This is a genomic window from Bacteroides oleiciplenus YIT 12058 (assembly GCF_000315485.1).
GTDB lineage: Bacteria > Bacteroidota > Bacteroidia > Bacteroidales > Bacteroidaceae > Bacteroides > Bacteroides oleiciplenus.
This window is the reverse complement of sequence record NZ_JH992940.1, coordinates 519,044-602,653: the sequence shown is the minus strand read 5'-3', so window position 1 is coordinate 602,653 and position 83,610 is coordinate 519,044. Positions and strand designations below refer to the sequence as shown.

The following is an 83,610-nucleotide window of genomic DNA, read 5'->3' as shown; positions in this document are numbered from 1 at the left end:
ATCACTTTCCGGAGTGTTATTTCTCCCCGGACATTACTGAAACCGCTGTATGCGGTTACCGGAATATTTTCCATTTCTTTTGTTTTAGTCTGCCTTATGGCGGCGCAAAAGAATGAATAATATTTTAAATATAATTGCGCCTTTTCACCCGAAAAAGGCGCAATTACCACAATTTTGCAGAAACGTTCGGATCTATCTCAGTTTCTTCTTTTTCCTGTTTTCCTTCCCTTCATTCAGTAGTGCTTTTCTCAGCTTAATGATTTCACTATTAAGGCTTTTTGGGGATATGAATCCTTTTTCATTTTTTCCTTTTTCGAACGCTACACTTCGGTTTAGCAATCTTGCCAGGTGTGTGGTTCCTTTCAGTCCCATCTCCTTTTTTTGCCCGATAAGCTTCTGTACCCATGGGGTCAGGAAGTCTTCCCTTTCGCAGGCTTTGACGATTATGCGCTCGTCAACTGCTTCATTTTCAACTAACAGGATATTGATCCTGTTTTCTTCTCTCTCGATCTGGATGTCATAATCATCCTTGTTGATGAGTTCAATACTCAAGATTGTGTTTTTTTATTCATAAAACCACAATTTTAAAAGTTGGTAATTTATTGTTAGTTTAAAAAACGAAAGCAAAATTAACTCTTATAATGGAAATATCTTCTGTTTTCGTCTGAAAAAGTGAATCTTTTCTTTAGACGTTGTAACACACAAATGGGTAAATAGGGTAGAGGGGATACCCCCTATTACTAATAAAATGTGTGTAACAAGGTCTAAAGAAAAAGTAGGAAAATACGCGCCTGTGCGTATGTATGTGCGGGTACATTATTATAAAAGGAAATGCACTTTTGTGGGGTTGACGGGATAAGGTTACAATGATGATGAAATCGACGAGTAGAGCGATGAAATGAAAATGCTGTCAATGAAAATTGTGTTAAATAGGGGGTGTTTTTTAATCGTTCGTTTAATGTGCACAAAGATAGTTCCCTGAAATGAAACAACAAAATATTCTGATAAATAAAATCAATTTATTTTTTAAAAAGTGTCATATATTACTAATTCATAAAGAGTTATACCTGAAATAAAATTGTGATTTTACACCTGCTTTTTTATTGAAAGAATCTTAGGGCAAATGTAGGCTCAGGGTATGCACAAAAGACGAACGATTAAAAGGCGCTTTTTGCTTGTAATCCTATCGTTTATAGCTATTTACCTGTAATATGATTAAGGTAATGAACAGCTACGGAAAGTCAATAGGCAAGAGGAACACGAAGCTTGCCGTATTTTACATAAAGTGTTCGCAAATGATTGAAACTCAAGCGTATGTAAGGGTGTCAAAGCCCCGAGAGAACACCCTTTTCTGAAATACTCATCGAATGGAAGCGGATAAAGATAGCGAAATATGGTACGCCATGCGTGCTACGTACCGTAGAGAGCCTGATGCTATGCGTCTACTTGAGAAAGAAAATTTTGGCTGCTTCGTCCCTATGCAATACAAGATAAGCATAAAGAAAGGGAAAAAAATCCGTGTTTTGGTACCGGTCGTCCACAATCTGCTTTTTGTCCATGCCCGCCCTTCTGAGTTGAAGCGTGTCAAGTCCCAGGTCGCTTACCTGCAATACATCACTGATACCCGTAGCGGACAGAAGATTATTATCCCCGACAATGAGATGCAGCGTTTCATTGCCGTAGCCGGAAGTTACAGCGACCATCTTCTATACTTCCAGCCCGATGAACTGAATTTATCGAAAGGCACTAAAGTTCGCATTACGGGTGGTGACTTCGAGGGTCAGGAAGGTATTTTCCTGAAAGTGAAAGGTGCGCGTGACCGCCGTGTGGTCATTGCTATACAAGGGGTTATTGCTGTTGCCATGACTACCATCCATCCGAACCTGATCGAAGTAATCAAATAATTGACAGTTGGCACTCAATCATTGATAGTTGACAGTTGAAAATTCATAATTTATAATTCATAATTATTATGTTCTCTCTTTCTGAAGAAACAGTTGCTCTTCAGCGTGCAGCGCACGATCTGATGTATTTGGGCATGGACGGTAGTCCCGTCTATAGCGATGACCTATCCCGTCGTAACGGTGAGGTTTACCGCCTGACTACGGCTTTGTATAACTCCGGTACTAAAGGTTCCACAGTTGAGGAACAGGCGAATATTTGTCTTGCCCTTTTGATGGGCTACAATGCTTCGTTTATTGATCATGGTGAAAAACAGAAACATGTTCAGGACGTTTTGTACCGTTGTTGGGATATACTTGATGTTCTTCCCGCTTCACTCTTAAAGCTTCGTTTGCTCACCGTTTGCTATGGTGAAGTGTTTGATGAGTCTTTGGCTGACGAAGGTCGTGCAATTATTGCTTCTTGGGATTCTGCATCGCTCATTCCTGAACAAAAAGAAGCTATTGCAGAGTTTCAGAATGTGGTTGATAATCCTTATCCTTGGGAATATATTAGTGAATAAAAAACGATATAGCCTACAGCATTTTACTTTGTCGATTTTAAATTTAATATTATGGATGATTTAGTAATTAGTATGCATGAAAATGCTGTAAATGAAGCTTTGAAGAGTGCATATAAAGCTTTTCAAGCAAAATTAATGGGAGACATTAAAGTCGGTGGATATACGTTGCATTGGGAAGGGTATCAGTCTCCTGAAGTAAAGTTTGATATTCAGTCTGTTGATAAAGCACGCAGTTATTACTCCCGTGCTATGGAGTTACCTCATCACAAGACAGCTGATTATTATCCGGTTATGAAGCAATATGTAGATGTTGCAGGTCCTACTTTCCTTGTACATTTATATGTAGAAATATCTGCAGGGAAGAATGAACAGGGGAGAGGTGATCGCTTTTTGTTAGCTTTGAAAACCGGAATTTATCAGGATGTTCCCCGGCATACCAAACTTACTGTATACTCTATTGACATTGAAGAGAGCTACTCGAAAGATCCTTCCTCTATGGAGCTGATGCGAAAAGCTCTTCCCGGTATAAAGAATTCAGTTAACGACGTGCTGTCCACTTTTGACATCCCTGCAATTTCGTTAGGTAATAAAATACCTTTGGGTGCTCCCAGTTATCAGATAAATAATAATTGCCTGGAAATGCACAATAATATAGAACTGGATGCTCCCTTGGTCTCTTCGCATGGCCAGACTTCGTCCGGAAAAGATTTAAGTATCTACATGAGTAATCACCTCTTAGATTGTATTATTAAAAGTGCCGATATTTTTCCTTTGAAAGTTAATGTATCGGGCAAATCCAGCTCTAAGCCTTTTTTTGCTGAATATCATTGCAAAATGAATTTAACTCCAGCCCATATGGCTTCTCAGGAGGATATGATTCAGTTGGGGCTTAATGTTGCTAATGCAAAAGTGGGCGCCACTGCGGGGATGCATATGGGGTGTGCCCCTGATCTTAGTGCCGGTCTTGCTTTTAATTTATCTTTGCAGCCCAGTCTTCAAACGTGGCTTAAGATTTCTATACGGAACAACAGCCTTGAATTCACTACTCATAAAGTAAATCCTTTCACTATAATCTGTACTCCTACCGGTTCGCCAGTTGTGTGGTTATTGAGTGTTATAGCTTCTCTTATTATCACTCCTTTAGTATCGATAGTGTCTGCTGCAGTCAGTACTTTATTAAAGGGAATCAAAATTTTAGCTTTCCGTATACCGGATATTAAAATGAGAATAGATTCTTCACACCAAATTATCTTTTCTCCTTCTACTCTGGCTCTAAAGCCTTCAGGAAGTGGGATTTTGTTGAGTGGTAACATATCAGTATTCATGTAAAATAATACAATATTATGGTAACTATAAAAGATGTTTTTTATCCTGGTGCTACTGCCGGTCAACAGGTAACCGGTGGCATTCGTATTTTTGGCTATTTGCATCAATGTGCGGAAGGAGTTATCGAACGGTTAACCGATGATGAGTTGACCATGAGCGGTACTTATCACATTGACGAAACTATTGATGGTTATCACATTTGCGGTGAAGGTAGCTTCCATGCTTCCTTGTTGCGTTTTTCCGATGAGCATTGGGAAGCAAAAGGAAAGCTAACAGGACTTTATGATGGTCATGATACCATCCGGATGTCTTATCGTTATGAGGACGATTACCATGTACTCGACGGTACAGCCAGCCACTTCCGTATTCTTTCTCAAACTTGGTCGGACTATGATTCTGGCGTTCCGATGTTTCATGTCTATGCCAGTATAGTGCCCGAGACAGTCGTTTTGCCTTCTTTCTATATCAGTTTGAAACCTTAAATACTTGATTTATGACACGAAAAGAATATTATGAATTGAAAGTAAAAGAAATTGATGATAACCGTGACTCCATTTTGCTGATTCCCCATTTGCTCGGTTTCGGTATCAAATTGGACGAAAACACACAGGAAGGTGATAATCCTTTTCGGACTATCGCATTAGTCTCCCAATCTTCTGGTGATAAAAAAAATCTACCCAAGTCCCTTGGCGATATTCCGATTGTTGTGGAAGTCTGTCCGGAGATACAAGAACTGAATGAAGATTCTGTCAGTATGGATGAGGGTACCTATAATCCGCTAAAAGGTGGGATTCAGCTGATTAATTATGGTAAAGGTGCTGGTACAGGTACACTTGGCTGTTTTGTGAAGGATGCGAATGACCGTGTCTACGGACTTACGAACCGCCATGTAGGAGTATCGGTAGGAAGTGTGCTTTATCATCCGAAAAAGACTCCCGTTCACTGTTGTTCAGAGAAATATTGTAACCATGACTGTTGTATAATAGATGTAAAAGGGAATATTGGATCGGTAAAAAAGATATCCCAACTGACTACTACTGATTCTGCTATCATAGAATTAGCTACAGATGTAAAATGGAAGAATGAGATTGTTGATATAGGTGTAGTAAAAGGTGAAAGCACTATAGCTCCTGAGGAACTGTTGGGGCAAACCGTTCGCAAGCGTGGGCGTACTACTTGTCTGACTACCGGTAAAATTGATATTTGTTATTATGAAAGTGTATCTTCTTATCAATATAGAGAACAGATTGTTATTAAAAATGAAGGGGGGATTTTTGCACAAGGAGGTGATTCGGGCTCAGTGGTAGTTGACAAAGATGATAAAGTATTGGCTTTGTTGTGGGGAGGTATGGGCAATGATGGCGTTTGTAACTTGATTCGTCCTGTTTTGGAGGAGATGGGAGTTACTCTTATGTCTGGTATTGAAAATGGCATTGGTACTCTATTGAAGGCTAATACCAGAGCGTTAGCATCAGACTTGAATACCTCACCGGAAATTTATACAACTCTATCTGCGTTAATAGATCGCCATACATTTGAAGTCATGCATTTGGTAAACCATTCTCGTCCGGTTACAGTTGTTTGGCAAAGAATGAAGGGTCCTCAATATGTGCAACCTCTGATAAATGCCTATCGTTTTCCGGGGCAACCTTTGGATTCATTGTTGACAGATGGCTCTTGGGTTGAGGTGCTAAAGAAGATGGAGGTGGCACTTTATAATAATGGCAGTTATCGTCTGCGGGTAGATTTGACTCGATATAGGGAGATGATTCTGAAGGCGTTTTCTTCGTTGAAAAAATAATCCGGGATAGATAATATTTGTTCTATTGATAAACTGAACTCTTTGGGTATACCGGAAATTTTATGGGAGGTAGTGGCATGAATAATTTGTAATTGTATTTACAACAATGGATAATAACGTATCGATAATATTAAAAAATCGTACCTACATTATGGGATTATCAATGATATTTATTATCATGTCCCATCAACCATTTCTTTTATCTGTACCTTTCAAGATCTTTCATTTTCTTGGGCATTTTGGAGTTGATGCTTTTTTCTTTTTATCTGGGCTTGGATGCTATTATTCATTAAATAAGCGCAAAACGATAGATTTTTATAAACGAAGGCTAATAAGGTTAATTCCCATAATTGTATTCTGTGGAACAGCAAAATATTTGCTTACATATTCAGGACTTTTCCCTTTTTCAGAGCAAGATCTTGGTGCGGAAGCAATTTTTGGGTTTGATCTTTGGTTTTTTAGGCCTTTAGTTACATATTATTTACTATCTCCTTTATTAATGCATATTTTGAAAGACTATCCGTTAGCGAAAATTTTGATACTATTATATTCCATGTCTTTAATTGGAATTTACATAGATTGTTTGGGAATATATTTCAGTTGGGGCATGTCAAGATTACCTTCGTTTGTTATTGGAATGATGATAGGTATGGGTAAATTAACTATAAGTGAGAATATGAAGAAGTATAGCATTTTGTTACCCATCTTAGCTTTAGCTTTTAGGGTATTCGCTTTGAAATATTTGAGTTCAGCAGATGAGTTAATCACTTACTTAATACTCTCATTTTCCATATCATATATCTGCCTTTATTCTACTAAACTAGTCTCAGCATTTAGAAGTCTAAAATTGTATGGTATCATCGAAATAACCGGATTGATGACTTTAGAGCTTTATTTGTGGCATGAGTATATTTTTCATTCATTTATATTATTTGATTTACCACCTGTCGTATCATTTGTATTTGCACTAATTGTGTCCTATGCACTAGCGTTTATGAGTAAAAAAATAGTTGATTTAGTCTTTAAAATGCAACGGACATAAAAAAACACTAATAAATTCTTTTTAAATATGCTTGTTGTCAGAGGAGATTTATTTATTAGAGATAATGATAAGTTTTATATAGTTGGTTCAGGCAGTAACCAATTTTATAAATTAGTTGCAATGGTAATGGGGCCCTATAAAATGATGGCTTGGACTATCGATAAAGGAAATTATAATTTGGAGCATCTGGAGGTTTTTGACGAAACGATGGGCATTGAATTAGTTATCAATAGTGATAAAGTTTCATTATTTAAGAAAATTAATATAATTAGAAAGGCTGTTAAAAATGCAGATTGCCTAAATTTCAAGTTACCATTACCTCATTCTATAATCGGTTGTTTGTGGGCAATATTATACAATAAAAAATATGTAGTTGAGTCAGGAGGGGACCTGTTGAAATCGTTGTGGTATCATGAGGGACTTTCATACAAATTGATAGCCCTTCCTATAAATCTGATAGTAATACTTGAACATAGACTGGCCAAGCATATAATTTATGTATCTAAGAATTTCTTACAAGAGATCTATCCCAGTAAAGCGAGACAATTAGGGTGTTCCGATGCTGTAATATATATTACGCCTGAGAGCGTTTTGGCTAAAAGAATTGATAAGATTACAAATAAGAGGGGATTCTTTAGGTTAGGTTTAATTGGTGCAACTCAAGCAGGTTATAGAGGTCATGATACTCTCATTAAAGCAGCTTCCTTATTAAGGGATAAGGGATATGATATAAAAGTGAGCTTTTTGGGAGGTGGAACAGCAGATAACAAACGAAGGAAATGCGCAGAAAAATGTAACATGAGTGATCGGATTGAATTTTGTGGCCGTATTAAACACAGTGAAGTATTATCTTGGATAGATAATATTGATGTATTAGTAATGCCTACACTTGTAGAATCATTAGGTCGGGCAGTAATTGAAGCAATGAGCAGGGGATGTCCTGTTATTGGAACCTATGAGACGGCATTGCGAGAACAAATAGGGTCTGACTGCTTGGCACATGCACGAAACGTACAAGAAATAGCAAGTGCCATAGAGCGTATTATCAAGCATAAAGATTATGCGCTGATGTGTGCTCGAGAAAATTACTATCGTGCCATGAAATACAGTAGTGATTTGACGTACAAATTTAGAAAGGAATTTTATGACGAATTCTATACCATTGAAAATATAAGATAACATCAAATATTAATCTAGATATTATATGAGTAAACCCGTTCGGATTTTACATGTATTTAATTTCTTCAACCAGGGTGGTGTTGAAAATTTTGTAATGAATGTTTATCGTAATATTGATAGGGAAAAAATACAATTTGATTTTGCTTTTCCGATTCACCAAAAAGGATATTTTGATGATGAGGTAATATCAATGGGAGGCAGAATATTCTTTTTTGATTCAGAAAAGAAATCATTATGGAATTATTATAAAAATCTAAGAAGAATCATTAGAGAAAACGGTCCGTATGCTGCCATTCATAGCCATGTATATTATTTCTCCGGTTATATTTTGTTTGTAGCTAAGCTTTGCGGCATAAAAGTTCGTATTGCTCATTCGCACGAAACATTAAAGGGAAGAGAACAAACAGTTATAAGAAAAATGTATCAGTGGTTTATGAGGCACATGATTAAAGCAAATGCAACCCATTGTCTGGCATGTTCGGATTTGGCGGGTAAGTATTTGTTTAGTAAGCAGGTATCATACCAAGTGCTTTATAATGGAATTGATTTCCAAAGATTCACTTATAAAAACAATGAACGGGAGGCTCTAAGACAGAAATTAGGGTTTCAAGAACAGAAAATACTTATCAATGTAGGAAGATTTGCAGAGCAAAAAAATCATGTTTTCATTATAAATATTTTTAAGGAGCTCTGTAGCCGTTCAAGTAATTATCGACTCATTCTGATAGGTACAGGTCCATTGAAAAATAGCATACAGGAGCTGTGTAAGCAATATGGTCTTGAAGATAAAGTACTGTTTTTGTTTAATATAAAAAATACGGAAGATTATTATTCGGCATCTGATGTCTTTATTCTGCCAAGTTTGTATGAGGGGATGCCAATAGTTTCGATAGAGGCTCAATCTACAGGGCTTCCTTCGTTGTTGTCGGATAAGATAACAAGAGAAGTCGGTGTCACAGATATTGTAGAATACTTAAGCATTGAAGACAATATTGTTGAGTGGGCTGATCGTATAGAAACTGTAACTGAACAATGCATTGATAGAACGGTGTACGTCAATAGGCTTTTGAATTCACCATTTAATATTAATAAGACAATAGCAGATCTTATACCCATATACACTACGAAAAGTGAATAATCAAGTTATACATGCAACCAAATGGTCAGTGATATGCGAAGTTGCTGCAAAAATTATAGCACCAATCACAACTATCATACTTGCAAGGCTCTTATCACAAGAAGTATTTGGGATTGTTGCGTCTATCACTGCTATAACTTCCCTTGCGGATATGTTGTCTGATGCCGGTTTCAATGCCTACATTATTCAGCATCAGTTTTCTTCAGATAAAGAAAAAAAATCCGTATTTAATGTATGTTTCTGGACAAACTTATTGATTGCGACAATACTCTTCGCCGTCATCTTAATCAATCGTCATCTGTTTTCAAGACTTGTAGGAGCTGAGGGATATAGTAATGTCCTTGTAGTGGCAGCATTTGTGATCCCTATAATGTCTATTTCTTCCATAGAAATGGCGATAATGAAGAAGGATTTAAACTTTAAGAGATTAGGTTTTATTAAGATTGTATCAAAGTTTATCCCTTTCCTGACAACTATTCCATTGGCATTTTGTGGTTTTGGATATTGGTCATTAGTGGTAGGAAGTCTGATAGGCGAATTTATTGGAATGATATTGTGCTTTAAATTTGCAGGTTTTTATCCTGCTCGAGAGTATGATATTTCACGACTTAAAAGTATCTTTTCATTTTCAGGATGGGCATATCTTGAGTCTATTTTAGAATGGTTATTGTCAAATATAGCACTTTTAACTCTTGCGTCCATATACGGCATTGCAGCTTTAGGATTATTTAAAGTAGGCATGAACATGATTTCTCAAATTATTAATTCTATCTATGCCCTATATTCAAATGTTTACAAATCTGCAATTTCCAGAGAGCAATATGATTATGCAAAATTTAAAAAACTATTTTTGACTTTTCAGAATTATTCATCGATTATTAGCTTGCCACTTGGTATAGGAACCTTTATCTATAGAGATTTTATTACAACACTGTTGTTAGGTAAGGATTGGAGTGAAGCGTCAATAATTGTCGGCGGTTGGGCATTAGCAGCAACACTATCTATTGCATTTGGAAATTTCTATAGCGATGCTATTCGTGCAAAGGGATATCCGAAAAGACTAGTCCAGATTAATCTTGTGTATTTAGTATTGATCATATTCTTATTATCATTCTCTTCTAAAATGAGCTTTTTAACATTTTGTATAGCTTTCTGCTGTATAAAAGTTATTCAGCCACTACTTCAAGTTATCTATGGTAGTCGTTTGTGTAAGATTTCTTTCAGTGAAATACTTAAATCATCTTATCCTCAACTTATTGCCACATCTGTTATGGCAATATTTGGTATCTTGCTCAATCTTACCTCATTCCCGTTTGCAATGAATTTTATAGGTATAGGGATTTGTATTATTGTTTATGTGACAATCTACTATTTCATAACCCCGGATAGAGCAATCTTTAAGGTATTTCGCAGGGCATAAATAATTCTATTATGGATCAGTAGAATAGTCCATTTAATAATATTCCTATTTTAGATATCCAAGAAACCAGATTATGTATTTAGATGTAACAATCTCCGTATATTTGTATTTGTTATCGTATTTTGTTAGCTGCATATGTTGTCTTGCCTATTGGCAGTATGACAAGCAATGTGTACCTAGAAGTAAGATTATATCTTTATTTTTACTTTTTACTACAGTGTTACCTTATGCGTTACTCTGTGCAAACCGAAGCGAATATACAGGATATGATACGGAAAATTATATGATAGGCTATTGGAATATGAAATATGGTATGGGCGAGATTACTAATAGTGGTTTTAATTATCTTTTTCGAATAGCACGATATGTAACTTATATTATATTTGGTGATAATGTTAAGATTTGGCTTTTCTTTGTTGCTGCTTTGCCTATTGCTTTCGTCAATTATGTGCTAAAAAAATATGCAAAAAATAAAGTGGAATATGCTTTTGGCTGTCTCTTTTTCTTGCTGTATCTTTCTCCAATCATGATGGATCAGTCTCGTCAATTTATTGCTGTAGGAATGACTATGCTAGCGTTCTTTTATTTGCAGCAAAAAAATACAAAGCGTTTCCTTTTTTGGGTGTTTGTAGCAATCCTATTTCATGAAAGTTGTTTGATGTTAATTATGTTCCTTCTTCTAAGTAATAAGAAAACAGTAGGAAATAGATTATCCGCGATTTCCCCTATTGTGATAGTTACGATATCGATTTTTTTTATTCAATACTTTATGGATTTAATTTATTTGCTTTTGCCTCCCAAATTTGCTTATATCGAAGAACAAAATAAGACAACCCCTGGTTCTGATGGATCTGGACTAGGATGGCTTGTAGATGTAACACCAATGATGTTTGCTATGTTCATTTATTATAAATATAGAAAAAAATCAAATCTTAATAATCTTCCATTGGAAATATGTGCGCTTTCCGCGTTGCCATTTAGATTGGCAGGATATAGCTCTTATTTTGTCATGCGACTCTCTTATTATGGAGAAGCGGTCTGTATTATGCTTCTTCTTGGGGTCTTGACACTGATGCCAAGGTATAAGGCTATTTTTTGGACTTTTGCTTGTCTTGTTGTCTTTTTTGTGCATTGGTATGTGGCTTTTGTTATATTATCAGGAACGCATGCAGTAATACCTTATTCTTTTAATTGATAAATTGACTTTTTATTAGTTTAAAAATTGGTATCTGGTGAGATGGATTATGTGGCACTTCGATAGTTTTTTTTAAGATCTTAATTTTTAACTAGGGAAAAACTCAACATAAGTTGTAAAGTAGCTGTCTAAAACTAGCGTCTTGTTTTCTCTATTGGAAATTGCTAAAGACCGTAGCACCTATGAGAACTTATTAACTTTGACTATTGGTGTCAGTAACAACAAATAATAAAATTCAGTTTGATTTTTGACTTTATTTATAGGAAAACCGTCTCAAGACGGCTTTCCTATAAGTGATATGTCAAAATTGGACACTAACGGTGTTTTAGGACACAAATAACTAATTATTATGCAAGCAATTATCTTAGCTGCCGGTATGGGAAAACGTTTAGGAGAGTTGACCAAAGGCAATACGAAATGTATGGTAAATGTTAATGGCATATCGCTTATTGATAGAACTTTATCTCAATTATCAAAGTTGTCTTTATCCCGTGTTGTTATTGTAATAGGTTATAAAGGGGAAAATCTGAAAAATTATATTGGTGACGAATATAAGGGGGTGAAGATAGAATATATTCATAATCCGATATATGACAAAACTAATAATATTTATTCACTCTCGTTAGCAAAGAAGGAACTTCAAGAAGATGACACTTTACTTATTGAATCAGACCTGATATTCGATGATGCGCTCTTTCCAATGATAGTCAATAATCCTTATCCGAATTTGGCCTTAGTTGCCAAGTACGAAACTTGGATGGATGGTACAATGGTATGTATCGATGCGGACTGCAATATCATAAATTTTGTGCCTAAAGAAGCTTTCAGATATGAGGATGTAAATGTCTATTATAAGACGGTGAATATCTATAAGTTTAGTCGTGAGTTCTCGACAAATGAGTATGTTCCTTTTCTTGATGCTTATAGTCGGGTGATGGGAAATAATGAATACTATGAGCAGGTATTACGTGTATTGACATTACTTAATTCATCAACTTTAAAGGCTTTGCCAATTCAGGATGAAAAATGGTATGAAATAGATGACGTACAAGATTTGGATATTGCTTCAACTATATTTTCTTGTAGTGAGACCAAGTATGAGGAGTACCATAAGCGTTATGGTGGTTTTTGGCGTTTCCCTAAATTATTGGATTATTGTTATCTCGTCAATCCGTTTTTCCCATCTAAGCGTATGAAGGATGAACTTCGTGCTAATTTTGATACATTGCTTACGGAATATCCTTCAGGGATGTATGTAAATTCTCTGTTGGCGGGAAAATACTTTGGAGTTAAGCAGGAATTTGTGGTAGTGGGTAATGGTGCTGCCGAGCTTATCAAGATTGTGATGGAAGAACATGCAGGTAACAAGGTGGGGATTATCTATCCTACTTTTGATGAATATCCTAATCGCTTGCGTTCAGAGCAAATAGTGGCTTATATTCCCCAAAATATAAACTTTATTTATACGGCTGATGATTTGATGGGTTTCTATGCGGATAAATCAATTTCTTTGCTGTTGCTTATCAATCCAGACAATCCGTCTGGAAACTTTATATCCAAGCAGGATGTATGTAGATTGGCATCTTGGTGTGAGAATATGAATATACGTCTACTTGTTGATGAGAGTTTTGTCGACTTTACTACGGGATATGTGGATAACAGTTTGTTACATAATGATATACTTCTGCAATACCCATCTATGATGGTAATGAAGTCCATCAGTAAATCCTATGGCGTACCTGGTTTGCGATTAGGGGTATTTGCTTCTTCAGATACAGATTTAATCGCTCGTATAAAGAAAGAGGTCTCCATTTGGAACATTAATTCTTTTGCGGAATTCTATCTGCAAATCTATGGAAAGTATGAGAAAGATTATGCCAAAGCTTGTCAGAAGTTTATAGCAGAACGTGAAATATTCTTTAGGGAATTGACCCAAATTCCATACTTACATGTCATTCCTTCGCAAGCCAATTATTTCTTATGTGAAGTTATAAATAAATATACTTCTGAGGAATTGACACGGATATTGATTAAACATGATGTCATTATTAGTAATTGTGGTTTGAAGTCTAACATGCAAGGACGTAATTTGATTCGTATAGCCATACGAAGTAGAGAGGATAATATTAAACTTATTCAGATATTGAAAAAGCTATAGTATTTGTTGTATATTTAATATAAATATAATACTATGGAAAACTGCGCTAAAAATTAGGATGACTTTGACGGTACTTCATATTCTCACGATTTTCCATAAATCAATATAAGCCGATATTCCTCCGGACAGTAATAACAAATAATAAAATTCAGTATTATGGACTTGGTTTCTTTTGTAAAAAATAATAAATTAATTTATAGAATCTACTATCATACGTTTTCCTTTGCTATAAATTGTTTAAGGCGTTTCGTTAAAACAGATGACAAATTAATATTATTTCTGTCTTATGGAGGAAGATACTTTAATGATAGCCCACGATGTATATATGAGGCAATGTTAGAAGATAGTCGGTTTAAAGATTACAAACTTGTTTGGGCTTTTAAACAAGTAGAAAAACATGCGGATGTGAAAAATAAAGTAAAAATAGATACTTTGGATTTTTACTTGACTGCATTAAAAGCTAGATGTTGGGTAACTAATGTTATGATAGAAAGAGGCTTAAATTTTAGGGGGAAAAACACTTATTATCTGCATACAACTCATACAACGCTACCAAAAGCCTCTGGAATTGATGATAAAAAAGAAAATTCTTTGGTTGTTCCTTGTGCTTATAAATATGATTGTAGCTGCGCACAGAGCGAATTGGAGAAAAAGATGCAGAAGTCTATGTTTGGTTTAAAAGATGATCAAATAATTGTATCAGGATATCCTAAGAATGATAGGTTGTGTACTTATGACGAAACAAGAAGAGATGAAATAAGAGGATCTCTTGGCATAACTAAAGATAAAATAGTGATTTTGTATGCACCTACTTATCGGGATAAGAATTTTGGAGCAATGAAATGTCCTATTGACTTTTCTAAGTGGGAATCAATGCTTGGAGAGAAATATGTAGTCTTATTTAGAGTACATCCTGTAGTTTCTAATGCTACCAACATCGACTCCTCAACAGGGTTTATCTACGATGTAAGTAATTACCTGGATAATGTGGATTTAATGATAGCATCAGATATTCTTATTTCTGACTATTCTGGAATATTCTTCGAATATGCGGTTCAAGATAAGCCTATGTTCTGTTTTGCTTATGATTATGAAGAGTATGTTAGAAATCGCAGTCTGTATTTTGATATTAGAAAGGAGATACCAGGTGGTGAACTTGATGAAAATACTCTATTGGAATATATAAAGAATTATGATAAAGAAGATATGATAACTAAAATCAATCAGTTTAGGCAAAAATACGTAACAGAATATGGCCATGCAACAGAAATAGTTGTTAATACCATATATGACAAAATAGGTAAGGATTGAGTTCTAAGTATATAAGTACTGGATGGAATTTATTTAAGCAAACTCATAAATGGTCATTTGCTCAGAAAATCATAAAGGATAATTGTGAAATATGTTCGTCTTTCAGAAATCGTTCAATAAATAAAATCAATAAAATTAGTATGAAAATATTAGTAACTGGTGGTGCAGGTTTTATAGGCTCCAACCTTTGCGAACACCTGCTTGCCCATGAATATCATGTAGTTTGCTTGGACAACTTTTCTACAGGAAAGATAGAGAATCTGCTTCCTCTATTAAATCAATATCCTCAAGCTTTTAGGTTGCAAGTGGGAGATATTCGCAATCTTACGGATTGCAAGAAAGCTGTGGAAGGAGTCGATTATGTGTTTCATGAGGCTGCATTGGGTTCTGTTCCTCGCTCTATTAAAGACCCGGTACTGACCAATGAGGTAAACATTAGTGGCTTTCTGAATATGTTGATTGCTGCGAGAGATGCAGGCGTAAAACGTTTTATGTATGCTGCCAGTTCGTCAACTTATGGTGATAGTAAATCTTTGCCAAAGGTGGAAGATGTGATTGGTAAGCCCCTGTCACCTTACGCAGTTACGAAGTATGTGAATGAACTTTATGCTGATGTGTTTTCCAGAACATATGGCATGGAAACCATTGGTTTACGTTATTTTAATGTTTTTGGGCGTCGGCAAGATCCTTTCGGAGCGTATGCAGCAGTAATTCCTTTGTTTGTAAAGAAACTGATGGCTCATGAAAGCCCGATTATCAATGGGGACGGTGAATATAGCCGTGACTTTACTTACATTGATAATGTAATTCAAATGAATATGTTGGCTATGGTTACCACGAATCCGGATGCAGTTAATCAGGTGTATAATACGGCTTATGGAGAACGTACTACTTTAAACCAATTGACTGGATATTTGAAAGAGCTTTTAAGTGAATTTGATCCTGCAATAGCTAATGTGGAGATTCAACATGGACCAAACCGTTTGGGAGATATTCCTCATTCTTTAGCCAGTATCGATAAGGCACGGACACTTTTGGGATATGTCCCTGAATATAATATGTATGAAGGATTGAAGGAAGCTGTCAGATGGTATTGGAATCATATTTAATTGTAATTTTTGCCAACTTCTTGGTCTTAACTATACGACTCTGTCTTTTATAATCAATATAATATGTGTGAAATAAAAATTGCCGTAATCGGTCTCGGTTACGTAGGGCTTCCTTTGGCCCGTTTATTCTCTACTAAATATGAGACAATTGGGTTTGACATGAATCAATCCCGTGTAGATGCTTTGATGGCAGGACATGATGCTACGCTTGAAGTATCGGATGAATTATTACAATCGGCCATAAAGAATGGCTTTAGGTGTACAGCCAATGTAAACGATATCCGCTATTGTAATTTTTATGTGGTAGCTGTTCCTACTCCGGTTGATGAGAATCATAATCCAGACTTAACCCCTTTGTATGGAGCCAGTACAACAGTAGGAAAGGTAATTTCCAAAGGAGACATTGTAGTTTATGAATCTACGGTTTATCCGGGAGTGACGGAAGATGAATGTATTCCCGTAGTGGAAAAAGTTTCTGGTTTGAAATATAATATAGATTTTTTTGCGGGATATTCTCCTGAACGTATTAACCCGGGAGATAAACAACATACAGTAGAAAAGATCAGGAAAGTAACTTCTGGTTCCACTCCCATGATAGCCAAGAAAGTAAATGAAGTGTATGCTTCTGTCATTGCAGCAGGTACCCATTTGGCACCGACTATCAAAGTGGCTGAAGCTGCAAAAGTGATTGAGAATTCTCAGCGTGATATCAATATTGCATTTGTGAATGAGCTTTCTAAAATTTTTACTCTTATGGGGATTGATACTCAGGATGTGCTGGAAGCTGCTTCTACTAAATGGAATTTTTTACCATTCAAACCGGGCCTTGTAGGCGGACATTGCATTGGAGTAGACCCTTACTATTTGGCTCAGTGTGCACAACGCTATGGGTATAATCCGGAAATTATACTTGCAGGCCGTCGTATGAATGATGGTATGGGTGAGTACGTGGCAAACCAATTGGTGAGACTGATGTTGAAAAAGGGTATACAGGTATTGAATTCAGAGATCCTGATATTGGGCTTTACCTTTAAAGAAAATTGTCCGGATGTGCGCAATACTAAAGTAGTAGATATCTATAATGCTTTAAAAGAGTACAATCTTAATATTACTGTTTATGACCCGTGGGCAAGTTCGGAAACCGTAAGACAGGAATATAATATTGATATTATTAATGCATTACCACAGTTTAAATATGATGCAATTGTATTGGCAGTTGCCCATCAAGAGTTTGAGAAAGTAAATATTGATGCGTGGAAAGCAAAGGATTCGGTTGTATTTGATGTAAAAGGGTTGTTAGATAAAAGTAATGTTGATGGCAGATTGTGATAAATATTCCCGTTGCAGAAGAATCTTTTATGTAGCGAGCGTTGATTGGGGATTTATGTCTCACCGGTTGCCATTAGCTCTGCATGGAATTGAAAATGGTGATGAAGTATTTCTTCTTGCTGCTGACACTGGTTGTAGGGAAGAACTTGAGCAATTGGGTATACATTGCTTGCATATTCCTTTTGTAAGAGGAAAAGGAACTGTATTGCAAGAAATGAAGTGCTTATTTCTTCTTTATAAGTATTTCAAGATGTATAAACCGGATATTATTCATAATGTTAATTTGAAAATAACTTTATTGGGTTCATTGGCGGCACGTTTATCTGGAAATTATCATGTTGTCAATGCGATAAATGGTTTAGGGTATTGTTTTACGGATGGACGGGATGGATTTTTGCAGCGTTTGATACGATTACTTATTCGAACGATCCTGAAGGCTAAAAGCTTTTCTTTCATTCTTCAGAACCCGGATGATATGCAGATGATCAGAAACCTTAAATTGACAAATGATGCCAATCTTTATTTGATTAAAGGATCCGGAGTTGATTTAGATGAGTATCATTATGTGAAACTTGTTCGGAAAGAGCAACTTAAAATACTTTTCCCTTCCCGGATTTTATTAGATAAGGGTATAATTGAACTTATTGAGGCTGCAAAATCAATAAGAGAAGTGGTTAAGGGGAAAGCGGTGTTTGTATTAGCAGGTAGTTGCGATAATGATAATCCGGCTGTTCTAAAAGAAGAGAAGTTACGTTTGCTTTTGGAATCCGGATATATAGAATGGATTGGTTATCAGAAAAAAATGTTTCCCATCTATGCTGATTGTGATATTGTTGTACTGCCTTCTTATAGAGAAGGACTGCCTAAAGCTCTAATTGAAGCTTGTGCGGTGGGACGTCCTATTGTTACGACCAATGCTGTTGGATGCCGGGAATGTGTGGTTGAGGGGTATAATGGTTATTTAGTTCCAATAAAAGATTCGGTACTTTTGGCTGATGCTTTGAGAAAGCTAATATTTGATTTTGAAAAGCGGGAACTTTTTGGACGGAATTCAAGAAAAATGGCAGAGAGGGATTTTTCAATACAGTCGGTGATAAAAGAGACTTTTTATATTTATGACAAATACCAAAAAAGAAATATATAATAGATATATAAAACGGTCATTTGATTTAGTAATAGCGTTGCTGTCTTTCCTATTATTACTGCCAATCTATTTATTTATAGGCTTGACTATCAAATTCAATTCCTCCGGTCCTATTTTCTACCAAGCCTTACGCGGTGGTTATCACGATATCCCTTTCAAAATACTGAAATTCAGAACTATGGTAGTGAATGCTGATAAGATAGGGGGCAATACTACTGCTTTGAATGATCCCAGAATAACGAGGGTTGGAAAAATACTCCGTAAAACGAAGTTGGATGAATTGCCACAATTGATTAATATCATTAAAGGAGATATGAGTTTTGTCGGTCCTCGTCCGGAAGTATTGGCATATACATCTAAATACACAGAGGAGGAAAAACGCATCTTATCTGTCAGACCGGGTATTACTGATATTAGTTCATTGAAGTACATTTCGTTAGATGAAGTGGTGGGAGCAGTAAATGCGGATGAGTATTATGAAAAACATGTGCTTCATAATAAAAACTTATTAAGATTGGAATATGTAGACAAACAGTCTTTTAGTTTAGATGCTAAACTGTTTTTCCTGACAATATGGGGTGTATTCAAGAAAATATTCAAATTATTTAAATAAGATGGAATCTATAACTTTAGCACATTCCGATTTAAAGGTTTCCCGGTTGTGTATGGGAGGGTGTCCGCTTGGAGAATATGGATGGGGAGCTGTGGATCATGCAGAACTGGTCCGTACAGTACAGATAGCTGTAGATAATGGTATAACAATGTTTGATACGGCAGATGTTTATGGTTTAGGCTCATCGGAAAAAACTTTAGGTCAGGCTTTGGCAGAACGCCGAAAAGATGTGGTGATTGCATCCAAATTTGGTGTTCGTATAGAGAATGGAAAGACATTCTATGATAACTCAAGGGAATGGATCAATAAAGCGGTTGATGCAAGTTTGCAGCGTTTAAATACAGATTACATCGATCTTTATCAAGTACACTATCGGGATGGAAAAACTCCTATTGGTGATATTGTGCAGTCTTTGCAGGATTTACAAAAGAAGGGAAAAATCAGATATTTCGGTTTGTCGAATGTAACGGTGGATGATATTTCGGAATTGATTCCATATCGGGACTATTTTGTTTCCTTTCAAGATGAGTATAGTCTGGCTACCCGTAAGAATGAAGCAATCATACAAGGTGTACAGCATACATTGTCTTTGACTCCCATGACATGGGGGAGTTTGGGGCAAGGTATCTTAACGGGAAAGTATGGAAAAGATACTTGTTTTGGTAAAGACGACAGACGCTCAAGAGATATTTATGTGAATTTCCATGGTGATAAATTACTTCATAATCTGGAGATAGTGGAGGTCTTAAAACAAATAGCTACTTCTATCGGACATTCTGTTGCTGCTGTTGCCATTAGATTTATATTGGATTATATAAAAGAAAGTATAGTACTGGTTGGTATAAAAAATGAACGACAGCTAACTTCAAATTTAGAAGCAGTAAAGTTCTGTTTAAATGAGGAACAAATTGGGAAATTATTAATGATATCCAAAGATAAAAATGAATAAATTACTGTGGCTTACTACATCGCAGACAATAGGCTGTATATTGGTTATTTGGGGGCATTCATACCCTTTTGGTGTCGAATTTCCTGATAGTTTGCTTTGGGGAAAACAATTTTTGTATTCTTTTCATATGGCTTTTTTTGTTATTATTTCAGGTTTTCTCTGTGGCTATAGTAAAGGATATAATAAATATGGAGTGAATATCTATTTGAAAAATAGAGCACTTAAATTACTTGTACCCTATTTTGTTATTTCTTTAATAGGGTTATTTCCTAAAATAGTTGCTGCATCTTATATAAATGATGCAATGCCCGAACAAGGTAATATATGTGTCTTTTTTATTCGTACTCTACTTGTTCCCCGAGATGGTATATGGGGACATTTTTGGTTTTTGCCAATGCTCTTTGGGATACAGATAATAGCACTGTTCTTTATTCGATTATATGATAGAAATAAAATAGTTTATAGTTTGTCTTTAGGAATATTGTTAGGATTAACCTATCTTTCTCCCTACATGACAGGCTGGTTTTCGGTAAGTGACATTTGTGCTTTCCTCTTTTGGTATATGTTTGGTTTTACGATTTCCCAAATGAATTTTCAGCAATGGAAGCTCCCCTTATTTTATTCTATTTTGGGACTACCATTGGCTATAATGCTATATAATTACAAGTTGGGAGGAATAGAAAAGCCTTTTATTGTTATTGGCATGGCGATTTTTTTAATAGGTTGCTGCAGAAATTTTCCTTTAGAAAATATGCGTTTGTTTAAAAGTATGGTTGGGAAAACCTATGCAATCTATATACTTTCATGGCCGGCACAAGCAATAGTGGAAATTGTAACAAATAAGTTTTTGCATTGGAATGTGTTAGTTTGCATGTTTTTTATGTTCATAGCTGGAATTATTGTCCCGTTATTGATTATCCGAATTGTGAAGTTTGTAGAGAAGTATTTGAAAACAAATAAATTATCGTTGATAATAGGAGCTTAATGTATGAATAGTGAAGAATTAGCCTGGAAGATCAAGCGTCATGGCGTAGAAATGACTCATATCTCCCGTGGCTCCCATGTTGGTGCAATCTTATCCGTATCGGATATCATTGCCGTATTATATACGGATATACTGAATGTAGATCCGCAGAATCCCCAAAAAGAGGACCGTGACCGGTTGATTTTAAGTAAGGGCCATGCAGGTGCAGCTATCTATGCGGCACTTGCGGAAAGAGGGTTCTTTTCTACTGATGAATTGGCTACACATTATGCTGACGGTAGTCGTCTGTCGGGCCATGTATCGCACAAAGGTGTTCCTGGAGTGGAATTTTCTACCGGTTCGTTAGGGCATGGGCTTCCGGTAGCTGTGGGAATGGCATTGGATGCAAAGATAGAGCACAAGGATTATCATATATATGTGGTGATGGGAGATGGAGAGTGTGATGAAGGTTCGGTGTGGGAAGCTTCCATGTTTGCCCATCATCATAGGCTGGATAATCTGACGGTGATAGTGGACTACAACAAGATGCAAAGTCTTACTTTTTGCGAAGATACTTTGTCTCTGGCTCCGTTGGATAAGAAGTTTGAGAGTTTCGGTTATAATGTGTTGAGTATTGACGGGCATAATCATGATGAATTGAGGAATGCATTCCACACCACCTTTACGAATGGAAACCCGAAGCTGATTCTGGCAAATACCATTAAAGGGAAAGGTATATCATTTATGGAAAATAACATATTGTGGCATTACCGTACTCCGCAGGGAGAAGAATATGAGGCTGCCGTTAGAGAGTTGGAGGAACAGAAGCCATGAGAGATACATTTGTAAAGACATTAATCGAGATTGCCAAGGCTGATAAAGACGTCCATCTGTTGACGGGTGATTTAGGTTTTGGAGTATTGAAACCTTATTGGGAACAATTGCCTGAGCAGTTCACCAACATAGGCATTGCAGAGCAGAATATGACAGGCATTGCTGCCGGACTGGCTTTGTCCGGAAAAAAAGTATTCACTTACTCCATCGGTAATTTTCCGACATTGCGCTGCCTGGAACAGATCAGAAATGACTGTGCTTATCATGATGCTAATGTAAAGATTGTATGTGTGGGTGGCGGCTTTGTATATGGTTCTTTGGGAATGAGCCATCATGCTACGGAGGACTTAGCCATTATGCGCGCCTTGCCTTCGGTGGTTGTTATGGCGCCGGGAGATTTAACGGAAGCTGCTGCCTGTACGCGGGCTATTTATGAACATCAGGGCACTTGTTATCTGAGACTTGGCAGGGGAGGGGAACAGAAGATACATGAGTCTATTTCTGATTTTCGTATAGGCAAAGCTATTCAGATAAAAGAAGGAAACCGGGTTGTGGTTTTCTCTACAGGAGGAATTTTTGATGAAGCACTCGGCGCAGTTGAATTACTGAATGATAGAGGTATTTATCCGGCATTATACACTTTCCCTACTGTGAAGCCTATTGATAGGGAACTTATTCGGGCTTGTGCAAAAGAATATGATTTGATTGTAACCGTAGAGGAGCATAATATCATAGGTGGATTTGGCAGTGCCGTAGCTGAAGTGCTGAGTGAGATGTCTGGAAACAGAGCGGTACAGATAAAGATAGGATTGAATGATACCTATTCCTGCATTGTAGGTACTCAGAAGTATCTGAGGAATGAATATGGTATGAGTGCGGAAAAGATTGCAGAACGAATATGGGAGTATCTGTATGTGTAAAAGAATATTGGGAATATTGAAATGGTTGTTCATCCCATACTATGTATGGAAAAGATAAAAGTGTGGGTGAGGCAATAAGTAATAAACTCATTATAGAAAACAGCTCCCAACGGGCTGTTTTCTTTGCTTCAGGGAATACATATCCTTACGGGATGTCGGATTATGGAAATAAATACTTGCATGAGTTCTTGTGTATATCGTGAAATCTTCATCGGCTTTCATCTTGTTTTTGAAATATAAATAGTACCTTTGTCATACACCAATTAGGCTTTAGTAAATGGAACAGATACGTAAACTGCCGATAGGCATACAGACTTTTGAGGAAATACGTAGAGATGGTTATCTTTATGTAGATAAAACGGCTATGGTTCATCAAATTGCAAATGTGGGTAAACCTTATTTCCTAAGCCGTCCGCGTCGATTTGGCAAGAGTCTGCTTCTCTCCACTTTTGAAGCTTATTTTCAAGGGCGTAAAGACTTGTTCCAAGGTTTGGCCATTGAAAGGTTAGAAACCGAATGGGAACAATATCCTGTACTACATCTTGACTTGAATGCCCGGAAATATGAGATTGCTGCTGATTTGGTAGCTATGCTTAATCAGTATTTGGAAAAGTGGGAATTACTCTATGGCTCAGAGAAAAAAGATCGTAGTCCGGAAGAACGTTTTGCTTATGTAATAGAGCAGGCATGTATACAGACAGGAAAGCAGGTGGTTGTCTTGATTGATGAGTATGACAAGCCGTTGCTTCAAGCCGTCTTGGATGAGAACTTGCTGGATGAGTATCGGAAAATATTAAAAGCATTCTATGGTGTTTTGAAGAGTGCTGACCGCTATCTTCGTTTTGTTTTCCTGACTGGAGTAACTAAGTTTGCCCAAGTAAGCGTGTTCAGTGACTTGAATCAACTGAACGATATAAGCATGGACAGAGCGTATAATGCTTTGTGCGGTATTACACAAGATGAACTTATAAGAACATTCGGTCCGGAAATAAAACAGTTGGGTGAGAATGAAGAACTTACTTTTGAAGAAACTGTCTTTCGTTTGGCAAAAAAATATGACGGTTATCATTTTTGTGAAGATACTTCGGTGGGACTTTTTAACCCTTTCAGCCTTCTGAATGTATTCCAGAAATTGAATTTCGGTAACTTCTGGTTTCAGACAGGTACTCCCACCTATTTAGTAGATTTGTTGAAACAGAGTGACTATGATCTCCGCCTTTTGTTGAATGGGGTGGAAGTTACTGCCTCTGCTTTCTCGGAATATCGTGCGGAGGCAAATAATCCTCTGCCTATGATTTATCAAAGCGGTTACTTGACAATAAAAGCCTATGATAAGGAGGTTTGCCTTTATACGCTTCAATTCCCCAATGATGAAGTGCGTTATGGCTTTCTCAACTTTCTGGTTCCTTTTTATACCAAGGTCACTGATGATGAGACCGGTTTTCATATTGCCAAATTCATGCGTGAATTGAAGAGTGGTGATGTGGAAGCATTCATGGAACGTCTGAAGATATTCTTTTCTGGGATTCCGTATGAGTTGAATGATGATACAGAACGTCATTATCAGGCTATTTTCCATGTAGTGTTTACTTTGTTGGGACAGTTCATCCAATCTGAAGTGCGTAGTAGTCGTGGCCGTGCCGACGCGGTGGTTCATACTCCTACAGCTATTTATGTTTTTGAGTTTAAATTGGATGGTACCGCCGAAGCTGCTTTGAAGCAAATAGGTGAAAAGGGATATTTGATTCCTTACATGTTGGATGGTAGGAAATTAGTGAAAGTCGGCGTGAACTTTAGCAAGGAGACGCGAAATATTGATGAATATATTGTCGTAGAGGCGTAGAATAAAGAAAGGCGATGGAGAGTATAATTTTCCATCGCCTTTTTATAATACCACATTGGATATGCTATTTCTTCATCCTCAGCACCCGTATTCCCGTCCAACTTGGATTATTCTGCAACATCTGTCCCAAAGCCACTTTAGAAACAACCACCTTCTTCTCTTTGGAAGAAGCATGTAGCAAACTCAGCTTGCCATCCACATAGAAAGCAATACCCATATGAGCCACATCCAGTCCCGGAGTATTTGTAGTAATGGCAATAATGTCACCATTCTTAATCCAAGGCAGGCCATTGAACGGCAACTTATCTTTCGGGATGTAATGGAACTCTTGTCCATTCAATGATTTCTCAATCTCTTTCATCTTGGCTACATTCTGCGGAGAATTGCTCAACTGCTTATACAACTCAGGATGAGAAGACATATAAGAAAGAGCAACCTTCTGTGTGTGCGGACTGTAAGTCGGGGTTAAATCTTCCAGGAAACCGTTACGAACGCCATTGTTCACCCAGTCTGCAATGTAATGCAAACGGGAAGTATAACCGTTTATCTTTCCGTCACGATAGCGGATCATCTGGAGCTTATCGGCGAAGTCACCTTCGGCTACCTGACCGTCTTCAGTAGGAGAGAGGGCCATGGCAAGAGTATATTCTACAAAAGTGGTGCAGTCCACTTCATCACAGTTGATGATAAGTTCTTCTTCACCATCAGTTACTTCCAACGTATGCGCTACGTAAGGAATATCCAGAAATTTTATTCCATTGTTCAGCATGGCATTCTCATTGTCATTTGTTTGGGCATTGACAGTGGCCGCACAAAGTGCACTGAACAGGAGTGTAATCATTGTTTTCATTGTTCTTTCGTTTTTAATATAAATAAAAAGGATGTCGCAAAAGTACGACATCCTTTTCATAAATCCTTAAGTTGGACAGATTAAATTCAATATTGATAGATTAAATTTTTGTAATCTGTCTTCTTGTCAAACGGTACGATGGAGAAACCATATTCGATGGCATTCTCTACACCGGGACGAATCAGATAGGGTTCGTGTGCCGTAGCTCCCCAACTGTTGTCACCGCCAACGCCCATCATGCGATAGTCAATAAACATATCTACCAGCTTCTCCGGTTGTGGATCGGTAAGATGGCGATGGTTGGTTTGCTCTGTGCGTGGAGCGCCATTATCAATCGTTTCACCACTATCCAAAGTTCCGAGTGGATAGTTGGAAGCATTCAACTCGAATGTACGGTCGGCAATGAAAAGTAAACCGCCTTTCTGTTTATTGGTGAGGGCACACCAATAGATATCTGTGCGGTGCTCGTTCTCTTGCGGACGAACATACGGCTCATACATATCTTTGATTGGAATGGTGTACTCTCCGATAAACTGGGAGGTACGACGGTCGCGATAATTCTCTTCCGGTCCACGACCGTAATAAGTGAGGTTGGTTAATGTTTCTGACAACTGCATACGCAAACCAACACGCGGAATCATTGGCGTCTCTTTCCCTTCGGCAACAAAGCGGTTGTTCACTTTGATGATACCATTGGCAAATATCTTATAAGTAATCTCCCAACGTGCATCCGTCTGCGGGAAACGATAGGCTACTTTTACAATGGAATTGCCACCTTCTTTGGACACATTGAATGATTCTGCTTGGAGTGTCTGATAGCTGGCCTCTCTCCATGCTTTCAGACGGGTAGGAAGTTTTGCTCCGTAATCGTTATCAGTAGGTGCACGCCAGAAGAAAGGACGCGGGCCTTGTCCATCGTGAATATATTCCTGTTTTTTGTAGATGTAAGACACTAACAAGCCGCTTTGCTTATTGAATGCCGCTTTGAACTCGTCACCACTGAAAACTACCTGAGAGGAAACTTCTTCCATCTTAGCGGGATCCTGATGCACCACTTCTTTCTTGAAGAACGGATGAACATAAGTCTGTTCGCGGGCAATCACCGTACCCACCGGCAAGAAGGGTTCTGCCTGACGTATAGTGGCATAGAATTCGATGCGTACATCTCCCACAGTGTTTTTATCCTTAGGAATACCTTGCAGGAATCCGCTGGTTGCTGTTTTACCCGGGGCTGCATTGATGTTATCCATATTACCTTTATAAATCTCTTTTCCATGATCGCGTACGATGTAATGGAAATCGTATTTATTCAGGTCAGTGAAAGAGAAATCATTGCGGACCTGTACAGTACAGGTTTGCGGGTCGAATTTAATGAACTTAATGTTCTGGTAAACTTTACCCATTTCGATGGTCTGCGGTTTGATGCTGCGGTCGGGATAAACTATACCGTTGATGCAGAAGTTACCATCGGAAGGAGTACCTTTATCGCCATAATCACCGCCATAGTTCCAATACTTACGCCCATCGCTGGTTTTAGCTGCGAAACCTTGGTCTACCCAGTCCCAGATACAACCACCTTGCAGTATCGGGTACTTTTCAATGACATCCCAATAATCCTGGAAGTTTCCAAGACTGTTGCCCATGGCATGGGCATATTCGCACAGAATCAGAGGGCGCGTCATTTCTTTATTTTGCGCATACTTTTCAATATTTTGAGGAGAAGTATACATAGGGCAATAGATGTCTGTGTTCCACTCCAATCCGGCACGTTCATACTGGATAGGACGGCTATCGAGCATCTTTAACGTATTGTAAGTAACATAGAAGTTCAGTCCGTTTCCGGCTTCATTACCCAATGACCAGATGATGACGGACGGATGATTCTTATCGCGTTCGTACATATTCATGGTGCGGTCGAGGTGGGCATTCATGAATAATGGATTGTTACCCAAAGTACCGCCTACGTTCAGGTTATAGCCCATGCCGTGACTTTCGATATTGGCTTCATCGATAACGTAGATACCATATTGGTCACAAAGTTCGTAGAAACGTTCCTGCTGCGGATAGTGGCAAGTGCGTACCGTGTTCACATTATATTTCTTCCAGAGTTCGAAGTCTTTCAACATAAGTTCTTCGGAAACATAATGTCCGGTGAGTTCGCTATGTTCGTGGTAGTTTACACCTTTCACAAGAATGGGCACACCGTTCACAAGCAACTGTTTATCCTTAATCTCTATCGTGCGGAAGCCTACTTTGCAACTGGTAGCTTCTATCACTTCACCATTCGTACGTTTCAGGCTGATAACAAGTGTATAGAGATTCGGAGTTTCTGCAGTCCATTGTTTCACACCACGGAGGGTTTTCTTGGTAAATTCCACTTCGGTCTGGTCGCCTTCCACGCGGGTGGAAGATTGGGTGACTTGCTGGTCTTCATTGTCTAACAATCGATAAGACACCACATACGGAGACTTGATATCGCTTTCATTCGTAAGTTTTACTTTCAGTTTCAGAATACCGTCTTTGTAGTAAGGATCTAATGGAGTTTCCACTTTGAAGTCAGCAATGTGAATCTTTGGAGTGGCATATAGATAAATATCACGCTCGATACCGCTGATGCGCCAGAAGTCTTGACATTCCAGATAATTGGCATCCGAGAAACGGTGCACTTGGATGGCGATGATATTTTTGCCTCTCTTTGCCATACCGGTCACATTGAAGCGGGCAGGAGTTTTGGCGTCCTTGCTCATGCCGACAAACTTGCCGTTGATATAGTAGAAAGCAGCACCTCGTACACCGTCGGCACTAAGGAAAATCTCTTTTCCATCCCAATCGTTCCCTATAATAAATTCGCGACGATAAGTTCCGGTAGGATTCCAGTCTTTAGGAACATAAGGCGGATTCGGTTTGTCCCAGTAAGGTTCGTAACCTTTGGAACAAAACTCGTAGGGTTGATTGACGTAGATAGGTGTGCCGAACCCCTGCAATTCCCAGTTACCCGGTACATTGATGTCAGGCCAACGGTTCACGTCAGTACGTGCGTTCATAAAGTCAGTGGGGCGATCGGCGAAGTTCTCCACGTAGTTGAACTTCCATTTCCCGTTGAGGGAAAGACGGTCTGTACCGTTCGTCCGGTCATTGACAATGGCATCTTCTTCACTTACGTAAGAAGTGAACGTACTCCGGGGAGTCATTTTGTTGATGTGGGTCAACTTCGGATTGGTCAACTGGTCGTAGCGATCCTCCTGTGCCAGAAGGGTGAGGGGAAGCAATGCGAGGCAGGTGATAAGAGTCAGTCTTTTCATGAGCTATAATGTTTTTTATTTCTTCTCAAATTTCAGTCCATCACGCAACCACTTTTCCAGTTCTTCCGTCCACTGGCGTTTGTAAGTGAAATTGTCACGGAATCCCCAGCCATGTCCGCCGATGGGGTAGATGTGCATGGAGACGGGAACTTTCTGTTGGTTTAGGGCAAGGAAGTAGCCGATACTATTCATAGGAGGCACGGCACCATCATCCGCAGAGAGTACGATGAAAGCTTGTGGAGAACGGGGAGATACACGGCGTTCCAGTGAATAGTCTGCTTCCAGTTCCTTCGTCGGATTATTGCCGAGAAGATTCTGGCGGGAACCTCCGTGAGTGATACCCGGTATCATGGAGATAACGGGGTAAAGCAGAATCTGGAAATCCGGACGCGTTTCGTCGCTGCCATATAGTGTGGAGAGTGACGCTGCCAAATGTCCGCCCGCCGATGCTCCCATAACGCCTACACGGTTCGGATTGATGCCCCATTCTTTGGCATGCTGGCGGATAATGCGAATTGCTTGTTCCGCATCAGAGAGAGGAACTTCGCGATGTCCGTTCGGCATGCGGTATTTCAGAACAACATAAGTGATTCCCTGTGTGTTGAACCAGGAAGCCATATCATGGCCTTCATGATTCATGGCCAGACGGGCATATCCGCCACCCGGACACATAAGGATAGTCATACCGTTGGGATTTGCCGGACGATAGACTGTGATGGTGGGATTGACAACGTTGGCCACGCGGCCGCCATCCAAGTCTTCCTGGTCACCCGTCAGTCCGTTTGTATTTGGAGCCCCGTTAGGCCACAAAGGTATCTCAACGGGTTTCTGAGCAGATAGTAGAATTGACATAAACAATGCTGTGAAAAATAGAATTATTCTCATATTATATTTCTTATTTTGTTTTCATTGAAGCTTTGATAAAGTAGATGATCAGCAATGCATAAGCACCCAAAGCCAGTACTTCGGACCAGGTATTGTTCACCCAGGCATCGTTAACCAGATTGATACCGCCAAAGCGCATTGCTGCACTGACTACTCCCATCAGGGCGCCACCGGCAATGAAACCGGAAGCCAGCAACGTACCCTTTTCACCACGTTCTGTATTGATAGCTGCATCCTTGCTACGGCTTGTCACAAACCAATTGATGGCTCCACCCACTACCAGAGGAACGTTCAGCTGTAATGGGATGAACATGCCCAGCGCAAATGCCAGTGCCGGAATTTTGCAGAAAGTCAGGATAATGGCAAGCACGGCACCGATGCCATAAAGTAACCATGGAGCATCTACGCCACTCATCAAAGGCTTGATCACTGCTGCCATCGCATTTGCTTGCGGAGCGATCAAGTCGCCACTGGTGAAGCCGTAAGTCTTGTTCAGGATAATCATCACACCGCCTACGGTAGCAGCCGAAACAATCGTTCCGAGGAATTTCCATGTCTCTTGTTTGGCAGGTGTGCTTCCCAGCCAGTAACCAATCTTCAAGTCGGTGATGAAACCGCCTGCCATTGACAATGCTGTGCAAACAACACCTCCCATTACCAAAGCTGCCACCATGCCTCCCGTACCTTTCAGGCCTACTGCCACCATCACCACCGATGCCAGGATCAGAGTCATAAGCGTCATGCCCGAAACAGGATTTGTCCCGACAATCGCAATCGCGTTGGCAGCCACTGTTGTAAACAAGAAGCTGATGCCCGCTACTAATAAGATAGCTACAATCGTATGCAACAGATTTCCCTGCATTACATCGAAATAAAAAAACAGGGCCACCAGCAACAATGTCACAATAGAGCCGATAGCGATAATCTTCATGGAAATATCACGTTGTGTGCGCTTCACACTGGCTTCTACATTGGATTTTCCACCCATTTCCTTAGCTGCCAGTCCTACGGCACTTTTAATGATTCCCCATGACTTGATGATACCGATGATACCTGCCATAGCGATACCGCCGATACCGATACTCTTGGCATAATGGTTGAATATTTCTTCGGGAGCCATGCTGCCTACGGTAGCTACGATTTCAGGATTCCACTGGTTCAGCACGCTGTCGCCCCAAATCATAGACATGCCCGGAATGATAACCCACCATACTGCCAGTGAACCTGCACAGATGATAGAAGCATATTTCAAACCTACGATATAACCCAGACCGAGTACGGCAGCACCAGTATTTACCTTGAACACCAGTTTCGCTTTTTCCGCCAGCATTTCGCCAAAGCCACATACGCGTGTGGTGAAGTTTTCGTTCCACCAGCCGAATGTAGCCACTATGAAATCATATAGACCGCCGATGATACCTGCCATTAGCAACGGTTTTGCCTGGCTTCCGCCTTTTTCGCCCGATACAAGTACTTGTGTAGTAGCTGTTGCCTCAGGGAAAGGATACTTGCCATGCATATCGCTGACAAAGTATTTGCGGAACGGGATGAGGAAGAGAATACCCAGTACGCCTCCCAGCAATGAACTGATGAATACCTGAGTAAAAGTAACCGTGATTTCTTCCGGATAAGTTTCTTGCAAAATATATAGGGCCGGCAGGGTAAAGATGGCACCTGCCACGATGACGCCGGAGCTGGCGCCGATGGATTGGATAATGACATTTTCGCCCAACGCATTCTTACGTTTGGCGGCGCCTGATACGCCTACGGCAATAATTGCTATAGGGATGGCAGCTTCGAATACCTGACCTACTTTCAACCCCAGATAGGCTGCCGCAGCCGAAAAGAGGATAGCCATAGCGATACCCCACAACACAGACCAGAGGTTAACTTCCGGATACTTCTTGTCGGGGCTCATCAAAGGGTTGTAGACTTCGCCCGGTTTTAGTTCGCGGAATGCATTTTCCGGCAAACCGGTCAATTTCTCTTCTTCTTGTTTCATAGTTTCTTAATTACTTTTATGTTTATAGTTATTATGTCGTCCATTAATTGATTATTTTATCCAAATCAGCTTCAAAGAAAGCAAAAAAAAAGGAGAATTGAAAAATTCTCCTTTATTCTTATATATAAAGATGCTTATTTCGCATCTTTCGGTGTCATATCTCCTTCTACAAAGAGTCGCATCATTTCTGTTTTGGCATTTGTACGCAGGGTGATGGACTTCTTGAAGTGTCCCGGATATTTGCCTGTACCGTTGTACGTAATCTTGACGGTTCCGGTCTTACCCGGCAATACGGGTTCTTGGGTATATTCGGGTACTGTACATCCACAGGAAGCTACGGCTTGATGAATAACCAGCGGAGCATCGCCCACGTTGGTGAATGTGAATACACAACTTACAACCGGATCGTTTTCAGAAAACGTGCCGAAGTCGTGTGAAGTCTTATCAAACTTAATGTCAGCTTTCCCCTGTGCTGATACATAACCTATGCTCAGAACGAGCATAAACATATACAATGCAAGTTTTTTCATGTCTATTTCTCTTTTTAAGTTTACAACGGGGACAAAGGTAGTGCATTTTCGGAAAATTTGTGTTTATTATGTGCGAAATAGTATTAAATCGGAATTTTAGACCAATATTCGGGTCTGCACCGTACCCGGTCCGTGTCTGGTCCGTGTCAAGGCCGTATCTAGTCTAAATGTATAGATACGGAGATACTACGGAGCTAATACGGCTTTGATACGGTTCGGGTAATAGGAAGGGAGAGAAACAGAACAAAAACTCTTCCTATTCTTTATGTCTGTTTTCTTGTCGGCGGATGATGAGTATTGAGAAGTAGGGAAAAGTGTGAACATCAATCTGCGGAACGTCATTTAAATATATTTCATTTTCGGTCCCTACGTTTTCAAAATAATGGTAAGCATACTCAGGATGCAGATGGATGCAACGGTGGACTTCGTCGGCGCATTGGGAGAGCTTCATGATGACGATGGTGGTCTTTTCCTGCATATACTTCTCAATCTCTTCAACGGTTATGATGCCGGGAACAACGGTCAGCCGTTCTTCTTGACTGGCGATATGAAGCCCTGCACAAGCGCCTGCTGCGATGAAAGCAGGGATACCGGCGATGTGTTGAACGGGGATGCCGTCGGCTTGCAGCTTATCGAAGATATAATGAATGGAGGAGTAGAGGCCGGCATCTCCTTCGGCAACGATGCAGACTTTTTTATTCTCTTTATAAAGCTGTGCAGATGCGGCATATACTTTGTCATAAGCAGCCAATGCCTGTGTCCGGTTTTTGCTCATGGGCAATGTGAAACGGGAGAGAAGTGTATCCGGAATATCCAGTGCGCGTAATATATCGGCAGCACGTGAAAACGTACGTCCGTTTGTGGCGTGAGTTTCGGGGCAGAAAATGCAATCGGCATTTTGCAGGGCTTTCAAGCCTTTCAGGGTGATAAGTTCCGGTTCTCCGGGACCGAGGGATACGAATATGACGGGGTTGGGCATGTTTGTTAGTGATTAATGGTTAGTGTTTAGTGATACATGAATAATGCTTACTGAAAAGCTGTGCAAAGATAACTAAAAACTAATCTTATCCCTTCATGATCCTTCTTATTTCCGCATCCAGTGAAGCCTTCTCCGGAATAGTAAGTTTTGGTCTTAACCGATAGCGTATCCTGGTGACGCTGGTGGAAGCTATGCCTAATATCCGGGCTATTTCTTCTGTGGTTTGATTAATAAGGATAAGCATACACAACAGTTCTTCATTTTTTGTGATATTGGGACAGGCGCTGCGCAAGCGGATAAGAGCTGTAGGATAGATTTCGGAAAAGGCTACGCGAAATTCAGTTTCCTCTTTCGAAGTCAACATGGCAGGAGACAGAGTTTCCATCAACTTGTTGAGTTCGCCGCCGGACTGGTTTGAAGCTTGTATTTCGGTCAATTGGCGTAATAGCTCTTGATTGCGTTCATGAAGTTCATAGCGTGATTCGATGATCCTTTTCAACTCCTTTTCTTTTTCATTCAGGCGGATGGAGGCGAGTCGGTGTCTGGACCAGAACCAGGTGCCCAGGAGAAGAATGAAAAGAATAAAGGCGATTGTGCCGATGGTGTAAGTGCGGATTACACTGTTACGCAAGGCTATATCTGCTGTGAGCAGGCGATTTTCCTGTTCTATTTTCTCTGTTTCATAACGTATATGGGACGCTATGGATTCGCGAATGGATTTTTCATGAGTCACGGAGTCGATAATCATATTGTACCGGGGGAGCAAGGCTTTGGCGGCTTTCATCATGCCGGTGTGGTGATAACTGTCGAGCAATAATCGGTTATTATGATTTTCGGTTTCCCAGTCTCCGCGGATTTTAGATAAGTCAACGGCTTTTTCGAGCAAGGGAATGGCTTCTTTATATCTTCCGGCCAGATACGTCGCTTTTCCATAACCCATGTAATAGTCGAGTTGCATGTAACCGGGAACTTTATCTTTTATTTCCTCAAAACCGGTCAGGGCATTTGGTAGCGAGTCTGGGAATTCGGCTTTTGCATCCAACTTTTCCAGTTGCACACGTATCTGACCGCGCGGGTTTGTGGCTCTGACATAGAAACTGTCGGCAAGGTTGAGTGCTGAAAAGGCGGAGTCAATGAGCCCCATTCTTTTATAAATCAGAGCTCTTCTTTCATACAGGCTTGCTGCCATACCCCAAGTCTCGTTGTCTTCCCTGAACTGGCGGAGTCCTTCGTCGTTGTAGTGCAAGGCTTTATCGAAGAAGCTAAGTTCGGTATAATTTCCGCAGAGGTTGATAGCGGCCAGCATCACACCACGTGGATTCTGTGCTCTGTCACTCTGTTCCATGACTTCCTGACAGAGTTTTATGCCTTTCTGAAATTCATTTTTCCGGATATAGATGTTCGCCAAGTTTGCCATGGCCTGCGGATACAGTCCGGTATCGTCATAGGCTCCGTTTCTCATTGCTTCGGCAGCCCGCAGCAAAGTGGGTTCTGCCCGTGTTTCGGTGGAGTCGACAGCCATATAGGTGATTCCGGCGGCTATGGTACAGAAAAGTTCGCTCGAGGGATCATTGTTTTCATGGATGCTCATAGCTTGGTCGAGAAGTTGGCAGGCTTCGGCACGACGACCAAGGGTTTGCAGCATTTGTGCATCACATACCAGCATTTCACGTTGGCAATGCCGGGATAGTATCGGGTGGTTCATCTCTCTGAGCCGGAGGAAATGTTCGTGCCCTTCGGTGATTCTTCGGGAATGATTGTATGCGAACATCAAGTGTCTGATTGCGTAGGACATCAGACGTCGGGCGTCGTCCGGTGATAGTCCGTCGGGATGTTGGTTGCTCTGGATAGGTAACAGGAAAGTGGAGTCGAGCAGGGCGATAGCGCTGTCATATTCTTTTTCCAGGCGGAATTGATTGGCTTTGGCTATGATTGCCACACTGTCTGTGTGAAAACGGGAGGGGGCAGGAGGGGTACTTCCCAGCGGCTTGTTGCAGCTTGCTATAGCGGACATAAGAATGATAAACAGGAGTATAAAATACTTGTTCATTTTGTTTAGAGTATTGGTATTGGTCTCAAAAATAGGTAAAACGATTGGGTTAAGAAAGCGGGAAGGAGAAAAATCTCTTTTCTCCTTCCCGGCATATGAATGAATTTGCGGTTACTTCTGGCTGAAAAACTTGGGATTAATGGGCGCTTTCATCGTCAGTAGCGGGTGTCCAAGCGGGATTACTCCCGATCCATTCTGATTGGTCGCCTACGCTTTCATTGCAGGAATAAACGGTAGAATTTTTAGCGAAGCCTATCAAATATCCAAGTCGTACAGTCCCATTTGAAGTTGTATTAAAATCTTTCGTTAGATTTCTGTTAAAATGGCAATTTGCTAACTCTGTCATTCCAACAATCCCCCCGATATCAACAGAAGAAAGACTATTGCCGGATATAGAACCTTGATTACAGCATCCCAAAACCTTTCCAGGATGATATCCAGCAATTCCGCCTACCATTACAGAATAATTCGTATTTGAACGTTCAGTATCAGAAAGTATGATGGAAGAACTATTAACACAATACTTAGTTTCATTTGTGAGAAGTGTAGCTTTCCCTATTATACCTCCAATCCTAACTATTCCACCTTTACAATTCACATTTGTTTTGCCTGTTGCAGAACAATTTTGGATATGGGAACTTGCATTTCCAACTATTCCACCTATACCTAAATAGCCATAACCCAAACTTCCATCTGATATTTGCATTTCTCCCGATATTGTACAATTACGTACTGTTATTGGCACATCTGTACTTGTCATATAAATATAGCCTGCAACACCACCTACTCCAAATTCTGAATTACTCGCTCCCTCCGGACTTCCAAAAGACCATGTAACGTTGGCTGCTATATGAAGATTTTGTATCAATGTAGCATTTGAGTTATTACGTACATAGCCCCAAAAGCCAAAGTGTTGGATATCGTTCGAAAAAGCTCCTTTCAGTTCACCACTTATAGTATGTCCGCCTCCGTCAAAGTTTCCGCTAAAAGGTTTGGAAGATGAAATTCCTATGGGCGTCCATGTATTAGCCGTTACTTTTATATCGGTAGTCAGTTTAAAGTACTTGTCCAAATATGCTTCTCCGGCTTCTACCTGTTCAATCAGATATTTCAGGTGTGAGGCATTCTCTATCAGGTAAGGATTGTCCTCTGTACTACCTTTATCGTCGCTTTGATCCCACGTTACGCCTGCTACATCATTATCAAACTCACTGGCAATACCATATCCCTCTTCTACTATATTTTTTAAAGTAAGCTTCGAATTGTAAACTCTGCCTGCTTCATAAGAAAAATCTCCGTCAAAGGAAACTGTATAATTGTAAACCATACCATCGCTACCCGTCACGGCAACAGCCAGTTGCTGGCTTAATGTAGAAGGAAGTATCGCCATATAAGCCGTATGTTCATTACTTGTTGCATTTACTATGGACATGGTAAGCTGTTTGGCCGTTGCTAGAATGCTTTCATCGCTTGCTTTCTGTGCTACCACAATACCTGCTTCGTCTTGTGTACTAAGTGATATTGATTTGGGAGAAACATCTGTTGGCAATGTAACCATAAACTTCAGGACAGCTATTTTGTGCAAGAAATTAATCGTTATTATCGAAGTACTAGCAAAAGTAACTATAGCCGTCATAAAATTATAATCGGCAAGATGAGCACGCGGTTTACTTGCATCTTGTATCTGCCCTAATACACTGAAATAACAGTCCGCCCATTTTTTCTCTGCGCGAGAATCAGGGAAGAAAGCATTCGCGTCAATACTGACACCTATATTTGATTCTGCCTTAAATTCTGCAATTTTTCCATTACCAACATAAGGGGAAGGAATAGCAAATGTTGTAGATTTAGTATCATTGCTGGAGTAAACTCTGAAAGCATCGTTTTCAGTCCACTTAACAATAAGTCCATGATTATCGGTGTCGTCATGAGTCATGCGGGTTAATGCACCACCTTGAGTAGCCACAATAGTCATAATTTCAAGAGTCTTATCATTATCATCAACAAAAGATACCTCATCATTTTGTGAACATGCGCTTAATATTAGCAGTCCAATCGCAATAGGCAAAAATAGTCGGCCTGTCTTTGCAAAGATAGATGTTTTCATAGCAATTATTTTTCAATAGTTAGAATGTCATTAATGAGATCTTCTAAGTCACTAAATGCACTTGCGCTTTGAATACTATTTTTTGTGCGGCTTGTTGTGTAATTCCTCCCTGGCAGTGCAGGATTACCGCCTGTAAAATCAGAAAGAGCTATTACACCTTCATTTTCTACCTCTATCACCTCAATCGTCGGTGATAGATACTTTTCTTTGATTGTTTTGTTATTCATTGTTTTTTAAGCAAAACTAAGGAATATAGCCAGAAAAGTGCTAAGAAAACGACTGTACAATTCTCTGTACAATTTGTGCGGTATGAACGCAACTGGTTAGATATCAGAATGTTCTGGAGATGTTTTCAACATCGCTTTTATGTTGATTTATAGCGTTTCGTAAAAAGTGGATATGCAAAGGCTAATGACTAAGATAACGAATACTAATTCGTCCCTCCATAAGGGGACGCAATGTACCTTATGGAGGGACGAAAAGTTTTCCATGGAGGAACGAAAAGCTCCTTATGGTGGAACGAATTAGTATTCGTAGGCAAAAATGTTGGGGACTTCTATAGCTCTACGTAACAAACGGTATTCAGTGACTAAAGTAGAGATTTGCTATTGATTGAATCTATTTCTTATAGTAAGTTACAGAATCACCATCAGCACTGAGAACCATCTTGTTTCCAGAGATTGTGCCCTGAGATGTGACTTTTCCTTCTTTGATAGTTATTTTATCACCGTCTACGGAGTAAGTTCCAGTGGATTCTTCTTGACCATCTGCTGCATTTATAACTCCATCTCCATTAGCATCATATTGATAAATCAAGGTGACTGTTGTTTTCTGGAATTTTAATGTGCGTATTTCGTCTTCATCATCAGCAACCCAGGTAGTTCCGTCTAAAGAGTTTGAATCGTTGTCGTCATCGCTACTGCACGCAGAAAATACTGTAGCCATGAGGGCTACGAGGATAAATGTAAGTTTTTTCATGTTTTTATTATTTAAATGATTATTAATTGTTACTTATTCATTCTCAGTAAGTAACGCCGCAAAAATACAAAAGTATTTTGAAATATAATTGTAATAATGATTGTTTTTCTTGCATCCACCCCCGGAATAATGTATTTTTGTATCTCAATGTGCGACAAAGAACACTAACTCTTAATTATATGATGGATTATCAATTAAATACCCCCCTGAACGGGAATCTGGCAATGACTTCTTGCTTTCACGAAAATAAAGCACTACAGCAAGACACTACCTTATACAAATTTATATGGGTGCGCAGCGGCATCCTGACTGTTGAGATAGACCATATCCCGATGCGGCTGGAACAAGACGAAATTGCCTGTCTTACACCCCTGCATCATATCGAAATAAAAGAGGTAGAAGGTGAATACCTTACTTTCCTGTTTAATAGCAATTTTTATTGCATCTTCGGCCATGACGACGAAGTATCGTGCAATGGCTTCCTTTTTCACGGTTCTTCCCAGGTGATGCGATTAAAGCTCTCTCCGGAGCAGTCGACCAATCTGAATGATATTGTCCGCATCTTCCGTCAGGAATCTACTGTTCGCGATAACCTGCAAGAAGAAATGCTGCGCATTATCCTTAAACGTTTCATTATCACCTGCACCCGTATTGCCCGTGAAAAGTGCGGCGTTACTCCGGAACAGGAAAAAGCTTTTGATATCGTCCGCCGTTTCTATATATTGGTTGACCAGAACTTCCGCGAAAAGAAACAAGTGCGGGATTATGCCGATCTTTTATTCCGCTCTCCCAAAACTCTTTCCAATCTGTTTTTTTCCTGTGGAGTCCCTTCTCCGTTGCGCATCATTCACGAACGAGTAGAGGCAGAAGCCAAACGCTTATTACTTTATACTCCTAAAAGTGCTAAGGAAATCAGCGAACTCCTGGGTTTCGAAGACTTGTCCACGTTCAGCCGTTTTTTTAAGAAAATGACGGGCGAAAGTGTGTCGGATTTCCGCAAATCGAATACAACGGGAAGTATTGCCAACTGATACGGCAGAATTGCCATTTCACGTTCCATCATAAACCCCGATTTTTGCATCAGAAAAACAAAACAATTAATTAATGCAATAATCGTATGAAAACAAAATTACAATCAATGTTCGTGACGGCTCTTACTTTGGCTGCGTCAACTCAGAAGTTAGGTATTAACCTTATCCGTGTGGCAATTCTGGTTATTTTCGTTTGGATAGGCGGATTGAAGTTCTGGAATTATGAAGCCGAAGGTATCGTGCCTTTTGTGGCAAACAGTCCTTTTATGAGCTTCTTTTATACGCATAGTGCTCCCGAATATAAGGAATACAAACTGAAAGAAGGTGAATTTGATGCCGTGAAACATGAGTGGCACAATGAAAACAATACGTATGGCTTTTCTCATGGGCTGGGCATTCTTATCATGACCATTGGCGTTCTTACTTTTCTGGGCATCTTTTGGCCGAAAGTAGGTTTTGTAGGAGCGGGGCTTGCAATTATTATGACTATTGGTACGCTGTCTTTCCTTGTCACTACGCCCGAAGTATGGGTACCCAATCTGGGCAGTGGCGAGTCTGGCTTCCCATTATTGACCGGTGCCGGAAGATTAGTTATAAAAGATACAGCCATTTTGGCCGGTGCAATTGTTGTATTAGCAGACAGTGCCCAGCGGGTGCTGAAACAATTAAAGAAATAGAGATATGAAAAAGTATGATGCTATCATTATCGGCTTCGGGAAGGGAGGAAAAACCCTGGCTGCCGAATTTGCAAAACGCCAAAAGACGGTTGCAGTAGTGGAACGTTCAAATCGTATGTACGGAGGTACTTGTATTAACATTGGTTGTATTCCTACAAAAACGCTGGTACATCTGGCTAAAGAAACCCCGGCTAAGGCTACGTGGAAAGTAAAGAGAGAATATTACCGTCAGGCCATCGGCTGCAAGGAAGAGGTGACTTCTTTTCTGCGGAACAAGAACTATCATAACCTGGCCGACAATCCTAATGTAACGGTTTATACAGGTGTAGGTGCATTTACCGGCCCCGATGTGGTAGAAGTGCGGACTGCAGAGGAAGTGATAGAATTACAAGCCCCGCAGATATTCATAAATACCGGTGCGGAAACCATTATACCTCCCATCGAAGGAATAAAAGATAATCCTCGTGTATACACCAGTACTTCTATCATGGAACTGGAAGAACTTCCTGAACGATTGGTGATTGTGGGCGGAGGTTATATCGGACTGGAATTTGCTTCAATGTATGCCTCTTTTGGCTCGAAGGTGACAGTACTTGAAGGGTATCCTGAACTGATAGGCCGTGAAGACAGGGACATTGCAGACAGCGTAAAGTCGGTATTGGAGAAGAAAGGCATTGTTTTTCATCTGAATGCACGAGTACAGTCAGTAGATAGTTCAACTGTGATTTATCAGGATGTTGTGACGAATGAAATTCATCATCTGGAGGGAGATGCCATCTTGTTGGCAACAGGGCGTCGTCCGAATACTTCGGACTTAAATCTGGATGCGGCAGGCGTGAAAGTGGATGAACGTGGAGCGATTATCGTGGATAAATGGTTGCGAACTACCAATCCCCATATCCGTGCTATCGGAGATGTGAAAGGTGGGTTACAGTTCACTTATATTTCTCTGGACGATTACCGCATTATCCGTGAGGATTTGTTCGGTGCAGGAGAACGCCGCACGGATGACCGCGAGCCTGTCAGCTATTCAGTATTTATCGACCCTCCTTTGTCACGTGTCGGACTGAGCGAAACGGAAGCACGCAAGAAAGGATTGGATATAAAAGTTAATACTCTGCCCGTCGGTGCTATTCCGCGTGCACGTACCTTAGGGGAGACGGATGGATTATTCAAAGTGGTGGCAGATGCCCATACCAATAAGATATTGGGTTGCACCCTGTTTGGTCCGGAAACGAGTGAAATAATCAACATCGTATCAATTGTGATGAAGACAGGACAGGAATACACCTTCCTGCGGGATTACATCTTTACACATCCCAGCATGAGCGAAGCGCTGAATGACCTGATGAATTTTTAGACATGCTTATATAATAGGTGTTCGGGCACAAATTCGGTTAAATTATTGGACGGGTATTTGCGTATCTCCCTAAAAATGACGAATATTGTGCCCGAATTCTATACACCTTTATAGTCATGAAACGAACTACTGCGATAACTGCCGCTTTTCTTAGTATCTTATGTGTGGCTTGCGGCCCGAAAAATAAACAAAACTCTGCTGATATACAGGCTACTGTAGCTTCTGCTTCAACTACGGATTCAATATATCCGGTTTATGCGGAAGGGTTTGAAGTGAAATATCTTCCTAACCATGTTCGTCTGGTGAACCTTCGTGACCCGCAAAACGAAAACAGTAACACTTTCCATTATGCCTTGGTACCCCGGGGAATGAAAGTTGAGGACATTCCTTCTGATTATACAGTGATTGAAACACCTGTGCGTAGTGCCATTTGTATGACTTCGCTGCAATTATCTAACTTCATCAAACTGGAGGCTTGTGATAAGGTGGTCGGTATAACCAGTACCCGTCATCTTTTCAATAAAGAAATGAATGAGCGTTTAAAGTCCGGTAAAACTGCAAAAATCGGTATTGAAGGAAATTTCGATAATGAAGTAATCATGAGTGTCAATCCTGATGTTATTTTTATTTCTCCTTTTAAGCGTGGGGGATATGATACGATGCGTGAAATCGGCATTCCATTGGTTCCTCATTTAGGATATAAGGAAATGACTCCGCTGGGGCAAGCTGAGTGGATAAAGTTTGTCGGATTGTTCATTGGACAGGAAAAAGAGGCGAATGAGAAGTTCGCAGCTATCGAGAAGCATTACAATGACCTGAAACAATTGGCTGCCGATGTGGAAAAACGACCAGTAGTGTTCAGTGGTGAGATACGTGGCGGCAATTGGTACGCAGTGGGAGGGAAGAGCTTCTTGGCGCAGTTGTTCCGTGATGCGGGAGCTGACTACTTTTTGAAGGACGATCCCCGTTCCGGTGGTGTTACACTGGATTTCGAAACTGTATATAGCCAGGCGGAAAGTGCCGATTATTGGCGCATCGTGAACAGTTACGACGGTACTTTCTCTTATGACGCCTTGAAATCCCTTGATCCGCGTTATGCTGATTTCCGTGCATTTCGTGACAAGGGGGTCATTTATTGCAATATGCGCGAACAACCTTTCTACGAAAGTATGCCGATGGAGCCGGAAGTAGTACTGGAAGATTTGATTCACGCTTTTCATCCTGATTTATTGCCCGATTACCAACCTAAATACTACGCACGTTTGCAATGAAAAGACCGACACTGCTCTTGATGCTGGTAATATTGGTATCTATCTTTCTGTTCTTTCTATTGAACTTGTTGTTAGGGTCGGTTCATATCCCGTTACGTTCCGTCTGGAACATTCTCTGGGGGAGTACGGACGAGTCCATTATCTGGCAGAATATTATCTGGAAATCCCGTGTACCACAGGCTTTGACTGCATTGGTGGCGGGAGCGGGATTGTCCGTCAGCGGGTTGCAGATGCAAACGGTGTTCCGTAATCCATTGGCGGGGCCGTCGGTATTGGGTATCAGTTCGGGTGCCAGTCTGGGTGTGGCTTGTGTGGTATTGTTATCCGGTGCGATGGGTGGTGTGGCATTGAGCAAACTTGGATATATGGGCGAGGTGGCATTATCTATTGCGGCTATAATCGGAGCGCTGTCGGTGATGGCGCTTATTGTGTATGTCTCGCAAAAAGTGAAGGGAAATGTGACGTTGCTGATTATCGGTGTGATGATAGGTTATGTGGCAAGTGCCATTATCGGTGTATTGAAATATTTCAGTGTGGAAGAGGACATCCGTGCGTATGTTATCTGGGGATTGGGTAGCTTTGCCCGTGTATCAGGTGACCAGATGATATTATTTGTCTGCATCATGGCAGTGCTGTTGCCGCTTTCGTTCCTGTTGATAAAGACAATGAATCTGTTGCTGCTGGGTGATGGATATGCACGAAACCTGGGACTGAATATCAAACGGGCGCGCCTGCTGGTGATTTCCTGTTCCGGCGTGTTGGTGGCGATTGTGACGGCATATTGCGGGCCGATTATGTTTGTCGGATTGGCAGTACCCCATCTTTGCCGGGCCATTTTTCATACATCCGACCATCGGATATTGATGCCTTCCACATTGCTGGTGGGTGCTTCGCTGGCATTGGTTTGTAACCTTATCGCCCGTATGCCTGGATTCGAGGGAGCTTTGCCCGTGAATTCGGTGACGGCACTGGTGGGTGCTCCGGTGGTGGCATCCGTACTTTTCAGAAAGCGAAAAGGGGAACTGGAAGAGTAATTTGAAAATAGAGAAGTTTTGAAACAGGAAACTATACATATTAAGAATTTGTGCATCGGCTATCCCGGCAAAGGGGATGTGAAAGTCGTAGCAAGTGATATTTGTGCCGGTATCAACAGTGGAGAATTGACTTGCCTGCTGGGTGCGAACGGCGTAGGGAAATCCACACTACTGCGCACTCTTTCCGCTTTTCAGCCGAGGCTGTCCGGCGAAATACGTATTGAGGGAAAGGATATCAGCTCTTATACGGACAAACAACTCTCAAAAGTAATCAGTGTGGTCCTGACCGAAAAGTGCGACATCCGCAATATGTCTGCAGTAGAGCTTATCGGTCTGGGGCGTAGCCCGTATACCGGCTTTTGGGGAACACTTTCCAAAGAAGATAAAGCGGTGGTGGACCATGCCATCGAGTTAGTCGGAATATCTCATCTGGCCCACCGCATGGTGCATACGCTGAGCGATGGCGAGCGGCAGAAAGTGATGATTGCTAAAGCCCTTGCGCAGGAAACTCCAGTCATTTATCTGGATGAACCGACCGCTTTTCTCGACTTTCCGAGCAAGGTGGAGATGATGCAATTGCTTCATCTGCTGAGCCGTCAGACAGATAAGACCATTTTCCTTTCTACCCACGACCTGGAACTTGCCTTGCAGATTGCCGATAAAATCTGGCTGATGGATAAGGTGAACGGAGTTACCATCGGTACCCCCGAAGACCTTTCACTGGACGGAAGTCTCAGTTGCTTCTTTGCCCGTAAGGGAATTGCTTTTGATTTGGAGACTGGCTTATTTCGCGTGAATAATGAATATACTTCCCAAGTCCGACTCATCGGGCATGGACAGAAATATGCCATGGTGCGGAAAGCTCTGCAAAGAAATGGTATTCTGGCAAACCGAAACGTCGAGTCGGACGTTTATATAGAGACAGGAGATTTGAAAGGTGACGGCACCTTTGTGCTTCATCCAGCCAGCGGGGAAGCGATTACCGTGCAAACCATTGATGAACTGCTTGCAGAGATTGTAAAAATTCGATGAGACATTCGGCAAAAGATAATTATGTCTATCTGACTACAGCCCCGGTGCCCCGTCTGATAGTATCGTTGGCTGTGCCTACGATTATCAGTATGTTGGTTACGTCGTTCTATAACATGGCGGACACCTATTTTGTGGGGAAAATCAATACCCAGTCCACGGCGGCTGTGGGGATTGTGTTCTCCGTCATGTCCATCATTCAGGCGGTGGGATTCTTCTTCGGACATGGTTCAGGAAACTATATTTCGCGAAAGCTGGGTGCGCAGGAGACTGAAAATGCCGAGAAGATGGCGGCAACAGGCTTTTTCTGGGCATTGTTTACGGGAATTGCTCTGGCTGTAATCGGGCTGATATTTCTTACTCCGCTTTCGTTGGCATTAGGCTCTACGCCTACCATATTGCCTTATACGGAGAAGTATCTGGGCATTATTTTGCTGGGGGCTCCGTTCATGACTGCTTCTCTCGTGATGAACAATCAAATCCGTTTTCAGGGAAATGCAGCGTATGCGATGGTGGGAATTGTTTCGGGTGCAGTCATCAATGTGGTGCTGGACCCAATACTGATATTTGTTTTTGATATGGGAATATCAGGTGCAGCATTGGCCACAGTGATTAGTCAAATATGTAGTTTCTTCTTGCTGTTGTACATGGGCAGCAAGGGAGGGAATATCCGTATCCGTTTCAAGTATTTCACTCCTTCACTGGCTTTTATAAAAGAGATTATCGGTGGAGGTACTCCGTCGCTTGCCCGTCAGGGACTGGCAAGCGTGGCAACTATCTTGCTGAATGTAGCTGCCGGGGCTTATGGTGATGCAGCCATTGCGGGTATGTCTATTGTGACCCGTATCGCTATGTTTATTAATGCTTTCCTGATAGGTTTCGGACAAGGTTTCCAGCCGGTGTGTGGCTTCAATTATGGGGCGGGACTTTATGGACGTGTTCGTCAGGGGTTCTGGTTTTGTGTAAAGGTAGGCTCCATTTTCTTACTGGTATGTGCAGTGGCAGGTATGGGGTTTGCCGAAGAGATTGTTTCCGTGTTCCGTAAGGGAGATCCCGATGTGATAGCGGTGGGGGCTGCTGCTTTGAGATGGCAGTTCATTACTTTCCCGCTGGGCGCTTGGATTGTGGTCAGTAATATGATGTTGCAGACTATTCGTAAACCTGTCAAGGCTACCATTCTTTCTTCTGCCCGTCAGGGACTGTTCTTCATTCCGTTGATTTTTATCCTGCCTTACTATTTGGGATTGCAGGGAGTGGAGATGTGCCAAGCCACCGCAGATCTTCTTACTTTCCTTCTCGCCATTCCGTTGACGGGGAGTGTATTGAATGAGATGAAGCGGAAACAGGCGGAGCAAATATAACCTGCCAGAGATTAAAATCTATATCCTACAGTAAAGAAAGAAGCAAGGTTCTTGGGAGAGAATGTTTCAATACCGGAGTTTTGCAACAGGTTATCCAACTGGTCGTTTACTTTAATCAGACCCAACTGAAGTTCTGCTCCGAAGATGAATCTGTGATATTCGATGTTAAGACCGAACATGAGCCCGGCATCAAAACGCTTATTTCCCATTTTATCGTCTATCAGATTGCCGAAAGTATCCAAACGGAATCTATAACCTTTACTTCCGTGATGGACACTACTGCTATAATCATATTGTTCCTGCATTTCGCCCGACGTTTTGCCGCCTACACCGTAAGCGATGTACGGACCGGCACTCAATGAGGCACTGTAGTTCTTGCCAAGGTTGAGTCGGGCGGCCATCATCACAGGCAGTTGGATGTACAGTTCATTCATGTTCGCCTTGCCTACGTACTCTATGTCTTCACGGGCACCTATCGATACGAAATTCAGTGAGGGCTGGAACACCCATGTGCGGTTGAGTTCATAGTTCATGCCGACACCTACTTTGTAGGCGATGCGTGTGTCGCTTTCTACATTTTCTCCATAGAAGTTGGAGGTGCCGACTCCGGCTTTTACCTGAAAGGAAATAGGGGATTGGGCTGTTGCTCCCAATGCTATGATTGCAAAGAAAACGGTGAGAATAGTCTGTTTCATTGTTTGAACCTTGTAAAGGGTTGATGTTTATTTGGTCGCAAAGATATAAATTATATGATTACATGCAATTATCATTTAATAGAACTTTCTTATCAGCCAATCCACTATGCTGAACGGTAGCATTGGCTTGATTCGGGCAAAAAATACCTGTTCCCACGGACCCACTTTGGTGCGGAATGCCGGTTGGTGGTTGTTTACCAGTTTACAGATAGTTTTACCTAGTTTTTCAGGGTGGCAACCATTGTTCTCGGATTGTTCCACATTCTGCATTACTTTCGCGAAATGTTCCTTGTAGTAGGGATGGGAGAGGGTAGTTTTGCTCATCTGCCGTTGTGCAGTGAAGCCAGTCTGGAAATCTCCTGGTTCAACAATGCATACCTGTATGCCGAAAGGCTTCACCTCCTGATAAAGAGCTTCGCTATAACCTTCAATTGCAAACTTGGAGGCACTGTAGAAAGCTTGGTAAGGAACGGCAAGCACTCCTGCAATGGAACTGATATTGATGATTCGTCCCTGTCCTGCCTCGCGCATAAAGGGTAAGACTGCAGCGCACATACGGACAGCGCCTATGAAATTGGTGTTCATCTGGCGCTGTATCTCGTCTTCGGTAGTCAGTTCTATGGCTCCGCTGATGCCCATACCTGCATTGTTGACAAGCACATCGATACATCCCTGTTCTGCCAGAATCGTTGATATGGCATTTGAGACAGAGGTTGGGTCAGTGATGTCCAATTGCAGCATCTTGAAATCCGGGACATCGGAAATGGCTTTCCGACTGGTGCCGTAGACGATGTGACCTTGTGCGGCTAATTGCGTTGCAATGACTTTTCCAAAACCGGAAGAAGCACCGGTAACGAGGATTATTTGCGGATGTTTCATAGGTTCTAATACTTTTATGTGATTATTTCCCCTTCTTCGCTGATGAGCAGGATGGTAAGTTCTCCTTGGGGTAGTAACGGGTCGCAGTGCCGGTGACATAGTTGAAGCAGATGTTTGCAAAATGCACGCAGGTCGTTGTCGGAGAGCAACGTCCATAGTTCGCGGGCTAGGGTGATTTTCTCAATCACGGTCTGCACATCTTCACTGCATCCGGCAGTGAAGGCTATTTCCCGCAAGAAGTCTTTGTTCATTGTCACTTGCTTGCTGTGAGTGTCCAGATTGCCTTCTGCCAGTTTCACAGCTTTTCCCATCATGATGCCTAAGGTTAGTGCTTTGATATTTAATTCGGCGGCCATCTTTATGGTTTCTCCGATGAAGTTCCCGTAATGAATGAAAGCCTGCGGAGGCAATTGAGGATAATATCCCCGCACATATTTCTCACTTTTAGCACCGGAGTTGATGACGATGCGCGGGCTTCCTGTGGCTCGTCCCACCTCCATTGATTTGCGGATGGAGTCAACGAATGCTTCCGAGGAGAAAGGCTTCACGATGCCTGAGGTTCCGATAATGGAAATTCCGCCTTCTATTCCCAGACGGGGATTGAAGGTGCGCCGGGCTATTTCTTCGCCACCGGGGACGGAGATGGTGATGGCATACGGATTGGGCTGCTTGGGAATTCGGAGCGTTTTGAGGCACCGTTTTACATTATCCTCAATCATCTTGCGCGGGGTGTCGTTGATGGCGGGTCCACCTACCTCAAGCCCCAGACCGGGCATGGTGACGATACCTACTCCTTCGCCACCGCAGACGATAACAGTGTAGTCGTCTACGGGCGTATCCTTGGGCGCTGGGTCGTCCAGACGGAAAGGGACGGCAACGTTGGCTCTGATTTCCATGCCATTAGTGATGTCAGGGTCGTCACCCGCATCTTTGATGACGGAGGCATTGGTTTCCATCATCCAATCGTCATTCAGAAAATCGGAATGGGGAAAGAATTCCTGCTTTTCAACGAGGACGAAGATGGTTTCTCCGTTAGGGAGAGTAACGGGAAATTCTTTGGGGCGTGACTGGCGTTGGATGTTGAAGAGATCCCAAGTGGCGGCCACGGCAGCAGCAGCGGCACAGGTGCCGGTGGTGAGTCCGCTACGCAAAGGGTAGAAGTCGGGAAGGAGTTTCTCGACCATCCGGCGCAGTCCGTGTTCACCTTCAATGGGAATGAAACTGTTGGGCATGTTCGGGCGGCAGATAGCAAAGATACGGATACCTTCTGCAAGGGCGGCTTCCACTTTTTCGCTGAATCCGCCGGAACGTCCGCTTTCCTTTATCAGTATGGCTTCGGGATGCAACTTCTGTATCAGGTGGCGTTCGTCTTCGCCATCATGATAGTAGTGGAGATGCTCTTCGGGAAAACCTTCGCGGGCAGCAAGGCGGCGTGAACTTTCGCGGTCAAGGATGCGGAAGTAGCAACAGGCGTTTTCCTGCCAGAGGGGTTTTAGTTTGGCTATACTCTGCACGCCGGTCAGTGCCAGAAGAATGAATATTTCCTGTTCGCGTATCTGCCGGATGGCGTCGTCGAAGTTGTGGCACCAGGTGATGTTCTTTTCATCACGAGGTGGGTAGATGCGCTCGAAGCGGATGACGGGGAGGGTGAGTTTCATGGATACGGCTTCCACGGTCCGGTGCAGTTGTTCGGCAAAGGGGTGGGCGGCGTCAACTATCAGCGCTATCGATTGTTTGCGGCAAAAACGTTCCATGTCCAGTTCGTCCATGGCGCCTTGCAGGCGGATACCGTGGTGCATTATTACTTCCTGCTCGTCTCCTTTGGTAGAGTAGTAGAATGGTTTTCCAGCTTCTTCAAGGGTACGGACAGCAATGCGTCCTTCGGTGGTTCCGCCTAATATTAAAATCATAATTTGAAGTTTTAGTTATCAGTTATCTTTTATTTGCGAAAGAGATGTTTGAACTCGTGGGCGTAGAGCCGTGAAAGTCCTTCGCGATTACCGATGGCATCGCCTACCACAATCATGGTGGTGAGTGTCAGGTTGTTCTCTTTTACTATCGCGGCAAGGTCCTTCAAGTCTCCGCGGTAGATGCGCTCATCCTTCCAGGTGAGGCGGTAGCAGACGGCGACGGGAGTGGTGGCAGGGTATACCTGCAAGAGCTCTTCCTGCACTTGCTGGGCGATGCCGGCACTGAGGAAGATGCACATAGTGCTCTGCGAACGTGCAAGCAGGTGGAGTTGTTCGCGCTCCGGCATGGGGGTGCGTCCTTCGCCACGGGTGAGGATGATGCTTTGCACCTTCTCGGGGATGGTGAACTGCGATTTCAGTGCGGCAGCGGCGGCCTGGAATGAGGAAATTCCCGGCGTGATGTGATAGTTCATCTGATGCTGGTCGAAGTAGTTCATCTGCTCTTGAATGGCACCGTAGATGCAAGGGTCACCCGTGTGAAGGCGAACAACGAATTCGCCTCTGTCATAAAACTCTTTCATCAGGGCAAACTGTTCTTCCAAGTCCATAGATGCCGAACTGCGCACCGTGGCACCCGGCTTGGCGCAAAACGTCAGTTCGCGGGGGACAAGACTGCCTGCATAAAGAATCAGGTCCGCTTTTTCCAGCATTTGGCGGCCACGCACGGAGATGAGGTCGGGGTCGCCTGGTCCGGCACCGACGATTTCGATGTGACCCTGGCGGAGTACACCTTTTTCAATGGCTATGGCCATGGTGTAGTTTTCGCCTTTTAGTTTGTACAGCAGCAGTTCTCCACCATTAGCGGAAAGGGAAGCGGCGGCTTCGGAGACGCTGGGCGTGCCCATGTGTTTCTCTACCACGGGGCTGGGATTGGGGACGGAGACTTCTTTCAGCTCGTCCGCACTGTAATAATGTATTTGGTAAGCGCGTGCCAGTTCTTGGATGACCGGTTCGTCGCGTTTCTCGTTGATGGTAGCGATGCACTTCACGGCACGGGGCATGATGCAGTTGTCAATCATCCTGTAGAAGATTTTCTGGATGATGTCTTGCACCGGACCTGCCTGATGCGCCAGTCCGATGCCGACATGCAGCACTTGGGGGACGAAGAACAGGGCGGGTGTCTCCTGGGTGTTGTGCAGAAAAGGGGTGACAAGTATCACCAGTTCATACTCGCTGAGCTCTATGTCTCCAAACCGCCCGTAGTGAATATCCACGTGCGGGGGACAAGTCTTTTCCAGATAATCCGTTCCTGCGTCGCGGACTTCGAGGAAGAGGGCGGTGGGGACTTTCTTCACGAAAAGGCTGATGATATTGTTCATCATACCGTCTTCCGTTTCACCGGGAATAGTAGCCCAGTCGTATTTATCACCCAGAGTATCCAGGGCCCAGAGTCCAGTACGGTCGCTTTGGGTGGTGATGACGGGTTCGGCACCGAGAATGTGGGCGATGCTTTCTGTCATTTCGTTGGCTTTGCCGATGTGTCCTGAGAGGACGGAAACGGCATAGCGGCCAGTGCTGTCCACGCAAATTACGGCGGGGTCGGTATGCTTATCTTTCACGTGGGGGGCGATGCTGCGGACACAGATGCCCATGGCACCGATGAAGATAAAAACATCGTAACGGTGGAAAGTCAGGGCCATGAATTCTTCGTAAGAAGAAACATACGTACAATCGGGGGCGGGAGTGGTGGTGATTATCTCGGAGTCGGGAAATTCATTACTCAGCGTCCGCGCAATGGGCAGGCTGTTTTCGGAAATCAGCATAATAGCTACCTGCATAGGGGTGCTTTCATTATTTCTATTCATAAGATTGCTTTCATTATTTCTATTGGGTTATATTCATTGAGTGTAATGTGCAGGGAGGGGTGCAGAAACATTCCTGCGGTTTCTGTTCCTTTGCGGAACAATTCCCTGCTATTGGGGGATACGGAGTTGAAGACGATACAGCCGTCGGGTTGCAACACTTCCTTGAGGCGTATCAGTATTTCTTCTAATTGCCCGCCATGTCCCCCGATGAAGACGGCATCGGGGCGGGGAAGGTCTTTCAGTTCAGTTTGCAGGAAGTCTCCGATGATTGCCGTGATTCCCGGTGCACCGAACCGGCGGGAGTTGGTGCGCATCAGTTCTTCACCTTCGGGGCGTATCTCGAATGAGACGACCGTGAGGTGCGGAAATTGCAGACGGGCTTCGATGGAGACGGAACCTGTGCAGAATCCAATGTCCCAGAAGACACGGCGACGATTGAGTTCCAAAGCTTGCAAGGTAAGCAGGCGGATAGGAGATTTGGTTATCATACGGGCGCGTCCGTCGAGGTGGGCGAATTGTTCGTCGGGGAGGCCGAAGGGGCGGGGCGGAATTTCTCCGGAATGAGGGAGGCTTGCACGCTCTGACGAAGGAGGTTCGTCAAGTCTGACGAGTGAGGTTTGTATGGTCTGATGAGTGAGGTTCGCATATAGCAGTAAATTATTGGGGTGCTCAAAAGCCTCTTCTGAGGCTTCTTTAAGGTCCAGTTGCCGGATACGTTCTTTTTCGGGATTGCCGAGGTGCTCGCCAACGTACATGGTGTAGTAGTTGTAACCGTATTCCAGCATTCGGGCGGCAATGGTGGCAGGTGTATGTTCACGGTCGGTCAGTATTCCGATTTTGGGAGTGCGCTCTATCAGGGCACGGTCAAACTCTTGCCACGGACGCCCGGTCAGGGAGACGGTACGCATGTCATCGTAAGGCATTACCAACTTGTGTGCTAATGCCTGCAAAGAGTTGAAAGCCGGATAGAGCTGTATTTCCGCATCAGGCAATTTTCGTTTTACGGTGTTGGCAAAGCCGAAAAACAATGGGTCGCCGGAGGCGAAAACGATGATTGGCGTATCGGAAGCAAACACTTTTTCATATTGAACAAACACATTATCCAACGGCACGGTAATGGAAATCCATTCCGCACCTTCCGGAAGCAGTGTCCCTACAATCTCCCGATGGCGCAAACCACCGGAGAATATTTTTCCTTCACGTATATGTTGCAGCACTTCGGGCGGGAAGAAAGGTGCCCGTTTGTCGTCCATGCCTATGATTATAAACTTTCGTTTCATGGTTATCATTTATACATCCCGCCCCGGTCTCAATTGTTCCGCATCATTATAACAAAGTATCGCATTCACCAGAGTTGCCGCCAGATTGCTACCACCTTTACGTCCTTCCACAATCAGCTTCGGAATTTCAATAAACGGCTTCACCATATGTTTAGATTCCTGCACATGTACGAAACCTACGGGGGCAGCAATTATACCGCCCGGTACAGCTTTTCCTTTCCGTACCAGATCGCAAAGTTCCATCAACGCTGTCGGCGCATTTCCAAATACGAACAATGCGTCCGGATGCTCTTCCACCGCCAGGCGTATGCCTGCCTGTGTACGGGTAATTCCTTTATCCGCAGCCATAGCTGCCACCCGCTCGTTGGTGAGATAGCATTTCAGCTCTACACCCAGTCGTTGCAAGGCACCTTTACGAATTCCACTGGCAGCCATCGTCACATCCGTAACAATCGTTTTCAGTTCTCCTTCCACTATCTTCTGATAAAGTTTCTCCACCGCGCCGTCGTCCGTATAAAGCAGATTCTCCATGTCAAAATCCGCCGTTGTATGGATGGCATGCAGTAATGCCCATTTATGGCCGAGCGGGATATCCTTATTCTTCAATTCCGACTCGATGGTACGGAAACTCTGTATCATGATGTCCTGACCGATTCCCTTGGTCGGTTGGCTGTCCATATCCGGGCGATTATAATATCCTCGTGGCGTGATGAACTTATCTCCCCATGCATAAGACTGTGAATTGCCAATCAACACCACAGTAAACATATCCACTTCTTCGGGATTGAAATCGCCAAGTATTGTCAGGTGTACTTCCTCTTCTTCGCGTCCTGCCTGGCGCACATAGCCCACCGGTGTTTCCGGAGCACGTCCTTCAGCCAGGAATATTTCTTTCAGGCGATAAAGTTGCCAGTAGCGCCCTTCACTTTTCGGGTTGTAAACAGCCGTTACGAAATCAGCCATTGCCGCCGCACGGATGCGCCGTTCGATGCGTTCCCACGGAGTCATCAGGTCAGAAAGGGAAATTACGCAGAAGTCATGTCCCACGGGAGCACCCAGCAGCGAGGCCGCTTTCTGGAAAGCACTGATACCCGGCAAAGCGATCACTTCCACCGCACTATTCCGTTCTCGCTTCATCTCATAAATCAGTGGTGTCATGCCATAAATTCCCGCATCGCCGGAACTGATGACGCAAACCGTCTTTCCTTGTTCCGCCAGTTCAAAAGCCTGCTCTGCACGGGTGCGTTCCCGCTTCATGCCGGTGTCTATACATTCTGTTCCGGGGTGGAGATAAGGTTGGATAAACTGGAAATAATATTTATATCCCACTACTACATCTGCCTCTTGAACCGCATTCAGAACTGCGGGCGTGATGTCTTGTTCGCTGCCCGGACCGATGCCGGCAACTATTATCTTAGGCTGTTTCATATCGCTTTTATTTCTACAATGCAAAGATACGTTCTATTCTTTAAACTTCGGGTATAAAAGGGTGTAAAAAGGGGGACAAAAAAGGGCTACACCCTTTACCCGGAATGGTGTAGCCATCCGAAGCAAAGGGTGTAGCCCTGAGGAGGAAAGGGTGTAGCTATTTCAACAATGCCTCTATGTGCTCCATATAGAGCTTCCGGATAGCGGGTAGCTCGCCCAGTCCTTGCATGCGCACGTTCACTTGATAGCCTGCTTTTTCCAGTTCCGGTTGCCACACTCCTACGATGTCTTCCTTCGTATGATTACCGCATACCAGCAACAACGGTACAAGCGTCACTTGCTTCGGACGGGTTTCCTTCAACTGTGCCAATGCTGATTCCAGCGTGGGGTATCCTTCGATGGTGCTGACGTGGAAGTTTTTCAGCCCGTGTGCTTTCATCATATAATCCAGCATGGCGTAAGTTGCCGTACTGGGCAGTTGGTTGCCATGCCCCACATAGATGACATCTTCTTTCTTCCCGGGCTGTTCTTGCGTCAGGATATTAATCACCTTTTCGCAATCCTCTACCGTATAGAGTAGCGGGTTACCCACCTTTATCTCTTTAAAGAACGGCTTCACGCTCTCTGCATCCCGGCGGACGGAAGTCATTTCACTGCCTTCAATCAGCGTGGTGCTTTGTATCAGTACGCACGAATATCCTTCGCTTTTCAGCTTCAGCAATGCATCCACGGGACTGTCTTTATAAACTCCCTGTTTCTCCAGCCTGCGCCGGACGATAGGAGAGATATACGCTTCGCGCACTTCGAACTGCGGAAACTTTTCTTTTGCCTCACGGGTGACTACATCCAGTGTCAGTGCACGTGTATCAGGGTTCGAACTTCCGTAATGAGTAATGAGAAGGGCAGTCTTCTCCTCCTGTGCAGAGGAAAAGAGAGATATGCTCAGTAAACAAAGAGTGATGAAAAAATGCTTCATAAAAATAATGGATTATGTATTCTTTCTTAATGAATAACAGGTTATGTACTAATTCTTAAGTTTTAAAGTCAAGCTCACCACCAACATACGTCCCGGTGAGTACAGGGTGAAGTTCTTCGTCAAAGGGCGCATGTCTCTTTTATTGAAGATATTTTCGACACCGATACCCGGTTCCAGGAAGAAACCACTGAAACAATCGAAGGAGTGGCGTGTGTTGATGTTCCATATGCCATAGCCTGGAGCATCGCCATCGGCATCTCCCGGATAGTAACATTTGCTTTGCAGACGGGCGTTCAGGTTGAGATTCATGGTGTAGTCTCCCCACGAGTGCACGTAGTTTCCGCTGACGGTTGCCGTGTGACGGATGCTGCGTTGGATATTCTGCCAGCCTTCTTCGCCTTTGCCACGGGCATAAGCATAAGTATAGTTACCATTCAGCGTGAAACCGGCGAACGGGTTGCCGGAGAGGCTGACTTCAAAACCACGGACAGTAGCCTTTTCAAAGTTGATATATTCTTTCAGATTGACATTCTTGGTCGATGACAGGTCCGCCAGTTCCGGGAACTCGTTCTTCAACAGTTGTTGCTGGTCGGCGGGCAGGTCATTGAACGCTGTTACTTTAGAAGAAACCATATCCGTCAGATAATTCAGATAACCGGTGACGGAAGCACTGAAACGATTGGTACGGTACTCCATATTGACGGAGTAATAGTTGCTGTGTTCAGGTTTCAGGTCTTCATCACCTATAGAGATGGTGTATTTGCTACCCATCTTCTTGAACATACTGTAATATAATTCGTCCAGACCGGGCGCACGGAATCCGGCTGCGTATGTGGCACGTACGTTGAAGTTGCCAATGTTATACATGGCTGCCACTTTCGGTGTGAAGCGTCCGCCTGCCTGTTCATGATAGTCATAGCGTGCACCTACGATACCTGTGAAGTGATTCCACAACTTTACTTCATGCTGCCCGTAGCCTGATAGGGTGTATACTCCTTTATCAACATCGGCATCGGGGCGGACAAGTATGTCCTGACGGTAGTCTATTCCGAAAACGGTGGTGCTGTTGGTGGTGAAACCGAAGATACCTTTCAGTTCGGCATCATGGAACTTTTGTCTTTTGGTGAATGCGTAGTCGCCTGCCTGATAGTCGCCGGTCGCCAGCATATATTTATAGCGTGAGGTATAGTTGTTGCCTACATAATCCAGTTGGATGGAGGAGCGGTTGTTAAGTTTGTATTTGGCTCCTGTGCCCCAGTTGTAACCTTCATAGTGCGTATTATAATCGTTACCGCCCGCCATGCCCTCACGTTTTATGGGGCGGTCGGTCATGCGCCAATAATATCCGCCGTTGGCATAGAAGGAAAGCTTATCCGTGGCGTCATAGGTGAATTGCTGGGAGAAGTTATTCATGCTGTAGCCGATGGAAAGCTGGTCGAGGGTTTCGACTATGTCATCGTTCTTATCCACTGTCAGGCCGCTGTTTTGCCAGCCGTCCGAGTGGTCGTACTTGTAGGCGGTGTACGAAGCAAGCTTTCCTTTGGCAATGTCCAGGTTGAGGCCCTGGGAGAATTGGTTCTTGCGTGTATATCGGCTGTTGGTGGTGAATGAAACTTCTTCTTTAGGCTGGTTGGTGATGATGTTGATTACACCTGCGATGGCGTCCGAGCCATAGAGTGAAGAGGCAGCTCCGTTCAGCACTTCGATACGTTTTACACGGCTCATGTCTATCTGGCTGATATCGATATTGCCACTGATGTCACCCGTCACTTTCCTTCCGTTGATAAGTATCAATACGTATTTATTGGAAAGGCCGTTCATCATCAGGTACGAACCCATGGCGTTCGGAGAGAAGGAGAGGGAAGGCACCATCATCGTCATGGCCTGCTGAAAGTCCGTGATACCGGCACGTTTTATTTCGTTGGCAGTGATAACGGATACTGGTGCCGGTGTATTTTTCAACCTTTGATGTGTACCGGTTCCGGTTACTACTACAGGATTTAAGTCCACAGTTTTATCTACTGATGTCTCACCTTTGTCAGCCTGTGCCCATGCACTGGCAGTGATGCAACCTCCCATGAGGAGAGTCGTTAATAATCTTTGCTTTATCATAAAATTATCGTTTGTTTAGAGATGCAAAGGTAGGTGGAACATATAGGTAAGGAAATACCCAGTGTTGGGTATTTATAAATGTGAAAATCCTTGTTTTTAGGTATGGCTTTTTTAACTCTTGTCTGAAAAGTTGTTTATGGGTTTCACCTATTCCGGAACATATATAATTTCCCCGCTTTCCAGTTGATAGGCGACGCCTACTTTCTTGCCTCGTTTCCCGGAGGACTCTTGTTCTTCGCTGGGGGTATATTTCTTTATTTTCTGTCCTTCCTTTGTTATGATTTCCATGTTCTCCTTTCCGGGATTCTTTACCATAGTAAAGTCTTCTTTCGAGAACATTTCCGTCATATTGAACCGGGAGACTAAGGCAACCATCAGTGCGACGGCAAAAACCATGGCCACATCGAAAAGGTTGGCTACTGTGCCCATCGGGTCGGAGTCCGTTTGGTTATGAAGCAGTCTGTTTCGTTTCATTGGAATAAAAGTTATGAAATTTATGATTCTGTTATTGTTACTCTATCGCTTTATCACTCTATTACTCTTTCTTGCTTATTATTCTGCAATCCTGTCACTCATCACCTTTTCCAGATATTCCAGGTCATTCATTTCGCGGGCATACCAGCGTTGCTTCACTTGTAGGGTGATAACACCGACGGCAGCAATCACCATGCCGACCACTGTGGTGGCAAAGGCTACCTGCATATTATATGCCATGGATGAAATATCTCCTGTTGCCAGTCCTACGAGGGCGGGGCCCATCGGAATAAGTGTTCCCATTAGTCCCAGCATCGGACCCAGTTTGATGAAGGTGCGCGAACGTCCCAGTTCTTTTTCGGCATCCACTTCGAAGTTGGCAAGCAGGCGTTCGCAGTAGGCGGCATTGTTGCGGTGTTCGGAGAGCTTTTTCAGGCAGCGGAGCAAAGGCTGATTATCGCTTTGGGGCAGGGCGGACAGTTGTTCGTCGATGTTTTCCGGGGTGATGGCTTCCAATATTTCAGAGAGTTGTTTTTGCTGTTTCATCCGTTGGTAGAATTCGCTGAAGAAGCCTCCGGCGAGGATGATGGCACGGACGAAAAATAGTAATAACAGTACAACGACCGGAACAAGCAGTCCGTTTGATATCCAGAAGAGGGCGTTTGATATGGTTTCCATAATGATATTTGTTATTTGATAATGTTTATGATTGAATTTACTTTTTAGTATCCGGTGGCAACTATACTTAACACGATAATAAACAGGTTGACGATGAATAAGAGTTCGAGACGCAGTGCTTCGTTACTTGTTATCATCCTTAGTAATCCAGCACCAAGGCAGATAAACAGAAAGGTGGCAATTGCTGCTATCCATGATAATGTTTTGAAGTCGGTGCCAGGAAAAGCAAACAATGCCTGTGTTAGTACGTAACAAAGAACGCCTCCTATCAATAAGCCTGGATAAAGCCGCAGCAGAAAAGTGACTGTCTGTTTGAACATTGTATTGCGGATATGCATTCCTGCAAAACAATCAAAACAGAAGGTTATCATTGCTACTGCTTCCAAGGTGATGCACACGGACATGTCCAACATTTGATGCCGGGAAGCAAAGAAGGCCATCATTTCTGTCTTGGATTGTTCTGTTGCCCACGGAGTAATGAGCCATACAAATATGGCACAGCATCCCGCCGTCAGCCACGTTCCCCAACGGGGATAGAAGCCGATTTTTAGCAGGAAGCTAAGGGCGATGAAACTTGCTAATAAAGGAATGACGTAATCCATAATGTATATTAGTTGCTTAAATGATAATTTAGCGAAGCGAAGCTTCGCAGTAGTTAGTAGTTAGTAGCAAGTAGTTAGTAGAATAGTCCTGTTTATAGAGGTGTTTCTAATTCGGAGTATCTCCTACTTACTACTTTACTACTTGCTACTAACTACTTATCGCGCTTCGCGCGATAAATTATCATTTATGTCTTTTTTCTCTTAATCAATACAACCAATCCGATGAATACAATCAGCACTATGCCGCCAATCATCAAACCATTCGTTTTCTGTTTCTGCGCCGCTTGTTCCGGAGTCATTTTCTTTTCTTTCAATACTACATCCTTACCGTTAGCTGCGGCTGTTTCATACACGGTCTTCATATCCTGATTGAATTCCTGCTTCTCTTTTGCATCCAGATTATCTGCAACGAACATTTGCAACTTGGCATTATCGCACACAAATTCTGTGCAGGCAGCACCCTTTTCACGGGTGATTTGTGCATGCAGTGCAGCCGTTGCCTTCAACTGTTCCGGGCTTGCTTTCCAATAGCCTTTCCGTGCACTTTCCAGCATCACCGCTGTCATTGCCTGGAACGATGCCGGATTCACACGAAGGAAATATTCATGTATGCTTAACTTATTTTCATCCTGTATATACATCCTGTACAAATCATTAAATACCTCCTTGTCCATAGCCGACGGACGCATCACATGCCAGCCGAATATATTCCGGAAAATTTCTCCGAACATCTGTGCCGAACCTGCACCGCCTTTCATACGTTCCTGTATGAATGTCGGATTCAATATCGTTGCCCGTGTCTCCACTGCAATTGCCTCTTTGGTTTCCTGCATACGGCGGTTGGTGCGGTTGCGATAATCAGCCATGTATGCATCCGGCTCTTTACCTGTCAGTGTCTTTACGGTAAGAGATAATCCCCCAGTGAATTCATACACATGATCCAGAGAAATCGGCCCCCACGTATTACTTTGCCGTGGCTGAATGACTACATCCGTTTCAGAAAGGGCGGAAGCAAACAAATCCTTCTGAACATCTCCCCAATTTTCTTCATCTCCATAAGCAGCACCCATATTATTGAGATACCCCTGAGCTATTTCCTTTTCCTCATCCCATGAACCACTATGCTCTGTGTAACCCATGATTCCTGTACTGTATCCACTATTAACCGGACCGAATACACGCATCACCGACATTTCCCGTGCACGCTTGGGTGAAGTTCCCTTTTCCACCAGCAACTTTTCCTGTAACACTGTTCCTGATGCGACATAGTTAGGATATGCCTCGTCCCGTGCCTCCGATGCCAGACGAACGGCATCCGTCAGTAACTTCAACCGTGAACCTGCAATGTCACGAAGCTGACCGGATACTTGTACTACCACATTGACACGTGGTCGTCCCAGCTCTTCACTCGGCACCAGTTTCAGATCAACAACACGCCCTTGTCCGTCTCGTACAGGTTCCACGCCCAGCATCCAGAAGACTTGTGCCAGTGTAGCCCCTTCAGTTGTGATAAATTCACCTGCCCAAAAAGTGTAACTCACTTTCCGGGGATATTCTCTATGTTTGCTGATGTATTGTTTCAGTGTGGCTTCTGCCAGCCGTTTCCCGTCTTCCCATGCACGCGGATTAGGAGTGGTTTCAGCATTGACGCTGTACATATTCCGTCCTGTGGGCAATACATTCGGATTCAGTACCGGGTCGCCTCCCGGTGCAGGGAGCACGGTTCCACCGCTCAGACCACGTACCATAGCATTGAACTCGTTGGCTGTGGAAGATATCAGTTGCTCACGATAGCGCACTGCCGGGCGAAGGTCGGGAGCTATGGCTGCCGTATCTTGCGGAGGGTTTTGCAATAGGGCTGTCAAGCGTTTCTTTGCCACGGGTAGATAATGATGAGCTATATAGGTGAAATCCTGTAACTGCTCTGTTGTAATTCGGCCCTTATCCCGGTCAGCCTTTGCCGTTTCATAAGCCAGGGCGTCCGCACTGACGGCAAGGGTGGTTTGCAGTAAGTCACGTTCCGAATAAGGTTCGCCCATTGTATAATAGGCACCGAGCATCTTTTCATTGGCAATTTCTTCGGTGAAAGCGTCCAGACGTTCCAGCTCTTCGGCTGTGTAAGGCTTATCGGGTACGGAATCCAGTTCCAGGTCACGATGCAACCCCAAACGAACGGTTTCTTTCTTCACGCGCATTCCCAGCATACGGTGTCCTTCTGTACCTTCATCCAGTAGTTTATGAATATTGTCCAGCAGTTGATTGTATCGCTGGCGCATGCCGCTTTCTGCATAAGGCGGGGTGAGATGTGTGACGAGTACCGCATGTGTGCGTCGTTTGGCGATGATACCTTCACCTACATTTCCTGTGGTGTAGAAATAAAAATGAGGCAGATTACCTACCAGGGCTTCCGACCAGTCTGCCTGTGACAATCCGACATTTTTTCCCGGTGTATATTCCAGATTTCCATGTGTACCGAAGTGTATCAGTGCATCTGCTTTGAATCCTTTCTGCATATACAGGTAGGGAGCAAGGTAGCTATGTGGTGGTGCTACGGGCATGCCGTGAACCAATTTGAAATCATCGTCTCCCAATGCCGGACGGGGTTGTGGAAACAATAACACATTGCCGAATCGCAGGCAGGCAATGGCGATACTATCTTCCGTTGCCAATAAATGTCCCGGTGCATCGCCATAGCGGTCGGTTACTTCTTTATACTTTTCCGGGAGAATTACTTCTTTTGCCCACGCTTCGTATTGTTCGGTAGAGAGCCATACGGGATGTGCCGTTTTTAAGAATTGTTCTTGTGCCCCTTTGGCATACGAACCCATTACGGCACCGTCCCGGTGTATTCTCTGCCCGAATTCTTCCACAGTGGCAGGCAGTCCGCTTACATCATATCCTTCATTGCGCAAGCGTTTCAGGAAATTATAGAGGGAAGGAATCACCTCCATACCGCTTGCCAGCAAAGCATCTTTACCAGGTGTTTTGAAGTAACAGATGGCGACGCGTTTGTTCTTATTGGATTTATCGCGAAGAGACATATATTTGCTGATATGTTCAACTAAGGCATCCATCCGTTCCGGTTCCGGTGTGTGCAGAATGTATCCTTCTTCATTCTCATTTTGTGTGGAAATGCATAAGGGGGCCATGCCTCCGTCTATTTCGGGTACTACTACACGTGCTGTCAGTGTACCTCCACTTACGGGTATGTTGGGATTCAGCCATTCTTCACGCGGTTGTACCAGTGGGAAAGGCATAAAGAGGGGGATATTTTCCTGGTGTAACCAGTTGATAAGCGAATCGTTTCCCAGACGTCCCATAGGCAGATAAATCAATCCGTCGGGATGAAGGGTACGTATCAGGTCTTCGCGTCCCTTACCGCTACCGGTGATGGGATAAATGTTGAAACCTGCCTGTGTCAGACGGGAGATTAGGGTATCTATATGGGCGCGGGTACCTTCCACCGGAAAACTAATGCCTGAGATGAAAGCAAGATTGCGCCCACCTTCGTGGTAGAGCTGCTTTTGTTTCAGATATTCAGTCAACTCTTGCGGTGTTTTGAAGTACTGACCGGATTCCTGATGATAAAACAGGTTGTTGGGTAATTCTACGGGATTTTCAAAAGAGCGGTCACCCAGGCGCTGGGGAGTGGAGATGTGTCGCAGGTAGCGCAAAGCATTCCTGTAGTTCTGTCTGCAAGCATTTTGAAAATACATTTGCAGGGTTTCCTGTTGTTCAGGGTTGATGTTGTGATTGACGATGAAGTTGAAGTGTCTTAGCGCATTGGTAAAAACAGGAACACCTTTGGCAGCTACCCGTTCCAGTTCCGCTACTTGTGTTTCATCCAGAAACAATCCGCGTCCATACATCATGATGGCATCATAACCGGAAAGGTCTTTCATTTCTTCCATCTTGATGCATTTCACGCGGATATGGCGACAATCATTATTCAACGCGATATCTGCTGCTTGTGCGGGCAGGGGATTGATGATGAGGATGCGGGTAGGTGCCCACCAATAATTGTAGGCTGCAAAGCAAGTGATGACTATGGTGATTATGCAGCCAAGGATTATTCCTGTTCTTTTCTTGTTCATAGTAAGCTGACATTCAAGGCATGAAACTCCTGGTTTCATGCCTTGAAACAAATAAGGTAATTATTACTCGTCTTTTCCGGCAGCGTATGCTGCCTTTTTATCCATAATATCCAGCATTCGGTGTTTCAGTGAGAAGCGGATGTGGTCGATGAAAATTTCCTGTATTTCAGGTATTTGTCCCATACCCTCCATACGGACATTTACTGCGTATCCTTCTTTTTCAAGTGCTTCTTTCCATTCTCCGGCAATATCATTTTTAGCATGATCGCCAGCTACAAACATAAATGGAACCAGAGTTACTTGTTTGGCCTTTCCGGCTTTCAATTGTGACAGCATCGTTTCAAATGAAGGATATCCTTCGATGGTACCTACGTGGAAGTTACTCAGTCCGTAGGCTTTCAGCATATAGTCCATCTGACTGTAGATGGCGGTACTGGGAGTATAGGTGCCATGACCGACAAGAACAAAATGTTCCATGTTCTTTTTACTGGAAACTTTCTTTCCTTGTGCAGTTGCGTCAAGTCGGTTTCCTAATATGCTTACCACTTTTTCAGCATCTTCTGTAGAGTAGAGCAGGGGAGTGCCGATACGGATTTCCTTGAAGAAAGGTTGTACACTTTCCATATCTCGACGAAGTGCTTCCATCTCCACACCATCAATGATATTGGTGCTTTGTACGATAACATGTGTATAGCCTTCACTACGCAGACGGAGCATGGCATCCAGCGGAGTTAGTTTCTTGATGCCGCGTGCTTTTAGACGGCGGATAATGATACGGGAAGTAAAAGCTTCACGCATTTCCAGATCAGGGAATGCTTTGTGAGTTTTCGCATTGATACCGTCAATAGTCAGGGCACGGGTATCATCGTGTGTAGTACCAAAGTGTACCATCAGCAGGGCGGCTTTATCGCCGGGTTTCATATTTGCGAGCATATCGCTTGCTATGAAGTTTTCTCCTTCGTGCGCAGGACAGAGGAGAGGAATACTCAGTAAGAATAATAAGAAATAAAAAGTTCTCATAAGCGAGTATATAAATTTAGAGACTGCCTTTGAATTGTGACAGTCTCTAAAGTAATTGAATTATTTTTCGTTTTCCAAAACGCGGATTTGTTCGAAATAGTATCCTTCGGCTATTTCTACACCTTTTTCAACTGCACCTGTTGCAATATCATAGATATAGATACAAGGATTGCTCCCTTCTGGATTGACACCAATATAAGCTTTATCACCAGCTATAGCTGTACGTTGTGAAAAACGGCCACCACTGTAAGGCAAGTCTTTACCATCACATTTGATGCGACTGCTACTTTTTGAAGATAAGTCAATAATAGCATAATAGTGACTGTAACTGTCGATTCCTGTTCCCAATTGATCCTCACGGGCATAAGCAAGAGCTTTATTGTTACCGAGATATTCTATAGAAACAAGTTTACCATCATTGGTAAATCCATCATAACTTGGATCGAAGTCCTTTTCTCCAGCTTTTATTCTTAACAGATGAGATCTTTCTACACCATCTTCATCATTTGATAAACAGGCGAGATACAGATTACCTGACTCATCAAAAAAAGTACATTTTTGAAGCAATTCACCGTAAGCACTACCAACCATTTCATCAACTAATGAAGTCTGAATATTGCTTTCCACATTCATCGTCGAAGGATCGATTACAGCCGTATATACTTTGGATTCAGTAGAATTTAGGCCTTTTTTACTTTTTCCATAATAGAAATAAATCAGTTTATTGTCTTTTTCACGATAAGTTAGAATTCCAGAAGTTGTGAATACGGCTGAACCTTCCGGAACTTGGATATTCAATGTACCTTCTTTCAATATAGTCATGTCAGAAGCATTGAGTTTGGTCCAGATAATTTTGTCTGCATCACCATTGGCTGCCATAATCATTAAGTTATTATCGGGAAGCCATGTGTGGGTGTATTTACGAGGGAGGTATGTGTTTGTACCAAACTTTTGTTCTTGTACTGTATTTATTTTATTATCTGACAGTGTATATTTGCCAAATCTGTCACCTGCAACAGGCACCTGATAGTAATAGGCACCTTTAATAATATTTTCCAGTGTCAACTTGGAATTCACTTCAGTACCTTCCCCTACAAAGTCAATTTGGGGTTGGGTTGCATCAAGAGACTCTACACTTCTAACGAGTGTTTTAACATCACGTCCCATTCCACCATGTTTGTCAAGGGCAATCCAAATATCAAAATGGTAATCTTCTGTTCCTGGAGTCGGCTCGGGAGTTGGAGTTGGATCATCATCAGAACAAGCATTGAATGATATGGCCAGGATTGCGACCATTACCATACTGAATAAGAATTTTAGTCTTTTCATTTTGAATAAATGTTAATTAATAAATAGATTTAATGAATAAATAATCTGAATTTAGCAAAGAATGACCGACCGGGCTTTTGTAGTTTGTAATTATCATAAGCAAGCTTATCAAATACATTGGCACATTCTAATGCAATGTTATATTGTCCTCGTTTCCAAGAATATGTAATATCGGCATTGCAGATGTGTTGTGCTGGAATACGTGCTTTGCTTTCACGTGCACCGTATGCTTCCCATGTAAGGAAGAACCAGTGTACCCATTGGTAACTGCATCCTAAACGCAGATTACTTTGAGGTAATAGCATGTTTTGAAAAGTATAATTTGCTTCTACTCCTCCAAAACACCAGGGACGGTTAGGTACGCGATTGTTATAAGTAGCTGAAGGCTTACCATCAGTTTTATATCTTTTCTGATCACGAGCTTCTTCAAAGCTTATATTAGAGATCAGTTGTAACTTATTTTGCCAATTATAACGTATTTCACCTTCCAAGCCTTTGATGTGTACGGCAGGAACGTTTTCATATTGCATTGTGGCCTCTTTTTCCGATACTTTAGCCTGGATATAGTCGTCTACATAGCGAAGGAAACCGCTTGCTTCATAGTAAATAGTATGTCCGGATGCTGGATGCCATGTACCGAAGAGGCCTAGATTGATATTATCACTGCTTTCTGGTTTTAATGCCACATTTGCATAGATTGTACTACCATTACCTAACAATTCACGGGCGAGGGGTAGTCGTACGCTATGTTCGTAAGATAACTTTATAGAGAATGGGGCGGTAACTGTAAATCGTGAACCAATGCCATAGCCTAGGTAATTCTTCGTAGTTGAGCCTTTCACGTTTTCTGAACCGGTAAGCCAGTCTAAATCAGTCTGTCGTATATTCAAGTGGTTAATATAATCTTTGGCAAAAAATGTATTAGTCAGTTTACTATCCCAAAATGACTGGTTGTAGGAAATGCCGATGATGTGTTTGGCTAAAATGTCGTTTGACTTTTCAAAATCAGTATCCACTTCATCGTAGCGGTTGTTGCCCGTACGGCTTAACAGATAGTTCAGATTAAGGCTATGTGTATTGTTTAGTCGATAGTCCAAGTTCCCCCGGGCAATAGTCAACGGACGTTTGTAATGACGCATTATACGTCCGCGTCCCATGATTTCACTACGTGAACTTATGATATAGTCACCATTCCAGTCATATTGTCGGTATGTGGTATCCACTGTCAATGAGTGATCCCAAGTATGCGAAATGGAGGCGTTTAGTTGCAGGTTTTTTATGAGGAGGTTACGCTTTTGGTAGTGTGCAGAAATGTTCCATGCGTCTGACTCTTTTTCTGCCATACCATATACTTTACTTTGGATAGAACCTGTCTGTAACTCTTTATTAATTTTTGAATAAGAGCCGGAAACAAAGAAAGCATCTGCCCAGGATTTATTGGTAAAACCAATTTCCATTTGTCCGAACAGTGAGAAGTAATCATCATGAAAGCGTTTGCGGTTGACTGGAATATACTTACGACTATCTTCATCCCAGACCTCAACGCCTTTCATTGTATAATCATTCTTTGAATAGTTTACGCCCACAGTAGGTCGGATAATCAGTCCTGTTTTAGGTTCTACAAATTGTGCATTCAAGTCTGCTTTGTGCGTATGGAATGAACCGATGCCATAAGAAACATCCAGATAGTTCTTTTTTTCTTGTTTGGTAATGATATTGATGGCGCCACCCAATGCATCCGTTCCCAGGCTTGCAGGAACTACCCCTTTATATATTTCAATCCGGTCTATGATATTTACCGGCAGGTTAGCAAGTGAAACCCCACTTCCTTTGGTGTCCAAAGGCATTCCATCCAGGAAGTAGCGGACGGAATTGCCGGATAAACCATTTATGGACAAATCAAAGTCTGAACCGACACCTCCTTCTTCTCTAACCTTAATGCCCGTTGTACGGTTTATCAGATCATTGAGATTATTTAGCGAATTTACTATAGGTTTTATATCAAGAGCATTGACGGAAAAAACTCCTTCTTTCACTTTCTGTGTCTGCGTCTTTCCATAAACTTCTACGGAGTTCAGGACAACAGAACTCTCTTCCAATGTAAAATTGAGTTTTTTGCTTTGCTGGATATTAAGGGGTGTCTTTACAGTTTGATAACCTACTAAAGATACGACAAGAGTATGTTTTCCGGGTATGACTTGTAGGGAATATCGTCCGTTATCATCCGTATAGGTTCCGGATGAAGTGTTTTCTACGGCAATTGTCACTAAAGACAAAGGAGCACCATGCTGGTCTGTCACCTTTCCCGATAGAGTAATTTTGTTTTGTGCCATTATGCCTATCTGCGAAAGACAAGTCAGCATAAATAATACACATGAAAAAACTTTCATTTCAGTCTTTTTAAAGTATTTATGACTTACTTTCGGGAGGATATACATGAAGAGAGAGAATTCTTTATGGAGGATAAAGAACTGCCAGACTAAATGTTTTTTCTGCTTTATTTCCCGAAAGCATTAAAACTATATCATTTTTGGCAGGTCTTCTGACTTATCCATCTTTGAATGCCTTCCCATCCGCTTTGCGGACAGTGGCTAATTGGGTATATTCAAGATTTGAAACGGATTTTACAGCAGCGGGTCTGTTCAGGATTTACACCTGATTCCCTTTTCACCGTTCTCACCATAGCGACAGGGAGATACGGAACCAAAAACCGTGGCAAAGATAGGAAAAAAAGTCTGTCTGAACAAAAAGCATACTTGAAAAAAGTTTCCTATGGTATTTAAGGGAGAACTGTATAGTCAATAAAATACTTACGGCTGCATAAGTATAAACTTTTGCAGCCGTAAGTATTCAATAGCGGGAAATAACATCTTCCCGATGCTTTAAGAATGTTTTAAAAGAATCCTGTATTCTAGTTGTTTGTTTATTTTTAGTAATTAGAAAGACCGTCCTTTATATACGCTTGATTCGGATAATGGAATTACTTTGCCATCCAGTGACAATCTATTCGAGTTGAAGTTTGGGTTGATTGTGACGGATGCATTGTTGGTATCATGAGTCAACCTGATAGAAACTTGTGCGGAAATTCCGACGCCTACTACACTGAAACTGCAACTCACATTTCCCTTTTTATCTGTGGTCGTTTTAACTTCACCTACTCTGCCGTCTACGGTTATACCGCCAATGCCGTTAGGACCTGCATAAGGACCATTGAAAGCAACCTGAACAGATGCTTTTTCACCGTTTAAAAGTACAAAGTTGGTGTTTGATGTAACGAAAGCACTCCGTCCTCTCTTGAACGTAATACGGTCAGCTTCCAGTACGAATTTTCTGTTATTGATGGCTTGTACGGCATTGGCATATGCCTGTGCTTCTTCTCTTTTTTCCCTGGCTTTTTCTGCGTCACGCTGAGCTTTACGTTCTGCACGGCGGGTTTCACTACTACTTTGCTGTGCATACATTGCAGTAGATGCACCTATGAAAACTAACATCATTAATGCGATAATCTTTTTCATAATTTCTTCTTTTATTATTCTGTTTTACTCTAATTTATAAATTAAACAATTTGGAAATAAAAAAGATGCAAACGGTATGCTAAATAATATAAAGAAGAGAGTTTTATACATTTCTCTACTAAGATTCCTTTATTATATGCCAAAAGCATTCTGAATAGTGATTTTTGGACTAAAAAATAGTGATTATTGTACATTTTGTCAGGAAATAGCATCCTAATTTTGTCTCCATGAAATCATTGTTAGCCCTTTTTAATACAAAAGTTATGAAGATACATGCTGCGTATTGCTATATTCTCATACTATTTTTGATTTCCTGTTATCAAAAGGATGAGGAAGTATGTTTGCATCAATCCTTCGAGGTTTCTATTTATGGAAACTTTGATAAAGTTTCACTGAAAACTATTTTTTCTGAGGCTCACCCTTATTGTATTATTTCTGTTATTCAAAATGATTTGGAAATTGGGCGTCATTCCTTTTATCTGGAATTTCCTGATGAGACGACTGCTGTCGGATTTATGCAGGGCACAAAACTTCCTCTGTATGAATTGACTCTGCCTATCGGAGATTACCACCTTTTGGCCTGGATCGATTATCGTATTACCGAGGATACTTCGTATTATATGACGGAGAATTTGAGAGCGATTCGTATGAAAGACGGAGTGGCTGATGTAAGGAAGGAAGCTTATGCGGCTTGTTTACCTTTGACGCTATCTTCCGATAATTTGGTTACACAGGCTTTTAGTCTGGTTTTCTATTCCCCGCTTTCTTCCTACACTTTGACAACTGATTTAGGAGAAATAAATACCGATGAGAGCATGAATTCTATCCTTACTTACAAAGGTTATGTTCCTGTCACATATGATATTCTTACAGAATGCTGTGTGGCGTCCCTGTTGAATCCTTCGGTCAGATATAGCGATATACAGAAAAAGGGAGAAAATTTTGTTGTAGCATCGGACTATATATTTACTGATAAGAATAAAGTTACCCCTATTGACATGGAAGTTACAATAGGTGATTCTAGTGGAGGAATCATTTATCATGTCTCTTCGGTATCGTTGTCATTGAAATCTGCCGGGCATGTAGCTAAATATGTTGAGATGAAAGATTTAGGGGAGGGCAATATCATAGATGGAGAAATATCGGGAGAAATCGATATAGTAATTAATTAATCTTTAAATTTAACAACATGAAAATTAAATTCTTTTTGTGGTACGTGTTCTTTGGTCTATTATTAATGGGATGTAGAGATGCTGAAAGTGCTATCGATCACAAGCAAAATGTAAAGGTGCATCTGTCAATGGACGTAGCAGTTACCCGTGGAACTTCAGTTCTTCCTACTGCTGAAGGATATCACTTACGTTATGTGCTGGGTGTATATAAGCAGAATAACGGTACATTGACGTTAGTGCAACGTATGCCACAGACTACCCCCGACTTTAATTTGCAGTTGGCACCAGATGAAACATTCACACTGGTTGCTTGGGCAGATTTTGTTAATAGTGGCGTGGATAATTCCGCTTTGATAAGCGTAGAAGATGAGTTTTACGATACGCAATCTTTGAAGAATGTCACGATTGTAAAAGATAAATGGACTCTCAATACTCCGGCAAGAGATGCTTTTTGCGGAAGAATTGCTGATGTTACATCCGCTACTTCGGATATCACCATGGCACTGAAACGTCCTTTTGCTTTGTTGAATGTAAAAGGTAATTATTCTGATGTGAGTAGTATCAAGGTAACTTATCCTTCTGTGTATACTTCTTATGATGCTCTCAAAGGCGATATCACAGGAACTGCTTCCCAAGAGATTCTTTCAGGAAAGACCTTATCTGCTGATGCCAATCAGATTTTGGCTTTCGACTATCTTTTTACTCATCCTTTGGCTGATGGAGCCAATTATCAGGAGGGAAGTATTTTGTATGATGTCAACCTGGATTTTTTTGCTTCGAATGATGCGACAGGAAATGCGTTGAAAAGTTTTAATATTGATTATGTCCCCTTTACAATCAATTATAAGACTAATCTGATTTGTCCGGCTGAAAATACTACTTCCGTAAAAGTGTCGTGTACCATTGATGCCGACTTTGCAACACCGGATGTAGACGGTAATAAACCTTTTATTGTGAGTTCTTATATTCGTGGAAACTTTTATCAAAAAGGGGATATTTCAACGGAAAGTATGTTGGCTTGCAATGATTTGATTTATATGGTTGTTCAGCCTTATGGTGATGGAACATTATATTTTGAAACTCCGGAAAATAATGCTACGTTTACTGGTGGAGTTACTCATCTGGATTCGTATGCAGGGCGCAATGGGGTTATTGCTTTTGATGGGACAGGTGAGATGAATGCTGGTCCGCACCTGATGAATACTGCGTCTGCAGCTATGTCGGCCTTCAGTTTTGCCACATGGATATACATTGATGAATGGACACCGGATGCTGTATTATTCAGTAAAACAGTCGGAGATAGCAAAGTAGCTTTACAATTTGGAGGTGTTCCGGAGGAAATGAAGTTTATCGTAGGGTCGGAAATCTCGGAACTGACTGCTACCGGACTGTTAACCGGAGCCTGGCATTATGTAGGATTATCTTATTCGGCTAAGACTGTGACACTGACTATTGATGCTACGAAAACTGCGGATGCAGTATCCAATACAGGAACTATGCCTTTTCGTGCTCCTACATTACTTGGCAGTAATTTCAAGGGGAAATTGGATGAGACTTTTTTCTCAGGAATCAAATTTGATAATCCGGCTGCTTACAAAGATAAGGAGCTTACTTTCAAAGGCGATTGGAATGCAACAAAAACATTGGCATATTGGAAGTATGATGATGCTTCCGATAAGGGTAAAGATTCGCAGACATGGGTGGAAATCATGAAAGATATCCGTAGCAAACTGACAGGTAAGAATATCTTGTTTCGTTTAGGAGTAGCCGGTGGAAACTGGAAAACAATGTGTGCCAGCTCTGTCGCTATTGCTGATTTTACGCGGAACATGAAGAATATGATGGAGCAATATGATATTGATGGTGCGGATATTGACTTTGAGTGGCCCAGTTCAGGTGCAGATTATACAAATGTCAGCAATGCACTTATTGCTCTGAAAGATGGAACGGAGAACCGTGTTATTTCTCCGACTTTGCATCCATTATATTACAAAATATCAGCAGAAGCGATTGCCAAAATGGATTGGATTTCTATACAGTGCTATGGCCCTTCTCCCGATCGTTATCCCGTAGAACAATATAAAATAGATTTGCAAAAAGTAATCAGTGACGGAGGTATTCCGAAAGAAAAAATAGTGGCAGGACTTCCGTTTATCGGGGCTACTAATGGTAAGCCTACACAAGCTTACAATACTTTTACTAAAAATAATTTGATAACGAGTCCGGACCAGAACACGGTTACTTATAGCGGAGATGAATATTTGTTTGATGGTCAGACTAACATCAAAATCAAAACTCGTTATGCTCGCCAGCAAGGTATGTGTGGCGTGATGAGTTGGGATTTGGCTACAGATGTTCCTTTTACAAACTCATTATCATTACTAAAGGCAATGAAAGAGGCGGCGGAAGAATAAGGCTTTTATCAATTATTCAGCAGATGGTTGGGGGGCTGAATCAATCATGGCACACACTGCCGCATCTCCCGTTACGTTTACTGCAGTGCGCAGCATATCCAGCGGTCTGTCAATACCCAATATCAGTGCCAAACCTTCGGCCGGAATGCCGACGGATGTAAGTACCATTGCCAGGATAACATAGCTTCCGCCGGGAATCCCGGGAGTGCCAATGGAGGAAAGTACGGTCATGGCAACAATGATGCAGAGTTGGGAGAAACTCAAATCAATACCCAGAACTTGTGCGATAAAAAGTATTGCGATGGTCTGATAGCAGGATGTGCCGTCCATATTGATAGTAACGCCGACAGGCAGGACAAATGAACTGACTTCTTCTGAAATTCCCAGTTTATTTTCCACGGTTTTCAGCGTTACGGGCAATGTGGCGGCACTGCTGCTTGTAGTGAAAGCAAACAGTTGCACAGGATACATTGCCCGGATAAACTTCCTGGGACTTATCCGTGTAAAGAAGTGTATCAGCACCGGATAGAAAAATAATAGCAGAATGAAAAGGGAAATAACAACTGTCAGCGCGTAAACAGCCAATGCATTGAATATACTGGTGTCACCCTGAAAGTCTGTGATTAGTCCCGCCATCAATGCTGCTACACCCCAGGGAGCAAATAAAATGATGTAGTCTACCATTTTCAGAATAATGCCGTTCAGACTATCAAATAAAGCTATGACGGGTTGCACTTTCCGGGCGGGAAGTGCCAGTGTTGCTAATCCGAAGAAGACGGCAAAGAAGATGATTTGTAGCATCTTGCCATTGTCGGAGGCTGCTTTGACAATATTATTGGGGACAATATCGGTCAGGAACGCCAATGGCCCTTGTTCGCGGGTCTGTTCTGCAGCAAGTTTCTTCTCTTCCGCTACGGTGTGATAGTGCTCTTGCAGGTGTGCTACTTGTTCGTGGTTTACTAGTTTCCCGGGTTGAACAAGCATGCCCATGGCGAGGCCTAAAAGAATGGCGACAACAGTTGTACATATATAAATGCCGATGGTCTTTCCGCCAATACGCGAGAACTTGCTGATATCTTTCAGTCCGGTCATTCCCTTTATCAGAGAGATGAACACCAGAGGAATGGCTATCAGTTGCAGAAGGCGGATAAAAATTTGTCCCCAAGGTTGGAGCCAGTGGCGTACAAAAGTTACACCACCGTCTATCTGCAAGGCAATGAGGCCGATAATGATACCGGCAATCATGCCTATCAGGATTTGCATATACAGGGGAATACCGGATAATTTCTGTCTTAGGGTCATAAAAAACGTTATTCTATTACTAAGTTGCGTCCTTTAGGATATTTCACTTTATAACGCAAAGGTAACTCACGTTGTTCGCCGGGCTGTAAGGTTATTTGCCAGGTGATGATACCTTTGGCCTCGTCCAGTCTTCCACCACTAATTTCTTCTGCTGTCACGGTGATGTTGTTGTTGCGTGATACGGGCAGTTGGTCGTAAAGAGTGAGCGTTACAGGCTCTGGACGTGTATTACGTACAGAGAGTTTCCAGGCAATGGATTGTGTCTGGCTGGAACCCATGAATTTGCGTGAAGTATATTCGTTTTCCTTCGTGCGTTGTATCATGATGCGTTTGTCGCGTCCCAGGGAGAAGGATAAAGTATCGTTTTGTTGGGTGATATTCATGATGGATTTGCCGATGAAGGTATTCTCAAAATAAACATTTGCTTCACCTTCAAGTAGGTGTAACTTTTCCCAATCAGTGACCTGAGCTATCAGGAATGCATCTTTGTCAATTTTGGGAGTGCTTTGATAAGCATAAGAAGCCGGAAGCTCATAATGTCCGATTTCGGCGACTACAGGCTTATTGTCAGAAGGGATGGTGTAGGGGACTTTTATTTCAAATTCGTAGCCCATTTGTCCTTGGCTTTGTTCAACTTCAAGGGCCATACTGGCTTCTTCCTCAATGGCAGCAGCTTTCTTGATGGATTTGGTGGAGGGCTTGTATGAGGGAGCCGCCGCTTCTGCACCATATCCCACTACTACTACTTCCTGCAACATCTGCACATCTTCCTGAAGAACAACATTCATGACACTTCCCTGTATGTCTCTGGTTTGGGATTGGTAACCGATGAATGAGAATTGGAGCTGATTTTGTCCGTTGGGAATGGTAATAGAATACTTGCCGTTCACGTCGGTGAGGGTGCCTATGGTGGTGCCGGGTATCATAACGTTCACTCCGATTATGGGTTCCCGTTCACCGTCGAGCACTACTCCCGAAACTGAATTTCCATTTTGATTCAAACTGTAACGCGGTGCTGCAAGTCCGTAATCCAGCCAATAAGTAGCTAACTTAGGAGCTATGTTTCCGGTGGTAGGATTGGAAGAAGAGAGAGATAATTCCACGTTCTTCCATTCTTCTTTGGTATTCTGGAAGATATTCGCTTTGTAAATGATGGAAATAGGCTCAGATAGGCTGCTGGAACGGACATCATAGGAAGGAAACCAACCGGCATTCTTCACATAATAATTGAGAGTAAACGTAGCTTTGCAGGTAGCAGGTGCGTTTACGTTTACTGCAATCTCGCTCATAGGAGTTAAAGCCTTGCCACTCAGTTGTGCTAAGTCTGCATTTAGTTGCTCTTGCTTTCGGGCAAGTTCTTCTATTTTTTCGTTGATGGCGAGTTCTTTTGATTTCAGAGTTTTCAGCTGGGTGGAGTAGTAATGGTTCACTTCTTTGATGGTAGTTAAAGAGGTTGCTGTATTCTTATTGCTGACGGAACAGTTTGTTTTCAGCATTTCATATTCAGCATTAATCAATCCAAGTTCAGCATTTTGTTCTTTTTGTTGCTTCTCTGTTTTTTTGAGTTCTTCTTGCAGGCTTTGCTGCTTTTGGCTGACGGAAGCACTATCTGTATAATTATATTGCTGATTGACTGACGTAACAGTTAGCTTCCCTTTAGCACTTATCTGCATACTTTGAGCATCCATGTAAGGGGATAGTCCGGTGAAGATGAGAGTTGAGGTTCCAGCAGGGATTTCTACCTGCTTAGTACGCGTCACTTGGGCGCCATCAATAAATAGCATTACTTTTTCAGCTGTTGTTTTCACTTTGTTTTGTCCCACAAGGGTAGTGGTGCACAAACACAGACATATCCATAAACCTAATTTCAGTCGTTTCATAGTCAGTTCTTTTAATGTAATGCTACAAATATATGGAAATCCGTAAACAATCGTTCACCAATAATCTATTTTTTGCTTGCATCTTTCTAAAAAAAAATGTTCTTTTGTACCATCTGTTTATTCATTTAATTATCTGCGCCTTATGAAAATCAATCGATGGATATTTTTTTCTATGCTTCTGGGGATGATAAGTTGCCAGTCTCATGATCACACATTTACGGTAAATTGTATCGGACTGGATGCTCATGAAGGAGATACGCTATACCTGTGGCGCTATGGTGCCGACCGCATGACGAGTGATAGGGATTATGGGAAAGGACCGTTGGACTCTGCTATCATCAGAAACGGGCAGGCCACATTCTCCGGAAAAGAAGACACTCTGCATCTCTACGGCATAGAACACCGTCATAGCATGAACTTTTTCTATCCGGAAAGGGGAGAACTGACGCTGACAAATATAACTCCGCCAGAAATGCCTGTGCCGGACAAAAGTACCAATCCCCGTTCACTGAATGTGCGCCTTTGGAAACTCTGGCATGAAGATATCTTTCCGCGTGAAGAGACCCGGAAGTTCGTATTTGATAATGTGGGTAATGCTATGGGGTGGATGGTTTTTGACCGTTGGGCGGAAATATATCCGGATGAACTGGAAAAATTATATCAGAACAGTAATCCGCAGATGCGGGACAGTACATCGGTACTGATAGGACTGAAACGCATGCTGGACGGAACTCGCAGTATGATGCCCGGAGATGATTTTATTGATTTCAGGCAGGTGGACTATGCGGAAAAGGATAGTGTACTTTTCTCGGATATTGCAGGAAAGGGGCAGCCGGTATGTTTGCTTTTCTGGTTGCAGGATGGAATAGATAGTGTTCGAGCAGAATTGGATGATTTGCGGAACCACTATCCGGATGTTCGGATAGTGGTTGCTACCTATAGATTTCAGGATCCGAGATTTCAGGCGTTTGTCAGCGAATTAGAAGATAAATATCAGGCGACTGTCCTGGATGACAGCCGCCGTTTTGAAAAGAGTGCTCGCTGGAAGTATCGCATTTACAGTTCTTTTAATTACGAATACTTATTTGACGGGCAAGGGAAACTGATAAAAATGGAGCCTGTATTATAACGAGGTATAATAAGCTTCTGCCTTTGCCAGTGTTTCCGGTTTCCCCACATCAAACCAGTTTTCGCTATCTATGGGATATCCCTGGATATGTGCTTGCGGGCAAATCTCCACATAAAACGGGATGATAGAGAATTTTCCTGTCCAACGTTCGCTCTCCATATAATGAAAGATGGAGGGTGAAAGGACATGGACACAACCGAAAGCCTGCAATTGGTAGTGCTCGTCGGGATAGTCGAGTTCTTTGGGGAGTACTTCACCGGTGGAAAGATTAGTCCAGCCACAGAGGCGATTATTTTTATCCATCAACAGGTAGCGGGAGGTTTTCCGATGATTGGTGAGCAGGGTGGCGTCTGCATTGCTTTTCAGATGGTGACGGTAGAAGGCGTTGAGATCTAAATCTGTCAGGATGTCAGAATTATGTATAAGGAAAGGCTCGTTGCTCTCCAGCAGAGGACGGGCTTTTTTAATTCCGCCACCGGTATCCAGCAATTCGCCTCGTTCGTCGCTGATATGGATATCTGCACCGAAGTTATCATGGGTGCGAAGGAAATCTATAATCTGTTCGCCAAAGTGGTGGATGTTTACGGTGATGTCATTAAATCCGGCATCTTTCAGCCGGAGAATGACACGTTCTAACATGGGCTTGCCTGCAACGGGGACAAGGGCTTTGGGCATATTGTCGGTTAGCGGGCGAAGGCGGGTGCCGAGGCCTGCGGCAAAAATCATTGCTTTCACGTTAATAAATGATTAGTGGTTAGTGATAAGTGAAGTGATAAGTTTTGTACCGCATGGTATTAATCACTTATCACTAATCACTTATCACTTCAATTTAGTTTTTAGCTTTAAACGTCTGTTCTATATTCTGTTCCCTATGGATAAGATTTACCTGCACTCCGAATTGTTTATTCAGATGCTCTGCCAGATGCTGTGCCGAATAAACGGAACGATGCTGGCCGCCTGTACATCCGAAACTGATAGAAAGATTCGTAAATCCGCGTTCCATATACCGTTTCACAGAAGCATCTACTAAACCATATACATGTTCGAGGAAAGTCGTTATTTCGCCATCGTCTTCAAGGAAACGGATAACAGGTTCATCTAGTCCGGTGAAAGGTTTGTAACGATCGTACTTGCCGGGATTATTCACCGCGCGGCAGTCGAATACGAAACCACCTCCGTTTCCGCTGGAGTCTTCGGGAATACCTTTCTTATATGCAAAGCTGGTAACCTTCACAACAAGACGGCGTTTCTGCAAATCATCAGTGAATTGTTTCAGCTCGGTAAGCTCTTTTAACACGTGGCAGAGATACGGATATTCGGGATACGGTTCTTGTAATAGCTGGCGTAAGTTTTCAATGGCAAAGGGTACACTCTGAATGAAGTGCGGTTTCTTCTCGAAATAACCACGGAAACCGTAAGCACCCAGCACCTGCATAGTACGGAACAATACAAAGTGACGCAACTGAGCATAGAAGTACTTCTCATCTACAGGCTGGTATTTGCACAGCGAATCGATGTATTCCTTCAAAAGCTCTTTGCGCAAACTATCGGGATAATTCGCCTTGGCCTGCCATAGGAAAGAAGCTACATCATAATAAACAGGACCTTTACGTCCGCCCTGGAAGTCAATGAACCACGGCTCGCCATCTTTAATCATCACGTTCCGGCTCTGGAAATCACGATACATGAATGTGGCAGAACTGCTACGCATCAATACATCCGCCATCTTTTGGAAATCATCTTCCAGACGGTCTTCCTGAAATTCCATTCCGGTTGCTTTCAGAAAACAGTATTTGAAATAATTCAAATCCCACAGGATACTGCGGCTGTTGAACTCCGATTGCGGATAACAATAGGAAAAGTCCATACCATCTGCACCGGAGAATTGTATGGCTGGCAACAGGCGCATAGTCTTGCGCAGGAGTTGCTTTTCTTCTTCATCGAACACGCTCGTTTTGCGTCCTTTCTCAATGGCATTGAACAGGAGTGTATCTCCCAGGTCTTCTTGCAGATAGAAAGCGTCGTTTTCACTCTTTGCCACGACTTCCGGTACGGGTAACCCTTTCTTCCGGAAATGGCTTGCCATATAGAGGAAAGCCTGATTCTCTTCAAGAGAGGTTCCACTTACACCGATAAGTGTAGGCGTGCCTGTCAGGCGGAAATAGCGGCGGTTGGATCCCGAGGAAGGGAGTTCGTCGATTGCTTCCGGCTCGTGTCCGGCATAAGCACAATATAATTTCTTGAGTTCTTCAGTAATCATAGTAATTTACTTTTATTTGGGCAGCTAAGGTAAGAGTTTTAGGGAATATATACTACCTTTGCGGGAAATAAATCTGTGCGGTATGATGAGAAATATTCCTCAATTCCTGATAGCGGCGCCCACTTCGGGTACTGGAAAAACCACTATCAGCCGATTACTGATGGCTCTGTTGACAAAGAGAGGGCTACGTGTGCAACCCTTTAAATGCGGGCCGGATTATATCGATACGAAATATCATGAAAGGGCCTGTGGCATCCCATCTTATAATCTCGATTTGTTTATGGCTTCCGGGCAACATGTACGTACTCTTTATGTGCGTCATGCAGCAGAGGCCGATGTATGCATTGTAGAAGGTATGATGGGGATGTTTGACGGGTATGACCGTAGTAAAGGTTCATCAGCAGATATAGCGAAAGAGTTGCATCTTCCTGTTGTAATGGTGATAAATGCCAAGTCGGCTGCTTACTCGCTGGCAGCGATGATAAAAGGATATATGGATTTCGATCCGAAGGTGCAGGTGATAGGAGTGATATTCAATCAGGTGGCAAGTGATCGCCACGAAGTCATGTTGCGCGAAATCTGTGAAGATTTGAATATATTCTGTTTCGGTTGTCTGCGAACAAACAGTGCATTGAAAGAAGAGAGCCGTCATCTGGGACTTGACTTTAGTCGGGGAGGTAAAGGTGGCATCAGCAAAACTCTGTTGAAGTCTTTGGAGAAACAACTGGATTGCGACCTGTTATTACAAATGACAGAACGTGTGTTGAACATTCCTCGTTTGCCATACAAGCGCAAAACTTTATATTTGAATACCTGGGTGGCATGCAACAAAGAATCTTTCTCATTCATTTATGCAGAACATATCTATCGGCTGAAAGAATACGGACAAGTCACCTTTTTCGATCCGGAAGATAAATCTGTCGTTCTGCCGGATGACGTCAATTTCCTCTATTTGCCTGGTGGATATCCGGAAAATCGTGTAAAGCAATTGAGCGGAGCTGCGAATGTGCTTGATTCCATCAGGCAATATATTGAGCGTGGCGGGCGTGCACTTGCAGAATGTGGTGGCATGATGTATCTTTCTTCTGCCATCATAAAGGGAGATGAGCACCCTGTTTCCTATAAAATGGCAGATGTACTGCCCATAAAGGTATCTGTCTGCAAAAAGGATGCGCATTTGTCGCTGGGATACCGTCGCTTCGTAATGCGGGGTGTGGAAGTTCGGGGGCATGAGTTTCACTATTCACAAGTAGTGGAACAGGATGAAGATTTGACTTCGGCAGTGCAAATGTATAATGCCAGAAAGCAATTGGTGGATACGCCTGTGTATCGCTATAAGAATCTGATTGCGAGTTATACGCATTTGTATTTTGGAGAGATAAGTATCATGCATTTATTTGATGAAGAAGTATGAGAAAGATTTATACCAGGACAGGAGATAAAGGAATGACGGGTATCCATGGCGGAGACCGTGTTCCGAAAGATGATATTCGCATCGAAGCGAACGGATGTATTGATGAGTTGAATACTGTGATAGGTATTGTCCGGTCATTATTGCCGGTGGAAGATGTTTGGCAGGAACTGCTGCATGAGATACAACGTGAATTGATGGTGGTGATGAGCCACGTTGCTACTCCTTCCGCTTTGCGGGATGCAGACCCAGAACGTCCGGGCAGTGGCAATCCGAATGAATTGCGTGCAGCGGAGATGGTGGTGCGATGTGAACAAGCTATGGATGCCATGATGCTGGAACTTGAAGACAACGGCTATTTCCTTCTGCCGGGTGGCACACAAGTATCTGCACAACTGCAATTTGCCCGTGCTGTGGCGCGTCGTGCGGAGCGCAGACTCTGGACTCTGGATAGACAAGACCCTGTGCCGGGAGATATTCTGCGTTTTATCAATCGTCTTTCCGACCTCTTCTTTGTCATGGCACGCATGGAGATGCAACGGCAGGGGTGGGGTGAAGAGAGATGGCAATCGTTCGCATACAAAAGAAAGAAGATTAATAGTTAATATTTTTTTCTAAAGCTCCACAGACAGAGCAGGAAGTATACAAAGACTTGTATCCATAGTGTTATCATTTCCGGACGAATATCCGCCATATCTCCTCCCATTGAATTCAGTTTTACGAAAGCCAGCACGGCAGGAGCGGCCGGAACTACGTAGTGTGCAGCTTGCCAATACCAAGGCATCAGTTCGAGAGGATAGGAGACGCCGGACAGGAAAATATATCCTACGGAGAAGAAGGCAATCATTAATAAGGGTGCTTCAGAGTCGGTGAAGTAACGTGATGCCGCGAGCCCGAAGAAACTTGTTCCTATCAGAAAAGGAATCATCATAGTGATAATGTCCCTGCCGTTCCCGATGTTCGGAATACTGAAAAAATGAGGAAGCAAACCTAACAGGAACAGGGCGAAAATGATGTATAGCATTACGTAGACAAAGGTTCTACCGGAAATGTTGTACAATGCTTTGTGCCAGGCAGAACAATCCGAACTTTCCTCTTGGGAGGAGTACCCGTAGGGGGAGGTGATAGGTAATCGCTTTTTTTCCGCCTCTTCTCCTGTCACCATCCCTATTACCATCAACATTGTCTGAAAGATAATGATAATCATGACAGCAGGAATCAGATATGAACCATATCCTTCTGTATAGTTGTAGAGAGCTGTTCCCGACACATTGATGGGAGCGGACGAGGCTACTGCGAGTAATCCTTGCGGGGGTAAGAATACAGCACCCTCTGCACGGTGTGCATCGTTTACGGCAAGCATTACGCGTGAAGAAGCTTCCTGCAAGTTCTTAAAATTCAGAAAAGCATCTGTGGCAGCATAGACGCTAAAGACAGATTGTTCACCCCGCCCTACGCGTGCATCAAAGTCAGCGGGGAGATAGAGGATACCATCTACTTTGCTTTGTTTCAGCCACTCTTTTGCTTCAAGATAATTGGGGGTCAGTGCATAGACAGATGCTTGCGGAGTGGCATTGAGCAAGCGGATATATTCCCGGCTGAGAGCGGAATGCGAATTATCAACAACGGCAACGGGTGTTTTCCGCACAAGGTTGGGGGCGTACATTAGGTTGTAGAGAAGTCCGTAGGCGAAGATACCACCCATTAAGACTAAAAGTATTGCCGGATTGGTACTAATGGCACGCCATTCACGGGAAATGATGTCTGCCAGCGAAAGAGGGCTTGTATCCTTCTGTGTACATGGCGCGGTTTCCCCTTCGTGTTTCAATATCCAATGCTTCAGCCTTGGCAATATCAGCAATGCCAGCAACGGGAAAAGCAGAAGCAGAGCTGTCGATTGCCAGTAATATCCGAATCCTGAATCAAAATACAGCATCGACTGTGCTATCTCCGTAAAATGACGCACGGGAAAAAGATAAGATGCCGCATGCACGACCGGATACATACTCGTCACGGGAAAAGTGACGCCGGAAAGTGTTGCACCAAGCGAGCCGACCATCGACACGATGCTAATGATATAAGCTATCCGTGGAAAGATAGAGAAAATGAACACAGCAAGCGCTTGTGTGGCAATAATAAAGAGCACCGTCATCAGGTTCATCATCAACAGACTGCCCTGAAAAGGTATATGCAATACGCCATACAGAACATAATTAGCCAGTATGCCAATTACTGAGAAAATGAATGTATAAGGCAGCAGTTTGCCAACTATGGCAGTAACAATATTCCCTCGTGCGGTCGTCATCCACTCCTGTGCTGTATAAAACTTCAATTCACTGCCCACGGCGTAGACCGTCATCAACAAAATGAGTATCTGAAACAGGACGTAGAAGAAAGGCTGGCTCAGATAAACGGAATAGTCCAGATCCGGATTATAAAGTGGGTGCATACTAGATTGCACGGGGAGGAGAAAAGTCGTTATCTGCTCTTGGCTGACACCCAGAGATATAGCTTCCATAGCAATGGGAGAGAGAGCGACGGGTGCCAGAGCCGTCTCAAAAGCCGCCATCAACTCGCTCCCTACAGAGAGAAGTGCATAATGGTAGTAATAAGAAAGCGTGGCATCCATCCCTGTGGTAGCGCGTTGTTCAAAGCCTGTAGGAATGGACAGATAACCATATATTTCCTTGCGTTGCACAGCTTCCCGTGCGGTAGCCTCGTCAGTGAAATGCCGGGTGACGCTGAAAGTGGGTACGGCAGCAATGTTTCGTGCTATTTGCCGGGATGTGGCGGTATTGTCCTGATCGACGATGCCGACAGGAATGTTCTCCATCTGTCCGCTACCAAAGATGGTAGCCATGAAGAACAGGCAGAATAAGGGTAACACAAGGCACACACCAAGGTAGAGCCTGCGGGAGGTCATGCGCTGCCATTCACGACGAAGTACGTTATGTAGAGATTGTTTCATTGAGTATGTTCGCTAAATTGTCATTTACCATT

The 83,610-nt window shown here is 42.7% G+C and carries 66 protein-coding genes and 1 riboswitch (1 of these 67 running past the window's edge); of the genes, 33 read left to right on the top strand and 33 right to left on the bottom strand.

The window, feature by feature from the left end:
- Positions 1-192: 192 nt before the first annotated feature.
- Entirely contained in the window at positions 193-552 is a 360-nt protein-coding gene (locus HMPREF9447_RS02390; protein WP_009127727.1) for a hypothetical protein, read from the bottom strand.
- A gap of 815 nt (positions 553-1,367) precedes the next feature.
- On the opposite strand from HMPREF9447_RS02390, the gene HMPREF9447_RS02385 reads away from it, so the two are divergent.
- The 21 genes from HMPREF9447_RS02385 to HMPREF9447_RS02285 all read left to right on the top strand — a co-directional run bounded on the left by HMPREF9447_RS02385 (position 1,368) and on the right by HMPREF9447_RS02285 (position 24,739).
- Complete coding sequence (locus HMPREF9447_RS02385; protein ID WP_009127725.1) at positions 1,368-1,904, top strand: UpxY family transcription antiterminator; 537 nt, start codon at positions 1,368-1,370, stop codon at positions 1,902-1,904.
- Between the two features lie 68 nt (positions 1,905-1,972).
- Positions 1,973-2,464 carry a UpxZ family transcription anti-terminator antagonist gene (locus tag HMPREF9447_RS02380; protein ID WP_009127723.1) on the top strand — a complete coding sequence of 164 codons (492 nt, stop codon included), beginning with the start codon at positions 1,973-1,975 and terminating at the stop codon, positions 2,462-2,464.
- A 51-nt stretch (positions 2,465-2,515) separates the two neighbouring features.
- Positions 2,516-3,793: a hypothetical protein gene (locus tag HMPREF9447_RS02375; RefSeq protein ID WP_009127721.1), complete on the top strand. Its 1,278-nt coding sequence runs from the start codon at positions 2,516-2,518 to the stop codon at positions 3,791-3,793.
- 14 nt (positions 3,794-3,807) lie between these two features.
- The gene (locus HMPREF9447_RS02370; protein WP_009127720.1) at positions 3,808-4,272 is read left to right on the top strand and encodes a hypothetical protein; all 465 of its coding nucleotides are present in this window, start codon (positions 3,808-3,810) and stop codon (positions 4,270-4,272) included.
- A gap of 11 nt (positions 4,273-4,283) precedes the next feature.
- Positions 4,284-5,591, top strand: a complete 1,308-nt coding sequence (locus HMPREF9447_RS02365; protein ID WP_009127718.1) for a Nal1-like putative serine protease — start codon at positions 4,284-4,286, stop codon at positions 5,589-5,591.
- A 106-nt stretch (positions 5,592-5,697) separates the two neighbouring features.
- Positions 5,698-6,633: an acyltransferase family protein gene (locus tag HMPREF9447_RS02360; protein WP_081589738.1), complete on the top strand. Its 936-nt coding sequence runs from the start codon at positions 5,698-5,700 to the stop codon at positions 6,631-6,633.
- A gap of 27 nt (positions 6,634-6,660) precedes the next feature.
- Positions 6,661-7,812 carry a glycosyltransferase family 4 protein gene (locus tag HMPREF9447_RS02355; protein WP_009127714.1) on the top strand — a complete coding sequence of 384 codons (1,152 nt, stop codon included), beginning with the start codon at positions 6,661-6,663 and terminating at the stop codon, positions 7,810-7,812.
- A gap of 25 nt (positions 7,813-7,837) precedes the next feature.
- Complete coding sequence (locus HMPREF9447_RS02350) at positions 7,838-8,950, top strand: glycosyltransferase family 1 protein (RefSeq protein ID WP_009127712.1); 1,113 nt, start codon at positions 7,838-7,840, stop codon at positions 8,948-8,950.
- On the top strand, positions 8,943-10,370 hold the full coding sequence (locus HMPREF9447_RS02345; RefSeq protein ID WP_157225272.1) for an oligosaccharide flippase family protein: 1,428 nt from the start codon (positions 8,943-8,945) through the stop codon (positions 10,368-10,370). The genes HMPREF9447_RS02350 and HMPREF9447_RS02345 overlap by 8 nt, the downstream gene beginning before the upstream one ends.
- A gap of 73 nt (positions 10,371-10,443) precedes the next feature.
- Positions 10,444-11,565 (top strand): EpsG family protein, encoded by a 1,122-nt coding sequence (locus HMPREF9447_RS02340; RefSeq protein WP_009127708.1) that lies wholly within the window; start codon positions 10,444-10,446, stop codon positions 11,563-11,565.
- 349 nt (positions 11,566-11,914) lie between these two features.
- Positions 11,915-13,723: an aminotransferase class I/II-fold pyridoxal phosphate-dependent enzyme gene (locus tag HMPREF9447_RS02335; RefSeq protein WP_009127706.1), complete on the top strand. Its 1,809-nt coding sequence runs from the start codon at positions 11,915-11,917 to the stop codon at positions 13,721-13,723.
- A gap of 156 nt (positions 13,724-13,879) precedes the next feature.
- The gene (locus HMPREF9447_RS02330) at positions 13,880-15,034 is read left to right on the top strand and encodes a CDP-glycerol glycerophosphotransferase family protein (protein WP_009127704.1); all 1,155 of its coding nucleotides are present in this window, start codon (positions 13,880-13,882) and stop codon (positions 15,032-15,034) included.
- Positions 15,035-15,174: 140 nt separating this feature from the next.
- Positions 15,175-16,143, top strand: coding sequence for an SDR family oxidoreductase (locus HMPREF9447_RS02325; RefSeq protein WP_009127702.1), 969 nt, complete (start codon positions 15,175-15,177; stop codon positions 16,141-16,143).
- A 63-nt stretch (positions 16,144-16,206) separates the two neighbouring features.
- Positions 16,207-17,472: a nucleotide sugar dehydrogenase gene (locus HMPREF9447_RS02320; RefSeq protein WP_009127700.1), complete on the top strand. Its 1,266-nt coding sequence runs from the start codon at positions 16,207-16,209 to the stop codon at positions 17,470-17,472.
- Positions 17,459-18,616: a glycosyltransferase family 4 protein gene (locus HMPREF9447_RS02315; protein ID WP_009127698.1), complete on the top strand. Its 1,158-nt coding sequence runs from the start codon at positions 17,459-17,461 to the stop codon at positions 18,614-18,616. Before HMPREF9447_RS02320 ends, HMPREF9447_RS02315 begins: the two co-directional genes overlap by 14 nt.
- Positions 18,588-19,229, top strand: coding sequence for a sugar transferase (locus HMPREF9447_RS02310; RefSeq protein WP_009127697.1), 642 nt, complete (start codon positions 18,588-18,590; stop codon positions 19,227-19,229). Before HMPREF9447_RS02315 ends, HMPREF9447_RS02310 begins: the two co-directional genes overlap by 29 nt.
- 1 nt (position 19,230) lies before the next feature.
- Positions 19,231-20,178, top strand: coding sequence for an aldo/keto reductase (locus HMPREF9447_RS02305; protein ID WP_009127696.1), 948 nt, complete (start codon positions 19,231-19,233; stop codon positions 20,176-20,178).
- Entirely contained in the window at positions 20,171-21,163 is a 993-nt protein-coding gene (locus HMPREF9447_RS02300; protein ID WP_009127694.1) for an acyltransferase family protein, read from the top strand. The genes HMPREF9447_RS02305 and HMPREF9447_RS02300 overlap by 8 nt, the downstream gene beginning before the upstream one ends.
- A 3-nt stretch (positions 21,164-21,166) precedes the next feature.
- Complete coding sequence (locus tag HMPREF9447_RS02295; protein ID WP_009127692.1) at positions 21,167-21,976, top strand: transketolase; 810 nt, start codon at positions 21,167-21,169, stop codon at positions 21,974-21,976.
- Positions 21,973-22,896, top strand: coding sequence for a transketolase family protein (locus tag HMPREF9447_RS02290; RefSeq protein WP_009127690.1), 924 nt, complete (start codon positions 21,973-21,975; stop codon positions 22,894-22,896). Before HMPREF9447_RS02295 ends, HMPREF9447_RS02290 begins: the two co-directional genes overlap by 4 nt.
- Before the next feature lie 277 nt (positions 22,897-23,173).
- Entirely contained in the window at positions 23,174-24,739 is a 1,566-nt protein-coding gene (locus HMPREF9447_RS02285) for an ATP-binding protein (protein WP_009127688.1), read from the top strand.
- Positions 24,740-24,803: 64 nt separating this feature from the next.
- Here HMPREF9447_RS02285 and HMPREF9447_RS02280 read toward each other — a convergent pair whose 3' ends face one another.
- The 10 genes from HMPREF9447_RS02280 to HMPREF9447_RS02235 all read right to left on the bottom strand — a co-directional run bounded on the left by HMPREF9447_RS02280 (position 24,804) and on the right by HMPREF9447_RS02235 (position 38,422).
- Positions 24,804-25,589, bottom strand: a complete 786-nt coding sequence (locus HMPREF9447_RS02280) for an N-acetylmuramoyl-L-alanine amidase-like domain-containing protein (protein WP_009127686.1) — start codon at positions 25,587-25,589, stop codon at positions 24,804-24,806.
- An 86-nt stretch (positions 25,590-25,675) separates the two neighbouring features.
- Positions 25,676-28,891, bottom strand: a complete 3,216-nt coding sequence (locus HMPREF9447_RS02275; RefSeq protein ID WP_009127685.1) for a glycoside hydrolase family 2 TIM barrel-domain containing protein — start codon at positions 28,889-28,891, stop codon at positions 25,676-25,678.
- Positions 28,892-28,906: 15 nt separating this feature from the next.
- The gene (locus HMPREF9447_RS02270) at positions 28,907-29,776 is read right to left on the bottom strand and encodes an alpha/beta hydrolase (RefSeq protein WP_009127683.1); all 870 of its coding nucleotides are present in this window, start codon (positions 29,774-29,776) and stop codon (positions 28,907-28,909) included.
- A gap of 10 nt (positions 29,777-29,786) precedes the next feature.
- Entirely contained in the window at positions 29,787-31,778 is a 1,992-nt protein-coding gene (locus HMPREF9447_RS02265; RefSeq protein ID WP_009127680.1) for an OPT family oligopeptide transporter, read from the bottom strand.
- Positions 31,779-31,912: 134 nt separating this feature from the next.
- Positions 31,913-32,308 (bottom strand): DUF1573 domain-containing protein, encoded by a 396-nt coding sequence (locus HMPREF9447_RS02260; protein ID WP_009127678.1) that lies wholly within the window; start codon positions 32,306-32,308, stop codon positions 31,913-31,915.
- A 256-nt stretch (positions 32,309-32,564) separates the two neighbouring features.
- On the bottom strand, positions 32,565-33,287 hold the full coding sequence (locus HMPREF9447_RS02255; RefSeq protein WP_009127676.1) for a precorrin-2 C(20)-methyltransferase: 723 nt from the start codon (positions 33,285-33,287) through the stop codon (positions 32,565-32,567).
- Positions 33,288-33,372: 85 nt separating this feature from the next.
- On the bottom strand, positions 33,373-35,337 hold the full coding sequence (locus tag HMPREF9447_RS02250; protein WP_009127675.1) for a tetratricopeptide repeat protein: 1,965 nt from the start codon (positions 35,335-35,337) through the stop codon (positions 33,373-33,375).
- A gap of 136 nt (positions 35,338-35,473) precedes the next feature.
- On the bottom strand, positions 35,474-37,444 hold the full coding sequence (locus HMPREF9447_RS02245; RefSeq protein WP_009127673.1) for a fimbrillin family protein: 1,971 nt from the start codon (positions 37,442-37,444) through the stop codon (positions 35,474-35,476).
- A 5-nt stretch (positions 37,445-37,449) separates the two neighbouring features.
- Positions 37,450-37,671 (bottom strand): hypothetical protein, encoded by a 222-nt coding sequence (locus HMPREF9447_RS02240; protein ID WP_009127671.1) that lies wholly within the window; start codon positions 37,669-37,671, stop codon positions 37,450-37,452.
- 391 nt (positions 37,672-38,062) lie between these two features.
- On the bottom strand, positions 38,063-38,422 hold the full coding sequence (locus HMPREF9447_RS02235) for a lipocalin family protein (RefSeq protein WP_009127667.1): 360 nt from the start codon (positions 38,420-38,422) through the stop codon (positions 38,063-38,065).
- A gap of 182 nt (positions 38,423-38,604) precedes the next feature.
- Here HMPREF9447_RS02235 and HMPREF9447_RS02230 point away from each other — a divergent pair, with 182 nt between their 5' ends.
- The 7 genes from HMPREF9447_RS02230 to HMPREF9447_RS02200 all read left to right on the top strand — a co-directional run bounded on the left by HMPREF9447_RS02230 (position 38,605) and on the right by HMPREF9447_RS02200 (position 46,185).
- Positions 38,605-39,453, top strand: coding sequence for a helix-turn-helix domain-containing protein (locus HMPREF9447_RS02230; RefSeq protein WP_167549113.1), 849 nt, complete (start codon positions 38,605-38,607; stop codon positions 39,451-39,453).
- Positions 39,454-39,539: 86 nt separating this feature from the next.
- Entirely contained in the window at positions 39,540-40,130 is a 591-nt protein-coding gene (locus tag HMPREF9447_RS02225; RefSeq protein WP_009127661.1) for a DUF417 family protein, read from the top strand.
- Between the two features lie 4 nt (positions 40,131-40,134).
- Positions 40,135-41,490 (top strand): FAD-dependent oxidoreductase, encoded by a 1,356-nt coding sequence (locus HMPREF9447_RS02220; RefSeq protein ID WP_009127660.1) that lies wholly within the window; start codon positions 40,135-40,137, stop codon positions 41,488-41,490.
- Between the two features lie 116 nt (positions 41,491-41,606).
- A complete protein-coding gene (locus HMPREF9447_RS02215; protein WP_009127657.1) occupies positions 41,607-42,761 on the top strand; it encodes an ABC transporter substrate-binding protein in 1,155 nt (384 codons plus the stop codon).
- The gene (locus tag HMPREF9447_RS02210) at positions 42,758-43,795 is read left to right on the top strand and encodes an iron ABC transporter permease (protein WP_009127655.1); all 1,038 of its coding nucleotides are present in this window, start codon (positions 42,758-42,760) and stop codon (positions 43,793-43,795) included. The genes HMPREF9447_RS02215 and HMPREF9447_RS02210 overlap by 4 nt, the downstream gene beginning before the upstream one ends.
- Before the next feature lie 18 nt (positions 43,796-43,813).
- On the top strand, positions 43,814-44,827 hold the full coding sequence (locus tag HMPREF9447_RS02205; protein WP_009127653.1) for an ABC transporter ATP-binding protein: 1,014 nt from the start codon (positions 43,814-43,816) through the stop codon (positions 44,825-44,827).
- Positions 44,824-46,185, top strand: a complete 1,362-nt coding sequence (locus HMPREF9447_RS02200) for an MATE family efflux transporter (protein ID WP_009127652.1) — start codon at positions 44,824-44,826, stop codon at positions 46,183-46,185. Before HMPREF9447_RS02205 ends, HMPREF9447_RS02200 begins: the two co-directional genes overlap by 4 nt.
- 11 nt (positions 46,186-46,196) lie before the next feature.
- On the opposite strand, the gene HMPREF9447_RS02195 is transcribed toward HMPREF9447_RS02200, so the two are convergent.
- From HMPREF9447_RS02195 to HMPREF9447_RS02120, 16 genes are all read right to left on the bottom strand, one after another.
- Complete coding sequence (locus HMPREF9447_RS02195) at positions 46,197-46,880, bottom strand: porin family protein (RefSeq protein ID WP_009127651.1); 684 nt, start codon at positions 46,878-46,880, stop codon at positions 46,197-46,199.
- Positions 46,881-46,955: 75 nt separating this feature from the next.
- Positions 46,956-47,759, bottom strand: a complete 804-nt coding sequence (gene kdsR, locus HMPREF9447_RS02190; protein ID WP_009127649.1) for a 3-ketodihydrosphingosine reductase — start codon at positions 47,757-47,759, stop codon at positions 46,956-46,958.
- A 14-nt stretch (positions 47,760-47,773) separates the two neighbouring features.
- Complete coding sequence (cbiD, locus tag HMPREF9447_RS02185) at positions 47,774-49,669, bottom strand: cobalt-precorrin-5B (C(1))-methyltransferase CbiD (RefSeq protein WP_009127648.1); 1,896 nt, start codon at positions 49,667-49,669, stop codon at positions 47,774-47,776.
- 29 nt (positions 49,670-49,698) lie between these two features.
- The gene (gene cobM, locus HMPREF9447_RS02180) at positions 49,699-51,507 is read right to left on the bottom strand and encodes a precorrin-4 C(11)-methyltransferase (protein WP_044137636.1); all 1,809 of its coding nucleotides are present in this window, start codon (positions 51,505-51,507) and stop codon (positions 49,699-49,701) included.
- A 23-nt stretch (positions 51,508-51,530) separates the two neighbouring features.
- Complete coding sequence (locus HMPREF9447_RS02175) at positions 51,531-52,814, bottom strand: bifunctional cobalt-precorrin-7 (C(5))-methyltransferase/cobalt-precorrin-6B (C(15))-methyltransferase (RefSeq protein ID WP_044137635.1); 1,284 nt, start codon at positions 52,812-52,814, stop codon at positions 51,531-51,533.
- A 9-nt stretch (positions 52,815-52,823) separates the two neighbouring features.
- The gene (cobJ, locus tag HMPREF9447_RS02170; protein ID WP_009127640.1) at positions 52,824-54,242 is read right to left on the bottom strand and encodes a precorrin-3B C(17)-methyltransferase; all 1,419 of its coding nucleotides are present in this window, start codon (positions 54,240-54,242) and stop codon (positions 52,824-52,826) included.
- A 157-nt stretch (positions 54,243-54,399) separates the two neighbouring features.
- Entirely contained in the window at positions 54,400-55,218 is an 819-nt protein-coding gene (locus tag HMPREF9447_RS02165) for a sirohydrochlorin cobaltochelatase (RefSeq protein ID WP_009127638.1), read from the bottom strand.
- A gap of 48 nt (positions 55,219-55,266) precedes the next feature.
- On the bottom strand, positions 55,267-57,330 hold the full coding sequence (locus HMPREF9447_RS02160) for a TonB-dependent receptor plug domain-containing protein (RefSeq protein ID WP_044137335.1): 2,064 nt from the start codon (positions 57,328-57,330) through the stop codon (positions 55,267-55,269).
- 147 nt (positions 57,331-57,477) lie between these two features.
- Positions 57,478-57,804, bottom strand: coding sequence for a DUF2149 domain-containing protein (locus tag HMPREF9447_RS02155; RefSeq protein WP_009127634.1), 327 nt, complete (start codon positions 57,802-57,804; stop codon positions 57,478-57,480).
- A 78-nt stretch (positions 57,805-57,882) separates the two neighbouring features.
- On the bottom strand, positions 57,883-58,482 hold the full coding sequence (locus HMPREF9447_RS02150) for a MotA/TolQ/ExbB proton channel family protein (RefSeq protein ID WP_009127632.1): 600 nt from the start codon (positions 58,480-58,482) through the stop codon (positions 57,883-57,885).
- Positions 58,483-58,526: 44 nt separating this feature from the next.
- On the bottom strand, positions 58,527-59,084 hold the full coding sequence (locus tag HMPREF9447_RS02145; protein WP_009127630.1) for a hypothetical protein: 558 nt from the start codon (positions 59,082-59,084) through the stop codon (positions 58,527-58,529).
- A 185-nt stretch (positions 59,085-59,269) separates the two neighbouring features.
- Positions 59,270-63,178 (bottom strand): cobaltochelatase subunit CobN, encoded by a 3,909-nt coding sequence (locus HMPREF9447_RS02140; RefSeq protein ID WP_044137333.1) that lies wholly within the window; start codon positions 63,176-63,178, stop codon positions 59,270-59,272.
- 63 nt (positions 63,179-63,241) lie between these two features.
- Complete coding sequence (locus HMPREF9447_RS02135) at positions 63,242-64,198, bottom strand: sirohydrochlorin cobaltochelatase (protein ID WP_009127627.1); 957 nt, start codon at positions 64,196-64,198, stop codon at positions 63,242-63,244.
- Positions 64,199-64,258: 60 nt separating this feature from the next.
- The gene (locus HMPREF9447_RS02130; protein WP_009127624.1) at positions 64,259-65,527 is read right to left on the bottom strand and encodes a hypothetical protein; all 1,269 of its coding nucleotides are present in this window, start codon (positions 65,525-65,527) and stop codon (positions 64,259-64,261) included.
- A 29-nt stretch (positions 65,528-65,556) separates the two neighbouring features.
- Entirely contained in the window at positions 65,557-67,917 is a 2,361-nt protein-coding gene (locus HMPREF9447_RS02125) for a TonB-dependent receptor (RefSeq protein ID WP_009127622.1), read from the bottom strand.
- A gap of 125 nt (positions 67,918-68,042) precedes the next feature.
- A riboswitch (cobalamin riboswitch) is annotated at positions 68,043-68,250 on the bottom strand.
- Positions 68,251-68,463: 213 nt separating this feature from the next.
- Positions 68,464-69,042 (bottom strand): DUF4251 domain-containing protein, encoded by a 579-nt coding sequence (locus HMPREF9447_RS02120; protein WP_009127620.1) that lies wholly within the window; start codon positions 69,040-69,042, stop codon positions 68,464-68,466.
- 227 nt (positions 69,043-69,269) lie between these two features.
- On the opposite strand from HMPREF9447_RS02120, the gene HMPREF9447_RS02115 reads away from it, so the two are divergent.
- Together HMPREF9447_RS02115 and HMPREF9447_RS02110 are read left to right on the top strand one after the other, a co-directional pair.
- Positions 69,270-70,214 carry a DUF6562 domain-containing protein gene (locus HMPREF9447_RS02115; protein ID WP_009127616.1) on the top strand — a complete coding sequence of 315 codons (945 nt, stop codon included), beginning with the start codon at positions 69,270-69,272 and terminating at the stop codon, positions 70,212-70,214.
- A gap of 17 nt (positions 70,215-70,231) precedes the next feature.
- Entirely contained in the window at positions 70,232-72,628 is a 2,397-nt protein-coding gene (locus tag HMPREF9447_RS02110; protein ID WP_009127614.1) for a glycosyl hydrolase family 18 protein, read from the top strand.
- 12 nt (positions 72,629-72,640) lie between these two features.
- Here the strand turns inward: HMPREF9447_RS02110 and HMPREF9447_RS02105 are convergent, their stop codons facing one another.
- Together HMPREF9447_RS02105 and HMPREF9447_RS02100 are read right to left on the bottom strand one after the other, a co-directional pair.
- Positions 72,641-73,930, bottom strand: coding sequence for a dicarboxylate/amino acid:cation symporter (locus HMPREF9447_RS02105; protein WP_009127612.1), 1,290 nt, complete (start codon positions 73,928-73,930; stop codon positions 72,641-72,643).
- A gap of 8 nt (positions 73,931-73,938) precedes the next feature.
- Positions 73,939-75,810, bottom strand: coding sequence for a DUF4139 domain-containing protein (locus HMPREF9447_RS02100; RefSeq protein ID WP_009127610.1), 1,872 nt, complete (start codon positions 75,808-75,810; stop codon positions 73,939-73,941).
- Between the two features lie 142 nt (positions 75,811-75,952).
- Between HMPREF9447_RS02100 and HMPREF9447_RS02095 the strand changes: the two genes are divergently transcribed.
- Positions 75,953-76,939 (top strand): DUF4369 domain-containing protein, encoded by a 987-nt coding sequence (locus HMPREF9447_RS02095; protein ID WP_009127608.1) that lies wholly within the window; start codon positions 75,953-75,955, stop codon positions 76,937-76,939.
- Here HMPREF9447_RS02095 and HMPREF9447_RS02090 read toward each other — a convergent pair.
- Together HMPREF9447_RS02090 and HMPREF9447_RS02085 are read right to left on the bottom strand one after the other, a co-directional pair.
- Positions 76,934-77,674 carry a nucleotidyltransferase family protein gene (locus HMPREF9447_RS02090; RefSeq protein ID WP_044137331.1) on the bottom strand — a complete coding sequence of 247 codons (741 nt, stop codon included), beginning with the start codon at positions 77,672-77,674 and terminating at the stop codon, positions 76,934-76,936. The two genes, HMPREF9447_RS02095 and HMPREF9447_RS02090, sit on opposite strands and share 6 nt — an antisense overlap.
- A 94-nt stretch (positions 77,675-77,768) precedes the next feature.
- Entirely contained in the window at positions 77,769-79,199 is a 1,431-nt protein-coding gene (locus HMPREF9447_RS02085) for a RapZ C-terminal domain-containing protein (protein ID WP_009127606.1), read from the bottom strand.
- 82 nt (positions 79,200-79,281) lie between these two features.
- On the opposite strand from HMPREF9447_RS02085, the gene HMPREF9447_RS02080 reads away from it, so the two are divergent.
- Together HMPREF9447_RS02080 and HMPREF9447_RS02075 are read left to right on the top strand one after the other, a co-directional pair.
- Positions 79,282-80,613, top strand: a complete 1,332-nt coding sequence (locus HMPREF9447_RS02080) for a cobyrinate a,c-diamide synthase (protein ID WP_009127604.1) — start codon at positions 79,282-79,284, stop codon at positions 80,611-80,613.
- Positions 80,610-81,215 (top strand): cob(I)yrinic acid a,c-diamide adenosyltransferase, encoded by a 606-nt coding sequence (locus HMPREF9447_RS02075; protein WP_009127603.1) that lies wholly within the window; start codon positions 80,610-80,612, stop codon positions 81,213-81,215. The genes HMPREF9447_RS02080 and HMPREF9447_RS02075 overlap by 4 nt, the downstream gene beginning before the upstream one ends.
- On the opposite strand, the gene HMPREF9447_RS02070 is transcribed toward HMPREF9447_RS02075, so the two are convergent.
- Together HMPREF9447_RS02070 and HMPREF9447_RS02065 are read right to left on the bottom strand one after the other, a co-directional pair.
- Complete coding sequence (locus HMPREF9447_RS02070; protein WP_009127600.1) at positions 81,212-83,578, bottom strand: ABC transporter permease; 2,367 nt, start codon at positions 83,576-83,578, stop codon at positions 81,212-81,214. The genes HMPREF9447_RS02075 and HMPREF9447_RS02070 overlap by 4 nt on opposite strands.
- Positions 83,579-83,598: 20 nt before the next feature.
- On the bottom strand, positions 83,599-83,610 hold the 3' portion of the coding sequence (locus tag HMPREF9447_RS02065; RefSeq protein WP_009127598.1) for an HlyD family secretion protein. The gene runs 981 nt beyond the window's last position; the window shows 12 of its 993 coding nt (coding positions 982-993); the start codon falls outside the window, past its right edge; the stop codon is at positions 83,599-83,601.

Bases quoted from the DNA above. Each gene is read 5' to 3' on its own strand.
- HMPREF9447_RS02385 (WP_009127725.1), top strand. From the start codon at position 1,368: ATGGAAGCGGATAAAGATAGCGAAATATGGTACGCCATGCGTGCTACG.
- HMPREF9447_RS02380 (WP_009127723.1), top strand. From the start codon at position 1,973: ATGTTCTCTCTTTCTGAAGAAACAGTTGCTCTTCAGCGTGCAGCGCAC.
- HMPREF9447_RS02375 (WP_009127721.1), top strand. From the start codon at position 2,516: ATGGATGATTTAGTAATTAGTATGCATGAAAATGCTGTAAATGAAGCT.
- HMPREF9447_RS02370 (WP_009127720.1), top strand. From the start codon at position 3,808: ATGGTAACTATAAAAGATGTTTTTTATCCTGGTGCTACTGCCGGTCAA.
- HMPREF9447_RS02365 (WP_009127718.1), top strand. From the start codon at position 4,284: ATGACACGAAAAGAATATTATGAATTGAAAGTAAAAGAAATTGATGAT.
- HMPREF9447_RS02360 (WP_081589738.1), top strand. From the start codon at position 5,698: ATGGATAATAACGTATCGATAATATTAAAAAATCGTACCTACATTATG.
- HMPREF9447_RS02355 (WP_009127714.1), top strand. From the start codon at position 6,661: ATGCTTGTTGTCAGAGGAGATTTATTTATTAGAGATAATGATAAGTTT.
- HMPREF9447_RS02350 (WP_009127712.1), top strand. From the start codon at position 7,838: ATGAGTAAACCCGTTCGGATTTTACATGTATTTAATTTCTTCAACCAG.
- HMPREF9447_RS02340 (WP_009127708.1), top strand. From the start codon at position 10,444: ATGTATTTAGATGTAACAATCTCCGTATATTTGTATTTGTTATCGTAT.
- HMPREF9447_RS02335 (WP_009127706.1), top strand. From the start codon at position 11,915: ATGCAAGCAATTATCTTAGCTGCCGGTATGGGAAAACGTTTAGGAGAG.
- HMPREF9447_RS02330 (WP_009127704.1), top strand. From the start codon at position 13,880: ATGGACTTGGTTTCTTTTGTAAAAAATAATAAATTAATTTATAGAATC.
- HMPREF9447_RS02325 (WP_009127702.1), top strand. From the start codon at position 15,175: ATGAAAATATTAGTAACTGGTGGTGCAGGTTTTATAGGCTCCAACCTT.
- HMPREF9447_RS02320 (WP_009127700.1), top strand. From the start codon at position 16,207: ATGTGTGAAATAAAAATTGCCGTAATCGGTCTCGGTTACGTAGGGCTT.
- HMPREF9447_RS02315 (WP_009127698.1), top strand. From the start codon at position 17,459: ATGGCAGATTGTGATAAATATTCCCGTTGCAGAAGAATCTTTTATGTA.
- HMPREF9447_RS02310 (WP_009127697.1), top strand. From the start codon at position 18,588: ATGACAAATACCAAAAAAGAAATATATAATAGATATATAAAACGGTCA.
- HMPREF9447_RS02305 (WP_009127696.1), top strand. From the start codon at position 19,231: ATGGAATCTATAACTTTAGCACATTCCGATTTAAAGGTTTCCCGGTTG.
- HMPREF9447_RS02300 (WP_009127694.1), top strand. From the start codon at position 20,171: ATGAATAAATTACTGTGGCTTACTACATCGCAGACAATAGGCTGTATA.
- HMPREF9447_RS02295 (WP_009127692.1), top strand. From the start codon at position 21,167: ATGAATAGTGAAGAATTAGCCTGGAAGATCAAGCGTCATGGCGTAGAA.
- HMPREF9447_RS02290 (WP_009127690.1), top strand. From the start codon at position 21,973: ATGAGAGATACATTTGTAAAGACATTAATCGAGATTGCCAAGGCTGAT.
- HMPREF9447_RS02285 (WP_009127688.1), top strand. From the start codon at position 23,174: ATGGAACAGATACGTAAACTGCCGATAGGCATACAGACTTTTGAGGAA.
- HMPREF9447_RS02280 (WP_009127686.1), bottom strand. From the start codon at position 25,589: ATGAAAACAATGATTACACTCCTGTTCAGTGCACTTTGTGCGGCCACT.
- HMPREF9447_RS02275 (WP_009127685.1), bottom strand. From the start codon at position 28,891: ATGAAAAGACTGACTCTTATCACCTGCCTCGCATTGCTTCCCCTCACC.
- HMPREF9447_RS02270 (WP_009127683.1), bottom strand. From the start codon at position 29,776: ATGAGAATAATTCTATTTTTCACAGCATTGTTTATGTCAATTCTACTA.
- HMPREF9447_RS02265 (WP_009127680.1), bottom strand. From the start codon at position 31,778: ATGAAACAAGAAGAAGAGAAATTGACCGGTTTGCCGGAAAATGCATTC.
- HMPREF9447_RS02260 (WP_009127678.1), bottom strand. From the start codon at position 32,308: ATGAAAAAACTTGCATTGTATATGTTTATGCTCGTTCTGAGCATAGGT.
- HMPREF9447_RS02255 (WP_009127676.1), bottom strand. From the start codon at position 33,287: ATGCCCAACCCCGTCATATTCGTATCCCTCGGTCCCGGAGAACCGGAA.
- HMPREF9447_RS02250 (WP_009127675.1), bottom strand. From the start codon at position 35,337: ATGAACAAGTATTTTATACTCCTGTTTATCATTCTTATGTCCGCTATA.
- HMPREF9447_RS02245 (WP_009127673.1), bottom strand. From the start codon at position 37,444: ATGAAAACATCTATCTTTGCAAAGACAGGCCGACTATTTTTGCCTATT.
- HMPREF9447_RS02240 (WP_009127671.1), bottom strand. From the start codon at position 37,671: ATGAATAACAAAACAATCAAAGAAAAGTATCTATCACCGACGATTGAG.
- HMPREF9447_RS02235 (WP_009127667.1), bottom strand. From the start codon at position 38,422: ATGAAAAAACTTACATTTATCCTCGTAGCCCTCATGGCTACAGTATTT.
- HMPREF9447_RS02230 (WP_167549113.1), top strand. From the start codon at position 38,605: ATGGATTATCAATTAAATACCCCCCTGAACGGGAATCTGGCAATGACT.
- HMPREF9447_RS02225 (WP_009127661.1), top strand. From the start codon at position 39,540: ATGAAAACAAAATTACAATCAATGTTCGTGACGGCTCTTACTTTGGCT.
- HMPREF9447_RS02220 (WP_009127660.1), top strand. From the start codon at position 40,135: ATGAAAAAGTATGATGCTATCATTATCGGCTTCGGGAAGGGAGGAAAA.
- HMPREF9447_RS02215 (WP_009127657.1), top strand. From the start codon at position 41,607: ATGAAACGAACTACTGCGATAACTGCCGCTTTTCTTAGTATCTTATGT.
- HMPREF9447_RS02210 (WP_009127655.1), top strand. From the start codon at position 42,758: ATGAAAAGACCGACACTGCTCTTGATGCTGGTAATATTGGTATCTATC.
- HMPREF9447_RS02200 (WP_009127652.1), top strand. From the start codon at position 44,824: ATGAGACATTCGGCAAAAGATAATTATGTCTATCTGACTACAGCCCCG.
- HMPREF9447_RS02195 (WP_009127651.1), bottom strand. From the start codon at position 46,880: ATGAAACAGACTATTCTCACCGTTTTCTTTGCAATCATAGCATTGGGA.
- kdsR (WP_009127649.1), bottom strand. From the start codon at position 47,759: ATGAAACATCCGCAAATAATCCTCGTTACCGGTGCTTCTTCCGGTTTT.
- cbiD (WP_009127648.1), bottom strand. From the start codon at position 49,669: ATGATTTTAATATTAGGCGGAACCACCGAAGGACGCATTGCTGTCCGT.
- cobM (WP_044137636.1), bottom strand. From the start codon at position 51,507: ATGCAGGTAGCTATTATGCTGATTTCCGAAAACAGCCTGCCCATTGCG.
- HMPREF9447_RS02175 (WP_044137635.1), bottom strand. From the start codon at position 52,814: ATGAAACGAAAGTTTATAATCATAGGCATGGACGACAAACGGGCACCT.
- cobJ (WP_009127640.1), bottom strand. From the start codon at position 54,242: ATGAAACAGCCTAAGATAATAGTTGCCGGCATCGGTCCGGGCAGCGAA.
- HMPREF9447_RS02165 (WP_009127638.1), bottom strand. From the start codon at position 55,218: ATGAAGCATTTTTTCATCACTCTTTGTTTACTGAGCATATCTCTCTTT.
- HMPREF9447_RS02160 (WP_044137335.1), bottom strand. From the start codon at position 57,330: ATGATAAAGCAAAGATTATTAACGACTCTCCTCATGGGAGGTTGCATC.
- HMPREF9447_RS02155 (WP_009127634.1), bottom strand. From the start codon at position 57,804: ATGAAACGAAACAGACTGCTTCATAACCAAACGGACTCCGACCCGATG.
- HMPREF9447_RS02150 (WP_009127632.1), bottom strand. From the start codon at position 58,482: ATGGAAACCATATCAAACGCCCTCTTCTGGATATCAAACGGACTGCTT.
- HMPREF9447_RS02145 (WP_009127630.1), bottom strand. From the start codon at position 59,084: ATGGATTACGTCATTCCTTTATTAGCAAGTTTCATCGCCCTTAGCTTC.
- HMPREF9447_RS02140 (WP_044137333.1), bottom strand. From the start codon at position 63,178: ATGAACAAGAAAAGAACAGGAATAATCCTTGGCTGCATAATCACCATA.
- HMPREF9447_RS02135 (WP_009127627.1), bottom strand. From the start codon at position 64,198: ATGAGAACTTTTTATTTCTTATTATTCTTACTGAGTATTCCTCTCCTC.
- HMPREF9447_RS02130 (WP_009127624.1), bottom strand. From the start codon at position 65,527: ATGAAAAGACTAAAATTCTTATTCAGTATGGTAATGGTCGCAATCCTG.
- HMPREF9447_RS02125 (WP_009127622.1), bottom strand. From the start codon at position 67,917: ATGAAAGTTTTTTCATGTGTATTATTTATGCTGACTTGTCTTTCGCAG.
- HMPREF9447_RS02120 (WP_009127620.1), bottom strand. From the start codon at position 69,042: ATGAAAAAGATTATCGCATTAATGATGTTAGTTTTCATAGGTGCATCT.
- HMPREF9447_RS02115 (WP_009127616.1), top strand. From the start codon at position 69,270: ATGAAATCATTGTTAGCCCTTTTTAATACAAAAGTTATGAAGATACAT.
- HMPREF9447_RS02110 (WP_009127614.1), top strand. From the start codon at position 70,232: ATGAAAATTAAATTCTTTTTGTGGTACGTGTTCTTTGGTCTATTATTA.
- HMPREF9447_RS02105 (WP_009127612.1), bottom strand. From the start codon at position 73,930: ATGACCCTAAGACAGAAATTATCCGGTATTCCCCTGTATATGCAAATC.
- HMPREF9447_RS02100 (WP_009127610.1), bottom strand. From the start codon at position 75,810: ATGAAACGACTGAAATTAGGTTTATGGATATGTCTGTGTTTGTGCACC.
- HMPREF9447_RS02095 (WP_009127608.1), top strand. From the start codon at position 75,953: ATGAAAATCAATCGATGGATATTTTTTTCTATGCTTCTGGGGATGATA.
- HMPREF9447_RS02085 (WP_009127606.1), bottom strand. From the start codon at position 79,199: ATGATTACTGAAGAACTCAAGAAATTATATTGTGCTTATGCCGGACAC.
- HMPREF9447_RS02080 (WP_009127604.1), top strand. From the start codon at position 79,282: ATGATGAGAAATATTCCTCAATTCCTGATAGCGGCGCCCACTTCGGGT.
- HMPREF9447_RS02075 (WP_009127603.1), top strand. From the start codon at position 80,610: ATGAGAAAGATTTATACCAGGACAGGAGATAAAGGAATGACGGGTATC.
- HMPREF9447_RS02070 (WP_009127600.1), bottom strand. From the start codon at position 83,578: ATGAAACAATCTCTACATAACGTACTTCGTCGTGAATGGCAGCGCATG.